Origin of the sequence: Bauldia litoralis, assembly GCF_900104485.1 — a bacterium.
Taxonomy (GTDB): domain Bacteria; phylum Pseudomonadota; class Alphaproteobacteria; order Rhizobiales; family Kaistiaceae; genus Bauldia; species Bauldia litoralis.
The window spans coordinates 333,862-449,204 of record NZ_FMXQ01000003.1; the positions used below are offsets into that span (position 1 = coordinate 333,862).

The 115,343-nt window shown below is 66.8% G+C and carries 99 protein-coding genes (2 of these 99 only partly in view); 65 read left to right on the plus strand and 34 right to left on the minus strand.

The window, feature by feature from the left end; genetic code table 11:
* The 4 genes from BLT60_RS08975 to phnE form a co-directional block, all read left to right on the plus strand.
* A protein-coding gene (locus BLT60_RS08975) for a DapH/DapD/GlmU-related protein (protein ID WP_090876081.1) crosses the window boundary here: on the plus strand, positions 1–245 show its 3' end. 430 nt of this gene lie to the left of the window's left edge; 245 of the gene's 675 nt are visible here — the last part of the coding sequence; the start codon falls outside the window, past its left edge; it ends in the stop codon at positions 243–245.
* Between the two features lie 74 nt (positions 246–319).
* Entirely contained in the window at positions 320–1,168 is an 849-nt protein-coding gene (gene phnC / locus BLT60_RS08980; protein ID WP_090876082.1) for a phosphonate ABC transporter ATP-binding protein, read from the plus strand.
* Positions 1,169–1,216: 48 nt separating this feature from the next.
* Positions 1,217–2,215: a phosphonate ABC transporter substrate-binding protein gene (phnD, locus tag BLT60_RS08985; protein ID WP_090876083.1), complete on the plus strand. Its 999-nt coding sequence runs from the start codon at positions 1,217–1,219 to the stop codon at positions 2,213–2,215.
* 70 nt (positions 2,216–2,285) lie between these two features.
* On the plus strand, positions 2,286–3,095 hold the full coding sequence (gene phnE, locus BLT60_RS08990) for a phosphonate ABC transporter, permease protein PhnE (RefSeq protein ID WP_210185572.1): 810 nt from the start codon (positions 2,286–2,288) through the stop codon (positions 3,093–3,095).
* Between the two features lie 22 nt (positions 3,096–3,117).
* Here phnE and BLT60_RS08995 read toward each other — a convergent pair whose 3' ends face one another.
* The 5 genes from BLT60_RS08995 to BLT60_RS09015 form a co-directional block, all read right to left on the minus strand.
* On the minus strand, positions 3,118–4,077 hold the full coding sequence (locus tag BLT60_RS08995) for an ABC transporter permease (RefSeq protein WP_090876085.1): 960 nt from the start codon (positions 4,075–4,077) through the stop codon (positions 3,118–3,120).
* A 7-nt stretch (positions 4,078–4,084) separates the two neighbouring features.
* On the minus strand, positions 4,085–5,146 hold the full coding sequence (locus BLT60_RS09000) for an ABC transporter permease (RefSeq protein WP_090876086.1): 1,062 nt from the start codon (positions 5,144–5,146) through the stop codon (positions 4,085–4,087).
* A complete protein-coding gene (locus BLT60_RS09005) occupies positions 5,143–6,696 on the minus strand; it encodes a sugar ABC transporter ATP-binding protein (RefSeq protein WP_090876087.1) in 1,554 nt (517 codons plus the stop codon). The genes BLT60_RS09000 and BLT60_RS09005 overlap by 4 nt, the downstream gene beginning before the upstream one ends.
* Positions 6,697–6,768: 72 nt before the next feature.
* The gene (locus tag BLT60_RS09010) at positions 6,769–7,890 is read right to left on the minus strand and encodes a sugar ABC transporter substrate-binding protein (protein ID WP_244521192.1); all 1,122 of its coding nucleotides are present in this window, start codon (positions 7,888–7,890) and stop codon (positions 6,769–6,771) included.
* Positions 7,891–8,083: 193 nt separating this feature from the next.
* A complete protein-coding gene (locus BLT60_RS09015) occupies positions 8,084–8,953 on the minus strand; it encodes an SMP-30/gluconolactonase/LRE family protein (protein WP_175478358.1) in 870 nt (289 codons plus the stop codon).
* A 231-nt stretch (positions 8,954–9,184) separates the two neighbouring features.
* On the opposite strand from BLT60_RS09015, the gene dgoD reads away from it, so the two are divergent.
* Positions 9,185–10,357: a galactonate dehydratase gene (dgoD, locus tag BLT60_RS09020; protein WP_090876090.1), complete on the plus strand. Its 1,173-nt coding sequence runs from the start codon at positions 9,185–9,187 to the stop codon at positions 10,355–10,357.
* A gap of 48 nt (positions 10,358–10,405) precedes the next feature.
* Positions 10,406–11,521: a mandelate racemase/muconate lactonizing enzyme family protein gene (locus BLT60_RS09025; RefSeq protein ID WP_090876091.1), complete on the plus strand. Its 1,116-nt coding sequence runs from the start codon at positions 10,406–10,408 to the stop codon at positions 11,519–11,521.
* Positions 11,522–11,545: 24 nt separating this feature from the next.
* Here the strand turns inward: BLT60_RS09025 and BLT60_RS09030 are convergent, their stop codons facing one another.
* Positions 11,546–12,598 (minus strand): LacI family DNA-binding transcriptional regulator, encoded by a 1,053-nt coding sequence (locus BLT60_RS09030; RefSeq protein WP_090876092.1) that lies wholly within the window; start codon positions 12,596–12,598, stop codon positions 11,546–11,548.
* Positions 12,599–13,106: 508 nt separating this feature from the next.
* On the opposite strand from BLT60_RS09030, the gene BLT60_RS09035 reads away from it, so the two are divergent.
* Positions 13,107–14,195 carry a Gfo/Idh/MocA family protein gene (locus BLT60_RS09035; protein WP_090876093.1) on the plus strand — a complete coding sequence of 363 codons (1,089 nt, stop codon included), beginning with the start codon at positions 13,107–13,109 and terminating at the stop codon, positions 14,193–14,195.
* Between the two features lie 30 nt (positions 14,196–14,225).
* On the plus strand, positions 14,226–15,140 hold the full coding sequence (locus tag BLT60_RS09040; RefSeq protein ID WP_090876094.1) for a sugar phosphate isomerase/epimerase family protein: 915 nt from the start codon (positions 14,226–14,228) through the stop codon (positions 15,138–15,140).
* Positions 15,141–15,149: 9 nt separating this feature from the next.
* Here BLT60_RS09040 and BLT60_RS09045 read toward each other — a convergent pair whose 3' ends face one another.
* Positions 15,150–15,998, minus strand: coding sequence for a MurR/RpiR family transcriptional regulator (locus BLT60_RS09045; RefSeq protein WP_090876095.1), 849 nt, complete (start codon positions 15,996–15,998; stop codon positions 15,150–15,152).
* Positions 15,999–16,159: 161 nt separating this feature from the next.
* On the opposite strand from BLT60_RS09045, the gene BLT60_RS09050 reads away from it, so the two are divergent.
* The 11 genes from BLT60_RS09050 to BLT60_RS09100 all read left to right on the plus strand — a co-directional run bounded on the left by BLT60_RS09050 (position 16,160) and on the right by BLT60_RS09100 (position 34,293).
* Positions 16,160–16,903 carry a 5-formyltetrahydrofolate cyclo-ligase gene (locus BLT60_RS09050; protein ID WP_090876335.1) on the plus strand — a complete coding sequence of 248 codons (744 nt, stop codon included), beginning with the start codon at positions 16,160–16,162 and terminating at the stop codon, positions 16,901–16,903.
* Positions 16,904–16,941: 38 nt separating this feature from the next.
* On the plus strand, positions 16,942–17,922 hold the full coding sequence (locus BLT60_RS09055; protein ID WP_090876096.1) for an ABC transporter substrate-binding protein: 981 nt from the start codon (positions 16,942–16,944) through the stop codon (positions 17,920–17,922).
* Between the two features lie 6 nt (positions 17,923–17,928).
* Entirely contained in the window at positions 17,929–18,705 is a 777-nt protein-coding gene (locus tag BLT60_RS09060) for an ABC transporter ATP-binding protein (RefSeq protein ID WP_090876097.1), read from the plus strand.
* Positions 18,702–20,264, plus strand: a complete 1,563-nt coding sequence (locus BLT60_RS09065; protein ID WP_244521193.1) for an ABC transporter permease — start codon at positions 18,702–18,704, stop codon at positions 20,262–20,264. The genes BLT60_RS09060 and BLT60_RS09065 overlap by 4 nt, the downstream gene beginning before the upstream one ends.
* Positions 20,265–20,374: 110 nt before the next feature.
* Entirely contained in the window at positions 20,375–22,204 is a 1,830-nt protein-coding gene (gene treZ, locus BLT60_RS09070; RefSeq protein ID WP_210185573.1) for a malto-oligosyltrehalose trehalohydrolase, read from the plus strand.
* Positions 22,201–25,020 carry a malto-oligosyltrehalose synthase gene (gene treY / locus BLT60_RS09075; RefSeq protein WP_090876098.1) on the plus strand — a complete coding sequence of 940 codons (2,820 nt, stop codon included), beginning with the start codon at positions 22,201–22,203 and terminating at the stop codon, positions 25,018–25,020. The genes treZ and treY overlap by 4 nt, the downstream gene beginning before the upstream one ends.
* Positions 25,021–25,256: 236 nt before the next feature.
* Entirely contained in the window at positions 25,257–28,460 is a 3,204-nt protein-coding gene (locus tag BLT60_RS09080) for an adenylate/guanylate cyclase domain-containing protein (protein WP_175478359.1), read from the plus strand.
* Between the two features lie 57 nt (positions 28,461–28,517).
* Positions 28,518–29,840, plus strand: a complete 1,323-nt coding sequence (locus BLT60_RS09085; RefSeq protein ID WP_090876100.1) for a cytochrome P450 — start codon at positions 28,518–28,520, stop codon at positions 29,838–29,840.
* A gap of 45 nt (positions 29,841–29,885) precedes the next feature.
* Positions 29,886–32,747 (plus strand): Dyp-type peroxidase, encoded by a 2,862-nt coding sequence (locus tag BLT60_RS09090; RefSeq protein WP_090876101.1) that lies wholly within the window; start codon positions 29,886–29,888, stop codon positions 32,745–32,747.
* On the plus strand, positions 32,744–33,100 hold the full coding sequence (locus BLT60_RS09095) for a UxaA family hydrolase (RefSeq protein WP_244521194.1): 357 nt from the start codon (positions 32,744–32,746) through the stop codon (positions 33,098–33,100). The genes BLT60_RS09090 and BLT60_RS09095 overlap by 4 nt, the downstream gene beginning before the upstream one ends.
* A gap of 2 nt (positions 33,101–33,102) precedes the next feature.
* A complete protein-coding gene (locus BLT60_RS09100; protein WP_175478374.1) occupies positions 33,103–34,293 on the plus strand; it encodes a UxaA family hydrolase in 1,191 nt (396 codons plus the stop codon).
* Positions 34,294–34,314: 21 nt separating this feature from the next.
* Here BLT60_RS09100 and BLT60_RS09105 read toward each other — a convergent pair whose 3' ends face one another.
* The 4 genes from BLT60_RS09105 to BLT60_RS09120 form a co-directional block, all read right to left on the minus strand.
* Positions 34,315–35,196: a carbohydrate ABC transporter permease gene (locus BLT60_RS09105; protein ID WP_090876103.1), complete on the minus strand. Its 882-nt coding sequence runs from the start codon at positions 35,194–35,196 to the stop codon at positions 34,315–34,317.
* Positions 35,197–35,203: 7 nt separating this feature from the next.
* On the minus strand, positions 35,204–36,127 hold the full coding sequence (locus BLT60_RS09110; RefSeq protein WP_090876104.1) for a carbohydrate ABC transporter permease: 924 nt from the start codon (positions 36,125–36,127) through the stop codon (positions 35,204–35,206).
* 138 nt (positions 36,128–36,265) lie between these two features.
* Positions 36,266–37,642, minus strand: coding sequence for an ABC transporter substrate-binding protein (locus BLT60_RS09115; RefSeq protein ID WP_210185574.1), 1,377 nt, complete (start codon positions 37,640–37,642; stop codon positions 36,266–36,268).
* A 170-nt stretch (positions 37,643–37,812) separates the two neighbouring features.
* Positions 37,813–38,595 (minus strand): SDR family NAD(P)-dependent oxidoreductase, encoded by a 783-nt coding sequence (locus tag BLT60_RS09120; RefSeq protein ID WP_090876340.1) that lies wholly within the window; start codon positions 38,593–38,595, stop codon positions 37,813–37,815.
* 335 nt (positions 38,596–38,930) lie between these two features.
* Here BLT60_RS09120 and BLT60_RS09125 point away from each other — a divergent pair, with 335 nt between their 5' ends.
* Positions 38,931–40,010, plus strand: coding sequence for an ABC transporter ATP-binding protein (locus BLT60_RS09125; protein WP_090876105.1), 1,080 nt, complete (start codon positions 38,931–38,933; stop codon positions 40,008–40,010).
* A gap of 67 nt (positions 40,011–40,077) precedes the next feature.
* On the plus strand, positions 40,078–41,049 hold the full coding sequence (locus tag BLT60_RS09130; protein ID WP_175478360.1) for a Gfo/Idh/MocA family protein: 972 nt from the start codon (positions 40,078–40,080) through the stop codon (positions 41,047–41,049).
* Positions 41,050–41,052: 3 nt separating this feature from the next.
* Here the strand turns inward: BLT60_RS09130 and BLT60_RS09135 are convergent, their stop codons facing one another.
* Positions 41,053–42,531: a xylulokinase gene (locus BLT60_RS09135; RefSeq protein WP_090876107.1), complete on the minus strand. Its 1,479-nt coding sequence runs from the start codon at positions 42,529–42,531 to the stop codon at positions 41,053–41,055.
* 161 nt (positions 42,532–42,692) lie between these two features.
* Between BLT60_RS09135 and BLT60_RS09140 the strand changes: the two genes are divergently transcribed.
* The 3 genes from BLT60_RS09140 (at position 42,693) to BLT60_RS09150 (ending at position 46,242) form a co-directional block, all read left to right on the plus strand.
* A complete protein-coding gene (locus BLT60_RS09140; RefSeq protein ID WP_090876108.1) occupies positions 42,693–43,637 on the plus strand; it encodes a substrate-binding domain-containing protein in 945 nt (314 codons plus the stop codon).
* Between the two features lie 86 nt (positions 43,638–43,723).
* Complete coding sequence (locus tag BLT60_RS09145) at positions 43,724–45,283, plus strand: sugar ABC transporter ATP-binding protein (RefSeq protein WP_090876109.1); 1,560 nt, start codon at positions 43,724–43,726, stop codon at positions 45,281–45,283.
* Positions 45,280–46,242: an ABC transporter permease gene (locus BLT60_RS09150; protein ID WP_090876110.1), complete on the plus strand. Its 963-nt coding sequence runs from the start codon at positions 45,280–45,282 to the stop codon at positions 46,240–46,242. The genes BLT60_RS09145 and BLT60_RS09150 overlap by 4 nt, the downstream gene beginning before the upstream one ends.
* 6 nt (positions 46,243–46,248) lie before the next feature.
* Here BLT60_RS09150 and BLT60_RS09155 read toward each other — a convergent pair whose 3' ends face one another.
* Together BLT60_RS09155 and BLT60_RS09160 are read right to left on the minus strand one after the other, a co-directional pair.
* Positions 46,249–47,802: a GMC family oxidoreductase gene (locus BLT60_RS09155; RefSeq protein ID WP_090876111.1), complete on the minus strand. Its 1,554-nt coding sequence runs from the start codon at positions 47,800–47,802 to the stop codon at positions 46,249–46,251.
* Positions 47,803–47,820: 18 nt separating this feature from the next.
* Complete coding sequence (locus BLT60_RS09160) at positions 47,821–48,459, minus strand: FadR/GntR family transcriptional regulator (RefSeq protein ID WP_244521195.1); 639 nt, start codon at positions 48,457–48,459, stop codon at positions 47,821–47,823.
* 229 nt (positions 48,460–48,688) lie between these two features.
* Between BLT60_RS09160 and BLT60_RS09165 the strand changes: the two genes are divergently transcribed.
* The 9 genes from BLT60_RS09165 to BLT60_RS09205 all read left to right on the plus strand — a co-directional run bounded on the left by BLT60_RS09165 (position 48,689) and on the right by BLT60_RS09205 (position 57,772).
* Complete coding sequence (locus BLT60_RS09165; protein ID WP_090876113.1) at positions 48,689–50,317, plus strand: GMC family oxidoreductase; 1,629 nt, start codon at positions 48,689–48,691, stop codon at positions 50,315–50,317.
* A 233-nt stretch (positions 50,318–50,550) separates the two neighbouring features.
* Entirely contained in the window at positions 50,551–51,702 is a 1,152-nt protein-coding gene (locus BLT60_RS09170) for a cupin domain-containing protein (protein ID WP_090876114.1), read from the plus strand.
* A 65-nt stretch (positions 51,703–51,767) separates the two neighbouring features.
* A complete protein-coding gene (locus BLT60_RS09175) occupies positions 51,768–52,901 on the plus strand; it encodes an LVIVD repeat-containing protein (RefSeq protein WP_244521196.1) in 1,134 nt (377 codons plus the stop codon).
* Between the two features lie 10 nt (positions 52,902–52,911).
* Positions 52,912–53,322, plus strand: a complete 411-nt coding sequence (locus tag BLT60_RS09180; RefSeq protein WP_090876116.1) for a RidA family protein — start codon at positions 52,912–52,914, stop codon at positions 53,320–53,322.
* 33 nt (positions 53,323–53,355) lie between these two features.
* On the plus strand, positions 53,356–53,973 hold the full coding sequence (locus tag BLT60_RS09185) for a glutathione S-transferase family protein (RefSeq protein ID WP_090876117.1): 618 nt from the start codon (positions 53,356–53,358) through the stop codon (positions 53,971–53,973).
* The gene (gene fhmpcd1 / locus BLT60_RS09190) at positions 53,973–54,902 is read left to right on the plus strand and encodes a 5-formyl-3-hydroxy-2-methylpyridine 4-carboxylate 5-dehydrogenase (protein WP_090876118.1); all 930 of its coding nucleotides are present in this window, start codon (positions 53,973–53,975) and stop codon (positions 54,900–54,902) included. Before BLT60_RS09185 ends, fhmpcd1 begins: the two co-directional genes overlap by 1 nt.
* A 4-nt stretch (positions 54,903–54,906) precedes the next feature.
* Positions 54,907–55,458, plus strand: coding sequence for a TRAP transporter small permease (locus BLT60_RS09195; protein ID WP_090876119.1), 552 nt, complete (start codon positions 54,907–54,909; stop codon positions 55,456–55,458).
* Positions 55,455–56,726: a TRAP transporter large permease gene (locus BLT60_RS09200; protein WP_090876120.1), complete on the plus strand. Its 1,272-nt coding sequence runs from the start codon at positions 55,455–55,457 to the stop codon at positions 56,724–56,726. Before BLT60_RS09195 ends, BLT60_RS09200 begins: the two co-directional genes overlap by 4 nt.
* Before the next feature lie 23 nt (positions 56,727–56,749).
* On the plus strand, positions 56,750–57,772 hold the full coding sequence (locus tag BLT60_RS09205; protein ID WP_090876341.1) for a TRAP transporter substrate-binding protein: 1,023 nt from the start codon (positions 56,750–56,752) through the stop codon (positions 57,770–57,772).
* Positions 57,773–57,786: 14 nt separating this feature from the next.
* Here the strand turns inward: BLT60_RS09205 and BLT60_RS09210 are convergent, their stop codons facing one another.
* Positions 57,787–58,224: a hypothetical protein gene (locus tag BLT60_RS09210; RefSeq protein WP_090876121.1), complete on the minus strand. Its 438-nt coding sequence runs from the start codon at positions 58,222–58,224 to the stop codon at positions 57,787–57,789.
* A gap of 84 nt (positions 58,225–58,308) precedes the next feature.
* Here BLT60_RS09210 and BLT60_RS09215 point away from each other — a divergent pair, with 84 nt between their 5' ends.
* The 7 genes from BLT60_RS09215 (at position 58,309) to pldH (ending at position 65,850) form a co-directional block, all read left to right on the plus strand.
* The gene (locus BLT60_RS09215) at positions 58,309–59,337 is read left to right on the plus strand and encodes a putative B6 ABC transporter substrate-binding protein (protein ID WP_090876122.1); all 1,029 of its coding nucleotides are present in this window, start codon (positions 58,309–58,311) and stop codon (positions 59,335–59,337) included.
* A 78-nt stretch (positions 59,338–59,415) separates the two neighbouring features.
* Positions 59,416–60,984 (plus strand): putative B6 ABC transporter ATP-binding protein, encoded by a 1,569-nt coding sequence (locus BLT60_RS09220; RefSeq protein WP_090876123.1) that lies wholly within the window; start codon positions 59,416–59,418, stop codon positions 60,982–60,984.
* The gene (locus BLT60_RS09225; protein WP_090876124.1) at positions 60,981–62,063 is read left to right on the plus strand and encodes a putative B6 ABC transporter permease subunit 2; all 1,083 of its coding nucleotides are present in this window, start codon (positions 60,981–60,983) and stop codon (positions 62,061–62,063) included. Before BLT60_RS09220 ends, BLT60_RS09225 begins: the two co-directional genes overlap by 4 nt.
* A 4-nt stretch (positions 62,064–62,067) precedes the next feature.
* The gene (locus BLT60_RS09230; RefSeq protein ID WP_090876125.1) at positions 62,068–63,003 is read left to right on the plus strand and encodes a putative B6 ABC transporter permease subunit 1; all 936 of its coding nucleotides are present in this window, start codon (positions 62,068–62,070) and stop codon (positions 63,001–63,003) included.
* 60 nt (positions 63,004–63,063) lie between these two features.
* Positions 63,064–63,870 (plus strand): 4-pyridoxolactonase, encoded by an 807-nt coding sequence (gene pldA, locus BLT60_RS09235; protein WP_090876126.1) that lies wholly within the window; start codon positions 63,064–63,066, stop codon positions 63,868–63,870.
* Positions 63,871–63,892: 22 nt separating this feature from the next.
* Positions 63,893–65,071 carry a pyridoxamine--pyruvate transaminase gene (gene ppaT / locus BLT60_RS09240; protein WP_090876127.1) on the plus strand — a complete coding sequence of 393 codons (1,179 nt, stop codon included), beginning with the start codon at positions 63,893–63,895 and terminating at the stop codon, positions 65,069–65,071.
* 35 nt (positions 65,072–65,106) lie between these two features.
* On the plus strand, positions 65,107–65,850 hold the full coding sequence (pldH, locus tag BLT60_RS09245) for a pyridoxal 4-dehydrogenase, SDR-type (RefSeq protein ID WP_090876128.1): 744 nt from the start codon (positions 65,107–65,109) through the stop codon (positions 65,848–65,850).
* A gap of 3 nt (positions 65,851–65,853) precedes the next feature.
* Here pldH and BLT60_RS09250 read toward each other — a convergent pair whose 3' ends face one another.
* Both BLT60_RS09250 and BLT60_RS09255 read right to left on the minus strand, forming a co-directional pair.
* Entirely contained in the window at positions 65,854–66,624 is a 771-nt protein-coding gene (locus BLT60_RS09250) for a glucose 1-dehydrogenase (protein ID WP_210185588.1), read from the minus strand.
* A 39-nt stretch (positions 66,625–66,663) separates the two neighbouring features.
* The gene (locus tag BLT60_RS09255) at positions 66,664–67,767 is read right to left on the minus strand and encodes a DUF4432 family protein (RefSeq protein ID WP_090876130.1); all 1,104 of its coding nucleotides are present in this window, start codon (positions 67,765–67,767) and stop codon (positions 66,664–66,666) included.
* A gap of 355 nt (positions 67,768–68,122) precedes the next feature.
* Between BLT60_RS09255 and BLT60_RS09260 the strand changes: the two genes are divergently transcribed.
* The 4 genes from BLT60_RS09260 (at position 68,123) to BLT60_RS09275 (ending at position 72,113) form a co-directional block, all read left to right on the plus strand.
* Entirely contained in the window at positions 68,123–69,196 is a 1,074-nt protein-coding gene (locus BLT60_RS09260; RefSeq protein ID WP_090876131.1) for an extracellular solute-binding protein, read from the plus strand.
* 81 nt (positions 69,197–69,277) lie between these two features.
* Complete coding sequence (locus BLT60_RS09265) at positions 69,278–70,387, plus strand: ABC transporter ATP-binding protein (RefSeq protein WP_090876132.1); 1,110 nt, start codon at positions 69,278–69,280, stop codon at positions 70,385–70,387.
* A gap of 4 nt (positions 70,388–70,391) precedes the next feature.
* Positions 70,392–71,249, plus strand: a complete 858-nt coding sequence (locus BLT60_RS09270) for an ABC transporter permease (RefSeq protein ID WP_090876133.1) — start codon at positions 70,392–70,394, stop codon at positions 71,247–71,249.
* 6 nt (positions 71,250–71,255) lie between these two features.
* Positions 71,256–72,113 carry an ABC transporter permease gene (locus tag BLT60_RS09275; protein WP_090876134.1) on the plus strand — a complete coding sequence of 286 codons (858 nt, stop codon included), beginning with the start codon at positions 71,256–71,258 and terminating at the stop codon, positions 72,111–72,113.
* Positions 72,114–72,123: 10 nt separating this feature from the next.
* Here BLT60_RS09275 and BLT60_RS09280 read toward each other — a convergent pair whose 3' ends face one another.
* Entirely contained in the window at positions 72,124–73,023 is a 900-nt protein-coding gene (locus BLT60_RS09280) for a choline kinase family protein (RefSeq protein WP_090876135.1), read from the minus strand.
* A 212-nt stretch (positions 73,024–73,235) separates the two neighbouring features.
* Between BLT60_RS09280 and BLT60_RS09285 the strand changes: the two genes are divergently transcribed.
* On the plus strand, positions 73,236–74,093 hold the full coding sequence (locus BLT60_RS09285) for an amidohydrolase family protein (protein WP_090876136.1): 858 nt from the start codon (positions 73,236–73,238) through the stop codon (positions 74,091–74,093).
* A gap of 27 nt (positions 74,094–74,120) precedes the next feature.
* Here BLT60_RS09285 and BLT60_RS09290 read toward each other — a convergent pair whose 3' ends face one another.
* Genes BLT60_RS09290 through BLT60_RS09310 form a run of 5 tightly spaced genes read right to left on the minus strand, consistent with a single transcriptional unit; the run spans position 74,121 to position 79,538 of the window.
* Positions 74,121–75,611, minus strand: coding sequence for an amidohydrolase family protein (locus BLT60_RS09290; RefSeq protein WP_090876137.1), 1,491 nt, complete (start codon positions 75,609–75,611; stop codon positions 74,121–74,123).
* A complete protein-coding gene (locus BLT60_RS09295) occupies positions 75,608–76,690 on the minus strand; it encodes an ABC transporter ATP-binding protein (RefSeq protein WP_090876138.1) in 1,083 nt (360 codons plus the stop codon). The genes BLT60_RS09290 and BLT60_RS09295 overlap by 4 nt, the downstream gene beginning before the upstream one ends.
* On the minus strand, positions 76,687–77,472 hold the full coding sequence (locus BLT60_RS09300) for an ABC transporter permease (RefSeq protein WP_090876139.1): 786 nt from the start codon (positions 77,470–77,472) through the stop codon (positions 76,687–76,689). Before BLT60_RS09300 ends, BLT60_RS09295 begins: the two co-directional genes overlap by 4 nt.
* On the minus strand, positions 77,466–78,353 hold the full coding sequence (locus BLT60_RS09305; RefSeq protein WP_175478361.1) for an ABC transporter permease: 888 nt from the start codon (positions 78,351–78,353) through the stop codon (positions 77,466–77,468). The genes BLT60_RS09300 and BLT60_RS09305 overlap by 7 nt, the downstream gene beginning before the upstream one ends.
* A gap of 27 nt (positions 78,354–78,380) precedes the next feature.
* Positions 78,381–79,538, minus strand: coding sequence for an ABC transporter substrate-binding protein (locus tag BLT60_RS09310; protein WP_139167789.1), 1,158 nt, complete (start codon positions 79,536–79,538; stop codon positions 78,381–78,383).
* Positions 79,539–79,892: 354 nt separating this feature from the next.
* Between BLT60_RS09310 and BLT60_RS09315 the strand changes: the two genes are divergently transcribed.
* Positions 79,893–80,516, plus strand: coding sequence for a TetR/AcrR family transcriptional regulator (locus BLT60_RS09315; RefSeq protein ID WP_090876142.1), 624 nt, complete (start codon positions 79,893–79,895; stop codon positions 80,514–80,516).
* Between the two features lie 69 nt (positions 80,517–80,585).
* Here the strand turns inward: BLT60_RS09315 and BLT60_RS09320 are convergent, their stop codons facing one another.
* The 3 genes from BLT60_RS09320 to BLT60_RS09330 all read right to left on the minus strand — a co-directional run bounded on the left by BLT60_RS09320 (position 80,586) and on the right by BLT60_RS09330 (position 85,843).
* Positions 80,586–83,741 (minus strand): efflux RND transporter permease subunit, encoded by a 3,156-nt coding sequence (locus tag BLT60_RS09320; protein ID WP_090876143.1) that lies wholly within the window; start codon positions 83,739–83,741, stop codon positions 80,586–80,588.
* Between the two features lie 2 nt (positions 83,742–83,743).
* Positions 83,744–84,886, minus strand: a complete 1,143-nt coding sequence (locus BLT60_RS09325; RefSeq protein ID WP_090876144.1) for an efflux RND transporter periplasmic adaptor subunit — start codon at positions 84,884–84,886, stop codon at positions 83,744–83,746.
* 198 nt (positions 84,887–85,084) lie between these two features.
* The gene (locus tag BLT60_RS09330; RefSeq protein ID WP_244521197.1) at positions 85,085–85,843 is read right to left on the minus strand and encodes a GntR family transcriptional regulator; all 759 of its coding nucleotides are present in this window, start codon (positions 85,841–85,843) and stop codon (positions 85,085–85,087) included.
* Positions 85,844–86,080: 237 nt separating this feature from the next.
* On the opposite strand from BLT60_RS09330, the gene BLT60_RS09335 reads away from it, so the two are divergent.
* From BLT60_RS09335 to BLT60_RS09355, 5 genes are all read left to right on the plus strand, one after another.
* Positions 86,081–87,157, plus strand: a complete 1,077-nt coding sequence (locus BLT60_RS09335) for a Gfo/Idh/MocA family protein (protein WP_090876145.1) — start codon at positions 86,081–86,083, stop codon at positions 87,155–87,157.
* Complete coding sequence (locus BLT60_RS24320; protein ID WP_175478362.1) at positions 87,154–87,993, plus strand: sugar phosphate isomerase/epimerase family protein; 840 nt, start codon at positions 87,154–87,156, stop codon at positions 87,991–87,993. Before BLT60_RS09335 ends, BLT60_RS24320 begins: the two co-directional genes overlap by 4 nt.
* 33 nt (positions 87,994–88,026) lie before the next feature.
* Complete coding sequence (locus BLT60_RS09345; RefSeq protein WP_090876146.1) at positions 88,027–88,851, plus strand: carbohydrate ABC transporter permease; 825 nt, start codon at positions 88,027–88,029, stop codon at positions 88,849–88,851.
* 2 nt (positions 88,852–88,853) lie between these two features.
* Complete coding sequence (locus BLT60_RS09350; protein WP_090876147.1) at positions 88,854–89,780, plus strand: carbohydrate ABC transporter permease; 927 nt, start codon at positions 88,854–88,856, stop codon at positions 89,778–89,780.
* 146 nt (positions 89,781–89,926) lie between these two features.
* On the plus strand, positions 89,927–91,195 hold the full coding sequence (locus tag BLT60_RS09355; protein ID WP_090876148.1) for an ABC transporter substrate-binding protein: 1,269 nt from the start codon (positions 89,927–89,929) through the stop codon (positions 91,193–91,195).
* Between the two features lie 87 nt (positions 91,196–91,282).
* Here the strand turns inward: BLT60_RS09355 and BLT60_RS09360 are convergent, their stop codons facing one another.
* Together BLT60_RS09360 and BLT60_RS24930 are read right to left on the minus strand one after the other, a co-directional pair.
* On the minus strand, positions 91,283–92,152 hold the full coding sequence (locus tag BLT60_RS09360) for a C40 family peptidase (RefSeq protein WP_090876149.1): 870 nt from the start codon (positions 92,150–92,152) through the stop codon (positions 91,283–91,285).
* 27 nt (positions 92,153–92,179) lie between these two features.
* On the minus strand, positions 92,180–92,809 hold the full coding sequence (locus tag BLT60_RS24930) for a calcium-binding protein (RefSeq protein ID WP_090876150.1): 630 nt from the start codon (positions 92,807–92,809) through the stop codon (positions 92,180–92,182).
* 289 nt (positions 92,810–93,098) lie between these two features.
* Here BLT60_RS24930 and BLT60_RS09370 point away from each other — a divergent pair, with 289 nt between their 5' ends.
* The 6 genes from BLT60_RS09370 to BLT60_RS09395 all read left to right on the plus strand — a co-directional run bounded on the left by BLT60_RS09370 (position 93,099) and on the right by BLT60_RS09395 (position 99,713).
* Positions 93,099–94,796, plus strand: a complete 1,698-nt coding sequence (locus BLT60_RS09370; protein ID WP_090876151.1) for an alpha/beta hydrolase fold domain-containing protein — start codon at positions 93,099–93,101, stop codon at positions 94,794–94,796.
* Positions 94,796–96,022 carry an ABC transporter substrate-binding protein gene (locus tag BLT60_RS09375; protein WP_090876152.1) on the plus strand — a complete coding sequence of 409 codons (1,227 nt, stop codon included), beginning with the start codon at positions 94,796–94,798 and terminating at the stop codon, positions 96,020–96,022. Before BLT60_RS09370 ends, BLT60_RS09375 begins: the two co-directional genes overlap by 1 nt.
* Before the next feature lie 82 nt (positions 96,023–96,104).
* Positions 96,105–96,992 carry a carbohydrate ABC transporter permease gene (locus BLT60_RS09380; RefSeq protein WP_244521198.1) on the plus strand — a complete coding sequence of 296 codons (888 nt, stop codon included), beginning with the start codon at positions 96,105–96,107 and terminating at the stop codon, positions 96,990–96,992.
* A complete protein-coding gene (locus tag BLT60_RS09385) occupies positions 96,989–97,825 on the plus strand; it encodes a carbohydrate ABC transporter permease (RefSeq protein WP_090876154.1) in 837 nt (278 codons plus the stop codon). The genes BLT60_RS09380 and BLT60_RS09385 overlap by 4 nt, the downstream gene beginning before the upstream one ends.
* Before the next feature lie 5 nt (positions 97,826–97,830).
* A complete protein-coding gene (locus BLT60_RS09390; RefSeq protein WP_090876155.1) occupies positions 97,831–98,718 on the plus strand; it encodes a sugar phosphate isomerase/epimerase family protein in 888 nt (295 codons plus the stop codon).
* Entirely contained in the window at positions 98,715–99,713 is a 999-nt protein-coding gene (locus tag BLT60_RS09395; protein ID WP_090876156.1) for a Gfo/Idh/MocA family protein, read from the plus strand. Before BLT60_RS09390 ends, BLT60_RS09395 begins: the two co-directional genes overlap by 4 nt.
* A 19-nt stretch (positions 99,714–99,732) precedes the next feature.
* Here BLT60_RS09395 and BLT60_RS09400 read toward each other — a convergent pair whose 3' ends face one another.
* The 3 genes from BLT60_RS09400 to BLT60_RS09410 all read right to left on the minus strand — a co-directional run bounded on the left by BLT60_RS09400 (position 99,733) and on the right by BLT60_RS09410 (position 102,930).
* Entirely contained in the window at positions 99,733–100,845 is a 1,113-nt protein-coding gene (locus tag BLT60_RS09400) for a DmpA family aminopeptidase (protein ID WP_090876157.1), read from the minus strand.
* Positions 100,846–100,886: 41 nt separating this feature from the next.
* Entirely contained in the window at positions 100,887–101,708 is an 822-nt protein-coding gene (locus BLT60_RS09405; protein ID WP_090876158.1) for a FadR/GntR family transcriptional regulator, read from the minus strand.
* Positions 101,709–101,799: 91 nt separating this feature from the next.
* The gene (locus BLT60_RS09410; RefSeq protein ID WP_090876159.1) at positions 101,800–102,930 is read right to left on the minus strand and encodes a threonine synthase; all 1,131 of its coding nucleotides are present in this window, start codon (positions 102,928–102,930) and stop codon (positions 101,800–101,802) included.
* Positions 102,931–103,062: 132 nt separating this feature from the next.
* Here BLT60_RS09410 and BLT60_RS09415 point away from each other — a divergent pair, with 132 nt between their 5' ends.
* The 8 genes from BLT60_RS09415 to BLT60_RS09450 all read left to right on the plus strand — a co-directional run bounded on the left by BLT60_RS09415 (position 103,063) and on the right by BLT60_RS09450 (position 112,707).
* The gene (locus BLT60_RS09415) at positions 103,063–104,325 is read left to right on the plus strand and encodes an ABC transporter substrate-binding protein (protein ID WP_090876160.1); all 1,263 of its coding nucleotides are present in this window, start codon (positions 103,063–103,065) and stop codon (positions 104,323–104,325) included.
* A 63-nt stretch (positions 104,326–104,388) separates the two neighbouring features.
* Positions 104,389–105,351, plus strand: coding sequence for a carbohydrate ABC transporter permease (locus BLT60_RS09420; protein ID WP_090876161.1), 963 nt, complete (start codon positions 104,389–104,391; stop codon positions 105,349–105,351).
* Positions 105,348–106,172 carry a carbohydrate ABC transporter permease gene (locus tag BLT60_RS09425; RefSeq protein WP_090876162.1) on the plus strand — a complete coding sequence of 275 codons (825 nt, stop codon included), beginning with the start codon at positions 105,348–105,350 and terminating at the stop codon, positions 106,170–106,172. Before BLT60_RS09420 ends, BLT60_RS09425 begins: the two co-directional genes overlap by 4 nt.
* A 5-nt stretch (positions 106,173–106,177) precedes the next feature.
* Positions 106,178–107,275 (plus strand): ABC transporter ATP-binding protein, encoded by a 1,098-nt coding sequence (locus BLT60_RS09430; RefSeq protein ID WP_090876163.1) that lies wholly within the window; start codon positions 106,178–106,180, stop codon positions 107,273–107,275.
* Entirely contained in the window at positions 107,272–108,087 is an 816-nt protein-coding gene (locus BLT60_RS09435) for a creatininase family protein (protein WP_090876164.1), read from the plus strand. The genes BLT60_RS09430 and BLT60_RS09435 overlap by 4 nt, the downstream gene beginning before the upstream one ends.
* A 224-nt stretch (positions 108,088–108,311) precedes the next feature.
* On the plus strand, positions 108,312–109,385 hold the full coding sequence (locus tag BLT60_RS09440; RefSeq protein WP_090876165.1) for a tartrate dehydrogenase: 1,074 nt from the start codon (positions 108,312–108,314) through the stop codon (positions 109,383–109,385).
* Positions 109,386–109,486: 101 nt separating this feature from the next.
* Positions 109,487–111,022 carry an FGGY-family carbohydrate kinase gene (locus BLT60_RS09445; RefSeq protein ID WP_090876166.1) on the plus strand — a complete coding sequence of 512 codons (1,536 nt, stop codon included), beginning with the start codon at positions 109,487–109,489 and terminating at the stop codon, positions 111,020–111,022.
* Between the two features lie 8 nt (positions 111,023–111,030).
* Entirely contained in the window at positions 111,031–112,707 is a 1,677-nt protein-coding gene (locus BLT60_RS09450) for a glycerol-3-phosphate dehydrogenase/oxidase (RefSeq protein WP_090876167.1), read from the plus strand.
* 28 nt (positions 112,708–112,735) lie between these two features.
* Here BLT60_RS09450 and BLT60_RS09455 read toward each other — a convergent pair whose 3' ends face one another.
* The 3 genes in view from BLT60_RS09455 to BLT60_RS09465 are tightly spaced (at most 56 nt apart) and all read right to left on the minus strand, a layout consistent with a single transcriptional unit that may run on beyond the window.
* Complete coding sequence (locus BLT60_RS09455; protein ID WP_090876168.1) at positions 112,736–113,692, minus strand: sugar-binding transcriptional regulator; 957 nt, start codon at positions 113,690–113,692, stop codon at positions 112,736–112,738.
* 56 nt (positions 113,693–113,748) lie between these two features.
* Positions 113,749–114,681 (minus strand): TIM barrel protein, encoded by a 933-nt coding sequence (locus BLT60_RS09460; RefSeq protein WP_090876169.1) that lies wholly within the window; start codon positions 114,679–114,681, stop codon positions 113,749–113,751.
* Position 114,682: 1 nt separating this feature from the next.
* Positions 114,683–115,343: the end of a glycerol-3-phosphate dehydrogenase gene (locus BLT60_RS09465; protein WP_090876170.1), read on the minus strand. 851 nt of this gene lie beyond the right edge of the window; the window shows 661 of its 1,512 coding nt (coding positions 852–1,512); the start codon falls outside the window, past its right edge — the gene reads right to left on this strand; its stop codon occupies positions 114,683–114,685.

Sequence of the window (115,343 nt, forward strand, 5' to 3'; positions counted from 1 at the left end):
CCCGCGACGTGCCGGCCTATGCGATCGTCGCCGGTGTTCCGGCCCGCACGATCAGGATGCGATTCCCCGAGGCGATCGCCGGACGTCTCCAGCGACTTTCCTGGTGGGACTGGCCGCACGCGGATATCCACAGGGCGCTTGCCGATTTCCGCGACCTTTCGATCGAGGCATTCCTCGAAAAATACGAGCCGGAACAGCGACTTGGCATCCAGTCGCAGAGCGTCGCAAAACTGACATCGAACTGAGACGGAACGGTCAGAAAAGCCGGGTAGCGATGCTGGCGTTCGATTTGACCGTTTAACCCGAAGGGTGACGACACTTGGCTGCCGTATCCGTTCAGGGACTGTCGAAGACATTCGGCAAGAAGCAGGCACTGTGCGACATCAGCCTCGACGTCGCGCCGGGCGAGATGGTGGCGCTGATTGGCGCTTCCGGTTCGGGCAAGTCGACCCTCATCCGCCATATCGCCGGGCTCGAACGCGGCACCGGCGCGCCATGCTGCATCGACGTCTTCGGCAAGCGGCTCCAGGAAGCCGGCAAGCTGACGCGCGAGGCGCGGGAAATCCGCCGCGAGGTCGGGGTCATCTTCCAGCAGTTCAACCTGGTCAACCGGCTGCCGGTGCTGACCAACGTGCTGATCGGCCATCTCGGCCGCATCCCGGCCTGGCGTGGCACGCTCGGCTTCTTTTCGCGCGAGGAGAAGCAAGCGGCGATGGCGTCGCTGGCGCGGGTCAGCATCGACGAGACGGCGCGGCAGCGGTCCTCGACGCTCTCGGGCGGCCAGCAGCAGCGGGCAGCGATCGCCCGGGCGCTGGTCCAGGGGGCGCGGCTGCTGCTCGCCGACGAGCCGATCGCCTCGCTCGATCCCGCCTCGGCGAAGCGGGTGATGGAGACGCTGGCCGAGATCAACAGGCAGGACGGCATCACCGTCGTCGTGTCGCTGCACCAGGTCGAATATGCGCGGCGCTATTGCCCGCGGACGGTTGCGCTGCGCGACGGGGTCATCGCCTATGACGGGCCGTCGACGGCGCTGACGCCAGCCTTCCTGCGCGAACTCTACGGCGAGGCTTCGGAGGAACTGATCCTGCCGGAGGACGAGCCGGCGGTCGCGCCGGCCCCGCCGCCGAGAAGCCGCAGCGTGCCCGAACCGGCCTTCGCCACCGCGTAAGTCCGCAGACCCACTGCACCATCCTTCAACACCCAGAGGAGACCCTCAATGAACATGATTCTGAAAGGCCTCGCCGCGACCGCCGTCGCCGCGTCGCTGTCGACGGCAGCGCTGGCCGAGACCACCGAGCTCAACTTCGGCATCATCTCGACCGAGTCGCAGGCCAACCTGAAGACCACCTGGATCCCCTTCCTCGACGCGATGTCGGAAGAGACCGGGCTCAAGGTCAATGCCTTCTTCGCCTCCGACTATGCCGGCGTCATCGAGGGCATGCGCTTCGGCAAGGTCGACGTTGCCTGGTTCGGCAACAAGTCGGCGATGGAAGCGGTCGACCGGGCCAAGGGCGAGGTCTTCGCCCAGACCGTCGATATCGACGGCAACCCCGGCTACTGGTCGCTGCTGATCGCCAATGTCGACAGCCCGCTGAAGACCCTCGACGACGTGCTCAAGTGCGACCAGTCGCTGAATTTCGGCATCGGCGACCCGAACTCGACCTCGGGCTTCCTGGTGCCGACCACCTTCATCTTCGCCAAGAACGGCATCGACCCGAAGCAGTGCTTCAAGACGGTGCGCAACGCCAACCACGAGACCAACCTGCTGGCCGCCGCCAACAAGCAGGTCGACGTCGCCACCAACAACACCGAGAACCTGCGCCGCCTGCAACTGACCAACCCGGACGCCGCCGCCAAGGTGAAGGTGATCTGGCAGTCGCCGCTGATCCCGTCCGACCCGATCGTCTGGAACACCGAGCTCGACCAGGCAGCCAAGGACAAGATCCTCTCCTTCTTCGTCTCCTATGGCCGCCTCGGTACGCCTGAGGAAGTCGAAACCGCGCGCGGCATTCTCGCCGAACTGCAGTGGGCGCCCTTCAAGCCGTCGTCGGATGCGCAGCTCTACCCGATCCGGGTGATGGAGATCACCAAGCAGATCTTCCAGACCGAGGCGGACGACAAGATGTCGGCCGAGGAGAAGACCGCCAAGGTCAAGGAACTCGAGGCCGAGAAGGCCAAGTATGAAGGCCTGATGGCCAAGGTCCCGCAGGTCTAGGCTGGACCTTCAGGATGTTGCGGCGGCGCCCGGCGGGCGTCGCCGCGACCCTTCCCGCCCCGCCATGACCATGGAAACAACCGCAAGACCCGTCGCGCCACCGGCCCTGCCGCCGCGCGACTGGAGCCGGACCGCCTTCAACCTCCTGGTCTGGGGCGGGCTTGTCGCCGGGCTCACCTGGGCCTGGGCGCCGGCCGAGATGTTCCGCGTCGTCAACCTGTTCACCGACGCCGGCAACATGGCCGAATATGCCAGCGGCTTCCTCGACCCGAATTTCCGCGACCTCGACTACTATTTCGACGAAATCATCCTGACCGTGCAGATCGCGATCTGGGGGACGCTGCTGGCGGTGATCGCCGCCGTTCCCTTCGGCATCCTGTCGGCCAACAACATGGCGCCGTGGTGGATTTACCAGCCGGTGCGCCGGCTGATGGACGCCTTCCGCGCCATCAACGAACTGGTCTTCGCGGTGCTGTTCGTCGTCGCCGTCGGGCTCGGTCCCTTCGCCGGCGTCATGGCGCTGTTCGTCCACACCACCGGCGTGCTCGCCAAGCTGTTCTCCGAAGCCGTCGAGGCGATCGACCCGCGTCCGGTGGAAGGCATCCGCGCGACGGGCGCGACCAAGCTGCAGGAGGTGGTGTTCGGCGTCATCCCGCAGGTCTTGCCGCTGTGGATTTCCTTCTCGCTCTACCGCTTCGAATCGAATGTCCGCTCGGCGACCGTGCTCGGCCTGGTCGGGGCCGGCGGAATCGGCCAGGTGCTGTTCGAGTCGATCCGCGGCTTCTACTACGCCGAGACCGCGGCGATCCTGATCGTCGTGGTGGTGACGGTGACCGTCGTCGACCTGATCTCGCAGCAGTTGCGCAAGCTGGTGATCTGACCGCCGGCGGCTCTCGCTTCGCCTAGACGCGAAGGCGGGAGCCGCGGCCATAGGCGAGCAGCATCGCGGCGATGACGACGCCATAGATGATCTGGCGGCCGGCCTCCGGCATCTGCATCACCGACAGCACGCTCTGCAGCAGCACGATCAGGATCGTGCCGGCGACGACGCCGGAATATTTGCCCGAACCGCCGAGGATCGAGGTGCCGCCGATGACCACGGCGGCGATCGACGGCAGGAGGTAGGGGTCGCCCATCGCCTGGAAGGCCTTCGAGGAATAGCCGGCAATCAGGATGCCGGACAGCGCGCAAAGGGTGCTGCAAAGGGCGAAGCTGCCGACCAGCACCAGCCGTGAATTGATGCCCGACAGGTAGACCGCCGCCTCGCTGTTGCCGATCGAGTAGATGTAGCGGCCGAAGGGCGTCCGGGTCAGCATGAAGGCGATGCCGAGGCTGACCAGCACCCAGACGATGACCGGATTGGGAATGCCGAAGATGTCGCCCTTGGCCAGCGCCAGCATCGCTGGCGTCGGCACCGAGGAGGGCGAGAAGCCGCCGGTCAGCATGACCATGAAGCCGCGCAGCATGACGTTGACGCCAAGCGTGAAGATCATCGACGGGACGCGCAGATAGGCGACGCCGATGCCATTGAACAACCCGATCGCCAGGCCGACGCCCAGGCCGAGCGGAATGGCGAAGGGCCCGCCCCAGGCAGTGGCGAGCATCGCCGAGGCCGCGATTGTCCACGGCACCGACAGATCGATATGGCCCATCAGCACGACGATCATCATGCCGGCCGCGACGATGCCGAGGAAGGACGCGACCTTGAGCTGGAGGATCAGGTAGGTCGGCGACAGCAGGGTCATCGTCCCGTCGACGATCAGCGTATAGGCGGTGCCGACGACGAGAATGGCGATGATGAAGATGCCGGCGAAGAGCAGCGGCTTGTCGATGGAGCGGACAATCTGGGAAACCGGTTTCATCTCTCGATCATCCGAACATGTTGAGGCGGTTCTTGACGCTGAAGGCGCGCGCCGCGCCCAGGGTCACCGCGATGACCAGGATGAGACCCTCGAACATCGGCTGGAGCAGCGGATTGGCGAGGAAGCCGACGACGGAGTCGGTGTCGACCACCCGGAAGCAGAAAGTGATCGACCGCAGCACCATGACGCCGAAGATGGTGCCGATGACGCCGCCGGTGCCGCCCATCAGCGAGGCGCCGCCGATCACCACCGCGGCGATCGAATTAAGCGTATAGGTGCCGGCCTGGATCGGGTCGGCGTTGCCGCTGCCGGTCTGGACGGCGAAGTAGAGCCCGGCGAGCCCGGCGAAGAGACCGCTGAGCGCATAGGCGGCAAGTTTCGAGCGGTTGATGCGAACGCCGGACATGTAGGCGGCCGCTTCGTTCGAGCCGATCGCATAGGTGCCGCGACCGATCTCGGAATTCCGGTAGGGGATCCAGATGCCGCAGACGATGACGGCGAGGATGACGAGCGGCATCGGAATGCCGGCGATCAGGCTGAACCAGCCGGGCGGGTCGGTCCACCAGCCGTAGGTCGCCGGCAGCTCGCTGAGCGCCGAGGTCGCCACCCAGGACAGGTCGCCATCGACCTCGCCGCCGGGGCGCGGGCGGATCAGGAGGGCGATGCCGGTGAAGACGGCGCCGGTCGCCAGCGTCACGACGATCGGCTGGAGCCGGCCATAGACGATGATGACGCCATTGAGCAGGCCGCCGCACAGACCGACGATCATGCAGAAGACGATGCCGAAGAAGATCTCCCAGCCGGAGCCGATGACGACTTCCGAGGCGACCGCGTTGACCATGGTCATCAGCGAGCCGACCGACAGGTCGATGCCGCCGAGGATGACCACCAGGGTCTGGGCCATGGCGACGAGGATCAGCGCCATCGCCTCGTTGGAATTCTGGACGAAGAGGTCGCTGGTGAAGCCACGCGGATGGAGGCTGCTGTAGAAGACGTAGAGGATGATGAAGAGGGTGAAGGCGATCAGCGCGCCGGTATTGTGCGACAGGCGCATTTTCAGATTGTTCATGACGCAGTTTCCGCGGCCGGGGCGCCGGCTTCGTCGAGCGGCAGGTTGAACGAGCTTGCGACGATGTTGGTCTCGGTGATCGCGTCGCCTTCCAGCGTGCGGACGATGCGGCCGCCATAGAGGATGAGGACGCGGTCGCAGCAACCGATCAGTTCGTCATAGTCGGTGGAATAGAGCAGGATCGAGGTGCCGGCGTCGGCGAGTTCGCGCAGGAGCCGGTAGATCTCCTCCTTGGTGCCGACATCGATACCGCGGGTCGGATCGTTGAGGAGGAGGATCCGCGCGCCGGTCAACAGCCATTTGGCGATGACCACCTTCTGCTGGTTGCCGCCGGAGAGGGTGGCGACCGGGTCATTAGTGCTGCCGACCTTGATCTTGAGCTTCTCGACCATCGCCTCGACGGCGTTGTTCTCGGCGGTGCGATCGATGACGAAGCGGCGCGACAGCCAGCTCAGAGCGGTCAGGGTGATGTTGTCGGCGATCGACATCGGCAACATCAGGCCTTCGGTCTTCCGGTCTTCCGGGATCAGCGCCATGCTCTTCGACGGCCGGGTCGCGGCGACGGGGCTCGACACGAGCCCCTCCTTGCCCTCGATGGCAATGGTGCCGGTGACGTTGCGCAGCACGCCGAAGAGGGCGAGGAGGATCTCGCGCTGGCCCTGGCCATCGAGGCCGCCGAGACCGACGATCTCGCCCTTGCCGACCTTGAAGGAGATGTCGAAGAGCCGGTCGGTCCAGCCGATCGACTTGACTTCCAGCTCGGGCTCCGGCGGCGTCTCGCGGACCGGCTTCGGCGGATAGACGTTGCTGACGTCGCGGCCGATCATCATCTGGACGATCTCTTCGTCCGAACAGGCGCCCTTGGCGAAGGTGCGGATGAACTGGCCGTTGCGGAAGACGGAAATGGTGTCGGCGAGCTCCTCGATCTCATGCATGCGATGCGAGATGTAGAGGAGGGCCATGCCCTCGTCGCGCAGGCGGTGGAGGATCTTGTAGACGCGGTCGACGTCGGCGGCGGTCAGGGCTGAGGTCGCCTCGTCAAGGATGAGGAGCTTGGGATCGCGGCCGAGCGCCTTGGCGATCTCGACCATCTGGCGGCGCGACAGCGGCAGGTCACGGACCCGGGCGCGCGGATTGACATCCTCGCAGCCGACACGGGCAAGCAGTTCCTCGGCGCGACGCCGCTGTTCGCGATGATCGATGAGGCCGAGCCGGGTCGGCGGCCGGGTGATGCTGATATTGTCGGCGACCGACAGGTCGGGCAGCACCGACAGTTCCTGGAAGACGCTGACGATGCCCGCGGCGTTGGCCGCCTGCGGACTGTCGAAGGAAGCCGGCTTGCCGTCGACCAGCACCGTTCCTTCGTCCGGCGCGATGACGCCCGAGATGATCTTGATGAGGGTCGACTTGCCGGCGCCATTCTCGCCGAGAACGGCATGGATCGACGCCTTGTGGGTGGAGAAGTCGACCTTGGAGAGCGCCGCAACGCCGCCATAGGACTTGCTGACGCCGCGCAGTTCCAGCAGTGACGGGGATTCGGGTTCGTTCACCGGACGAGCTCCAGGCAGGGACGGTGTGCGCCGCCGACCCTGGCGGCCGGCGGCGCACGGAGCTTCAGACGACTAGTTCTGGTCGTCGCCGGTCTGCGCCATCAGCTGCGGAGCCGTGAAGTTCAGGCCGCAGGGCGGGAAGGCGTTCGCCGCGAAGAAGTCGGTCTCGAGATCCGGGAAGTAATCCTCGCCGGCCACCATCCTGGTGAAGTCGGTGATCGGGTTCGGGATCTTGACGAGCTGCGGGATCGGCTCACCCTGCAACGCGACGATCGCTTCCTTGAGCGCGATGGCGACCTGGGCGGGCGACTGCCCGTAGGAGAAGCCCTTCAGACCCTCGTCGGCGAATTCGGCGATCTGGATGCGGAAGAGGTTCTCGCCTTCGCCGGCCATCGGCACGAAGGGATGTCCGGCATCGATCAGCGCCTGCACGGTGCCGTTCGAGCCGCCCTGGGTGAAGATGCCATCAAAGTGACCATGCGCGGCGATCGCGTCGGCGGTCGCCTTCTGCGAGTCGCCCGGGGCCCAGTTGCCAACCACCTCGACAACCTCGAAGTCGTTGCCATCGGCCTCGACGACGCTCCGGAAGCCGTCATGACGCTCCTGGTCGGCGGAGAAGCCCGCGACGCCGCGGATCTCGAGCAGCTTGCCCTTGTTGCCGACATGCTCGACGAGCCACTCGCCGCCCTGCACGCCCATGATGATCTGGTCCTGGGCGACGCCGGCCATCTTGTCGGTCTCGACCTGGTTGTCGAAGGCGATCAGGACGGTGCCTTTCTGGTCGGCGAGGCGGATCACCCGGTCCCAGCCCTTCGGCGTGTTGGGATCGATGAGGACGGCGTCAAAGCCCTGGTTGATGAAATCCTCGACCGCGCCGAGCTGGGCGGCCATGTCGGTGCCGACCGAAACGACCTTGAACTCCTTGAGATGCTCGGCGATCTCCGGCAGTTCGGCATAGGCCTTGGCCGTCTGGATCATCTGAATGCGCCAGACATTGGCGACGAAGCCGTTGACCACGGCGATGCGATAGGGGCCTTCCTTCTTCGGCCACTGGAAATACTTGGTGTCGGCCGACCAGGGCACGAAGCACTGGGGATCCGCGCCGGGGCCCGAGACGATTTCCGGGCCAGCTGCCATGGCGGCGCCGGACATCAGCCCGACGGAAACGCCCGCAGCGATAAGAATATTCTTCATTGCCATTCCATTCCTCCCTTGTGCCACCCGTTTACAGGTCCGTCATACGCGGACCCTCGAGTTTCATTTTGACGCCCACAACTAGCATACCGGTGGCATTGGCCCTAGCGCGGGACGCCGAAATTCATGATGGTTTTACCTCGATTTTGCCTGAATTCGCCTCATGAGGACATCATTTTCCATCAATTCCATCTTAGCCGGCAAAGCGCGTTTCGGGCACGCCGGCAATGCCGACATCGAGCGCGAAGAGGCCGCCGGCCTGCGGCTGGTCGCGCAACTGGTCGGGCGTCAGGTCCCAGATCGCCGAGGTGACATAGAGGGTGCGCAGGTCCGGACCGCCGAACATGCAGCTGGTCGGCTTCTGCACCGGCAGTTCGACGATCCGGTCGAGCGTGCCGTCCGGCGCGTAGCGGGCCAGTCGCCAGCCGTCCCACTGGGCGTTCCACAGGTAGCCCTCGGCGTCGATGGTCGAGCCGTCCGGGCCGATGCCGGTGCCGCCGAGGTCGACGATGCGGGTGCGGTTGGCGATGGCGCCGGTCGCGGGGTCATAGTCGAAGCGGTCGATGACGCCGTCGAGGGTGTCGGCGAAATAGAATTCGGTGTCGTCGAGGCTCCAGACCATGGTGTTGGAGATGCCGATGCCGTCGAGGACCTTGGTGACCGAGCGATCGGGATCGACGCGGTAGAGGGCGCCGCTATGCTCGGTCAGGCGGTCGTCCATGGTGCCGGCCCAGAAGCGGCCCTGGCGGTCGCACTTGCCCTCGTTGAAGCGGGTGGTCGGGATATGGGCCTCGGGTTTGGCGATCCAGTCGATGGCGCCGGTGTCGAGGTCGTAGAAGGCAATGCCGGAGGCGAAGGCGACGATCAGGCCGCCGTTTTCACGGAGCGCGAAACAGGCGATGCGTTCCGGCATTTGCCAGCGGTCGACGGTGCCGGTGGCCGGCGTCAGGCGCTGGAGGAGCTTGCCCTCGATATCGACCCAGTAGAGCGCCTGCTCGGCCACGTCCCAGACGGGGACCTCGCCCAGCCGGTTGCGGGCGTCGACGACGCATTCGACGGTCACGCCGGAATCCTCCGGTTGCCCGTCGCGGCGACGTGCCCTATCGCCCCGGCAACGCGCCGGGCGTGATTCCTCCCAAGGTCCATCACTTCCGGGTCTCTCGCCCCCCTGACATTCGACCCGCCGCCATAGATCGTGCGTTGGCTGGTATGATATCATGCGATGAATGCGCGAAGCGACGCAAGCGCAACGAATCACACCCGCCGCCGACCACTCATCCAGAAAGCCAGAACCATGAAGATCACCGGGATCCGGACCGTCGTCGTCAATGCCGAGATGCGCAACTGGGTCTTCGTCCGCGTCGATACCGATGTCGCCGGTCTCTATGGCTGGGGCGAGGCGACGCTGGAATGGAAGACGCGCGGCGTGGTCGGCGCGGTCGAGGACCTGGCGCCGCTGATGCTCGGTCGCGACCCGCGCGATATCGAGCAGGCGGTGCGGGTGATGAAGAAGCATTCCTTCTGGCGGCTCGGCGCCGTCGGGATGAGCGCGGTGTCGGGGATCGAGCTGGCGCTGTGGGACATCCTCGGCAAGTCGCTCGACGTGCCCGTGTGGCGGCTGCTCGGCGGCAAGGTTCGCGACAAGGTGCGGGTCTATACGCATCTCGGGCTCGGCGACATGCGGGCGGTCTATGAGAGCCTCGACGCGGCGCCGCTGGTCGAGCACGCCCGGGCGGTGGTCGAGAAGGGCTATTCGGCGTTCAAGGCGGTGTTCATCCCCTATACGCATTTCCACGCGCCGGTCGCCGATGTCGACAAGGTGGCGAAGATGATGGAGGCGCTGCGCGAGGCGGTCGGGCCGTCGGTCGAGATCATGGTCGACTTCCACGGCCGGCCGGCCTCGGTCGGGGCGGCGCTCGCCTATATCGAGGCGCTGGCGCCGGCGCGGCCGATGTTCGTCGAGGAGGTGCTGCCGCCCGGCGACACGGCGGGCCTGGCGGCGATCGCCGGCCGGACCAGCGTGCCGCTGGCGACCGGCGAGCGGCTGATCGAGCGGGTCGAGTTCGACGAATTGTTCCGGGCAAGGGCGATCGACATCATCCAGCCGGACATCTGCCATTGCGGCGGCCTGCTCGAGGCCAAGAAGATCGCGGCGATGGCCGAGGCGGTTTCGATCGGCGTCGCGCCGCATAACCCGCTCGGGCCGATCGCCGGCGTTGCGGCGCTGCATTTCGCGGTTTCGACGCCGAACCACGTCATCCAGGAAGAGATGGTCGGCGCGGTGCCGTGGTATTTCGACGTGGTCGACGGGCCGATCCGGATGGTCGACGGGCACTGGCAGGTGCCGGAGCGGCCGGGCCTTGGCATCGAGGTCGACGAGGCGGTGGCGGCGAAACATCCCTTCGCCCAGGAGGTCATGCACGCCACCAATGCGGTGATGGAAGACGGGACGATCGTCGACTGGTAGGCGTTGGTCGCCTGCCGCCTTGCAGCCACGCCTTTCCGGGGGGAAACCATGAAGATCACATCCGTCGAGCCGTTCATCCTGCATGTGCCGTTGAACCGCAGCTCGATCTCCGACTCCAGCCACACGATCACCCATTGGGGCGTTGTCGGGGTGAAGCTGACCGGCGACGACGGCACGCAAGGATTCGGCTTCACCGGCACCCATGCGCACCTCGCCTCGGACCGGCTGATCACCGCCTGCATCCGTGACTGCTATGCCGAGCTGCTGGTCGGCGAGGATGCGCTCGACACGACGCGGCTGTGGCTGAAGCTGGCGCGCTATCCGGCGCTGCAATGGGTCGGCCGGGCCGGGATCACCCAGCTCGCGCTGGCGGCGGTCGATATCGCGCTGTGGGACCTCAGGGCCAAGAAGGCCGACGTGCCGCTGTGGAAGCTGCTCGGCGGCGCCACCTCGGAACGGCTCGAAGCCTACAACACCGACATCGGCTGGCTGTCGATCCCGGTCGACCAGCTCGTCGACGGCAGCCTCCGCGCGGTCGAGGTCGACGGCTACCGGCGGCTCAAGCTCAAGGTCGGCTCCGATGACATCATGACCGACCTCGACCGGATCGCGAAGGTGCGCGAGGCGGTCGGGCCGGCGGTGACGATCGCCGTCGACGGCAACGGTAAATGGGACCTGCCGACCTGCCAGCGGTTCTGCGCCCGGGCAGCGGACCTCGACCTTTTCTGGTTCGAGGAGCCGCTTTGGTACGACGATATCGCCGGTCACGCGGCGCTGGCGCGCTCGACGCCGATCCCGATCGCGCTCGGCGAGCAGCTTTATTCGGCCGACGCCTTCAACGCTTTCCTCGACGCCGGCGCGGTGCATTACGTGCAGCCGGACGTGACCCGGCTCGGCGGCATCAGCGAGTATATCACCGTGGCGGAAGCCGCTCATGCGCGGCGGTTGCCGGTGGTGCCGCATGTCGGCGACATGGGCCAGGTCCATGTCCATCTCGCGGTCTGGCATCCGGCGACGACGATGCTCGAATACATTCCCTGGATCATGGATTGCTTCGTCGAGCCGATCGCCGTCGAGGCAGGCGCCTACCTGCGGCCGCAGATGCCGGGCGCCGGCGCGACCCTGACCGAGGACGCCATCACCCAGTTCGCGCGGCCGCTCTGAGGTGTTGCCGACACCGCGCAACGATCAGATCTGCGGGATGTTCTCCTTGAAGATCACCTGGGTTCGGATCGGCGGCAATGTCGGCTCCGGCCGGCCGCGGGCCGCCTGGGTCAGCCAGTCGACCGCGTCGCGCGCCTCGATTCGCGGATTCTGGTCGATGACCGCATCGACGATGCCGCCGATCAGGAAGCGGCGGGTATATTCCGTCAACTCGTGGCAGACGAAGACCACGTCGCGGGCGCGGCCGGCCTCTTCAAGCGCCTGACCGATGCCGCGGTTGCCGCCGCCGATATTGTAGATGCCGGACAGGTTGCGGTAGGCGGCAAGCAGGGCTGCCGCCTCGCCATGGGCCCGGCGGCTGTCGTCCCTGACCTCGCGCAGCTCGACCACCTTGAGATGCGGGTATTCCTCGGCGAGGATATGGCGGAAGCCCATCTCGCGCTCCTCGTGGCCGCGATAGCTGAGGCTGCCGGTGAACAGGCCGACTTCGGTGCCGCCCGGCCTGATGAAGCGACCGAGGAGATGGCCGGCAAGCCGGCCGGCGGCGCGGTTGTCGATGCCGACATAGCCGATGCGGGCGACGTTGGAGATGTCGGAGACCATGGTGAGGACCGGCACGCCGCTCTCCGCGACGGAGCGGATCGCCTCGCGGACGGCGGGATGATCGAGCGGGATGACGCCGATGCCGCCCGAGGTCTCCTTCAGTTCGACCAGCTTGCGGGCGAGGGCATCCGGGTTGAAGCCCTCGATCAGGTGGGTGCGGATGCGGACCGTGTCGCGGCGCGCAACGGCCAGCGCATCGAGGTGATCGGCCAGCATCCTGAGAAAGGTGTTGGTGCCGCCGGGCAGCAGGAAATCGATGTCGACGATGGAGCCGGGGTCGGCGGTCTCGCTGCGGCGTTCGGGCAGGTAGCCAAGGCGCTCGGCCGCGTCGAGGACCTGGGTCCGCGTCCGCGCCTTGACGCCGGCGCGGTTGTTCAGGGTCCGGTCGACCGTGGCGGTGCTGACGCCGGCGGCGCGCGCCACCTCGGCGATCGTCGCCCGGGTCGGGACCGAACGTTCGTCCCGATCGTTCATGGCAACCGCCGCATGGATGGTGGGTTCATCGTCTGAAAGGTCCGCTCCCGGAGGGTCCGGCCGGCAATGTCCGGCTCGATTTTCGATGGATAATACATCATTTTCAATCATTTTACAGCCCTGAGGTCCGGCTGGCTCCGCCTGTCGTCGTTCGGCTGCCAGCGCCATCGCCGCGTTGGCCTCCTCATATATGATTGAATTCAATCATTTTTCACCCTCATGGCGCGGGATTCCCGGGATTCCGCACCCGGAGGGCAGGGTTCCTTCGCGTTGACAGAATGAAGGTTTTTTGATCAATCTGGAGAGATAACAAAGAGGTCAAAGACCTCATGGGAGGATCGTCATTTCCAAGCAACGCGCCGTGCTGCGCCAGCCTTCTGCCCTTTGCGTTGCTCCGGTTCGCCGCGCAGCCTCCCCGATCACCATCCGCGAAGACCTTTCGGGCGCATGCCCGCACCGGCCGGACGCCGGTCGCGGGGTCGGCCGAGACTGAGGGAGAGAGACAGACATGGCGGATTCCAAGGGCTTTACCCCCGATCCCCCGATCCGTAGCCGCGGCCTGAAGATCGGCTGTGTCGGGGCCGGCATGATCATGGCCGAGTGCCACCTCGCCGCCTACAAGGAGGCCGGTTTCCCGGTCGCAGCGATCGCCTCGCGGACCAGGGATCACGCGGCAGCGGTCGCCGAGCGCTGGGGCATCGCCAAGGTCCACGATACGCCGGAGGCGCTGATCGCCGATCCGGAAATCGAGATCCTCGACCTCGCCTATCCGCCGGACCAGCAGCCCGACCTCATCCGCCTGGCGCTCAAGCAGCCGCATATCAAGGGCATCCTGGCGCAGAAGCCGCTGTCGCTGACGCTGGACGAGGCGATCGCCGTGCGCGACGAGGCGAAGGCCGCCGGCAAGATCCTCTCCGTCAACCAGAACATGCGCTACGACCAGTCGATGCGGGTGTTGAAGGAACTGCTCGAGCGGGGCGAACTCGGCGAGCCGGTCTTTGCCCAGATCGACATGCACGCCATTCCGCACTGGCAGGGTTTTCTCGCCGACTACGACCGGCTGACCCTGGCCAACATGAGCGTCCATCACCTCGACGTGCTGCGCTTCCTGTTCGGCGATCCCGACGAGATCACTACGACGACGCGCAAGGATCCGCGCACCACCTTCGACCACAGCGACGGCATCACCATCTCGACGATGCGCTTTCCGTCGGGGGTCGTCGCGCTGTCGCTCGAGGATGTGTGGTCCGGGCCGCGCGCGGAAGGCTACGAGGACGACCAGCATATCCGCTGGCGGGTCGACGGCACCGAAGGCGTCGCCAAGGGCACGATCGGCTGGCCGACCGGCGAGGCCTCGACACTGACCTACGCCTCGACGAAGACGACCGGTGGCAAGTGGGTGACGCCGACATGGGACACCATGTGGTTCCCGCAGGCCTTCATCGGCGTGATGGAGCAGCTTCAGCACGCGGTCACTTCCGGCACCGCGCCGGCGCTCTCGGTCGCCGACAACGTCAGGACCGTGGCGCTGATCGAGGCGGGCTATCGCTCGATCGCCGAGGGCCGGACGGTCAAGCTCTCCGAAATCCAAATCTGAAAAGCAACGTTTCCTGGGAGGAACCAAACCATGATGCAGGTCGGCATTTTCACCGGATACTTTCCCTACGGGCTCGAAGAGACCGCCAAGAAGATCAAGGGACTAGGCTTCAACACCGTGCAGCTCGACCTGCACTTCAAGGATGTCGACCTCTCCGCCGGGCAGATCACCAAGGAGAAGGCCAAGAAGGTTTGCGACACCTTTCGTGACCACGAGCTGCCGATCTGCTGCGTGTCCGGCTATACGAACATCATCCATCCGGACAAGGCCGAGCGCGAGAAGCGGGTCGGCTACCTGAAGGAGATCATCCGCAACGCGCGCGATCTCGGTTCGCCCTATGTGATCTCCGAGACCGGCACCTACGACACCGAGAGCGACTGGGTCCACCACCCGAAGAACAAGACCGAGGAGGGCTTCGAGGAATGCCGCAAGGTGATCTCGGACCTCGCCCAGACCGCCTATGACCACGGCGCGACCTTCCTGCTCGAAACCTACGTCAACAACGTCGTTGGCTCGGTCGAGGAGACCGTGAAGATGTTCGCCCAGGTCGACCATCCCGGCCTCGGGCTGCTGATGGACCCGACCAACTATTTCGAGACCCACAACATCGATGACATGGACAAGATCCTGAACCAAGTCTTCGACACGCTCAGCGACAAGATCAAGATCGGCCATGCCAAGGACGTCAAGCGGTCGGGCGACGACAAGTCCGAGAAGCATGCCGATATCGGCGATGATGACGCGCTGGAGTCGCACACCTTCCGCGGCGTCGGCGAGATCGAGCTGCCGGCGCCGGGCCTCGGGTCGCTCAACTACGATCTCTACCTGAAGCGGCTTTCGGAGAAGCACCCGAACATCCCGATGATCATCGAGCATCTCGAGGAAAGCGACGTGCCGCGCGCCAAAAAATTCCTCGACGGCAAGCTGCGGGCGCAGGGCCTCTAGGCGCGCGTCTCAGTCCGGGGAATCGAGCTCCTCGCGGAGGTCCTCGATCAGGTCACGGCGGCGGAGCGCACTCGGTCCGATGCGCGCCGCCAGCGCACTGGCGATCAGGTGCAGCATCGACAGCACCGTGGTGTGCGAGGCCTCCGGCCCCGGCGTCGAAACGTGGCAGACAAGCGGCGTCGCGCCGTGGCGACGGACGCGGGCGGCGTTGGTCGGGTCGGTGACGACGACGGTTGCCAGTCGCGTCGTCCGGGCGAAGTCGAGAATCGGTGACATCACCTGCGGCCACGGCCGCAGGGCGACGATCAGCAGCGCGTCGGCCGGGCCGGTGGAGGCGAGCTCCTCCGGCCAGGCGCCGGCATTTTCCGAAATCAGGTGCACCGACGACCGGACACGGGACAGGTGGATGCGGGTGTGGCGGGCCAGCCCGCCCTCGGCGCCCAGTCCGGCCACCCAGACCCGCTGGGCGGTGGCCAGTTTCTCGGCGATGGCCGAGATCGAATCCGAGCGCAGTTCCTCGAAGGTGCGGGTGAGGTTGGCCATCTCGACCTGAAGATGGGTCGGCACGGTCGCCGCGCCCTCCGGGGCCTCGACCGGCATCGGCACCTGGTGGACCGGGCCGGTGCGGTTGCGCTCCTCTCGGGCCTGAAGCCGGACATCGTTGAAATCGGCATAGCCGAGCGTGCGGAAGAAGCGGGCGGCGGTCGCCTTCGAGACGCCGGCGAAACCCGCCAGTTCCGTCGCCGAAAAGGTCAGGATCTCGTCCGGGCGGTCGAGCAGCAACCCGGCCAGCTTCTTCTCGCTGGGGGTGAGGGCCTCGAACCGATCCTGAATCAGCAGCGCCAGTCTTGTCGCCATGGCCTCCGCCTACCGCCGTTTCCCTGCCATGACCACCACTCCCGGCGGCATCCGGTGCAACAAATTTAGGCGTGACTCTTTCCTGTGCGTATGAAACCATCGTTTCAGTCTAGAGACAATAAGAAACGTTCGTCTCATTGCCGGAGAAGGGGGAAGCCGCCGTGTCGAGCACCAAGATCGTCCGGGAAAGAATCTGGTCGCGGCTGAAGGATGTCGCCCGGCCGGATTCGCGTTTCCATCTCAACTTCGCCGAGGTTATCCCCGACTTCGAGGGGTCCGAACAGGCCACGGACCGGCTGGTCGCCGAACCGTTCTATGACTCCGGCAACTACGCCTTCATCACCCCCGACAACTGCCTCGCCGATCTTCGCCGCCGGATGCTGCTGGCCGGCAAGACGATGGTGATCTCGACTTATGGCATCTATCGCGGCTTCTACCTGCTGGAGCCGGGCATGGTGCCGGAAGGGGCGGAACTCTACGCTTCGTGGCTCGACGGGCTGGAGCATTTCGGCCGGCCGATCACGCTGTCGGAGGTGGCAGGCCGAGGGCGCTTCGACTTCATGGTGACCGGCGCCTCCGCCGTGTCGCTCGACGGGGTGCGCTTCGGCAAGGGCCACGGCTTCTTCGACCTCGAATGGGGAATGTTCACCGACACCGGCATCGTCGACGAACAGACGCCGGTCGCCGCGGTGGTCCATGACGTCCAGGTGGTGGAGGACAAGCTCTTCCCGAGCCCGACCGATATCCTCGTCGACATGATCGCGACGCCGACCCGCCTCATCCATGTCGAGCGCCGGGCGGCACGGCCGCGCGGCATCAAGTGGGACCTGCTCGATCCCGCCCAGATCGAAGCGACGCCGCCGCTCAAGGAAATGCAGGCGATCCGGGGAGAGACGTCCGCCTGACCAGACCACAGCCCTGACCCGAACAACGGAGAACTGCCATGAACATGATGATGGACCGTCGCAGATTCCTCGGGACCGCCGCGGCCGGCCTCGCCGTCGGCGCCATGCCCGGCCTGTTGCGCCCGGCGCGCGCGGCGACGCCGCTAAACTTCCAGGCGGCCTGGATCAACGACGCGGAATTCTGCGGCTACTTCGCCGCCATCGACCAGGGCTATTACGAGGCCGAGGGTCTCGACCTGACCTACATGCCGGGCGGCCCCGACGTCATTCCGGAAAGCACGCTGATTTCCGGCCGCGCCGATGTCGCGCTGACGACGCCCGACACCACGATCAAGGCGATCGTCGACCAGGGCGCGCCGTTCAAGATCATCGGCACCCAGTATCAGAAGAACCCGATCGGCATCGTCAGCCTCGCCAGCAACCCGATCAACACGCCGGCCGATCTCGTCGGCAAGACGCTGGCGGTGCCGCCGGTCAACGTCATCTCGGTCGAGGCGATGCTGAAGCTCAACGACATCGACAAGGCCGAGGTCAACATCGTGCCTTACGCCTACGATCCGACGCCGCTGATCAAGGGCGAGATCGACGCGTCGCTCGATTTCACCACCAACGTGCCCTACACGATCGAACAGGCGGGCGAGAAGGCGACGTCCTTCCTGCTCTACGACTTCGGCTTCACCATCTATAACGATACCGTGGTCGTCACCGAGGAGACGCTGGCCGCCAAGCGCAAGGAATTGGTCGCCTGGCTGAAGGCGAGCCGCAAGGGCTGGGACGACAACCTTGCCGACCCGGCGGTGTGGCCGCCGAAATTCGCCGATACCTGGTTCAAGGGCACCGGCCGGACGATCGAGAACGAGATCTTCTTCAACACGGCGCAGAAGCCGCTGATCGAAACGCCGAAGGGCATCTTCTTCATGGACGAGGACGGCATCCAGAAGAATATCGACGCACTCGCCGCGATCGGCATCGCCGCGACAAAGGAGATGTTCGACACCTCGCTCCTCGAGGACATGTAGGCGGGCATGGCAGGCGGGCGCGGGATCGTCTTCGAGGAGATTTCGAAGCAATTCCTGGTTCGCGGGAGCCCGCTTGCCGTCCTCGACAAGGTGTCGCTCGACTGCCCGCCCGGTTCGTTCACCGCGCTGATCGGGCCGTCGGGCTGCGGGAAGTCGACGCTGCTCAAGATCGCGCTGGGGCTGGAGACGGTCGATGCCGGCAGCGTCCGGATCGGCGGCGAGCCGCCGGACGCGGTGCGCCAGCGCGGCGAGATCGGCATCGCCTTCCAGGACCCGGCGCTGCTGCCATGGCGGTCGGTCAGCGCCAATGTCGCGCTGCCGCTCGACGTGCTTGGCGGCAGCCGCCCGGAGCAGCGGGCGCGGATACCGCATCTCGTCTCGCTGGTCGGGCTCTCCGGTTTCGAGACGGCGCTGCCGGGCGAATTGTCCGGCGGCATGCGGCAGCGGGTGGCGATCGCCCGCTCGCTGGTCACCGCGCCGGACGTGCTGCTGATGGACGAACCCTTCGGGGCGCTCGACCTGATCCTGCGCCGCCAGATGAATGTCGAGCTGCAGCGGATCTGGATGGAGCAGAGCCCGACCACGATCCTCGTCACCCATGGCATCGACGAGGCGGTCTACCTCGCCGACCGGGTGGTGGTGCTTGGCGGGCGGCCGGGGGTGGTGAAGGGGATCGTCGACATTCCCTTCGACCGGCCGCGGCCGACGACGATCTTCCGCGATCCGGCGTTTCATCGCCTCACCGATGAGGTCGGCGCGCTGCTCGGCGGAGACGAGGGGTGACGCGGCTGCGCCGCTTGCTCGATCGCCACGCCACGGCGCTGACGCTGGCGGTGATCGTCATCCTCTGGGAGATCGCCGGCCGGTTCCAGCTTGTCGCCTCCGGCGCACTGCCAGCACCGAGCGACGTGCTGATCCGCATGTGGGAGGACCAGGCGGATTACTGGCCACACGTCGCGGCGACGGTGCGCACCGCCTTTCTCGGCTTCGTCGGCGGCAACGTCATCGCCATTTTGGCGGCGATCCTCTTCGTCCGCTGGCCCCTGACTGAGCGTCTTTCGCGCGGCGTCAACATCGCGATCTTCGCCCTGCCGCCGATCGCCATCGTCCCGGTTCTGGTGCTGGCGCTGCCCGGCGAATGGCCGCGGCTGACGCTCGCGGCGATCGCCGTCTATTTCCCGACGATGACCGCGATGGTGGTCGGTCTCACCGAGGTCGATCCGCGCTCGGTCGAACTGATGCGCGCCTATGGCGGTGGCGAGGGGGCGGTGATGCGCTGGGTGCGGCTGCGGGCCAGCTTGCCGGCGCTGCTCGGCGGCCTGCGGGTCGCCGCGCCCAACGCCGTGCTCGGGGCGATCCTCGCCGAATTCGGCAGCGGCTCGCGCTGGGGGCTCGGTACGTATCTGCTCGGCTCGCTCGGCCGCGCCGATCCGGCCCGGCTGTGGGGGATCGGCCTGGCCGCCACGGCAATTGCGGGCCTCGCCTATGCGCTGGCGGCACTGGCCGCCTCGCGGGTGACCGATGCGAGCCGGGCGGTGACCATCGCCGCCGGGGCGACGCCGGCGAGCGAGCCGATCGGGCGGAGCGGCGGGCATCGCGTCGCCATCGCCGTCGTCGCCCTTGTCCTGCCCTTCGCCATCTGGTGGGGACTGCTGGCGCTCAGCGGCCTGTCGCCGATCATCGCCAAGACGCCGCTCGGCGTCTTCGACTACCTTTTCCTGCCGCCGACCGCCGCCAATGCCCAGGCCCGGCTCTTGTCGGCGCTGGCCGAGACGTTGCCGATCATGGTGGTCGGCATGGCGGCGGGGCTGGGATTCGCTTTCCTGCTGGCAGTGGCCGGCGCGGTCCGGCCGGGGATCGTCCGGGCGCTGATGCCGATCGCGCTGGTGACGCAGACCATGCCGCTGGTGGCGCTGACGCCGCTGCTGGTGCTGATCTTCGGACGCGGCGTCGCGGTGACCGTTGCGATCACCGTCTCGGTGACCTTCTTTCCGGCCTATGTGACGCTGGCGCAGGGCCTGTCGATGGTACCCAAGGCGGCCTTCGACCTGGTCCGGGCCTACGGCGCCTCGGGCTGGCGGGCGTTGCGGATGGTGGCGCTGCCGGCCAGCCTGCCCTGGCTCTTCGCCGCCGCCCGGCTGGCGGTGCCGCGGGCGCTGCTCGGCGTGATGATCGCCGAGTGGCTGGCGACCGGGCGGGGGCTTGGCAACCTTCTCAACCAGTCGCGCGGCTATCTCGACTACGGGATGATCTGGACCGTGGCGCTGGTTTCGGTGCTGGTTTCGGTGATCCTCTACCAGTTGGCGGTGGGGCTGGAACGCCTCGCGACCGCTCGTCGCTGAGGCGAGTTTCACCGCGCGCATCCATTGAAGTCGGCGTATGCATCCATATTGGCCGCCGGGCGTTTATGGTGCTGATCCCAGCCACCGCCCGCCGTCTTTGAGACATGCCCATGGAAAATCCGACCCGTCGCGCCCATACGATGCCCTTTGGAGCGGAGCTCCGTCCGGAAGGCGGCGTCCGCTTCCGGGTCTGGGCGCCGACCCAGGCGACGATGACGCTGACCGTCGAAGGGCGCGGTGACGCGGTGCCGATGACGGCGCTGGCCGACGGCTGGCATGAATGCGTCGTCGACGATCTCGGCGCCGGCGCGCGCTACCGCTTCGGCCTTGCCGACGGCACCGCCGTTCCCGATGCGGCATCCCGCCACCAGCCCGACGACGTCCACGGCCCGAGCGAGGTGATCGACCCGCGCGGCTACGCCTGGGGCGACGGCGCGTGGCGGGGACGGCCCTGGGAAGAAGCGGTGCTCTACGAACTGCATGTCGGGGCGTTCACGCCGGAAGGGACCTTTCGCGCCGCCATCGACAGGCTCGACGATCTCGTCGCGCTCGGCATCACGGCGATCGAACTGATGCCGATCGCCGATTTTCCCGGGGCGCGAAACTGGGGCTATGACGGGGTCTGCCTGTTCGCACCCGATGCGAGCTACGGCCGGCCGGACGACCTCAAGGCGCTGGTCGACGCGGCCCATGCCCGGGGGCTGATGGTGCTGCTCGACGTCGTCTACAATCACTTTGGTCCGGAGGGGAATTACCTCGGCGCCTACGCGGCGCCGTTCTTCACCGACCGGCACGAGACGCCATGGGGCGCGGCGATCAATTTCGCCAGCCCGACCGTCCGCGATTTCACCATCCACAACGCGCTCCACTGGCTCGAGGAATATCACTTCGACGGCCTGCGCCTCGACGCGGTGCAGGCGATCATGGACGACAGCGAGCAGCACCTCCTGGAGGAACTGGCCGAGCGGGTGCGCGACCATCTCGGCGGGGAGCGCGCGATCCACCTGATCCTCGAGAACGAGGAGAACCATGCCAGCCTGCTCGAACGCGACGCGGCGGGAAGGCCGGAGCACTATACGGCGCAATGGAACGACGACGTTCACCACGTGCTGCACACCGCGGCGACCGGCGAGGATGCCGGCTATTACGCCGACTATGCCGGCGATACGCGCCAGCTTGCCCGGGCGCTGGCCGAGGGCTTCTCCTTCCAGGGCGAGATGATGCCCTATCGCGGGTCGCCGCGTGGCGAGGCCAGCCGGCACCTGCCGCCAACGGCCTTTGTCAGCTTCATCCAGAACCACGACCAGATCGGCAACCGCGCCTTCGGCGAGCGACTGACCACGATCGCGCCGGCGCATGTCGTGCGGGTGGTCGCCGCCATGTACCTGCTGGCGCCGCAGATCCCGATGCTCTTCATGGGCGAGGAATGGGGGGCGTCGCAGCCATTCCCCTTCTTCTGCGATTTCGGGCCGGACCTTGCCGAGGCGGTGCGCAACGGCCGGCGGGCCGAGTTCGCCCGGTTTCCCGAATTCCGCGACGCGGCGGCGCGGGAGCAGATTCCCGATCCGATTGGCGAGGGGACATATCTCGCGGCGAAACTCGGATGGGACGACCGGCGCCGCGCGCCGCATGACGAGTGGCTGGCGTGGTACCAGCGCCTGCTGGCACTGCGGCACGCTGAGATCGTGCCCCGGCTCGCCGGCATCGGCGGCCATGCCGGTGAGCATGCGATCGTCGGCGAGGGCGGCGTGGCGGTGACCTGGCGCATGGGCGACGGCAGCCGGCTCAATCTCCTGGCCAATCCCTCCGAGGGGCAGTTCTCCGGCGTCGCGATGCCGGCGGGGCGGAGGCTGTGGCAGGAGGGCGCGGTGATGGCGGACGGGCTCGGGGCCTGGTCGCTGATCTGGTCGCTCGAGACACATGACGGAGCAGGCGCATGAACGAGCAGGATCTTGCCGCCAACGGCGAAACACCACCGACGCCCCGGGCAACCTATCGGCTCCAGTTCAGCAGCGGTTTCGGCTTTCGCGACGCGGCGGCGCTGGCGCCCTATCTCGCCGGTCTCGGCGTCAGCCACGTCTATGCCTCGCCCTACATGAAGGCGCGGCCCGGCAGCAGTCATGGCTATGACATCGTCGACCACAATGCGCTGAATGCCGAACTCGGCAGTCCGGAGGATCTCGCGGCGATGGTCGCCGCCTTCAAGGCCAACGGCCTCGGGCAGATCGTCGACTTCGTGCCGAACCACATGGGCGTCGGCGGCGCCGACAACGCATGGTGGCTCGATACGCTGGAATGGGGGCCGGATTCGCCCTTCGCCGGCTATTTCGACATCGACTGGGATTCCGACCGGGCGCATCTCAAGGGCAAGCTGCTGATCCCGTTTCTCGGCGACCAGTATGGCGCGGTGCTCGAAGCCGGCGACCTCGCGCTGCGCTTCGACCCCGAGGGCGGCGATTTCGCGGTCTGGGCCTATGGCACCCACAAGCTGCCGATCTGTCCGCTGCACTACCAGACGATCCTCGGCCAGGACCATCCGGCGCTGGAACGCCTCGGCGACGCCTTTGCCGGGCTGCCGAATTATCGTCCGCATGTCATCCGCCGGGCCGGCGATCTCAAGGCGGACCTCGCGCGGCTGGTGGCCGGTGAGCCGGAGGTTGGCGAGGCGGTCGACGCGGCGGTCGCGGCGCTGAACGGGACGCCGGGCGATCCGGCGAGCTTCGGCGGCCTGCACGACCTGATCCAGCAGCAGCATTGGCGGGCGGCCTTCTTCGGCGTTGCCGCCGACGACATCAACTATCGCCGCTTCTTCAACATCAACGAGCTGGCTGGGTTGCGGATGGAGCAGCCGGAGCTGTTCGACCTGACCCATCGCTTCGTCCTGGAGAAGATCGCCGACGGGACGCTGGACGGTTTGCGCATCGACCATATCGACGGCCTGCTCGACCCGAAGGGCTATTGCATCCGGCTTCGCGAGGCGGCGGCGCGGCCGTTCTACCTGGTGGTGGAGAAGATCCTCGCCCGCCACGAGCACCTGCGCGACGACTGGCCGATCGAGGGCACCACCGGTTACGAATTCGCCAACCTGGTCGGCGGGCTGTTCGTCGATCCGGCGAGCGAGGGCGCCTTCGACCGGCTCTACAGCGGCTTCACCGGGGCAACGCGCGCCTTCGAGGACATCGTCCGAGACTGCAAGATCCGGATCATGACCACCGAGATGGCGAGCGAGCTCAACGTGCTGGCGCGGGACGCCGGGCGGATCGCGCGGTCGAACTGGAAGAGCTGCGACTTCACCAACAATATTCTCCACATGGGGCTGAAGGAGATCGTCGCGCGCTTCCCGGTCTACCGCACCTATATCGACGGCTCGACTCCCGACGAGGCCGACCGGCGCGACATCGACTGGGCGATCACCCAGGCGCGGCGCAGCGAGGACGCGCCGGACGGGACGGTCTTCGACTTCCTCCACGCGCTGCTGACCACCGACCTGGTCGCCGAACCGCGGAGCGGCTACAGCCGGCAGGCGGTGGTGCATTTCGCCATGAAGGTTCAGCAATATAGCGGGCCGGTGATGGCCAAGGGGCTCGAGGACACCGCCTTCTATCGCTACAACCGGCTGGTCTCGCTCAACGAGGTCGGCGGGCATCCGGAACATTTCGGCACGGCCGTCGCCGCCTTCCACCGGGCGAACCAGGACCGCGGCGCGCGCTGGCCGCACGCCATGCTGTCGACCTCGACCCATGACACCAAGCGCGGCGAGGATACGCGGGCGCGGCTCCATGTCCTTTCGGAAATGCCGGAGGAATGGGAGCGCCACATCCAGTCGTGGAGCCGGGTGGTGCGGGCGCGGCGCGGCGAGGTCGAGGGCACCGCGCCGCCCGATCACAACGACGAATACCTGCTCTACCAACTGCTGCTCGGTGCGTGGCCGGTCGAACTGACCGAAGTCGACAATCTCGATGCCAAGGCGGTCGCCGACTTCGCGACGCGGGTCGAAGGGGCGATGATCAAGTCGGTGCGCGAGGCCAAGGTCCATTCAAGCTGGACGGCGCCCAACCAGGACTACGAGGAGGCGCTGGTCTCCTTCCTGCGCGACTGCCTCGACACGACGCGGACCAATCCCTTCCTCGACAGCTTCCGTCCGTTCCAGGCGCGGATCGCCCGGCTCGGCATGATCAACAGCCTGTCGCAGACGCTGGCCAAGCTGACGGTGCCGGGGATGCCGGATCTCTACCAGGGGAGCGAACTCTGGGAACTCAGCCTCGTCGATCCCGACAACCGCCGGCCGGTCGACTATGAGCTGCGCCGCCGGCTGGTCGCGGATGTCGAGGCGATGGCGGGCGACGCCGATGCGATGGGCGGTCTCGTGGAGCGCTGGAAGGACGGGGCGGTGAAGCTGGCGGTGACGCGGATCGTGCTGGCGCTGCGACGGGAGAAGCCGGCGCTCTTCGCCGAGGGCGGCTACGAGGCGCTGGAGGTTTCCGGCGCACGGGCCGAGCATGCCTGCGCCTTCGCCCGCGATCACGACGGTGACCATGTCGTGGTCGCCTTTCCGCGACTGGTGGCGGCGCTGGAGGACGGCGAGGGCTGGGGCGATACGACGATCTCCCTGCCCGAGGACGCGGCGGGACGGCGGTGGCGGAATGCCTTCACCGGGCGCGCGGTCGACGTCATTGCGCAGGACGGCGGGCCGGCGGTTCGGGCGGAGGCGATTCTCAGCGCGTTTCCGGTCGCGTTGCTGGTGGCCGACGACTAGCGGTCGTGCGGCGCCGGTCCTGCACGCTGGCGGCGCGACAGTTTTAGCGAAAAACTGATGTCTTTCATAACCTTGCGCCGGAGCTCAGGTCGCGGAAGGTGGCTCCGCCATGCTCCGGTCTTGCGTGTCGATGGCAAAGGACGCCAACGTTTGCCATAACGGACAACGGGTTGGAGGGCTGGCGCCATGGCGGATCCGGGGGACCGATCCCGCCGCCATGGCCGGGCGAGATGTCGATGCTGAGTACGTGTCCATCCTGCGGCAGGCCAAACGAGGCGGGCGCCAAGTTCTGCTCCGAATGCGGGACGGCGCTTGCCGCGCGCGGCGTCGATGGCGGGATCGCGCCGGGGCGCGCCGATGCCTCGGGCGAACGGCGGCAACTGACCATCATGTTCTGCGATCTCGTCGGCTCGACGACGCTCGCCTCGCGGCTCGATCCGGAGGACACCCGCGAGGTGATCGGCGCCTGCCTGCGGATGATCACCCAGGTCGTCGAGCGCTTCGGCGGCTACGTGGCGCGCTATGTCGGCGACGGGGCGCTGATCTATTTCGGCTATCCCCAGGCCAACGAGGATGATGCCGAGCGTGGCGTCGAGGCCGGCTTGCGGATCATCGAGGAGGCGGCGTCGCTGAAGCTTCACGACGGCTTCCGAACGCAGTTTCGCGTCGGCATCGCGACCGGGCTGGTGGTGGTCGGCGATATCGTGCGGGCCGGGGCGCCGGGCGAATCCGACGTTGCCGGCGAGACGCCGCATCTGGCGGCGCGGCTGCAGGCGCTGGCCGAACCCGACACCGTGGTGATCTCGCACGGGACGCGGCAGCTGGCCGGCGAGCTCTTCTCCTATCGCGACCTCGGGCCGGTGGCGCTCAAGGGCTTCGCCGAACCGGTGCGCGCCTTCGAGGTGCTGGCGCCGACCGGGGCCGAGAGCCGCTTCGAAGCTCTGCGGGTGACGCGGCAGAGCCCGCTGGTCGGCCGCGACGCGGAACTCGATCGGCTCGAAGGGCTGTGGCGAAAGGCGTGCGACGGCAAGGGGCAGGTGGCGCTGCTGCATGGCGATCCGGGGATCGGCAAGTCGCGGCTGACGGCGATGCTGTCGGAACGGATCGCCGACCAGCCGCACACCCGCATCCGCTACTATTGCTCCTGGCACCAGCAGGGGTCGCCGTTCCAGCCCTTCATCAACCAGCTTGAACGGGCGGCGAATATCGACCGCGCCGACACGCCGGCGGTCAAGTTCGACAAGCTTGCCCAGGTGCTCAGCCCCGGCAGTTCGCAGGACGAGGACCTGCTGCTGGTGGCCGACCTGCTGTCGGTTTCACCCGGCGAGGGTCCGCCCATCGACCTGGCGCCGCTGAAATTGCGCGAACGGACGATGGAGGCGCTGCTGCGGCAGGCGGCGCTGCTGTCCGCCCAGCGGCCGCTGCTGATGGTGTTCGAGGACGTCCACTGGATCGACCCGAGTTCGCTCGATCTGCTGAAGCTCGCGGTGCAGCGGATTCCGGAGTTGCCGATCCTGCTGATCGTCACCTTCCGACCGGCCTTCCAGTCGCCGTGGAGCGAAGAGGAGGCTGTGTCGATCCCGCTGTCGCCGCTCGACCGCGACGAAAGCGTCGCCCTGGTCCAGGCGAGCGCCGGACCGACCGAATTGCCGCCGCAGGTCGTCGCCGAGATCATCGAACGGTCGGACGGGATTCCGCTATTCGTCGAGGAACTGACGCGCAGCGTCGTCGATGGCCGGCAGGGCAACGGCGACGGTGCGGCAACGGTGCCGACGACGCTGCACGCATCGTTGATGTCGCGGCTCGACCGGCTCGGCGAAGCCAAGGCGATCGCGCTGATCGGCGCGACCATCGGTCGGGAATTCACCTATGAACTGGTGGCGGGACTGGCGCGCCGGCCGGAGCCGGAACTCAAGGTGGCCTTCGACCAGCTGACTGCCTCCGGGCTCGTCCGGCGCCGGGGCGTGCCGCCGGCGGCGACCTATCAGTTCACCCATGCGCTCCTGCACGAAGCGGCCTATCGCTCGATGTTGCGCGACACCCGTCGCGACCTTCACGCCGACCTGGCGGTGATCCTCGAGGACCGTTTTCCAGAGACCGCGAAGTTGAGGCCGGATCTGCTGGCCCATCACTGCGCCGAGGCCGGCAACACCGAGAAGGCAATCGAATATTGCCTGCAGGCCGGGCGCAGCGCCTTTGCCCGCTCGGCGATCGTCGAGGCGATCGGGCGTCTCGAAAGAGGGCTGGAGCTGGTCGGCCTGCTTCCTGAAGGCGAGCGCCGCTACCAGCTCGAACTCGGCCTCTACCTGTACCTGACCCAGGCGCTGATCGCCCATACCGGCTACACGTCGCGGGAAACCTACGAGGCGGTCGAGCACGCGCGGCGAACCGCCGACAAGCTTGGCGAGCCGCCGCAACTCGCCGCGGTGCTCAGCGGACAATGGGCCTATTCGCTGATCAGCAACCAGCTGACGACGGCCAGTCGTCGCTCCGCCGAACTGCTCGACCTGGGACGGGCGCGGGGCGACCGGATCTGGACGCTGCTCGGCCTCCGGGCCAGCGGCGTGACCGACTTTGCCCGCGGCCGCTTCATCGAGGCGCGGGCCAGCCTCGAAATGGCGACGCAACTCTATGCGCCCGAGGACCAGCCGGCCTATGCGGCACTCGGCGTCCAGGACGCCCAGGTGGTGGTGACCGTCTACCTGTCATGGCTCCAGATCTACCTTGGCTATTCCGACCGGGGCCGCGAAACGCGGGACCGCGCCGTGACCGACGCGCGTGCGCTCAACCAGGCCTACAGCATGGCCCATGCGCTGAACGGCCTTGCCTTCACCCAGCTCATGCTCGGCCAGGCCGAGAAAGCGCTGGACACGCTCGACGCACTGGAGCGGACCAACGAGGAGCACGGGCTCGCCTATTACCGGGCGTTCGTGTTTATCTTCCGGGGCTGGGCGCATGCCGATCTCGGCAACGTGGCGGAAGGCATCCGGCTGATCGAGTTTGGCATATCGGCGTATCGCGGCGCGGGCGCGCATCTCTACACCACCACATTCTACCGGTGGCTCGCCTCGGCCTACCGCGCCGCCGGCGACTATCGACAGGGGCTGGCCCAGCTCGACGAAGCGACATCGATTGCCAAGGAATCGCAGGCCTATGGCGACGAAGGCGAAATCCACCGGGTCCGTGCCGAGATCCTGCTCGATCTCAACGACCGGGCTGGCGCGGAGCACAGCTACAGGGCGGCGCTCGAGGCGTCGCGGCGACGCCAGGCGCGGCAATGGGAATTGCGCGCCGCGACCGGGCTGGCGCGGATGCTGGCCGAAGACGGGCGCTCGGCAGAAGCGTCGTCCCTTCTCGGCGGAGTCCATGCCTGGTTCACCGAGGGATTCGATACCCCCGACCTGAATGCGGCGAAGGCCCTGCTGGACGAACTGGAGTGACCGACTGACGAGGACTGCACGCCGATAACACGCAAGACGTTCCAGAGGAGGCGCGTCATGACAGTGAGCGAAACCACCGTTGGCGGGAGCGGCACCGCGCCGGCCGGTGCGACCGGCGGTCCTACGCCGGGCAGCGGCTTCTACCCGCAGGCGCTGCAGCCGGAGCCTGGGCTGAAAGCGACGCTCGCCCACTGGTTCCTGAGCCATATCCCGACCGTGCTCCGGCTGATGCGCCGCTTCTGGCCGATCGCCCGCGTGCCCTTCATCGGCCTGACCTTCGTCACCCGCTATGACGACGTCCAGGAGGTCCTGGCGAACGACCGGGTGTTTCCCGTGCCCTTCGGCGAGAAGGTCAAGGAACTGAACGGCGGGCCCAATTTCGTTCTCGGCATGGAGGATGGCCCGGACTATTGGCGGATCCAGAAGGCGGTCATGCAGGTCTTCCGGCGGGAGGACATCGCCGCGATCGTCACGCCGATGGCGGCGCGGCACGCGACGGCGATCGTCGCGGCGGCCGGCGGCCGGCTCGACGCGATCGAGAGCCTGGTCACCCGGGTGCCGACGCTGATCTGCGAGGACTATTACGGCATCACCCTCCAGCCGGAGCAGCGGGTGCCGTTCTCGCAATGGACCTTCGCGATGAGCATGTACATGTTCGCCGATCCGTTCAACGATCCGAAGCTGCGGGCGCCGGCAGTCGCCGGTGCCGCCGGGGTGCGGGCGGTGATCGACGCGTCGATCGCCGCGGCGAAGCGGTCTCCGCCGGCCGGCGACACGGTGCTGGCGCGGATGCTGCGGACCGGATCGCAGGCGGGCGGCGGGCTCAGCGACGAGGCAATCCGGACCTACCTTGTCGGCATGGTCGCCGGCTTCGTTCCGACTAACACCATGGCGGCCGGCAACATCCTCGACATCATGCTCGATCGCCCGGAATTCCTCGAAAGGGCGCAGGCAGCGGCGCGCGCCGGCGACGACGACCTGCTCGAGCGATGCCTGTTCGAGGCGTCGCGCTTCAAGCCGATCAATCCCGGTCCCTTCCGCGTCTGCGGCGAGGACTACGAACTGGCGGCCGGTACGGCGCGGGCGACGCGGATCCGCAAGGGCGAGATCCTGCTGGCGAGTACCCAGTCGGCGATGTTCGACAAGCGCCGGGTCACCGATCCGTGGCGCTTCGATCCCGACCGCGCCGCCACCGATTACATGCTGTTCGGCCACGGCCTGCACTGGTGCCTTGGCGTGTTCATCGCCCGGGCCGAGATCACCCAGACACTGAAGGCGCTTCTGTTGAAGGAAAATCTGCGGCGGGCGGAGGGCGAGGCGGGCAAGCTGACCCATCTCGGCTCCTTCCCGCAGCACCTGGTCGTGACCTACGCCGGCTAGGTCCGCCGCATTCGCAAGCACGAAACAGATCGGGGAACTCCTGTCATGTCGCATGCTTTCGTCACCATCGCGATTCCCTTCGAGGCTGCCAGAACCGCCGCCGTCGAGTCGCGGCTGGCCGAGATGGGCAACCCGCCGTCCGATACGATCAGGGACAAGCTGGACGAGGCGGCCTTCGTTCATTTCATGAGCCTGTGGGTGGTCGCCGGCGGAGTCGACGGGCCGAGCCACCTGATCATCGAGGTCAATGCCGACGGCACGGTCGGCGCGGTGACCCGGAAGCTCGCCGCGACGATGGATGCCGCGCTGACCGGGGTCCTCGACGAGGCGGGTGTCAGCCTTGGCGGCCAGGACCTGGCGACTTTTCTCGAGCGGCACCACCAGGGCGTCGGCCAGGGCTGGTTCGAAACGCCGGGGGTCAACTTCGACGGAACGCCGGGGCTGACGGTTTCGCAGATACGGCAGGAAGCCGACCTCGCGCGCCGCGTGGCTGACATGCTGGACGCGACCGAAAAGGGGCGGACGGCGCTCGAGGTCCTGACCGGCGTGCGCGACCGGTTGTGGAACGACGAGAGCAGCAAATGGGCCTTCACGGCCGCGCCCGCTCCGGCCCTCGACCCGATGCCATCGTCTTCCGGGGCGGTGCTTCCGATCCTGATGTCGGTCGTGTCGCATTTCCTGTGGCCGGTCCTCGCGCTGGCCGTGCTGGTGCTGGTGGTCGTCTGGGCCCTCGGCGGCTTCGCGCTGGCGGCCTGGGTGACGGCGCTGGTCCTCGTCGCCGCCGTCGTCGGCATCGGGCTGATCTATCGCGGCCTGCGCCGGGCCGAGGAGGCCGATACTTCCGAGGACATTCCGCCATCGCCGGAGCGGGTGGCGGCCTACATGCAGCGCGAGCGTCATTCCGGGCAGAGCCACCTCGCGGCGGTCTCGACCGTCAAGCCAGGCCGTCTCCGTCATCTGACGTTGCGGCTTGGCCTGTGGTTTGCCGGCATCCTCGCGGTGCATTTCTCGCGCCCCGGCTTCCTCGGCTCGACCGGCGTCATTCACTTCGCCCGCTGGATCGTGCTGCCGGGGACCGACAAGCTGCTCTTCATGTCGAACTATGACGGCGTCTGGGAGAGCTATCTCGAGGACTTCATCGAGAAGGCCAGTGAGGGCGTCACCGGGATCTGGAGCAACACGGTCGGGTTTCCGAAGACGGAGAAACTGCTCTTCAAGGGGGCGCGCGACGGCGACCGCCTGCGGCGCTGGACGCGCCGCCAGCAGCGGGTGACGTGGTTCTGGTACACCGCCTATCCGGACCTGACGCTCAACCGCATCCGGGTCAACGCGGCGATCCGCAAGGGCATCGCCGTCGCCGGCACCGAGGCGGAGGCGGCCGACTGGCTGTCCTGCTTCGGCTCGGAGGTCCGGTCGGCCGGCCAGCTGGCGACGCGGGAGATACCGACGCTGGTCTTCGGTGGACTTGGCCACCTGCGCTATTCGACCTGCCTGCTGGTGGAGCTGGCGGAAGACCGGGAGGCGGCGCGGGCGTGGCTGACGGACCTGGAGCCGGAGATCGCCTATGGCGATACGCGCGGCGCCAGCGAGGCAACCGTGCTCGGCCTGTCGACGACAGCGCTCGTCAAGCTCGGCCTCGACGGTGACGACATGGAGACCTTTCCGCTGCCCTTCCAGCACGGCAGCACCGTGCCGTGGCGGGCGAGTGCGCTGGGCGACACGGGCCGGAACGATCCGAAGACATGGGCCTGGGGCAAGCCGGACCGGCCGATCGACGCGATCCTTGTGCTCTATGGCAAGGACCAGAAGACGCTCAACGCGCTGGCGCGGAAACGCCGCAAGGCGGCGAAGGACGGCGGTCACGCCGTGGTTCGCGAACTGAAGCTCGCGACCCTGCCGGAGAAGAAGGACGAGCCGACCGGCGTCCGCGTCCGGGAGCCCTTCGGTTTTGCCGACGGCATCTCGCAGCCGCGGATCCGGGGGGCCGGACGGGTGCGCGAGGCAGGGGATATCCACCAGGTCGAGCCGGGCGAATTCGTCATCGGCTACCCGGACAATCTCGGCTACCTGCCGTCCTCGCCGTCTGTCCCGGCGGCGAAGGACCCGCAGGACATCCTGCCGGCGCTCGGGGCCGATCCGTTCGCCCAGCGGCCGCGCTTCGCGCCGCCGCCGGCCAATGCCCGGCGCGACCTCGGCCAGAACGGGTCGTTCCTGGTGGTGCGCCAGCTGGAGCAGGACCGCGACGGGTTCGAGGCGTTCCTGCAGGAGGCGGCGGCGAAGCTTTCGGCGAGCGGGCGGGCGCCGGACATTGGCGACATCGACCTCGCCGAGTGGATCGGCGCCAAGATGGTCGGCCGCTGGAAGGATGGCTCGTCGCTGGTCAGGAACCCGGGCGGCGCGGCGAAACGGTCGCCGCCCGACAACGACTTCCTGTGGAACGAGGATCCGACCGGCACCCGCTGCCCGCTCGGCAGTCACATCCGGCGCGTCAACCCGCGCGATACCTTCGAGCCGGGGTCGGCGGTGCAACTGGCGATCAGCAACCGGCATCGCATCCTGCGCGTCGGACGGCCCTATGGGCCGGACAACGCGGGGCGGCAGGGGCTGCTGTTCATGTGCCTCAACACCGACATCGACCGGCAGTTCGGCTTCGTCCAGCAGACATGGGCGCTGGCGCCAAGCTTTCACGGGCTCGAGTCGGAAGTCGATCCGTTCGTCGGCGAGAGCGACAAGCGCGGCTGCTTCACGATTCCGACCGAGGACGGGCCGGTGCGGATCCAGGGGATGAAGGACTTCGTGACGGTGAAGGGCAGCGCCTATTTCTTCCTGCCGGGACGGCGGGCGGTGCGGTATCTTTCCGCGTCGCCAGCGGCCGAGCCGGCCAAGGCCGAAACCGTAACGGGATGACCGGGGACACCATGCCAGGGATCGAGACACCATCGCCGCCGAGCGACCCGCGGCTCCTGCTGCTCGACCCGCGCGACAATGTGCTGGTCGCCACGGCCCGCATCCGCGCCGGGGAGACGATCGCGGTCGGCGGCATGCGGGTCTCGATGCCCGCCGACCTGCCGCTCGGCCACAAGCTGGCGCGCGTCGACATCGCGCCGGGCGCCAAGGTGCTCAAGTATGGCGCGCCGATCGGCTCGGCGACGGTCGCGATCCGGGCCGGCGACCATGCCCATGTCCACAACATCAGAAGCGACTATACGCCGACCTATCACCTCGACGACGCCAAGCCCCGGGACGGGGGCGCATCGTGAGCATGCTCGGCTATCCGCGTGCCGACGGGCGCAAGGGCATCCGCAACACCGTGGTCGTCGGCTACCTGGTCGAATGCGCCCACCACGTCGCCCGGGAAATCGCCCTGCCGTTTCGCGAGGCCGATACCCATGTCATCGGCTTTCCCGGCTGCTACCCGAATTCCTATGCCGAGACGATGATGGAGCGGCTTTGCACCCACCCGAATGTCGGCGCGGTTCTGCTGGTGTCGCTCGGCTGCGAGAGTTTCAACAAATACCGTCTCGAACAGGCGATCCGCGACAGCGGGCGTGCGGTCAGGACGATCGTCATCCAGGCCACCGGCGGGACGCGGACGTCGATCGCCGAAGGCCGGGACTTCGTGGCCGGACAGCGCGCCGTCCTCGACGCGATGACGCCCGTGCCGATGGCGGCGAGCGACCTCATCGTCGGCACGATCTGCGGCGGCTCCGACGGCACGTCCGGGATCACCGGCAATCCGGCGGCCGGGCGCGCCTTCGACATGCTGGTCGCCGACGGCGCCGCCTGCATCTTCGAGGAAACCGGGGAACTCATCGGCTGCGAACACATCATGGCGGCGCGGGCGATCACGCCGGACCTCGGCCATGAACTGGAGGCGAGCGTCGCCAAGGCGGCGCGCTACTACGCGACCCTCGGCTATGGCTCCTTCGCCGCCGGCAATGCCGATGGCGGGCTGACCACTATCGAGGAGAAATCGATGGGGGCCTATGCCAAGTCCGGCTCGTCGCCGATCACCGGGCTGATCAAGCCGGGCGATGTTCCCTCGCGCGGCGGGCTCTACCTGCTCGACGTGGTGCCGGACGGCGAGGTGCGGTTCGGCTTTCCCAACATCAACGACAATGCCGAGATCGCCGAACTGATCGCCTGCGGCTGCCACGCCGTCCTGTTCGTCACCGGGCGCGGCTCGGTGGTCGGCTCGGCGATCGCGCCGGTGGTCAAGATCTGCGCCAACCCGGAGACGTACCGGAGGATGTCGGACGACATGGATGTCGATGCCGGCCGCATCCTGGAGGGGCGGGCGACACTGGACGAAGTGGGTGCCGAGATACGCGACGTCGTGCTCGGCCTTGGCGATGGCCAACGGACCCGATCCGAAGCGCTCGGGCACCAGGAATTCATCCTGACCTACAAATCCTTCGAGCCGATCGGTCCCGCCTGCCTTCCGGCGGCGTGACCGATTGTTCGGGTCGCAGCGTCAGCCCTTGACGACGCCTTCGGCGAGGCCCTTGAAGAACAGCTTCTGGGCGAAGGCGAAGGCGATCAGGCCCGGCGTCACGACGATGACGTAGACGGCGGCGATGCGCGGCCAGGCCCACTGGCCCATGCCGCCTTGTGCCGCGGCGAGGACCACCGGCATGGTGCGGGCTTCCTGATCGTTGGTCAGCGTCGAACCGAGCAGGAACTCGCCCCAGGCGGTGACGAAATTGACGATCAGGACGACGACCAGGCCGTTGCGGACCAGCGGCAGGCCGATGAACCACAGCGTCTTCCAGACGCCGGCGCCATCGAGTCGGGCCGACTCGATGACCTCGTGTGGCACCAACTGGAAGACGGCACGCATGATCAGCACGCTGATCGCCAGGTTGAGCGTCACATAGGGCAGGATGAGGCCGGTGGTGCTGTTGATCAGGCCGAGCGAGTCCTGCAACTCGTAGATCGAGATGATCGCGACGACGCGGGTCGGGAAATAGAGCGACAGCAGCAGCGCGGTGAAGATGACGGCGCGGCCGAAGGGCCTGAGATGGACCAGGGCGTAGCCGGCAAGCACCGCGCAAAGCGTGGTGATGATCACTGTCGCGCCGGTGACGTAGATGCTGTTGAACAGGTTTTGCGGCAGCGTCTCGATCTTGCCGAGCACGTAGCCGTAATGGGTGAAGTCGAATTTGCGGGGCCAAAGCTGGCCTCGCATCGAATCGGGCAGCGACTTGACCGACAGCAGCAGCACCCAGGCGAGCGGCGCCAGGATGATCAGCATGAAGAACCAGATGACGCCATGGCGGATGAGGAGCGAGCGGTTGCGCGCGAACCACGTCTGCTGCGGGGTGTAGGCTACCGGATGGGCGGCTTCGTGAGTCATTTCGCCGTCAACCTCTCGGCCTGAAAATGTAGAGCAGGATGCCGACGAAGAAGATCATCACCACCGCGCCGATCATGCCGATGGCGGCGGCGAAGCCCTGTCGCCAGAGCCCGATGTTGAACGCCTGATCGTACATGAACATCGTCCATGTGTAGGTCGGCGATGCGCGGTTGAAGCCGCCGAAGATCAGATACTCGTCGATCACCGCCATCGAGGTGCCGAAGCGCAGCACGACCAGGATCATCATGATCGGCGCGAGGCGCGGCAGGGTGATGTGCCAGAACACCTTCCACTCGTTGGCGCCATCGAGGCGGGCTGCCTCGATCATTTCCTTCGGGATGGCGGCGAGGCCGGCGAGGAAGAAGATGGCGTGATAGCCGAGGCCCCACCACACTTCCATGACCGCGATCGACGGCAGGGTCAGCGCCGTGCCGCCGAGCCACTGCGGCGCGTTCTGGTAGGTGAAGATGCCGAAGACGTCGACCAGCAGGTAATTGATCGGGCCGACCTGATAATTATACATCCACTTCCACAGCACGAAGACGAGCGTGCTCGGGATCAGCGCCGGGATGAGCAGGACGATGCGATAGAGGGTCTGAAGCTTAGGCTGCTGCACCCGGTCGACCAGGATGGCCAGGATCATCGGGAAGATGATGGTACCCGGCAGGAACATCATGGTGAAATACGCGGCGCGCCAGAGGCTGTCCCACATCAGGGGGTCGTTCAGCGCCTCGACATAATTGCCGAAGCCGACCCATTGCGCCGGGTCGTTGCTCAGGAATTCATAATTGGTGAAGCTGATCCAGACGACCCGAAAGATCGGGTAGACCTGATAGCCGACGAAGAAAAGCAGCGTCGGCAGAAGAAAGACCCAAGTCCCCAGATTGTCCTTGAGATGGCGCGCCGTAGCTGACGTATGCGGCCGTTGCATGCGTAATTCCCGAAAACCCGCCCCCGGACTCCCCGGTCGGCCTGCGGCCCGTCGGGAAGCAACTCAAGCTATTGGAAGTGTCGTCGTTTGAGAGGTGACGGGGCGCCTCCGGCGTCCCGTCACCTGATCGATGCGAGCCTAGCCGCGGTCGCGTTCGGCCTTCACGGCGTCCATGACGTTCTGCATGGCAACCTTCGGGTCCTCGACTTCGCCGGTGAGATAGGCCTGCCACAGCGGCTGGCCGATCTGGAACTGCGAAAGGCCGAACAGGTTGTTCTCGATCGCCTTGGCCTTGTCGAGCTGCGCGCGGACAAGGGCGACGAAGGGAAGCATCCAGTCCGGCGGATTGGCGTCCCACTCGGCGTAGATCGACTTGTACGGCGGAAGCTGACCCGGATGCGACGTCTCGGTGCCGGCAATCGAGTCCTTCCAGATCCGCGGATCGTAGGTCAGGGCCTTGATGTACTCGGCGGCCTTTTCCTTGTTCTGGCCGTGCTTGAACAGCGCGGAACCAGTGGTCCAGAACACCGTCGAGCCCTCGCCGCCCTTGAACTTCGGCAGCGGGCCGAGGTGCAGTTGGGTCGGCTCGTCCCAATACTGGGCCATCCGCAGCGGCGCATTGAAGTACTTGGTGATATAGCCGACGCGCTGGGCCGCGAAGGCGACCTCGTCCGGGGTGCCATTGACGCCGCCGTCGGTGGCGCCGGCAAGCAGGATGTCCGGGTTGGCGACAGCCATGATCTTCTTCATCAGGATCAGGGCTTCGATCGCCGGTTCGCTGGTGAAGTCGAACAGGCCCTCGGGCGTGTAGACGTCCTTGCTCATGCTGTGGGCCATCGGGGCGACGCAACGCCAGCCGTGGGCGTCGAACGTCGCGCCAAACGGCGCCGCGCCGGAATCGATCACGGCCTGGGCGTTGGCAAGATAGTCGTCCCACGTCTCGGGAGCGCTGTCCGGAAGGCCAGCCGTGGTCGTCAGGCCCGAGTGCCAGCCCTGGCCCGCGACGTCGAGGAAGAAGGGCCAGCTGTAGAGCTTGCCGTCGATCGTGCACTCGTCACGGATCGCCGGGATCATGTCGTCGAGCACCTCAGCGGGGATGTAGTCGTCCCACGGCTCGATGACATCGGCTTCGACCAGCGACGTCATTTCGACGAACGGCGTCTGGCCGACATAGACGTCCCAGGTGCTTTCGCCGTTCTTGGCTTCGGCGACGAAGCGCTCGATGCCGAAACCCTGAACCGGGGCGATCTGGTAGTTCAGGTCCGGGAAGCCTTCGTTGATTGCCGGGATGCCCGGGTGAAGGTTTTCGATCCAGTCATAGAAGGTTGGCGTCAGCGGACGGTCCTGAGCGAGGGCCGATCCAATGCCGTATTTCGCGGCGACACCAACGCCAGCCATGCCGAGACCGGCAACGAGACTGCGCGAAAGAAATTCGCGTCGATCGATCTGTCCACGCAGCAGCTGCTTGCGCGATGCCTCCTGGAGGAGGAGCTCCTGTTCCTTACGTTCGACCACCGGCTAGTACTCCTTTTTGTCGCCACATCAACGGAACTGTAGAACCCTAATCGAAAATTGGTATCAGCAAGACAGCACCGTCGCAACCAGACTCGTTGCCGATCTGGCCGGTGTCCGAAGGGCTGGATTCGGTCGCGCGCCGCCAGGTCGCGAGAGTCATTTTTTGATTCCTACAGGAGCGTGTAACCGCCATCGATAAGGTGGGTCGCTCCGGTGACGAAGCTGGATGCCGGGCTCGCCAGGAACACAGCGAGAGGTCCGATCTCATGCGGCTCGCCGGCCCGCCCCATCGGGATCCCGGCGACGAGCTTGTCGATCACCTCCGGCTTCTTCTCGTTCCAGGCGCGATTGGCATCCGTCATGAAAAGGCCCGGGCAGATGGCGTTGACGGTGATGCCATGCGGCGCCCAGTCGGCGGCGGCGGCGCGCGTGAACTGAACGACCGCCGCCTTGGCCGCCTCGTAGGAGCGGCCGCCAATGCCGCGGTTGGAAACAAAGGCGTTCATCGAGGAAACGTTGACGATCCGCCCGCCCTGGCCGCGCTTGAGCATCGCGGCGCCGATGATGCTGGTGCCGAGGAAACAGCTTGTCAGGTTGAGGTCGAGGACATGATGCCAGCTTTCCAGGGTCTGTTCCTCGATCGGTTCGGCCACTCGCCGACCACCGATGTTGTTGATGAGGATGTCGATCGGTCCGAAGTCGCGGAGACATTCGTGAAAACCGTCCCGGCATGCCTCGGGAACGCCCATGTCGATTGCCTTGGTCGATGCCTTTCGACCGAGAGCGCGGATCTCGTCGGCGGTCGTCGCCAGGCTTGCCTCGTCGCGGCCGGTGATGACGAGATCGGCGCCGGCTTCCGCCAGCGCCAGCGCCATCGCCCGGCCGAGCCCGCGGCTTGCGCCGGTCACCAGGGCCGTCTTGCCGTCGATACGAAACTGATCAAATACCCCCACGCCGATCTCCTTCATGTCCGCGATGCGCCGTGCCGGCGCGATCGCGAGGATTGGCACAACCGACGGGTCGCGACAACGAACCGGAAATGGCGGGCGATGCTTTCATAAACGCGACGGCAATTCGAAACTTGCTGCCGACGATCTTGACGCAACGCACAAGCCTGTAGATTTTGCTCGTTGGTCTGTCGCTCCCCGGGGGGCGCGACAACGGGGTGGTGGGGTGTCCTCAGCCTGCTCTTCGGGATCGACCGCATCCTTCGGGAGGCGGCGCTATCGAACGCTGTCGCCACCGTGTGGCGAGGGCATAGTGAGACGGCAAGGAAAAGCAGGAACAGATGGCGCAGATCGAAGTCAGGAACCTCATCAAGACCTTTGGCGACGTGGAGATTCTCCACAATCTCAGTTTCGGGATCGCCGACAAGGAACTCGTCGCCCTGGTCGGTCCGTCGGGATGCGGGAAGACGACCCTGTTGCGGATGATCGCCGGGCTGGAAGAGGTGACCCAGGGCGAGATCGTGCTCGACGACAAGGTGATCAACCACGTTCGCGAGAAGGACCGGGACATCGCCATGGTGTTCCAGAGCTACGCGCTCTATCCGCACATGACCGTCTACGCCAACATGTCCTTCTCGCTGCGCATGCGGAAGATGCCGAAGGCGGAGCAGCAGCGCCGGATCCGCTGGGCGGCGGAGATGCTCGAACTCAGCGACTATCTCGACCGCTATCCGCGCCAGCTCTCGGGCGGCCAGCGGCAGCGTGTCGCGATGGGCCGGGCGCTGGTGCGCGAGCCGGCGGCCTTCCTGCTCGACGAGCCGCTGTCCAACCTCGACGCCCAGCTCCGCGTCCAGATGCGCACGGAATTGCGGGCGCTGCATCAGCGTCTCAAGACGACGATGGTCTACGTCACCCATGACCAGGTCGAGGCGATGACGCTGGCCGACCGGATCGTCGTCATGCATGGCGGCCATGTCGAGCAGATCGGCAGCCCGGACGTGATCTACGATCATCCGGCCAACACGTTCGTGGCCAAGTTCATCGGTTCGCCGACGATGAACATGCTGCCCGGCCACCTGCGCCGTGGCGACGGCAAGGTCTGGGTCGAATTCACCGGCGGGGTCAGGCTCGACCTGCCGTCGACGCAGGTCGGCGAGGACGGGACGGAAATCCTGTTCGGTATCCGCCCCGAGAACGTGCATCTCGGCAGCGAAGGCGACGGCCTGCCGATGACCGTCGAGGTGGTCGAATTCACTGGCCGCGAGATCGAGCTTTTCGGCATGCGCGACGGCGAGCGGATCTGCGTGCTGCTGCGCGAGCGGCAGCGGCTGAACCCTGAGGATACCGTCTGGCTGAAGCCGGATGTGGCGCGCGCCCACCTCTTCAACAAGGCGACCGGCCGCAACCTCAACGCCGCCTGAAGAGCGCAGTTGCCGCGCGCAGCGTTGCGGGTCGCCGGCCTGCCGGGGATCGATGGAGCGAAACGGAATGGGTGATCGCGTGCGCCTCGCCGTGGCGGGGGCCGGCGCTTTCGGGCGCGAGCATATCCGCATGTTGGCGGCGTCTCCCGACGTCGAGATCGTCGGCATCGCCGATGCCAACCGCACGGCGGCGGAAGCGGCGGCGAGCGACTTCGGCGCCACCGAAATCACCACCGATGCCAACGAGATGACGTCGCGGCTGAGGCCCGAAGGGCTGATCGTCGCGACGCCGGGACCGACCCATGTTGCGATCGCCGGTCATGCGCTGGGGCTCGGGATTCCGGTTCTCGTCGAAAAGCCGGTGGCGATGACACCTGCGGATGCGACGGCGCTGGTCGAGGCCGAAGGGGCGAGCGCCAGCTTCGTCATGCCGGGGCATGTGCTGCGCTTTTCCGAGCCGCACCGGCGCTTCGTCGAGATCGCCCGGTCGGACGACATCGGGCCGATCCTCTCGGTCACCGCGCGCCGTCATCGCGACGACAGCCACGCGGTCCGCTATGCCGAGGATCCGGTGGTGATGACGATGATCCACGACATCGACCTGGCGATCTGGATCGCCGGCCGGCCCGTCGGGCCGACCCGCGTCGCTGCTTCGCGCCGGCCGCAGGGGACCTCGCGGTCAGAAACCCTGGCGACGGTGCAGGGCGAAACCGGCGCGATCTGGCGGCTGGCGACCGCCTGGGTCTTCACCACCGAGTCCTGCCCGTCCGACCGCATCGAGGTGGTCGGCGAGCGGGGCAGCGTCGAACTCGATGTCGATGGCCGGATCAGCGTCTTCGGCGTCAACTCGCGGACGATCGATGTCACGGTCGACTACGATGCGGCGCTGGCGACCGAACACAGCCATTTCGTCGACTGCATCCGCAGCGGCAAGCCGCCGACGGCGGTGACGCTCGGCGAGGCGGTCGCCGGACTGTCGGTCGCCGGGGCGGTGCTGGCGTCGCTGGAGGGCGGCGGCGCGACGGTCGTTGCCGACTGAGGCTCAGGCGTCGTCCGACGGGGCGGTTTCGAAACCCGCGTTGAAGGGCTTCAGGTCGGCATACAGATCCTGATACTTGCCGAATTTCGCGTCGTAATAGCCGCGCATCCGGGGCGATGGCTCGAAGTCGCGCTCGAAGCTGACGAGCTGGTCGACGGCGGCCTCGAGCGACGGCATGGCGCCGGCGCCGAGGCCGGCGATGATCGCCGCGCCCAGCGTGCCGGCATCGAGTACCCGGACCCGGCGCATGACCTTGCCGAAAGCGTCGGCGCGGATCTGGCACCAGGTGTCGGACCGGGCGCCACCGCCGCCGATATTGAGCCGCTCGGCGGTGAAGCCGGCCGATTTTTCGGTCGCCTCGAAGGCGAGCCGGGCCGACAGGGCAACGCCCTCCATCACCGATCGGCTGAGCTGGCCGGGGCCGGTCCCGGCATCGACCCGGGCGAAGACGCCGCGCGAAGAAAGGTCCCAGAGCGGCGCCCGTTCGCCCTGGAGATGGGGCAGGAAGACCGGCACGGATGCAGAGGGCGGCGTCCCGGCGACCAGCATCGATAACTCGTCGAGGTCGCGGCCGAGCAACGTCGAGAGCCAGGCGAGCGACGCGCCGCCGGACTGGGTCGGGGCGACGTGCAGGGTGATGCCCTTGTAGGTCGGGAAGACGATGACCCCGGGCGTCGGCACGCGATCCGCCGACAGGACGCCCAGCACCTCGCTGGTGCCGCTCAGATACATCGCGTCATGCTGGCGGGTGACGCCGACGCCGAACATGCCGGCCCAGGCGTCCATTGCGCCGACGAAGACCGGCGCGCCGGCACAGGGCCAGCCGCTGCGGACAGTGCCGACGCGGTGGGTGAAGTCGGCAAGCGGCGGCAGCCTTTCGCGGGCGCCGGGGACGAGGTCAAGCAGGTCGTCGACATAGGCGAGGTCGCCCTTGACGAGACCGACGGCGGCGATCGGGTCGGTGGCGACACTGCCGGTCAGCTTGAGCGCGCAAAAATCCTTGGGCAACAGGACGTGGCGGGTGCGGGCGTAGAGGTCGGGGCGGAGCCTCGCGACATGGGCGATGCGGGCAAGGGCGTGGCTGGCGTCGATCGGCATAGGCCCGCCGAACCAGGCGGTCTTCTGCTCGGCGGTGACGCGGGCATCGAGCGCCGCCGCGTCCTCGCCGCAACGCCCGTCCTGCCAGACCATTGCCGGCAGCAACGGCTCTGCCTTGCCGTCGACGAAGACATGGGTATTGACCTGCGAACTCAGGCCGATGCCGACGAGGCCGGCGAGATCATGGGCCTTGGCGAAGCCGTCGAGCGCGGCCAGCACGCCCTTCATCCAGTCGCGCGCATCCTGCTCGACATGGCCGGGCCGCGGTCGCGCGGTCGGATAGGGTCGGGCGAAGGTCGCCAGCGGATTGCCGTCGAGATCCATCAGGACGGCTTTGATCGCGCCCGTCCCGATATCGATACCGATCAGTGTGGCGTCTGCCACGCGGCCCTCCCGTTCCCTTGACTGGCGACTATGGCCTTTTGCCTCGTGCATCCCGTATAACTTCCGGCGCGCGAAACGGAAGCGGACGCGTCGCGATACTGGGGGCGCCCTTCGTCACACGCAACAAGCCAGAGATATTTCCGCATCTTGGAGAGACATTCATGTTCGGTCGTGCTGCTGCCGGTTCGCTGAGCGCCTGGGTCCTGGGAGCGGCGGCGATCGCCTTCGCTTCGCTGACCGGCGCCGCCCAGGCCCAACCCAAGATTGCCGTGATCACCCCCTATCTCGCCCAGCCCGGGACGCAGTTCTATGTCGAGGGCTTCCAGGAAGCGGCGAAGGACAAGGGCTGGGACGTCAACGTCATCGACACCAAGGGCGATGTCGCGGCGGTGATCAGCCGCATCGAGGACGTCGCCAACCAGAAGGTTGATGCGATCGTCATCAACGTCGATCCGGCGCAGGTCGCCGCCGGGTTGCAGACCGCCAAGGATGCCGGCATCCCGGTGTTCGGCATGGATTCCGGCAGCGATCCGCTGCTGGTCACCAACGTCACCAGCAACGGCTACGCCATGGCGGCCGAGACCGCCGTCTATGTCGCCAACCGCATCGGTGGCAATGGCGGCGTGGTGATGTTCGTCTTCGACGCCTTTCCGCCGGTGCAGGTGCGCGGCGTCGTCGCCGACGCGATCTTCGGCAACTTCCCCGACATCGAGGTGATCGACCGGGTGACGCCCGACGTGTCCGACGGCGGCATCGCCGACTCGCGGGCCAAGATGGAAGCGATCCTGGCGGCCAATCCGGAACCGGGCAGCATCAAGGCGGTGTGGGCGGCGTGGGACCAGCCGGGTCTCGGCGCGCTGCAGGCAATCGAGGCGGCCGGCCGCGAGGGCGAGGGCATCGTCATCACCGGCATCGACGCCAATCCGCAGGCACGCGAGGCGATTGCCGCCGGCGGCAACTTCGAGGCTTCGGTCGCCCAGGATTTCCAGGGCATCGGTTCGGCGACCGCCGACGCGGTTGCCCGGGTGCTCGACGGCGAGACCATCAAGCAGACGGTCATCTACGTGCCGACCAAGCTGGTCACCGCCGCCAATGTCGGCGACTAGCCGCATTCGCGCGATCCGATGAACCACGCTGAGCGTATTGGGCGCCCCGTCAAAGGACGGGGCGCTTCGTTGTCCGGGGCCGGGCGATGAGCCTGCTCGCCCTTGAAGGCGTGTCGAAGGCCTATGCCGGGGTGCCGGCGCTGCGCTCGGTGTCGTTGGACATCGCGCCTGGCGAGATCCACGCCCTGATGGGCGAGAACGGCGCGGGCAAGTCGACGCTGATCAAGATCCTTGCCGGTGTCGTCGCGCCCGACGAGGCGGCGATTTCCGTCGAGGGACGGGCGGTGACGATCGACGCACCGAACGCGGCCTTCGCCCATGGCCTGCGCTTCATTCACCAGGAACTCAACGTCGTGCCGACGCTGTCGGTCGCCGAGAATATCTTCCTCGGCCGGCCCTATCCGCGCCGCCTCGGCGGCCTGATAGACTGGCGGCAGCTTGCCGAGCAGGCGCGGCAGGCGCTCGCCCGCCTCGGCATTTCCCATATCGATCCGCGCCACAAGATGGGGCGACTCGGCACCGGCGACCGCATGCTGGTCAGCATCTCCACCGCCTTTCTCGACACGGAGGGCGCGGCGGCGAAGATCTACGTGATGGACGAGCCGACCGCGGCGCTGACCGGCGACGAGTCGGAGCGGCTGTTCGCCGTGCTGCGCGAGATCCGGCGGGCCGGGGGCTCGGTGATCTACGTGTCGCACCGTCTCGACGAGGTGATGCAACTTTGCGACCGGGTGACGGTGCTGCGCGACGGCGCGGTGATCGTGACGAAGCCCATTGCCGAGACGCCGCAGGACGAGATCATCCGCATGATGATCGGCCGCGCCGTCGATCACGCCTATCCGGAACCGATGGCGGCGGCCGGCGACGAGGCTGCGCTGGTGGTGGACGAGCTTGCCGGCGATGGGCTTGATCCGGTCAGCTTCGCGGTGAAGAAGGGCGAGATCGTCGGCCTTGCCGGCCTCGCGGGCGCGGGGCAGAGCGAGGTGCTGCGGCTGTTGATGGGCGCCGACACGGTGCGCGGCGGACGCGTCCGGATCGGCGGTATCGAGGGCCGGGCGACCGACCCCGCCGCCGCCTGGCGCAGCGGCCTCGCCTATGTGCCGCGCGAGCGGCGGTCGGAGGGGCTGGTGCTGTCGCGACCGATCACCGAGAACATCACGCTGGCGCATCTCGGGCGTTTCAGCCGGGGCGGCGCGGTGCTCGCCCGGCGTCGCGAGCGGGCCATCGCCACGGCGCGGGCGGCCGAGGTGCGGCTCAAGGCGCGCGGCCTCGGCCAGCGCTGCTACGAGCTCAGCGGGGGCAACCAGCAGAAGGTCGTCTTCGCCAAGGCGCTGTCGGTCGAGCCGCAGGTCCTGCTGCTCGACGAGCCGACGCGCGGCGTCGATGTCGGCGCCAAGTTCGACATCTATTCGCTGATCCGGGAATGGAGCGCGCGCGGCATGGCGGTGCTGATCGCCTCGTCGGACTTCCCCGAACTGCTCGGCATGTGCGACCGGATCATCGTCATGCGGGAGGGCGGGATAGCGACCAGTCTTTCCGCCCATGGCCTCAGCGAGGAAGTGCTGCTGACGCATTGCTACGGACATCACCAGGCGATCGTCTCCGAGGGCCAGCCAGCGCTTTCCGCGGGAGGGCCGGCGTCGTGACGACAGTGCTGAGACGCTACGGAACGCTGATCGGCTTCGCGGCGATCATCATCTTCTTTTCGGTCAGCCTGCCCGACACCTTCCTGACGGGACGCAACTGGCTCAACATCAGCCAGCAGGTCAGCATGCTGACGGTGGTCGCGGCGTCGATGACCATCGTCATGGTGATGGGCGACTTCGACCTGTCGGTGGGCTCGATGGCGAGCCTTGCCGGGATCGTCGCCGCCATCCTGTTCACGATGGGCTTTTCGGTGCCCTCGGCGGTGGCGATCGCGCTGCTGGTCGGGCTGGCCGGCGGGGCGATCAACGGCATCCTTGTCAGCCTGATCGGCATCCTGCCCTTCATCGCGACGCTGGCGACGCTGACGGTCTTTTCGGGCGTTGCCTTCCTGATCAGCGGCGGCAAGACGATCTTCGGGCGCGATATCCCGGCGAGCTTTTCCGGCTTTGCCCGGGATGGCATTCCGCTGGGGACGATCGGCGAACAGTCGCTGAGCCTGCCCTACCTGACGATCGTCGCGCTGGTCGTTGTCGTGCTGGTCTGGGCGCTGCTCGAACAGACCACCTTCGGCCGGCGGCTCTACGCGATCGGCGGCAACGCCGAAGCGGCCCGGCTAAGCGGGGTGCGGGTCAAGCGGCTGCGCCTCGCCGCCTTCGCGCTGACCGGATTCGGCGCCGCCGCGGCCGGGCTGATGTATGCCAGCCGCGTCGCCTCGGCCAACCCGACGCAGGGCAGCGGCTTGATGCTCAACGCCATCGCCGCGGTGTTTCTCGGCATGACGATGAGCGAGGAGGGCGAGCCGCGCGTCCATGCGACGCTGGTCGGCGTGCTGGTGCTCGGCGTGCTCGACAACGGCCTGACCCAGATGAGCGTCGACAGTTACGTCCGCGACATCCTGGTCGGCGTGATCATCATCGCCGCGGTCGCGTCGAGCTCGCTGTGGAAGCGGTTCCGCTAGGCGCGATCAGCGGAGCGTCGGCGCCAGCGCCGACCATGTCTCGGCAATCGCCACCACGGATGCGTTGATCGGCCCGCTCGGCAGTCGCGGGATGACCGAGGCGTCGACGACGAAAACATTGTCGAGGCCGACGAGACGCAGGTCCGGATCGACCACGGCTTCCTCGTCTGGGCCCATGCGGCAGGTACCGGCGGGATGATGGTGGGTCGCGGCGGCGCGGGCGATGAAGGCGTCGAGGTCGGCGTCCGACTGCGCCTCAGGCCCCGGCAGCACCTCGCTCTCCCGCCACGCGTCGAGGGGCTGCTGCTGCCCGACTTCCCGGGCGGTCTTCAGGGCGGTCCGGAACAGGGCGCGGTCGTGCTCCGTCTCGAGATAGCGCGGATCGATGAACGGCGTGTCCGTGGCGCGCGGTCCGCCGGGGCGGATCTCGCCGCGACTGGTCGGGTGGGTAACGCCGCAGAGGATCGTGTAGGCGCTGCCATAGGGCGGGGCCGCGAGCCCGGGCGCGACCGACGGCGCGACGACGCAGGCCAGCACGATATCGGGGCTGCCGGTCGCGTGATGGAGGCCGTCGCTCCGCAGGTACATCAGCGACTCGGAGTGCTGGAGGCGCGACGGCGGCACCGGCTGTCGCGCGGCATAGACATTGCCGAGGACCAGCAGGTGATCCTGCAGGTTGCGGCCAACGGCGCGCCGGTCGAGGCGGCAGGCGATCCCGGCGGCCTTCAGCGTTTCCGGATTGCCGATGCCCGAGCGCATCAGGAGGAGCGGCGACTCCACGGCGCCCGCGGCAATGACGATGCGATCGGCGTGGATCGTTTCGGCGCCGTCGGGGCGATTGACCAGAACGCCGCGGGCGGAGGCGCCGTCGAAGACGATCTGCTCGACCATGCAGTCGTCGATCAGCGTCAGGTTGGCGCGGGCCATAACGTCCGGCGTCAGGTAGGCATCGGCGACGCTGACCCGGCGGCCGTCGCGGATGGTCAGGGAATTCGGCGCGGTGCCAATCAGTTCGCCGGCATTGTGGTCGGCAATGGCGGGGACGCCGAGCGCCGCGCCGGCCGCCATGTAGGCGCGCACCACCGGGCTGATCTCGTCGTCGCCCGGCAGGTGGACTGGCAACGGACCGTCGCGGCCGCGTCCCTCCGCCGGGCCGGCGTCGGACGTCTCGCTGCGCGCGAAGCCCGGCAGCAGGCCACGCCACGACCAGCGGTTACCACCGGCCTCTTCCCAGGACGCGAAGTCGTCGGGATGGCCGCGGACATGGGCCATCGCGTGCAGGCAGCTCGACCCGCCGACGATGCGGCCGCGCGGCCATTCATGTATCCGCTCGGCGGTGAAGGGCTGCGGCACCGTGCGGCGGGCCCAGTCATAGGGGCGGCCCTGGAGTGCCGGCCATTGCAGCGGGTCGGCGATATCCGGATCGCTCGGCGGGAGGCCTGCCTCGATCAGGCCGACGCGGCAGGCCGGGTCCTGGCTGAGCCGGGCGGCGATGACGGAGCCGGCCGAGCCGGCGCCGACCACCAGGACATCGAAATGCCGGGCCGGCGGGGCGCTCACCGGAGGGACGCCTTCACCCTAGGCAGCGACCGCGCCGGCGTTGCTGCGGGCGTTGATGCGCTTCTGGACCGACAGCAGGTGGGCGCGCATGGCGGCCTCGGCCGCCTCGGGATCGCGCTGGGCGATGGCCTCGGCGATGAGCCGGTGCTCGGCATCGCGCTCGCCGACCCGCCTCGGGCAGACCGGCGCATCGCTGGCGATGCGGACGCGGGCATCGACCCCGACCTGGCGGAGCATCTTGTAGAATTCGTTGGCGAGGTGGTTGCGGGCGCCGGTGGCGATGGCGAGATGGAAGGCAAGGTCGACGGCGCCGGCGGCGGCATCGTCCGGGGTCGTCGCGGCATGGGTGATGCGCGCGATCTCAAGGGCGGAGGCGCGCAGCGAGGCGAGGCGGGCCAAGCCTGGCTCCATCATCAGGCGCAGTTCCAGCACTTCGAGCGGATTGGTCATCCGCACCAGTTCCTCGCTGTAGCGGGGCAGCGCGGTCGAGGGCCGGCGGGCGGGCGCCGGCATCAGGTCGCCCGACTGCCGCAGGATCGCCAGCGCCTTGCGCAACTGGTGACGCTTGACGTTGAGGCGCTCCGCGAGGTCGCGCTCGGAGGGCAGCGTGCCGCTGTCCGCCTGGATTCCCTTGATGGCGGAGACAATGTGATCCACGTCCGAGCGTTTCGACGTTGGGCTGGAGACAGTCAAACCGGAACCTCCCGAGGGACATGCGCCTTGCCGGCGCGCGCCCGATGTCATGGTGACGTCTGTCAGTTCATCAGGCCTTGGCGAGTCAACCAAAATTAGCCCAACACAATCTGGTTGACAACCAGAATTGGCGGATGGTTGACTTCTGGTCGAGGCGTCGCGCATTCGCGGCGATCCCAAGCGGAGATGAACCATGCCCGGCGCGGCGACCTACGACTACATCATCGTCGGCGCCGGATCGGCCGGCTGCGTGCTGGCCAACCGGCTGACCGCCGACCCGTCGGTCTCGGTGCTGCTACTGGAAGCCGGCGACTGGGATCGGGACCCGATGATCCACATTCCGCTCGGCTGGGGGAAGATCCTGGTCGAGCGCCGCCACGACTGGATGTATTTCTGCGAGCCGGAGGACAATGTCGGCGGGCGGCGGGTCGAATGCGCCCGCGGCAAGGTGATCGGCGGCTGTTCCTCGACCAATGCCATGGCCTATGTGCGCGGCAATCGCGGCGACTACCAGCGCTGGGCGGCCGGCGGGATGGCCGACTGGTCGTTCGACAAGGTGCTTCCCTACTTCAAGCGCCAGGAAAGCTGGGAGGGCGGGGAGAGCGAATACCGGGGTGGCGACGGGCCGGTCGGCACCCAGTATTGCCGCTACAAGGACCTGCTGGTCGACGCCGTCTTCGCGGCGAGCCGGGAGGCTGGCTACCCGCAGACCGACGACTATAACGGCGCGGTCCAGGACGGCTTCGGCCGGCTGCAGATGTCGATCCGCGAAGGCCGGCGGAGCTCGACCGCGACCGCCTATCTCAAGCCGGCGCTCGACCGGCCCAATCTCGACGTGGCGACAGGTGCGCAAGCGACCCGGATCCTGATGGGCGAGGGCCGGGCGACCGGCATCGAATACCGCCGCGACGGCATGCTGAAGACCGCCTCGGCGCGACGCGAAGTGCTCCTCGCCGGCGGGGTGATCAATACGCCGCAACTCCTGATGCTGTCGGGAATCGGGGCGGCGGGCGACCTTGCCTCACTGGGGGTCGAAACCGTCGTCGATGCGCCTGGAGTCGGCAGAAACCTTCAGGATCACGTCTCGGTCATCCTGATGTATCGCCGCAAGGAACCCGGCCCTTTCTACAAGATGATGCGGGCCGATCGCATCGCCGTCGACTTCGCCCGGACCTATCTGACGGGGCGTGGATTCTCCGGCGACGTGCCCGGCGGCGCGGTGGCGTTCCTGAAGAGCGGACCCGACCGGCCGCTGCCGGATGTGCAGATGCTGTTCACCGCGGCGCCGCTGGCCGCATGGCCCTATCTGCCGCCGTTCAAGAAGCCCTTTACCGACGGATTCGCGACGCGAATCGTTGCCATCCAGCCGGAAAGTCGCGGCCATATCAGCCTCGCTTCCGGCGACCCGATGGAAGCGCCGCGCATCCATCAGAATTTCCTCTCCTCGCCGAAGGACTGGGAGTCGCTGAGATACGGTTTCCGGGTGGCGCGGACCCTTGCCGCGCAGCCGGCGATGCAGCCGTTTGTCGCCGCCGAGTTCTTTCCCGGACCGGACTGCCAGAGCGACGAGGCGATCGACGCCCATATCCGCAACACCTCGATCACCGTGCATCACCCGGCGGGCACCTGCCGGATGGGTGCGGACGCGGCGTCCGTCGTCGATCCGGCGCTCCGGGTGCGCGGCGTCGACGGCCTTCGCGTCGTCGATGCCTCGGTGATGCCGGACCTGCCCTGCGGCAACATCAACGCGGCGGTGATCATGATCGCCGAAAAGGCGGCTGACCTGATTGCCGAAGCGGCTGCGGCGCGGCAGGCGGCCTGACGGCGCGAAGGCCAACCAGGTGGCCGCGGTCGCGCGTCCCGAACGGACAGCCTTCGGGCCAACCGGTCGTGACTCAAGGGCTTTTGCAGGCCGCTACTTGTGCGGCGCAGCGGCGACCGTGCGCTCAACCAGCCGAAAGGGAAAATGCCAACCAAATCGCCTTGCCTGGTCCAACCAGTGTGCTACGGTTGAGGTTGGTTAGGCGACTGGTCGACATCAGGAGAGCTTCCATCATGTCCACTCATGAGTCCGCGGACACCGTCATCAGCAACAAGAAGGCCGCCCTGGCTGGCCTCTATGACGACATCCATACCAGCAACATGTTTCCCTTCTGGGCGACCAGCGAGGGTGTCGACCACGACGAGATCAAGCAGCTGATGGCCACGTCGAAGGCGGTGCCCTTCGTCTGGAAATACGGCGAGATCGAACCGCTGCTGCAGCGTGCCGCCCAGTTGATCACCATGGACGACAGCGAAAGACGCTCGCTGATCCTGATCAACCCCGGCCTGGCGCCCAAGCGGGCTTCGGTCAGCACGATGTACACCGCATACCGGCTCAACGATCCCGACGAGATCATGCCGCCGCACAAGCATTCCCCGAGCGCCATCCGCTTCGGCCTCACCGGCACCGGCAACTTCACCGGGGTCGAGGGCGAGGATGTCGTCTTCGGTCCGGGCGACATGGTGCTGACGCCGAACGACGCCTGGCACAACCACGGCACGGTCGGCGGCGAGCAGGCGGTCAACCTCTCGGTCCTCGACCTGCCGCTGGTCGAGACCCTCAACGCCATCCATTTCGACCACAATTACACCGAGATGGAGGACGGCAAGGAGGTCGAGAAGAAGGTCCAGTCGGCGCGCTATCCGTCGGACTATTCGCAGAGCATTTACGGTGAAGGGGGGCTGCGGCCGCGCTTCGTCGACCACAAGCGCGGCGGCGGGCTTTCGTCGCCGATGTGGGTCTATCGCTGGGAGAAGATGGAAGCGGCGCTCGACGCGCACAAGGACTGGGACGGCGACCCCCATGAAGGGATCGTCATCGACTATGTCGACCCGACCACCGGCGGTCCGGTCTTCCGCACGATCAGCTTCTACGCGCAGATGCTGCGCCCCGGCGAGAAGACGCTGCCGCAGCGCGAAACGGCCAGCCTGCTGCTGGCGCCGTTCCGCGGCAAGGGCCACTCGATCATCGACGGCGAACGCTTCGACTGGGGCCAGTTCGACACGCTTGCGGTGCCCGGCGGAAGCTGGGTCGAGCATGTCAACGACTCGCCAAACGAGCCGGTGATCTTCTTCGGTGCGACGGACGCGCCGACGCAGAAGGCGCTCTACCTCTACAAGCGCTGGGGCCGCAACCAGGCCGGCGACCTGCTGCGCCTCGCCTGATCCGATCCGCGGCGCCGGCGGCGTCGCGGGCTTTTTCCCGTATTCCCTTCAGCCGCCGAGGCAGCGTGACAGTGGTATCAGCGTCCAACACTAAGCATCTCGGTCATGTCGATTGTCCCGGCGGCGGTCAGGTCTGGGTCGACGGGAACATCCTCTATATCGGCCACATGCGGCCGCCGAGCGGCACGACGCTGGTCGACATCTCGGACCCCCGCAATCCGCGCAAGATCGCGACCGTCGATGTCCCGCCCGGCTGGCATTCACACAAGGTGCGCGCCCAGAACGGGCTGATGGTCATCAACCACGAGCGGTTCGGCTCCGAGGGGCCGGCGGAATTCGGCGGCGGCCTGGCGATCTACGACACGACGCGGCCGGAAAAACCGACCCTGATCTCCAAATGGATGACCGGCGGCAAGGGCGTCCACCGCTACGATTTCGACGGGCGCTACGCCTATATCTCGCCGACGGCCGATGGCTATGTCGGCAACATCGTGATGATCCTCGACCTTGCCGATCCGGCCAATCCGACCGAGGTCGGGCGCTGGTGGATCCCCGGCCAGTGGATCGGCGGCGGTGAGGACTATCCGTGGGAGAATTACGTTCCGCCGCGCTGCCACCATCCGCTGCGGATGGGCGACCGCCTCTATGTCAGCTACTGGCACCACGGGCTTTTCATCCTCGACATCTCGGATCTCAGCCGTCCGCGCGCCATCGCGCACATGAATTCGAGCCCGGCCTTCCCGCATCCGACCCATACCTGCCTGCCGATCCCGCAGCCGCTCAAGGGCCGCAAGGTCATGGTGGTGGCGGATGAGGACGTGGCGAAGCTCAGGCCGCACGCGCCGGCCTTCTCCTGGGTCTATGACATCACCGACGAGACCAACCCGCTGCCGATCTCGACCTTCCAGGTCCCCGGCCTCGACCCGGATGGCGCGCCGCAGCCGCCGATGACCGGCTGCCACCAGCCGTCGGAGCGCTTCTCGGGCTCGGTCATCCCCTTCGCCTGGTTCGCGCAGGGCCTGCGGCTGGTCGATATCGCCGATCCCTTTGCACCGAAGGAGGTCGGACATTTCCTGCCCGACGCGCCGGCCGGCGCCGAGCGGGCCTCGTCCAACGACGTGACCATCGACGACCGCGGCATCATCTACCTGATCGATCGCGTGCGGGGCGTCGACATCATCGAAACCAGCGTCTTCTAGGAGCCTTGGCGTGTCGAACGAAGCCAGAAAATCTGACAGCCACTATGCGATCGGCAACAAGAATCCCAACCTGCCGTTCCACCCGGCCGTGCGGGCCGGCGACTATATCTTCGTCTCCGGCCAGGTGCCGAAGGACGAGAATAATGACATGATCAGCGGCACGATCGAGGAAGAGACCCTGGCGACGCTGAAGACCATTGAGCGGGTCATCGCGCACGAGGGCGCGACTCTGTCGGACGTGGTGCGGATCACCACCTATCTCGAGGATGTGCGCGACTTCGGCCGCTACAACCGGGCGTTCCTGCAGGGGATCGGCGATGCCGTCCTCGCCCGCACGACGATCGAGGCGCGCGCCGTGATCAGCACGAAAATCGAAATGGAAGCGATCGTCTACAAGCCGCTGCCGGCCTCCAAGGGCTAGGCCGGGCGGACACGAAAAGGGAACGAGAAAGCGATGTACAAACTCCTGGGCCGGCAAACCTCCGGCAACGTCCAGAAGGTCATCTTCATGCTCGAAGAGACCGGCGCCGCATATGAGCGCGAGGACTATGGCCGCCAGTTCGAGAACACCCAGACGCCGGAATACAAGGCACTGAACCCGGCATCCAAGGTGCCGACCTTCATCGACGGCGACGTGGTGATCTGGGAATCCAACACCATTCTGCGCTACCTCGCCGCCACCGGCGCACCGCAGCTGACCGGCGCGACGCCGGCCGAGACGACGCTGGTCGAGCGGTGGATGGACTTCCTGCTCGCCGCGATCAATCCCGGCTACATGGCCGCCTTCAAGGGCTCGAAGCTGGCGCCGGAAGAGCGTCCGGCCGAGTTCGACGCCCAGGTCAAGGACCTGGCGGCGCAATGCGCCATCATCGACGGCCACCTCAAGGGCAAGGCCTTCTTTGCCCTCGACAAGTTGACGATCGCCGATATCGCCTGCGCGCCGATCCTCAAGCGCTGCATGGACTTCAAGATCGACCGGCCGGCCTTCCCGGAGCTTGAGCGCTGGGTCGCGTCGATGGCCGAGCGGCCGGCCTTCCAGGTCGCCACCGGCACGGCCGCCAAGGCCGCGTGATGTTCCGCCGGGTCGGGCTCATCGGGCTGGGGACAATGGGGCCGGGCATCGCCGCCCGGCTCGCCAGGGGCGGCGTCGATGTCGTCGCCCATGACATTGCGCCCGAAGCGATGGAGCGCGCCCGCGCCATGCTCGACATCGCCGGCGGCGTCCTCGACAAGCTCGGCATCGAGCCGCCGGAGACGGGAAGCGGCACGGTGAGCTTCGTGTTGTCGATCGCCGAGGCCGTCGACGGCGCCGATCTCGTCATCGAGAACGTTCCGGAGAACCGGGAGATCAAGGCGGCGACCTATCGCGCCATCGAGCCGCTGATCGGCCCGTCGGTGATCGTCGCCACCGACACCTCCGGCATCCCGATCACCGAGCTCCAGGCCAGCATGGACAAGCCGGACCGGTTCGTCGGCATGCACTGGTCGAACCCGCCCCATATCATCCCGATGATCGAGGTGATCGGCGGCGCGGCGACGGCGCCGGCGACGGTCGAAGCCATTCGCGATTTCATCCGGGCACTCGGCCTGCTGCCGGTGGTGGTCAAGAAGGACGTGCCCGGCTTTGTCGAGAACCGCGTGCTCTACGCGCTGCTGCGCGAGGCGGTCGATCTGGTCGAGCGCGGCGTCATCGAACCGGAGGATATCGACACCTGCGTCTCCTGGGGGATCGGCTACAAGATCGCGGTGATCGGGCCGATGGCGCTGCTCGACATGGCGGGGATGGATATCTACAGCTCGGTCTCGTCCTTCCTGAACCAGGACCTGTGCGCCCGGGACGACGTTGCGCCGCTGGTGCGCGACAAGATGGCGGCCAATACCCACGGCATCAAGACGGGCGAGGGCATCTACGCCTATACGCCGGAGAGGATCGCCGAGCTCCAGAAGGAACGGGCCCGCAAGCTCGTCGCCATCCGGCGGATCCTAGAGGACAGGGGCTGACGCGATGGCCCGATCCGCCGACCATGCCAGCACGATCGAGGGCCGCGAGGCCATCGCTGGAGCGGCGGCGCGGATCGGATCGGCGGCGGAATGGCTGCTCGGCGTGCTGCTGATCGTCGTCGTGGCGATCAACGTGGTCAACGCCTCGGGCCGCTACCTCTTTTCCTACAGCGTCGTCGGCGCCGACGAGTTGATGGTCTACACGATCATCCTCGTGGTGATGGCCGGCGCGGTGCTGGCCCTGGCGCGGCGCGACCACATCAACGTCAACCTCGTGCCGTCCTATGCGCGGGGCCGCTGGCGGCACGCGCTCCATGTCATCAACGATCTCGCGGCGCTGGCCGCGACGGTCTATGCGGCGAATGCTTCGTGGCTTTATGTGGAGCGCATCGCGCGGCTCGACACGCGCAGCATGGCGCTTGGCCTGCCGATGACCATTCCCCATTCGGCGGTGCTGGCCGGCTTCGTCGGCATGGCCCTGGTCGCCGCCGTTTTGCTCGCGCGCGATACTCATGCCTTCGCGGTCAACGCCCAGGCGTCGGGGGCGGCGTCATGACGGCGGCGCTGTTTGCCGTGCCGGGAGCGCTGCTGGTCCTTGGTGCGCCGGTCTTTCTGGTCTTTCTCCTCGGCGGGGTGCTGGCGATCGCCTTCGTCCTGCCGCTGCCGCCGCTGGTCGTCCATCAGGTCGTCTTCGGCGGGCTCGACAACTACGCCCTGCTTGCCGTGCCGTTCTTCGTCTTCGCCGGTGAATTGATGAACCGCAGCGGCATGGCCGGGCGGATGATCGCCTGGGTGCTGGCGCTGACTGGCCGGATCCCGGGCAGCCTCGGCGTTGCCACCGTCGGCGCCTCGGCGGCGATGGGCGCGGTGTCGGGATCGAGCGTCGCCGCGGTCGCGGCCCTCGGCAAGACGCTCTACCCGAAGCTGGTCGAGGCCGGCTACGGTCGCGAGCGGTCGGCTGGCCTGCTCGCCTCGTCGGGCTCCATCGACATCATCATCCCGCCCAGCATCGCGATGATCCTCTATGGCCTCGTCGCCGAGCAGTCGATCCCGAGGCTGTTCATCGCCGGCATCCTGCCGGGGCTGGTCATCGCGGCGATGATGATGGCTTTTGTCGTGGTCGCCGCCATGCGTGCCGACGTGCAGCGGACCAGCCGCTTCGACGGCCGCGAGACGTGGCGCGCGACCCTTGCCGCGGCCTGGGCGCTGTTGATGCCGGTGGTGGTGCTCGGCGGCATTTACCTTGGCTGGTTCTCGCCGACCGAGGCCGGTGGCTTCGCCTGCCTCTACGCCATCCTCGTCGCACGTTTCATCCATCGCTCGATGACCTGGAACGAGATCGTCGGCGCCGCCGCCAGCGCCGCGGTGATGTCGGCGAAGATCCTGATCATCGTCGCGGCCGCGGGACTGGCGACGTGGCTGATGACCACGCAGGGTATTCCGCAGGCGATCGTTGCCTGGATCGACGGGGTCGGCCTGTCGCCCTTCGGTTTCCTGATCGCGGTCAACGTCCTGCTGCTGGCGGTCGGCTGTTTCTTCGATCCGACCTCGGCGATCCTCGTGCTGGCGCCGCTGCTGGTGCCGATCGCAGTGACGCTCGACATCGATCCCATCCACTTCGGCATCATCATGACCGTCAACCTGGCGATCGGCATGTTCACGCCGCCCTTCGGACTGAACATCTTCGTCGCCCAGTCGGTCACCGGACTGCCGGCGCATTCGCTCTACCGGGGCGTGCTCCCCTTCGTTGCCGTCCAGGTCGTCGCCCTGCTTGTCATTACTTTCGTGCCGGCCCTGTCGTTGACCCTTGGCGGCGCCCACTGAACATGAACGAGAGGAACCGGACCATGACGCCATTCTCCTTCCGCGCCGCCGTCGCCGGCACCGCGCTCAGCCTGGCGGCGTTGATGTCGCCGGTCGCGAATTCGACCGCCGACGCAGCGACCATGAAGCTCGCCTCGGCCACCATCAACGACGTCCAGCACGAGTGGCAGAAGGTCTTCGCTGCGGAACTGGACAAGCTGGTCGGGGACGCCGTCACGGTCGAGATCTACCCGGCGAGCCAGCTCGGCCCGATCCCGCGCATGGCCGAAGGCGTGTTGCTCGGCACCATCGAGGGCTTCACGACGCCGACATCCTTCATGACCAATGTCGATCCGCGCTTCCAGGCCTTCGACGTGCCGGGGCTGTTCAGGTCGCCCGAGGACGTCGACGCGGCGATCCACGATCCCGAATACCGCGATCACCTCGAGACCATGTTCCTCGACAAGGGGCTGCGGGTGATCGGGGCGATCTACAACAGTCCGACGGTGGTCTTCACCCTGGAGCCGGTCACGACGCTCGAGGCGATGAAGGGCCTGAAGATCCGGACCTTCGCTTCGCCGATGCAGGTCAAGCCGATGGAACTCCTCGGCGCGACGCCGCTACCACTGGCGCTGTCAGAAGTTGTCCCGGCGCTGCAGAGTGGCGGCCTCGACGGCCTGCTGGTCGGCATGCCGATCCTCACCGCCTTCAAGTTCTACGACATCGGCAAGAACATCACCGACCTGCGTTTCGCCGAAATCGTGTCGGTGACCTTGGTCAACGAGGACTGGTTCCAGGCGCAGCCCGAGGATGTGCAGGAAGCGATCATCGGGGCCGGTCGCGCGGCGGAAGAGTCGGTCTTCCCGTGGGGGGTCGAGAATGTCGAGCGTACCTACGGCATCTGGGCCGACAATGGCGGCGCGGTCCATAATCTGTCGGACGAAGAGCAGGCGAAGATGGAAGCCGAGTTCGCCGAGCTGGCGGCCCAGCTCGTCGCCGCCGATCCGGCCGTCCAGGAAGAGTATGACCGGCTGAAGGCGCTGGTCGATGCTGGCGGGGGCGACTGATCGACGATGGGCGCCTATCCGCAGGTCAGTCGCGAGCCGTCGAGGGTGCAGGTCAGCGCCATCGGCGACGGCGTGGCGTCGGCCTGCCGATCCAGCGTGATCGCGGCGCGGGATTCGTATGCGCGGCCTTCCAGCCCGCACCACAACGACTCGACCGGCATGTTCTCGGCCTTGTCATTGAGCACCGTGAAGGTGCCGGTGGTGGGGTCGAACCAGAGCGGGATGAGCGCGGTCGCACCGGTTCCGGCGCGGCCGAGTTCCTGCGAATACCAGTGGGCAAGCTGCCCGACACAGACGACCGGCGCACCGCTCGCGTTGGTCACAGACAGCGGCACGGCGACCAATCCGTCAGTGCCGGTGCGCACCTCTATCGAACGCAGCTCGACTGCGTCCGCGGGTTCTCCAAGACCAACCAAGAAAAGGACCATCAAGGTCCGCTTCACGAACTGCATCGCTCCCACCGATCCAACAAAAAGAAAACTTCGGAGCATGATTACTACGGAACAGAAATCAGGAAGAGGAAAAGGAGTCTCGGAATGAAGAATCATCTGGTCAAAGGGGCCGCGGCGCTGCTGCTGACAGGCCTCATGTTCGGTACGGCTTCCGCCGCCGAAGTCAAAACCATCGCCATCCTGACGCCGGAAGAGGGCACCGATTTCGGCTGGAACCAGCAGGGCGTCGACGCCGCCAAGGCAGCCGGCGAAGCCGCCGGGGTCGAGGTCATCGTCGCCCAGGGCCTGGGCTATGGCGACGTCCGTCCGACGTTGCGCGAACTGGCCGAAGAGGGCGCCGATCTGATGATCGCCCATGCCAGCGGCTACAACACCGCGGCGCCGGAAATCGCCAAGGAGCTCAATGTTCCGGTGGCCATCGTCGATACGCCGAGCGCGCTGACGCCCGGCCTGATCACCGACTACACCCTGTCGGGCCACCAGGGCGCCTATCTCGCCGGCCGGATGGCGGCCAAGATGTCCCGGTCGAAGACTGTCGGCATCGTCGTCTCTGGCGAGCCGCCCTCGTGGAACTCGCAGTCGGCGGCCTTCGCCGAGGGCGTCAAGGCCGAAGACGCGGACGTCAAGGTGATCTACGCGGTGATCGGACCGGCAGCCTACAGCGATGCCGCCGGCGGCAAGCGGGTAACCGAGAGCGTCATCGCAGCCGGCGCCGACATCATCTTCGGCCAGGGCAACGGCTCGAGCTTCGGCATGCTGCAGGCGGTCGAGACCACAAAGGCGGCCGACGGCGGCAAGGTGATGTTCATCGACGTCATCGGCGACAAGTCGTCGATCGACAAGGGATATCTCCTGTCCTCGGTGGTCTGGAACATCGAGCCGGTCTATGCGGCGATGATCGCCGACCTCAAGGCCGACACCTTCGGTAACAGCGGCTACGAGATCGGCCTCAAGGACGATTCCGTCAACCTGCTGAAGACGCCGCAGATCCCGGATGACGTCTGGGCCGAGATCCAGGCGCTGCGCCAGGAGATCATCGACGGTGGAATTACCGTCGAGCCGGTCTTTGAAGCGACGGACGTTCGCGCCATGATGTCCGACATCCAGGAATAGCAGCCACCGCCGGGGGCGGCGCTCGCCCCCGGCCACTTCCCCGAACATCCGCTCAGGCGGCCAGAGGGCGGGAGCCAATTGGAACGCGAAGTCACTACCGCAGGATCTGCCGCGCCGATCATCGCGCTTGAAGGCGTGACAAAACGGTTTCCCGGCGTCGTCGCCAACGACCATGTCGAACTGGCGATCTGGCCGGGCGAGGTCCATGTCCTTCTCGGCGAGAACGGCGCCGGCAAGTCGACGCTGATCGGCCTGCTGTCGGGCCTGCAACAGCCGGACGAGGGGCGGATCCTGGTCGACGGCAAGCCTACCGCCATCACCTCGCCGAGCCATGCCCTGTCGCTGGGAATCGGCACGGTGTTCCAGCACACCATGCTGGTGCCGACGCTGACCGTGGCGGAAAATCTGCTTCTCGGCGCGCCGTGGTGGCGGCGGCCGCGCAAGGACGGCCTGCGGACAAGGGTCGAGGAGGTCTCGCGCTCGCTCGGCATCAAGGTCAATCTCGATGCGCTCGCCTCGGAGCTATCGCTCGGCGAGCAGCAGCATGTCGAGATTCTCCGTGCGCTGCTTCGCGACAGCCGCATCCTGATCCTCGACGAGTCGACCTCGATGCTGACGCCCTCGGGGATCGAGGAACTCGGCGTGCTGATGCGACAGCTTGTCGGCCGCGGGCTGGCGGTCGTCTTCATCACGCACAAGCTTAAGGAGGCCGCGGCCTTCGGCGATCGCATCTCGGTCCTGAAGCTCGGCCGCAAGGTCGGCGAGATCGCGCCGGAGCGCTTCCGCGCCCTCGACGAGGAGTCGCTGATCTCGGAATTCGTCGAGCTGATGTTCGGCAAGCGGAGTGGCGATCCCGAGGATGTCGTCCGCGAACCGCATCCCGGAATCAGCCAGGCGGCGCCGGTCCTGTCGGTGCGGGCCCTGACCCGGGCGCCGACATCCGTCTCGCCGGGGTTGAGCGACATCACCTTCGACCTCCGACCCGGGGAAATCCTTGGCATCGCCGGCATCGACGGCAATGGCCAGAAGCAACTGGCCGACGCGCTGTCGGGACAGATCGCGACGGACGATGGCTCCATCCTCCTCGATGGGCAGCCGATCGAATTCCTGCCGGTCCACGCGCGGCGCGACGCCGGCCTCCGTTATCTCACCGACGATCGCCTCGGCGAGGGCACGGTGGCGCCGTTCCCCGTGTCGATCAACTTCTTCCTGAAGCAGATTGGCGATCGACCTTTCTGGCGTAGCGGCATCGAGCGGCGCGCCGAACTGGATCGCCGCGCACGGGCGCTGATCGCTGCCTTCGATATCCGCACGCCGTCATCCGAAACGCCGGTCGGACGGCTGTCCGGCGGCAACATCCAGAAGGTGCTCCTTGCCCGCGAACTGGCCGATGGCGCGAAGGTGGTGATCTTCAACAAACCGACCTATGGGCTCGACCTCGCCAACGCCCTGGCGACCCGCAACCGCATCCGGGAAATCGCGGCGAGCGGAAAGGGTGTGCTGCTGATCTCGACCGACCTCGAGGAACTGCTCGGGCTGTCCGACCGGATCGCGGTCATGGCCCAGGGGAGCGTGGTTGGAACGGTCGAAAACAGCGAAACCGCGCGAACCGAAGTCGGCCGCCTGATGGTCGGGCTGGCGGCATGAGCGCCGAAGCCTCCACCATCGCCGTCGATCCGGAGGAGCCGGCCGGGGTCGGCCGCGTGATCCTTCACCGTATCCTCCTGACGGTCGGGCCGATCCTGATCGCCCTCGTCATCGCCGGCCTGATCCTGGTCGCGGTCGGCGTCGATCCGCTGGCCTATTACGGCTATGTCATCGAGCGTGGGCTGCTGTCGCCGACCGGCGTCCAACAGACGCTGACCCGCATGGCGCCGATGCTTTTCCTTGCGGCGGGGCTGATTGTGGCGTTCCGGGCCGGCATCTGGAACCTCGGGGTCGACGGGCAGTTCCTGCTCGGCGCCGTGACGGCCGCCGCCGCCGCGCCGCTCCTCGCCAATGCCATGCCGGTCTGGGCGGCGGTCGTCGGCGCCTTCGTGCTGGCGACGGTGGTGGCGATGATCTGGTCGCTGGTTCCCGCCCTTCTCAAGGCCTATCACGGCGTCAACGAGATCATCACCACGCTGATGATGACCTTCCTCGGCGTCTCCTTCGCCAACGTGCTCGTCAAGCTCGTCTTCCTCGATCCGGAGACGACCGTGCCGCAGACCCGGACGCTGCCGGTCGAGGACCGGCTGCCACGGCTGTTCGACACGACGATCAGCAGCGGCCTGCTGCTCGGGCTGGTCGCCGTGATCGGGGTTCACCTGATCATGACGCGGACTGCCTTTGGGCTGAAGCTCCGGGTCGTCGGCGCCAATCCGCGTGCCGCCGTCCATGCCGGGCTTGACGTGCCGTGGCTGACGATCGCGGTCTTCGCGATTTCCGCCGGGCTGGCGGGCGCGGGCGGTGCGGTGGATATCCTCGGCGTCCAGGGCAACGTGCGCGCAGACTGGAACCCGGCCTATGGGCTGACCGTGATCCCCATGGTCTTCCTCGCGCGACTTAACGGCTTTGCGTCGATCGCCTTCGTGCTGCTGCTCTCGGTCCTGTCGATCGGCGGCGAAAGCGCCGCGCGTCGCCTCGGTGTCCCCAACCATTTCACGCTGGTGCTGATCGCCATCGTCCTCATCGTCCTGGCGATCGTCGAGTATGTCGACACGCGCTACCTGAGCCGGCGGAGGTGAGGCGATGACCGGCCTGTTCAGCGAGATCTTCCTCAGCGCGCTCCTCTTCGGGGCGGTGACGGCCGCCGTTCCGCTCCTGTTGGCCGGCCTCGGCGAGCAGATGTCGGAGAAGGCCGGCGTCCTCAATATCGGCATCGAGGGGATGATGATCGCCGGCGCCTATGTCGGATTTCTTGTCGCCTTCATGTCGGAATCCCTGTGGCTCGGATTCCTCGGCGGTGCGGTCGCCGGCATGGCCGTTTCCTCCATCATGGTGCTGCTTTGCGTGCGGCTCGGGCTCAACCAGATCGTCATCGGCATCGGGCTGACGCTGGGTCTCGAGGGCCTGACCGCGCTGCTGCACCACTTTCAGTTCTCGCGGACCTATCCGCGGCTGCCCGCCGCCGACGTGCTGGCGATCCCGGGGCTTGCCGACATTCCGGTTCTCGGGCCCGCGCTGTTCCAGCACAACCTCCTGGTCTACCTGTCGGTGGCGCTGGTCTTCGTCATGGGCTTCATCTACCGGCGTACCCAGCTTGGCCTCAACCTGCAGGCGGCCGGCGACAAGCCGTCGGCGCTCGACATCGCCGGGGTCGACGTGGTGACGACGCGCACTGTCGCCGTCCTGACCACCGGCGCGCTCGCCGGTCTCGGCGGCGCCTATCTTGCCAATGTCGGGGCCGGCATCTTCGTGCCCTTCATCACCAATGGCGCCGGGTTCCTCGGCATCGTCCTGGCGATGCTGGCGCGTGGCCGACCGTTGTGGGTGCTGTTCGGCGCGCTGCTCTTCGGCATCAGCCTTTCGCTGACCACGGCGCTGCAGGTGGCGGGCATCAACATCCCCACCGACGTGATCCAGATGATCCCGTTCCTAGCGGTGATGGTGATGCTGGTGATCTTCGGTCGCAAGTCGAGCCTGCCGGCGGCGCTCGGCCTTCCCTACGAGCGGGGATCGCGGTGATACGTTTTGGAACGGAACCGGCGGCGACACGCCGCTGACGCGCAGACACGGGAGCAAGCAATGTCGGATACGAAGGTCTATCTCCTCGACGGTGGCTCACTGATTCTCGACGGCTACCACGTCTTCTGGAATCGCGGACCGGGCGGCGAGATCCGGTTCCCGGTCTACTCGATCCTGATCGAGCATGCCGAGGGTCGGTTCCTGATCGACACCGGCTACGACTACGACCACGTGATGAAGGTGCTGCCCTTCGAGAAGCCGCAGCAGACCAAGGAGCAGACGATCCCCGGCGCGCTTGGCCTGCTCGGGCTCGAGCCGAAGGATGTCGGCGTGGTCTTCAACTCCCATTTTCATTTCGACCACTGCGGCGGCAACAAGTATTTCCCCCATGCCAAGAAGATCTGCCACAAGCTGGAAGTGCCGCAGACCTGCAAGCCCGAGCCATTCGAGATGCTGGGCTATTCGGATGTCAGCTTTTCGGCCGAGGCGGCCGAGGCGCGCGGCATGACCGACCAGCTTCTGGAAGGCACGACCCGCGCCAATTCGACCTTCGAGGGAATCGAGGGGGACATCGAACTGGCCAAGGGAGTGAAGCTGTTCTTCACGCCGGGCCACTCGATCGGTCACTACAGCCTGCTGGTCGAGTTCGGGACGCGGGCCCCGATCCTCTTCACCATCGATGCGGCCTATACGCAGAAGAGCCTGGAGACGCTCTGCCAGGCGTCCTTTCATATCGACCCGGTGGCGGGGGTGGCGTCGATGCGCCGGGTCAAGCAACTGGCCGAGGACCACGAGGCGGAGCTGATGTTCTCCCACGACATGGAGAATTTCAAGACCTACAAGACCGGCACCCAGTTCTACGGCTGACCGGAACGCGGAGGAACGACCGATGCGCTATGCACTCGATGCCGATCCCGTCATCACGCTGACCTCGGGGCCGGTCAACGCCTATCCGGATGTCCTGCGGGCGTTGGCGCGCACGGTTCTTTACGACTACGACCCGGCCTTCCAGCTCCATTACGAGCAGGTGATCGGCAAGATGCAGACGGCGATGCGGACGTCGAACCGTCCGGTCATCCTGCATGGCGAGCCGGTGCTCGGACTCGAGGCGGCGGCGGCCTCGCTGATCACCGCCGACGATACTGTGCTCAACCTGGCGTCGGGCGTCTACGGCAAGGGGTTCGGCTACTGGGCAGCGCGCTATTCACCCAACCAGCTCGAGATCGAGGTTCCCTACAACCAGGCGATCGACCCGCAGCAGGTCGCCGACATGCTGAAGGCCAATCCGGCCATTTCGGTTGTCGCCGTCTGCCATCACGACACGCCGTCGGGGACCATCAACCCGATCGACGAGATAGGCGCCATCGTCGCCGACCATGGCGCCTACCTGATCGTCGACGCGGTGTCCTCCTTCGGCGGGATGAAGACCCACCCGGAGGATTGCAAGGCCGACATCTACGTCACCGGCCCGAACAAATGCCTCGGCGCGCCGCCGGCCCTGACCATGCTCGGCGTCAGCGAACGGGCGTGGCAGAAGATGAAGGACAATCCGGCCGCGCCGCGCGCCTCGATGCTCAGCATCCTCGACTGGGAGAATGCCTGGTCGCGCGACGAGGCCTTTCCCTTCACGCCGTCGGTGGCCGAGGTCAACGGTCTCGACGTCGCGCTCGACCTCTACCTTGCCGAGGGACCGGAGGCCGTCTGGGCGCGCCACGCGCTGACCGCCGCGGCGACGCGGGCCGGCATCCTGGCGATGGGCCTCGACCTGTGGGCGGCGGACGCGGCCATCGCCTCGCCGACGACGACCGCGGTGCGGACGCCGGAGGGCATCGATGAAGCGAAGCTGCGCGCGACGGTCCGCGAACGCTATGGCGTGGTGATGTCGTCCGGGCGCGGCGAAACGCTCGGCAAGCTCACGCGGATCGGCCACATGGGCCCGACGGCGCAGCCGATCTATGCGATCGCCGCGCTGACCGCCTTTGGCGGCGCTCTCCAGGCGCTCGGCCATCCCGCGCCGGTCGGCAAGGCGATCGACGCGGCGCTCGCGGTCATCGACGCCGCCGCCTGACACCAGAACCCAAAGCCACAAGAGGGATAACCAGCATGAGCCGTCTCGCAGGAAAAACCGCCTTGGTCACCGGGGCAGCCCAGGGCATCGGCAAGGCCATCGCCAGGCGGCTTGTGGCCGATGGCGCGACCGTCATCGTCAGCGACATCAACGCCGAGGGCGGCACGGCCGCGGCGGCCGATATCGGCAACGGGGCGATTGCGATCGCCGCCGACGTCTCGAGCCCGGACTCGGTGGCGGCGCTCTTCGAGGAAATCGACGCGAAGACCGGCGGCATCGACACGCTGGTCAACAATGCCAGCATCGTGCCCTTCATCGCCTGGGACGATGTCGACCTCGATCACTGGCAGAAGATCCTCTCGGTCAACCTGACCGGGACCTTCATCGTCACCCGCGCCGCGACCGACCGTATGCGGGCGCGGAAGGCGCCCGGCCGGGTGATCAACATCTCGTCCAACACCTTCTTCGCCGGGACGCCGAACATGGCCGCCTACGTCGCCGCGAAAGGCGGCGTCATCGGCTTCACCCGGGCGCTCGCCACCGAACTCGGCCAGTTCGACATCACCGTCAACGCGCTGACCCCGGGCCTGATCGAGAGCGAGGGCGTCAAGGACAGCCCGCACAACAACGCCTTCGAATTCGTCGAGATGCTCCAGGCGAAGAAGGGCAAGGGCCAGCCCGAGCATATCGCCGACGTGGTCGCCTTCCTCGCCTCCGAGGACGCGCGCTGGATCACCGGCCAGACGCTCAATGTCGACGCCGGCATGGTCCGGAACTGACGCCTAGATCTGGGCCGCGTAGCCGCCGTCGACGGGGATGGCGGTGCCGGTGACGAAGTCCGAGGCGCGGCTCGCCAGATAGACCGCCGTGCCGGCGAGGTCGGCCGGGACGCCCCAGCGGTCGGCGGGCGTGCGCTCGGTGATCTTGGCGAACATCTGCGGCGAGGACGAACGGCCCTCGCGCGTCAGGTCGGTATCGATGAAGCCGGGCAGGATGGCATTGACCTGGATGTTGTCGCCGGCCCAGGCGACGGCCAGCGACTTGGTCAACTGGACGACGCCGCCCTTGCTGGCGGCATAGGGCGCGATGACCCCGCCGCCGAAGAGCGACGACATCGAGCCGATGGTGATGATCTTGCCGCCGCCGGCTTGCCGGAAGGCGGGCAGCACCGCCGTCGCGCAGGTGAAGGTGCCGGTCAGGTTGATGTCGATGATCTTGTGCCATTCGGCGAGCGAATAGGTTTCCGGCGGCTTGCGGATGTTGATCCCGGCATTGGCGACGAGGATGTCGATCCGTCCGAGCCGCCGGCTGACGGCTTCGGTCATGGCGGCGACCGATGCCTCGTCGACGACGTCGACCTCGACGGCCATGGCGCTGGCGCCGAGGGCTTCGAGCTCGGCGACCGCGGCGGCGTTCTTGGTCGCATCCCGCCCGGCCACGGCGACCGCCGCGCCGGCGGCTGCCAGGCCCTTGGCGATGCCGAGGCCGATGCCGCCGTTTCCGCCGGTGACGATCGCAGCCCGGCCCGACAGGTCAAACAGACCGCTCATAATTCTTCCCCCGGGTGTTCGTTGCGGCGTCGCTCGCCGCGATCAGGCTTTGGCTGCCTGCCGCACCGCCGCGATCTCGCCACGCATCTTCTCGGCCTCCGTCGGCTCCAGCGCGCCAAAGGCGAAGGTGGTGTGAAATTCGGCGTCCGGTTCCAGCGTCAGGACGTTGCCCTTGGCCTTCTCCGCCACATAGCCATCCGCCCCGGCAGTCGCGGGCAGGAAGACGCCGACGGCGTCCTGGTCGCCGGTACGGGTCATCCAGCGGACCCCCTTGCCAAGTTCGCCGGGCCGGTGGCTGACGAAATCCGCCGAGCCGTCGGGGTGGGCCTGCATGCTGTGCGCCCAGCCGGCCTCGTCCGACGGGTAGACCAGCGACATCACCAGTTCGGGATCGATCGGCCGGCCGGCCTTCATGGTGCGGTGGACCGCCGGATCGCGCTGCACGTCCTCCAGCAGCCGGACATGGGCTTCCTTCGGCTTGAATTGCGAAGGGAGGGTCGTGCGGAAAAGGATGTGGTCGAGATCGTCGGGAACGGCATCGACCAGCGTTGCGCCGTCGACCGGGCGGAAGTTGATATGCGCCAGGTACATCAGGTCCATCGGCGTGTGCTTGAGGTTGCGGATGGTGAGGTCCATGACGACGCGGCTTGCCCCGGCCGAGAGCCGCACGGTCGGCCGGGCGATGTAATTGTGGGTGAAGGCGACCGTGTGCTGGTAGCTGCCGGTCATCGCCATATAGGCGCCGTCGTCATCCTCGCCGATCAGCAGCTCGACATCGCGGAACGGGGCGTTCGGCAATTCGCCATGGAGCGGGTGGGTGTCTTCGGGCCCCGGGTTGCCCATCGCGGTGGCGCCGCAATGCAGGAAGAAGCCGCCGTAGTTGCTCAGATAGTCGAGGGTGGCAACCGGCTCGGTGAACATCGACCGCATGGTCAGGGTCCGCCCGTGGAAGACCGCGTCCCAGATCTGCTGCCCCTGGAACGGCAGGAGGTCGATATGGCCGACCTCGTTGGCGATGCGCAGGCCAGCGACGCCGCTGCCATAGAGGAAGGTCGAGGCGGTCATGCCGCCCGCCCGGGCAAGGACATGCTCGGCCTCGGCAAAATGCGCGGGGCGCAGGGAAATGGCGACGGTTTCACGCGACATGGGGTTCTCGTCCGGATTGGCTGGATGTGCCGGGGGGATCCCGCGGCACGGAAATGGGCCGGACAGTGTTGCTCAATCCCGCGCCAAAGGCCAGCGCGGCGACAGGGTCCGTACGGCCGGTTCAGGGGCGCAAGATCGCTCAGCGCGGGCCGGCCGCAACGGGGCTTCCGGGAGGTCGGGAAAATCGCTACCATCCCGGGCAGACAGAAGTGTGTCGGGACGCCCGACCAAACGTCATAAAGTGTCGCTAGGGTCCGTCGCGGCATGCGCGACCGCGCAAGCATCTGCACACGAAAACAGTTAGACCACGCCGATCGAGCGACAATTCGGCGGCTAACGAACAGGAGAGATCGACATGAAACGGACACGCTCCAGCTTCCTTGCGACGGTCACCGCCGCATCGGCCTTGTTGATTGCGCTTGGCGGCGCCCAGGCCGAGGAATTGCGGCTTCTGACCTGGGGCGGCTACGCGCCCGACGACGTTGTGGCGATGTTCGAGGAAGAGACCGGAATCGATGTCCAGGTCACGCTGTCGAACAACGAAGAGATGATCGCCAAGCTGCGGGCAACCGATGGCGGCGGCTTCGATCTCGCCCAGCCGAGCCAGGACCGGATCGCCGGCGCCCAGGAAGAATACGGCATCTACAAGCCGATGGACGTCTCCAAGATCAACGGCGACCTGTTCATCGCCTCGATGCTGGAAGGCACCAAGAAGAACACCGCCTATGACGGCGAGGTCTATGGCGTGCCGCATGTCTGGGGCACCAGCGGGCTGGTGGTGGACACCAAGAAAGCACCCGAGGTGAAGGACTATGTCGACCTGTGCAGCGACGCGGTCGCCGGCAAGGTCTCCTACCGGCTGAAGCGGCCGACGCTGATCGGCTTCGCCTTCTCGATGGGGATGGATCCCTTCGCCGCCTATGGCGATACGGCCGCCTACCAGACGATGATGGAAAAGGTCGGCGAGAAGCTGATCGAGTGCAAGCCCAACGTGAAGGCCTACTGGACCGGTGGCGACGCGCTGATCAACCTGCTGCGCTCCGGCGAGGTCGTTGCGGCGATGGCCTGGGACACCGGCGGCTGGAAGCTCAACGAAGAGAATCCCGACATCACCTTCGTCGCCCCGGCTTCGGGTGCGCTCGGTTGGATCGATACCTTCGTCCTGCCGGCCAAGACCCAGAACGAAGAGGCCGCCTACAAGTGGATCAACTTCGTCATGCAGCCGGAGATCGCCGCCAAGATCACCGCCTCGGCCGGCAACTTCACCGCCTCCAAGGGTGCTGACGCCTTTGCCGAGGAAGCGCTGAAGACGCGGTTCCAGGGCAGCTTCCCGCAGGAAGCCATCGACAACATCAAGTGGTATCCGCCGGTTCCGGCCGGCCTCGAGGACATCGAGGGCAAGATCCTCGATCGCGTCCAGGCCTCGTAAGCGGCTGACAGACACGACTGCGCCCGGCACGCCAGACGGCGGCCGGGCGCATCTCCTTTTCCAGCGACACCCGGTCCCGCGATGACGCCTGAATCCCCGGTGGCCTACGATCTCGAGTGCCGGTCGCTGACCAAGTCCTTTGACGATTTCGTCGCCGTGCAGAGTATCGACCTGGCCATTCCCGCCGGGTCCTTCTTCTCGATCCTCGGACCGTCCGGCTGCGGCAAGACCACCCTGCTCAGGATGATGGCCGGCTTCGTCCGGCCGACCTCCGGCGACATCCTCATTAAAGGACGCTCGGTGCTCGACGTGCCGCCCAACAAGCGGCCGGTGAACATGGTGTTCCAGCACCTGGCGCTGTTCCCGATGATGTCGGTGGCCGAGAATATCGGCTACGGGTTGCGGCGGCGCGGCGTGCCGCGCGAGGACATCGCCAGGCGCGTTGAGGAGGCGCTGGTGCGCGTCGGCCTGCCGGGCTCAGGCGGCAAGCGGATCTCCCAGATATCCGGCGGCCAGAAGCAGCGCGTCGCCATCGCCCGCTGCCTCGTTCTCGATCCGGATGTGCTGCTGCTCGACGAGCCGCTGGGCGCGCTCGACCTCAAGCTGCGCGAGCACATGAAGGTGGAGCTCAAGAAGCTCCAGCACGAATTCGGCACGACCTTTGTCTACATCACCCACGACCAGTCCGAGGCGCTGGTCATGTCGGATCGCGTGGCGGTGATGAATGCCGGGCGGTTCGAGCAGGTCGGCACGGCGCAGGATCTCTACTACCGGCCGGCGACGGCCTTCGTCGCGGCCTTTGTCGGCGAGAGCAACAAGTGGCGCGGCAAGGTCGAGACCGCCGATGCCGGTCGGTTGACGGTGCTGACCGAGGACGGGGTGCGGATTGCCGGCAGCGGCGAGGCAGCTCTCGCAGCGGGCGCGACGGTCGACGTCTTCGTTCGCCCCGAGGCGGTCGCCCTGTCGCGCGACGCGGCGGGGATCGCGTCCATGGCCAACCGGATGGACGGCGCGGTGGCGAGCGTGCTGTTCAACGGCGCGGCGAGCCGCGTCCTGATCAAGGCCGGGGCGGCCCAGGCCGAGATCGACGTGGCGCTGCCGCAGACCGGCGAGTTCAACGACCTTGCGCCCGGCCAGCCGATCCATTTCGGCTGGAGCGACGCGCAGACCACCTGCTTCCGGGCGGGCTGAGACGATGTCGCGCCGCCTCGGCTTCTACCTCCTGCTGGCGCCGCTGGTGGTGTGGCTCGGCGCGCTGCTGATCATCCCGCATATCGAGCTGCTGCTCACCTCGCTGCAGGTCAAGGTCAAGCCGCGGGTCTACGAGTTCGGCTTCGGCAATTACGCCGCCTTCTTCACCGAGCCGCTCTACTGGAACACCTTCGCCCGCACCGCGCTGATGTCGATCGCCGCGACGGCGCTGACGCTGATCGTCGGCTTTCCGATCTCCTATTACATCGCCAAGCTGGCGCGCGGCCGGTCGCGGGCCATCCTCTTCGTCCTCTGCCTGTTGCCCTTCTGGGTGTCGGAGCTGGTCCGGACCTTCGGCTGGATGATCCTGCTGCGGGAAACCGGCGTGGTCAGCAACACGCTGCAATGGCTCGGCCTGTCGAGCGGGCCGATCGAGTTCCTCTACAACGACGCGGCAATCATGGTCGGGCTGGTCTACACCTCGATGCTGTTCATGGTGGTGCCGCTGGTGACGACGCTCGAAAGCCTCGACGACAGCTATATCGAGGCCGGCTACGACCTCGGCGGCAACGGCTTCGCGGTGATGCGGGAGATCGTCATTCCGCATGCGATGCCGGGCATCGTCACCGGCTGCATCGTCGTCTTCATGCTGTCGCTCGGCAATTACCTGACGCCGATCCTGCTCGGCGGCAAGGACAGCCTGTGGTTCACCGAGCAGATCTATGCGCAGTTCATCACCCGCTTCAACTGGGAGCAGGGCTCGGCCTTCGGCTTCCTGCTGCTCGTCCTGTCGTCGCTGATCGTCTGGGCCGGGCTCAAGCTGACCGGCCAGACACTCGGCCAGACCGTCGGGCGGGGATAGGGCGCGATGATCCCCTCCATTCCCCAGAACCCGTTCCTCCGCAACGCCTACCGGGCCTATGTCGGGCTGTTCTTCATCTACCTCGCAGCGCCGCTGATTGTCGTCTCGGTCTTCGCCTTCAACGACTCGCTGTTTCCGTCGCTGCCGTGGAAGGGCTTCACCTGGGACTGGTTCTTCGGCGATACCGACCCGCGGATCGGGCTGTTCCACGACAGGTCGCTCCTCAACGCGATCGGCGTGTCGGTCTTTGTCGCCTTTTCGGTGACGATCCTGTCGGTGGCGGTCGGCACGACAAATGCCTTCCTGTTCGAGCGCGAGAAATTCCGCTTCCGGAACTTCGCCTATGTGCTGATGCTGACGCCGCTGGTCGTGCCGGGCATAATCCTAGGCATCTCGATCCTGATCATGACCAATGGCGTCGCCAACCGCGCCTACGATGCCTTCGGCGTCGAGGTCGACCTGTTGCGGCCGGGGTTGCCGCTGGTGGTGCTCGGCCAGTTCTCCTTCATCGCGACGATCACCACGCTGGTCATCTCGGCGCGGCTGCGCAAGTTCGATGTCGAGCTCGAGGAGGCGGCGCTCAATCTCGGCGCGACACGCTGGGTCGCGGTGCGGACGATCACGCTGCCCTATCTAGCCCCGGCGATGATCGGCGCCGGCATCGTCGCATTCCTGATGAGCTTCGAGAATTTCAACACGACGCTGATGCTGGTCGGGTCGGATGCGCCGCTGACGATCGCGCTGTTCGACCGGCTTAAGGAAGGCTCGACGCCGGTGCTTAACGCAATCTCGCTGATGCTGATGATCGTCTCGGCATTGCTGGCGCTCGGCGCGATCAGCCTGCAGCGGGGCAAGTCCGCCTAGCGCGGCGCGCTCAGGCCTCGTTGCGCTCGAACGCCGAATGGGCGCGGGCGAAGCGATCCATGTAGTCGACCGTGTAGGCAGCGTAGTCGAAGTCGATGGTCGAGTAGAGTTCCGACACCATGCTCCACATCGCCTCGCGCAGCAGCGAGGCGCATTTCATCGCCCGGTAGCTTCGCCAGAGATGGTCGTCCGGCTTGCGGCCGAAATAGGTGGCCAGCATCCAGTCTTCCTGCGCGTCGTCGAGTTCGTTGTTGGCGGCAAGGTTGGCGAGGTCGAAGAGCGGCGAGTTGAAGCCGCCATAGTCCCAGTCGATCAGCCAGATGCGCTCGCCGTCATCGACGAAGTTGCCGGGCAGGAGGTCGTTGTGCCCGAAGACAAGGTCGATCGGCCCGACGGCGAATTCGAGCGCCGTGGCGACGTCCAGCATCTCGGCCAGGCGGGGCGCGTAGCGGCTGCCGTCGTCTTCCAGCGTATGGGCATAATCGCGGATCGCGTGGAAGACCGAGAAGGCCAGCAGCGGGCCGCGCAGGTAGCGCGGCATGTCGAGATGGACGCGCTTGATCAGCGCCAGGATGCGGCGGAGACGGGCCGTTTCGCGAACATCGGCGGCCGTGCAGGTATGCCCGTCGATGAAGTGCATCACGAGGATGCCGGGCTCGGTATAGACCACGGCGGGCGAAATCCCGGCCGCATGGGCCGCCTTGTTCGCCGCCCGCTCGTTGAAGCGCATGATCTGGTGGACGGGCATGTCGTCGCCGACCCGCACGACATAGCGCTCGCCGGCGTCCTCGACGACGAAATTGACGTTGGTGATGCCGCCCTCCAGGCGAACCGGCTCAACCGGCCCCTTCCAGATGGAGAGCCCGGCGGCCCGCGCCTTCGACAGCGTGTCTCGATCGTCTGGTTTCATGCGAATGCCGCCCTCGGGAGAGAATTGACCCTTTCGCACCGCGCCTTGTCAACGCGGAATGAGGCATACGAGCCCGCTTGACGACGACGGGCCGCGATCCGCTCAATGGGGCTTTTCAGCGATCGCGCTTGTCGATACCGGAGTATGGTGTCGACCGGCCGGTCGGGACGATCCGGTTTCGCAGGGCGGCAGAATCAGAAGGGCAATCGCGGATGTCGGCACTGGCAGATTCGCACTTTCATCTCTTCGGGCGTGGGTTTCCCGGAAGCGATGGCCAGCCGGTGCTCGGCGCGCGGTCGGAAGTCGAGACCTACGAGGCCTACCGGCGCGACCATGCGATCGTCGGTGGACTGGTGATCGGCTACGAAGGCGGCGGCATCGATCCCGACAACAACCGGTATATCCGTGCGCTGGCCAGAAGCCGCCCGTGGATGGCGACGCTCGCCTATGTCGACATCAACGATGGCGCGACCTCCGAAAATGTGCGGCATCTGCTCGGCGAGGGACATCTCGGCATCGTCGGCTATGCGCCGGACCGTCAGGCGGCCGAGACGATCGCGGCGTGGCCCGAGGCGACGTGGCGGATCCTCGACGACCGGGGCGCGATCATCTCCATCAACGCGACGCCCGAAGCGATGCCGGCCCTGGCCGGTGTCGTGTCGCGATACGCTCGTTGCCGTTTCCTCTTCGCCCATGTCGGCCTGCCGGGACGGTATGCGGAAACGCCAGGCGCGGCCGAAGCGGAAGCCCGCATTTCCGGGCTTCTTGGCATGGCGGACGCGGGCAATGTCTTGGTCAAGATCTCGGGGCTCTACGCGATCAGCGATCCGGCCTCCGCCCATCCGCACGAGGCGGCAGCGCCGTTCGTCAAGGCGGTCCTCGACCGGTTCGGGCCGGAACGCTGCTTGTGGGCCTCCGACTTCAGTCCGGCGCTGGAGTTCCTGCCCTTTGAGCAGACCGTCGACAATCCCTGGCTCGACGACCTGGCGCCGGAAGACCGCGACCGGGTTATGGGCGGCAACCTCCTTGCCTTGCTGCGCGGTCGTGGCTGGACGGGCGCGGCCGGCTGAAGCCTGCCCGCGGCCGGGCAGACCGATCTAGCGGGTGCCGCGCGGCAAACGGTTGGGTTCGATGGTCTTGCCCATGCGGCCGATCAGCGCCAGCGACGCTTCGTTGATCTCGGCGAGAATCTCCGGCTCGTCGAGGTCGACGAACCGGCCGTCCTCCAGCACAACCCTGCCATCGACGATCACCGTGTGGACCGACTTTGACCGCGACGAATAGAACAGGTTGCGGATCATGTTGGTGGTCGGGATCATCTCCGGCCGATCGAGCGTGTGAATGACGATATCGGCGCGCTTGCCGACCTCGATCGAGCCGATCCGGTCCTCCATGCCGCAGGCATGGGCGCCGGCCCGCGTTGCCATGGCCAATCCGTCCTCGGCGATCAGGTAGCCGCGATCGCCATGGGAATCGCGCGCCGAGAGCACGGCGAGACTGGCCTGGCGCCAGATATCGAAGTCGTTCGACCAGTTGGCCGAATCCGAGCCAAGCGCGATGTTGGCGCCGCGCCGCCAGAGTTCGGCGTGACGGCCGTGGATGCTGCCGCCATGGCCCCACATCATCGACGCGGCCGGCGCCCAGGCGAGGCTCGGCCCGGTTTCGAGGATCGCCTCGCATTCCGCGTCGGTCAGGTGGTTGGCATGGCCGAAAACGACGTTGCGGTCGAGGAAGCCGATCTCCTTGAGGTGAACCAGCGGGTCGACCCCGCCGTAGCGCTGGCGATCGGCCTCGGTATCGGCCGGGCTGTAGGACTGGTGGAGGTTGAGGACGACGCCAGCGGCATCGGCCTTTTCCTTGGCCACCATCATCAGACGCTCACTGGCGGTGCCGAGGCCGAGGATAACGACGTGACCGGTGACCAGTGCGTCGGGATCGTCATTGCGATGCAGCTCGCCGCCCATCCGGGACACCGCCTCGTCATATGTCCGTGGCGCCCGGGACAGCGTCGGGCGGGCCTTCGCCGCCGCGTCGCAGCCGGCGCAACCGGTTTCCAGCATGCCCTGTGACATGCCTTGCGGCTGGTCCCAGATGAAGGCATCCCCGATCACCGCCCGGATGCCGACACGCTCCGCCGCGCGGGCCGCGGCCGACGGCTCGAGCACGGTTCCCGCCTCGAGGAAACACGTCGTGCCGTTGCGGATCATCTCCATCGAGGCGAGCACGACGGCGAGATACTCCTCCTCGTCATTGACCGTGTTGAAGAAGACGCTCTCGAAACTGTTGAAGGCGTCGACCTCGGCAAGCTGGTCGGGCATGGCGCCGCGAAACGACTGGAAGGACGCGTGCATGTGGCACTCGACGAAGCCCGGGTGGACCGGCGCGCGCTTCGCATCAATGACACGGTCGCCGGCAAACCGGGCTTCAATCGCCTCGTCCGTATCGACCGCGACGATGCGGCCGCCGTCGATGGCAATCGCACCGTCCTCGATGATCCGGTCGGCGCCGTCCATGGTGATCACATAGGCGTTGCGGATCACCATCGCGACCTGCCGTGGCCGGCCAGTGCTCCGATTGTCGGTGTTCATCTTTCCGCTCCTTCCCAGACGGTTGCGGCGTCCGGCGCCCAGGTCAGCCGGACCTTGTCGCCGATCTCGAGGCCGGCGGCTTCTTCATCGCGGAGGTCGGCCCAGACCAGCGTCCCGTCGCCGATCACCGCGCCAATACGAATGCTGTTGCCGAGGTAGACGATCTCGCTCAGCGTCGCCGGGACGCCGCCAACCGCCGCTTCGCCGGTGGCGATCCGCACGGCTTCGGGCCGAACCGACAGCGTCGCGGCCGCGCCGATGGCCAAGGGCGCCGCGGCAAGCCCCTCGACGGGATCGTCGGCGCCGACGGCGACCGTGACAGCGGTGCCGGCGACGGCGGTCGTCTTGCCGGGCAGCAGGTTGGTCTGGCCGATGAAGCTGGAGGCGAAGATCGACGCCGGCCGCTTGTAGATCTCGCGCGGCGTGCCGACCTGGACGATCTTGCCGCGATCCATGATGGCGATGCGATCGGACATGACCAGCGCCTCCGTCTGGTCGTGGGTGACGAAGACGAAAGTTGCGCCGAGCCTCTTCTGGATGCCGCGCAGTTCGAGCTGCATCTCCTGGCGAAGCTTCTGGTCGAGGGCGGAGAGCGGCTCGTCGAGGAGGAGGACGCTGGGTTCGGCGGCAAGCGCGCGGGCGAGCGCGACGCGCTGCACCTGGCCGCCGCTCAGCTCGGTCGGTCCCCGCGTGGCGAAGCCATCGAGCCGGACGAGCGCCAGCATCTCCTCGACCTTCGCGGCGATCCGCGTCCGCGACCAGTTCCGCAGCTTGAGGCTGTAGGCAATGTTGTCGAAGACGTTGAGATGCGGGAAGAGGGCGCCCTGCTGGAAGACGATGTTGGTCGGCCGGCGGTGCGGCGGCCAGTCGGTAATATCCCGGCCGGAAATCATTACCCGCCCACTCGACGGCGACTCGAAGCCGGCGACGATGCGCAGCAGGGTCGATTTTCCGCAGCCGCTGGCGCCGAGCAGCGACACGAACTCGCCGGCCGCGACCGTGAAATCCACCTGCTCCAGCGCAACGGTGTCGCCGAAACGCTTCTGGACGCCGACGACCTCGACGGTTCCGGTCGTCATCGGCGTCGCCTCCCGTAGAGGCTGGAGCCGATGACCAGGGCGACCATGGTGATCATCAGGACGGAGGCGACGGCGTTGATCGACGGGTCGATGCCGCGACGCATCAGCCCCCACACCAGGACGGGAAGCGTCTGCTGGCTACCGATGTTGAACCAGGTGACGACAAATTCGTCGAGTGACAGCGCCGCCGCGAGCAGGCCCGCTCCCAGGATCGAAGGCCGGATCAGCGGAAAGGTGATGTCGCGGAAGGCGCGAAATGGCGATGCGCCGAGATCGCGGGCGGCTTCCAGCACCGAAAAGTCGAAGGTCTCGAGGCGTGCATTCATGGTGAGGATGACGAAGGGGAGGCAGACGAGAATGTGGCCGAAGGCAGCGTTGCGCAGGCTCTGATGCAGGCCGAGCGCGCTGAAGAAGACGGCCAGCGAGATGCCGATCACCAGCAGGGGAACCACCGCCGGCAGCAGACTGGCGCCGAGCAGGGCGCCGCGCAGGCGGGCTCGTTTCATCTTGACGATACCGAAGGCGAAGGCGGCGCCGAGCGTGCCGCAGCCGACCGCCGAAACCACGGCGAGGATCAGGCTGTTGCGCACCGCCACCCCCATCAGAGGGTTGTCGAAGGCATTGCGGTACCAGTCGAGCGTCAGGCCTTCGATCGGCAGGCTGAGCCGGGGCGAGTCGGCGAAGGAAAACAGGACGATGACCACGACCGGCGCGTAAAGCAGGAGCAGGACGGCGGCGAGATAGCCGATGGCGAAGACCCCCGGGCGGTTGGCTCTCACCATGTCGTCACCCACCGGATGGCGCGGATGACGGCAAAGTAGATAACCAGAACCAGAGCCATGGTGACGAAGGCCAGCGCCCCGCCGAGCGGCCAGTTCGAGCCGATGCCGCGGAACTGGTCGGCGATGACGTTGCCGATCATGATTCCCTGGGTCCCGCCGACCAGCGAGGGCGTGACGAAATCGCCGGCGGCGAGCAGGAAGGAAAAGGCGAAAGCGGTCCGAATGCCGGGCAGCGCCATCGGTACCAGGATGGTGCGGACCAGGTGGGTGCGCTTCGAGCCGAGGTCGCGGGCAACCTCCAGATGGTCGCGGGAGATGTTGGCCATCGAGGAATAGATCGGCAGCACGGCAAGGGGGATCAGCAATCCGGTCAGCGTGATGATGGTGGCGAAGTTGCTGTAGATCAGGAATTCCAGCGGCTGGTCGATGATGCCGAGCCACTCGAGCGTCGAGTTGAGCAGGCCCTGCTTGCCGAGAATCGTCCGCCACGCATAGATCCGGACGAGATAGCCGCTGAACAGGGAGATCAGCGCGAGCTGGAGGATGAGCTGCGCCCAGCGCTCGAAAACGAAGCGCATCAGGTAGGACAGGGTGAAGGCAATCGGCACGACGATCAGCGAGGTGATCAGGCCGATCGCCACGGTCCGCACGAGAAGCGCATGATACAGCGGCGATGTCGCGATCTTCTCGTAATTGACCAGCGAGACATCGGGGACGAGATCGAATCCCTTGGCGCGCCAGAAGCTCAACACGAAGAGACTGGCCATCGGTATGGCGAAGAAGACGGCGTAATAGGCGCCGGCCGGAAGCAGCGGCCTTGCCGCCGCCCCGAGCCGAAGCCGTCGCCCGTCGAGGCGGACTCCCAACGATGGAGTCGTCATGGAGTCCGCCATGATGCCCGGTCGATCTCAGGAGAGCTTGAAGGCCTGCCAGGCTTCGACCCAGGCCGAGGCCGGAACAATGTCAGCATCCGCCTCCTGCGGCGGGAAGACGACCTGGGTGCCCAGCAGCCCGCCGTCCGCCTGACGAACGATATCATAGGGGTAGATGCTGGTGAGTTCAGCCGGCATCAACGGCATCGCAGCCTCGACGGTGCAGCCCGAGCCGAGTTCGGTGGCGATCGCCGCGTTGGCCTCCGCCGAGGTCATGAAGTCGATGAAGGCGTAGGCGTTGTCCGGGTTCGGCGCGTCGAGCGCAATGGCATAGGCGTCCTCCCAGTAATAGGTGCCGTCGACGGCCGGCGTGCCGACGACCAGGGTGACGCCCTTCTCCTTGGCGATCTGCGTCTGGTAGGCCCAGCCGGCGAGACCCATCGACGCGTCGCCGCGGACCATCACGTCGGCCATGTCGGCGAAGGAGGCGGCGATGGTGACAATGTTGGGTTTCACGCTCAAGAGCGCGTCGATCGCGGCCTGGAGCTGGTCCGCGGTCAGCTTGCTCGGATCCTCGGCGCCGATCGACTTGGCGAAGACCCAGATATTGCCGAAGGGGTCGTCGGTCATGACGAGTTCGCCCTTGTATTTCGGGTCGGCGAAATCGGTGTATTTGGGCGGGACGCCATCCCACTTGTCGGGATTGTAGACGCAGGGCTCGTCGCCCCAGATCAGCGGAATGCCGTAGGTCTGGCCGCCCTTGGTCAGCCAGGAGGCATCCTTGAAGGCAGGGAAGAGGCCGGCGGCGTTGGGGATGCGCGACATGTCCAGCGGCGCGAACAGCTCGGTCCCGGACTCGAGAATGGCGCGCTGGAAATCCTTGTTCGGCGTCATGAGGTCGATGGTGCCGCGTCCGCCGGTGTTGAAGCGGGTCAGGGCTTCGTCGCCGGAAACCTGGAACGACGCCTGCAGCTGAATGCCATTGTCGTCCAGGAAGGTCTTGGCCACATTGGCGCCGTGCTCGCCGTCCCAGCCGAAATAGTTCAGCGGGCCACCGAGTTCGGCCGCGGAAGCGGAGCGGGGCGAGCCGAGGACCGTCACGGCGGTGAGGGCGGCTGAACCCTGCAGAAAGCGGCGGCGGCTGAAACTGGCATTGAGCTTCTGGTCCAAGAGGCCTTTGACAACGTCCCTCACGGCGATCTCCTTGTTGACTGGAAGGTTGGGCGCCGGCCTTTTCGCGGGCGCTTCCGGCTGTTCATTTTCAATGACTTGAAGGTGCCGATGCCGAGCGTCGTCGGGCAGGCATCCGGACGAGAACCCGATGGGATGGAGCGCAGCCGCCTTGTCTTGTCGTCATTGTGCCGTTGCCTCCGCCTTCCCAAGATACTAACTTACTGGTAAGTCAGTATCGAGTCAACGCGGCGACCGCCCGATGCGCGGGCAATGGTTTGCCTTTCACGCGCTAATCTGCGCGGAAATCAGGCAATCCGGGTGGGGCCGCCGCAGCGAATCCGGTACCGTGGGCGGTGATGAAAACGGCGGAACCTCATGCGCAACCGGATCAAGACCCTGGCCCTGGACCTGCTGATCCAGCACGGATACCGCGGGGTGAGCTTTGGCGATCTGGCGACCGCTCTCGATACGACGCGCGCCAATATTCACTATCACTTCGGCAACAAGCAATCGCTGGTCGAGGAAGTGCTGATCGACTACATCGATGAAACGAAGAAGGTGATGGAGACGGTCTGGAACGATCCGGACATGCCGTTCATCGAAAAGATCGAACGAAATGTCGCCTTCAGCCGCAAGCGCTACCTCAAATACAATCGTCCGAACAAGGAGGGGCGTCCCTGGAGCCTCATTGCCCGCATGCGCCAGGACAGCAACGTATTGACGCAGAAGAGCCACGATGCGTTACAGGATTTTGCCGCGCATCTTCATGCTTCAATTGGTCATGCACTCGAGACCGCGATCGAGCGCAAGGAATTCTCAAGATCGATGCCGGTTGACGACGTCGCGTTGCAGCTTTTCAGCATCGCCAACAGCGCCGCCCCGATCACCCAGGATTCCGGCAATTTCGATCGGCTGGAGCAACTTTATCTCGGCTTTGCCCGGATCGTCGGGCGGGCTTTCGGGACACGGGAAACGGGGCCGGACGGCGCCGGGCGGTAGGCCGGACGCTCGCAGGGCAGGGACGAGACGCCGGGAAACGGTGCCGTCCCGGTGCGACGGGATTCGAACTCAGCCTTCGGCTGGAATCACCTCGTCAGTCGCCGGCTTTTCCGCCACCGGCTCCTTGCGGCCGGTGGTCATCGCCCGCAGTCGGGCGAAGAGGACGAACAGCGCCGGGATGAAGATGATGCCGACGACCGTCGCGGCCAGCATGCCGCCGAGCACGGTGACGCCGACCGAGCGGCGACTGCCGGCACCGGCGCCGCTGGCGAGCGCCAGGGGCAGGACGCCGAGGATGAAGGAGAAGGCGGTCATCATCACGGCGCGGAAGCGGAGCCGGGCGGCTTCCTCGGCGGCTTCGGCGAAGGGCTTGCCGGAATCCGACAGGCTCTTGGCGAACTCGACGATGAGGATGGCGTTCTTCGCCGCCAGGCCGATCAGCAGCACCAGGCCGACCTGGGCATAGACATTCAGCGCGACGCCGAAGATGGCCAGCACCCCGAAGGCGCCGAAGGCGGCGAAGACCACCGACAGCATCACCGGCAGCGGCGTCGTCCAGCTCTCATACTGGGCGACGAGGAACAGATAGGCGAAGAGGATCGACAGGAGCATGATCAGTGAACCGGCGGCGCCGGCCTTGATCTCCTCCAGCGTCATGCCGGTCCATTCATAGGTGAAGCCCTGCGGCAGGGCGGTGGCGGCGATGGATTCCATCGCGGCAATCGCCTGGCCCGAACTCTTGTCGGCGGCCGCGTCGCCGTTGACCGTGGCGGAGCGGTAGAGGTTGTAGCGCTCGATGGTCTCCGGCCCGAAGATCGGGGTGACGGTGACCAGCGAATTCATCGGCACCATGGCGCCGTCGCGGTTGCGGACGAAGAGATCGCCGATCTGCTCCGGCGTGGCGCGGCGGTCCGCCTCGGCCTGAACGAAGACCCGGTACAGACGACCGAACTTGTTGAAGTCGTTGACGTAATACGAGCCGAAATTGGCGGCCAGCACCTGGAAGACGGCGCCGACATCGACGCCGCGGGTCTTGGCGATCTCACGGTCGAGATCGATGAAATACTGCGGCGCGTTGGCCTGGAAGGTGCTGAACACGCGGCTGAGATCGGGGTTGCCGTTGGCCTCGATGATGACGCTGTTGACCGCCCCGGCAAGGTCGGCTGGCGGCCGGCCCTCGGTGTCCTGGAGGACAAATTCGAAACCGCCGGTGGCGCCGAGGCCGGGAATCGGCGGCGGGTTGAACGGGCGCACGGTGGCATCGGGCATGGCCAGCAGCTTCGGCGCGGCGCTCATCAGGATGCCGCGCAGGCCGGTCTCGGGCGTGGTGCGTTCGTCCCACGGCTCGAGGATGGCGATGGCGAAGGCCGAGTTGGGGGAGACCGCACCCGACAGGATGCTGTAGCCGCCGACCGAGAGGACATTGGCGACCCCGGGGGTGGCGCTGAGGATCTCCTCGACTTCGGCGATCACCGCCGAGGTGCGCGACAGGGCGGCGCCGTCGGGGAGCTTGATGTCGACGAAGAAGGCGCCGCGATCCTCCGGCGGCAGGAAGCCGGTCGGGATCGAGGAAGCAAGCCAGCCGGTGGCGACGGCGAAACCGAGGAATGCGACGACGGTGACAACCGTCGCCCGCAGCAGGCGGCGGACGATCCTGATGTAGCCGTTTCGGCTGACATCGAGGCCCTTCTCGAACCATGCCAGCGGCCCGCGCCTGGCCGCCTTGCTCGGGCGCAGGATGGTGGCGCAGAGGGCGGGGCTGAGGGTCAGGGCGTTGATCGAGGAGAAGCCGACGGCGAAGGCGATGGTCGCAGCGAACTGGACGAAGAGGCGGCCGGTGAGGCCCGGGGTGAAGGCGATCGGGACGAAGACCGCCAGCAGCACCAGCGTGGTGGCGATCACCGGGCCGGTGACCTCCGCCATCGCCTTGCGGGTCGCGGCCTTCGGGTCGAGTCCGTCGTCCATGTGGCGCTGGACATTCTCGACGACGATGATCGCGTCGTCGACGACGATGCCGATCGCCAGGATGAGGCCGAACAGGCTGACAGTGTTGATGGTGAAGCCGAGGACGGCCAGGGCGGCGAAGGTGGTGATCAGCGATACCGGGATGGCGATCGCCGGGATCAGCGTCGAGCGCCAGTCCTGAAGGAAGACGAAGACGACGAGGACGACGAGCACCAGCGCCTGGAACAGGGTGACGACAACCTCCTCGATCGAGCTCTCGACGTAGAGGGTCGTGTCGTAGGTGATGTCGTAGGCGAGATCGGTGGGGAAGCGGTCGGCGAGTTCGTCCATCCGCGCCCGCACGCCCTTGGCGACATCGAGGGCATTGGCGTCGGGGAGCTGGTAGATGGCGATCAGGGCGGCCGGCGAACCGTCGAGCTGGCCAAACCAGCTGTAGGTGGCGGCGCCGAGTTCGACGCGGGCGACATCGGACAGCCGGATGATCGTGCCGTCCTGGCTGGCGCGGATGATGATATTCTCGAATTCGGCCGCGTCGGTGAGCCGGCCCTTGGCCTGCAACGGGTACTGGAACTGCTGGCCGGTCGGCGACGGCTCGGCGCCGATGGCGCCGGGAGAGACCTGGATGTTCTGGTCCTGGATCGCCTGGATGACGTCCGAGGCGGTCAGGCCGAGGCTGGTCAGGCGATCGGGCTCGAGCCAGATCCGCATGCCGTAGTCGCGGGCGCCGAGGATCGACACCGAGGCAACGCCGGGGACGCGGGCGAGATTGTCGCTGACATTGATGCTGGCGTAATTGCTGAGGAAGACGTCGTCATAGGTGTTGTTCGGCGAGAAGACCGACAGCACCATCAGCATCGAGGTCGACTGCTTGTTGACGACGACGCCCTGGCGATTGACTTCCTCGGGCAGCCGCGAAGTGGTCGTCGCGACCCGGTTCTGGACGTTGACCTGGGCCTGGTCGGCATCGGTGCCGACCTCGAAGGTGACCGTCAGGCTGTAGCTGCCGTCGTTCGAGCTCTTGGAGGACATGTAGCTCATGCCCTCGACGCCATTGACCTCCGGCTCGATCACCGCGGCGACGGTCTGCTCGACGACCTCGGCATTGGCGCCGGGATAGGTAGCCGTCACCTGGACCTGCGGCGGCGTCAGTTCCGGGAATTCGGCTATCGGCAGGGACAGCATCGACAGAAGCCCGGCAATCACCATGACGATGGCGATGACGAAGGCGAATTTCGGCCGATCGATGAAGAAGGCGCTCATCGTCAGTCACCCGCCGCTGGCGTGCTGGCGGCGACGGCCGTGACCTCTCCGCCCGGCCTGACCTTCTGGATTCCGTCGATGATGATCAGTTCGCCCTCGGTCAGTCCCTCAAGCACGACGATGTCGGTGCCGCTGCGATCCCCGGTCACGATCTGGCGCAGCTCGACCTTGGAGTCTTCGTCGACGACGAGGACGAAGGCGCCGCTCTGGTTCAACTGCACCGCGACCTGCGGAATAAGGATCTGCTCGGTGGGCTCCGTGCTGGTCAGGATGACGTTGACGAACAGGCCGGGAACCAGGATGCGGTCCGGATTGGCGAAGTCGATATAGACGCGCACCGTGCCGGTGCTCGGATCGACCTGGTTGTCGGCAAAAGCGACGGTGCCGTCCTCGGAGAAGACTTCGCCATTGGCGAGGCGGATGCGCGGCACGAGGTCGGGTATGTCCCCGGCCTCGATCATGCCCATGACGGTCAGGTACTGTCGCTCGGCCAGCGAGAAGCCGACGCGGATGGGGTCGAGGTCGATGACCGTCGCCAGGATGCCGCTGTCCGGCCCGATCAGGTTGCCGATATCGACGGCGCTGCGGCCGACCCGGCCATCAATGGGGGAGCGGATTTCGGTATAGCCAAGGTTCAGCTTCGCCGTGGCGAGGTCGGCCTCCGCCGAGGCCACGTCCGCCTTGGCCTTGGCCTGCCCGGCAATCGCCTCGTCGAGATTGGCCTGGGTCAACGTATCCTTTTCGGCCAGCACGCGGGTCCGCTCAAGCTTCGCGTCGGCCTCGATGAAGACGGCCTGGGCGCGCTCGACGCCGGCGGTCGCGGCCGAAACCTTGGCGTCGAACTCGGCCGGGTCGATCTTGAACAGCAGGCTGTCCTTGGCGATCTGCTCGCCTTCCTTGAAGTCTTCGGCGATCAGATAGCCGGTGACCCGGGCGCGGATGTCGACGGTGTGAAATGCCTCGGTCTTGCCGACGAATTCCTGGGACCGGGAGAAATCCTGGAGCGTGACCGGGACGACCGTCACGGCCGGCGGCGGCGTGGCCGACGCGACGGGCGCGGCGCCGTCGCCGCAGCCGGCCAACAGGCCGGCAACCGAGACCAAGACGACGACCGCAACCGATCTCGACACATTCACAGGCGCCATGCCCCATCCCCTTCCACAGCGTCTTGCCCGGGCAAATCGGCCCCGGCTGCTTCGTGCCGCCAAGGTGCCGGGCCGGGCGCGGATAAGCAAGCACTCGCTGCATCGGCGTTTGCAAACATGAGGGGCGGGGCTCGAGGTCGCCGAACCGGTGAAAACCCGGACCGTAGCCGCCACCCGCAACCCCCTCGGAATCGCCTGTCAGGCAGGCTCCAGGATCGTGTGCTTCAGGATGTTCTCAAGCGTCGCGTCGAGGTGGTCGCGCATCGCCCGGGCGGCTTTCCTGGAATCGTGCTTCTCGAGGGCAGCCAGGATTGCCTTGTGCTGGTTGAGGGTCAGCTTTCCCTGCCCGGGCTTCGGCAAGACGAGCAGGCGCCCGCGATCGATCTGGGCCTTGCAGATGTCGACCGTCCGCCAGAGCATGTGCAACTGGTTGATATCGGCGATGTAGCGATGGAAGGCATCGTCGCTTTCGATGGCGTCGATGAAGCGTTCCTCGGCGAGCAGATCCTCGTGCCGCTGGATGATGCTCCGCAGGTTCCGGGCATGAACGTCGTTCATCCGCTTGGCCGCGCGCGTAACGCTTTCCACTTCAAGGGCGGAGCGGATGACGAAGGCTTCCTCGATCGCTTCGCGCCCGATCTGCGCCACGAAGGTGCCGCTCTGGGCAAAGACCTCGACCAGCCCCTCGTCGCTCAGCCGCTTGACCGCCTCGCGCACCGGCGTTCGGGAAACGCCGAGGCGATCGGCGATGGCGATTTCGTTGATCGGTTCGCCCGGCTTCAGTGCGCCGGTGATGATCAGGCGGCGGACCAGCGTGTAGATCTGCCCGCGCAAGGACAAGGCGCGATCGATCATCGTTCCGCTGAGGGCGAAATAGGTGTCGTCGCGCCGTTCGTGTCCCGCCCTGCGAGGGGCCGGTTCGCGCGTCGTCGCCTTCATCTGGGCTACCCTGCTCATGCCTTTTAACATGTCAGTTCAAATGTGAATTAACAAGCCGGATTACCTTCCGGAAACGGCAAAACGGTTCGCTTGATTGAACTGTTATATTAGTGTTATGCGGACTGACGGACGTTGTCGAGTGCGACCAGAACGCGGTGGGAGGCCCGCGCTGCACCGTCAACGCGTATCACCCCCATTCGGATTCGACTGCTGCCCCCGGCCGACCGGCCGGCGCGGCCCATCCAGGAAGCGGACATGTCAAAATACAAGGTTGCATTGGTCGGGTGCGGCAAGCGCGGCGGCTATCACGCCGAGGGCTTCAACGCCAACAGCGATCGGTTCGAACTCGCCGCGGTGTGCGACGTCGACGCCGGGAAGCTCAAGGACTTTGCCGCGCAATACAACATTCCGAAGACCTATGGCGACGCGGAAGAGATGCTGGCGGCGGAGCGTCCCGACGTCTTCTGCTTCGCGACCCTGCCGGGCATCCGACTGCCGCTGATCGAACTCGGGGTCAAATACGCGACCCGGGCGATCGCCTACGAAAAGCCGATCGCCCAGGAGCTTTCGGAGGCGCGCAAGATCCACGACCTGTGCAAGGCGTCGGGGCTCAAGGTGATCGTCTCGCACCAGCAGAAATACGGGCCGCACTGGCAGAAAACCAAGGAAATCGTCGATTCCGGCGATATCGGCGAGGTCCAGCGCATCCACGCGACGGCGCGGTCCTGGATCAGCCAGCTCGGCACCCACCTGATGGACTACATGCTGTGGTTCAACAACCGCAGCCCGATCGAATGGGTGGTCGGCCAGAATATCGGCACCCAGATGCTCGGCGATTCGCATCCGTCGCCGGACTTCACGCTCGGCGCGATCCAGTATGCCAATGGCGTTCGCGGCATCATCGAATGCGGCGCCCATGCGCCGCGGATGAACCCGGGCGACAATGCGCTACTGTCGCTGCCGTTCTGGACGGACAGCTCGGTGACCGTCTACGGCACCCACGGCTATACGCAGGTGGTCAGCGGCAATGGCTGGCGGGCGATGACAAAGTCCAGCAAGGGCGAGCTGCTGAGCGGCGGCGGGCATTTCGACCCGTCCTACGAGCAGAAGCCCTATCTCAAGGATCTGGCGGACTGGCTGGACGGCAAGATCGCCACCCATCCCTGCGATGGCGACATCAGCTATCACGGCTTCGAGGGCGCGATGGCGCTGTTCCTCAGCAGCCTCGAATCGCGGCGCGTGACCCTGCCGCTCGAGACCATTCCGGACGACTCGCTGATCCAGCGCTTCCGGGACACCCTTCCCGTCAGCGAGGAGTATCGGGGACAATGATCAGGTTAGGCGGCTACGGGGTTCCCGTCGATTCCGAGGATCCGGCCGAGATTGCCCGCGCCCACACCGCGTTCGGCTATCGCGCCGGCTATTGCCCGGCGGTCGACCTTGCCGACACCGACCGGCTGAAGGCCATCGTCAAGGCCTTCGCCGACGAGGACATCCAAATCGCCGAAGTGGCGGCGTGGAGCAATGTCAGCGCGCCGGAGCCGGAAAAGCGCCGCGCCAACCGGGCGCATGCGATCGACCGGCTGGCGGTGGCCGAGGAGGTCGGGGCATGCTGCGCCGTGACCTATATCGGCACGCTCGCCGAGGATTCCGAATACGGCCCGCATCCCGACAATCTCGCCCAGGCCGGTTTCGACGTGTTCGTCGAGACCGCCCGCATGATCATCGACGCGGTCAAGCCGAAGCGTACGAAGCTGGCCTTCGAGATGATGCAGTGGACCCTGCCGGACAGCCCGGAGAACCTGGTCGAGCTGATCGCGGCGATCGACCGGCCGGCCTTCGCCGCCCATCTCGACCCGACCAACCTCGTCGTCTCGCCGCGGCTTTACTACAACACCGGCGAACTGATCCGGCGCTGCTTCAGGCTGCTCGGTCCACACATCGTCAGCGCCCATGCCAAGGACCTGACGATGGGCGGCGAGCTGTCGCTGCATCTCAGCGAGGTGCTGCCCGGCACCGGCGGGCTCGACTACGCGACGTATCTCAGCGAGCTCGACAAGCTCGACGCGCCGGTGCCGCTGCTGCTCGAACATCTGGAGTTCGAGCAATATCCGGCAGCGCGGGATAACGTGAAACGAATCGGAGCGGGCCTCGGCATCGACATCTAGGGTGGTCGCCGCGAGGGAAAGCGGAATCCGCAGATGAACGACAAAGCCTTCGATCTGCTGTCGAGACTCCTCCTCGTCCTGATCCTGCTCGTCAGCATCTTTCCGTTCTACTGGATGCTGGCGAATTCGGTGAAGTCCGACATGGACATCTTCGCCGACCCGCTCGGGCTGCCGGCGGAGGCGCAGTTCGCCAACTACCTCGTCGCCTGGGCGCAGGCCGATCTCGGCAGCGCCTTCATCAACAGCGCGATCGCGACAGGCACCGCGGTGACGCTGATCGTCGTCACCGGGGCGCTGGCCGCCTATCCGCTCGCACGCATGCGCTTCCGCGGACGCACCTTCTTCCTCATCCTGTTCACCGCCGGGCTGATCGTGGCGCATGAAGTCGTGCTGATCCCGCTGTTCAACCTGTTCAATACGCTGGGGCTGTTGAACTCGCTGTGGTCGGTGATCCTGACCAATTCGGCCTTCGGGCTGCCGCTGACGATCTTCCTGTTTTGGCAGTTCTTCCGCGACGTTCCGCTCGAACTCGAGGAAGCGGCGCGGATCGACGGCTGCGGCAGCCTCGACTTTCTCTGGCGGATCCTGCTGCCCTTGTCGAAGCCGGTGATCGGCAGCGTGATCATCTTCCAGGGGCTGTTTACGTGGAACGAATATCTCTTCGCGCTGACCTTCCTGCGCGAGCGCGGCGGCAAGACGCTGCCGGTGCAATTGCAGGTGTTCTTCTCCGACTATTCGACCAACTGGGCGCTGCTCTTCGCGGCACTGGTGATGGCGACGCTGCCGGTGATCGTCCTCTACCTGTCGATGCAGCGGTCTTTCGTGAAGGGGCTCACGGCAGGGGCGGTGAAGGGCTAGGCATGGTCGCAGAAGCCTATGACGCGGAGATCGCGAAGAGCACGAGGCGGCGGGGATCCCGGCTGCCCGGACATGGCATCGCGCCGTATCTCTACATGGCGCCGGCGCTCGTCCTGTTTGGCGCCTTCCTGATCTATCCGGTGATCCAGTCCTTCTTCTATTCGCTGCTCGACTGGGACGGGCTGCAGCCCGGCGTCTATGTCGGGCTCGACAACTACGCCCAGTTGTTCAGGGACCCGAACTTCTGGAATTCGCTGAAGATCACGCTGATCTGGGTGGCGATGTCGGGCGGCATCCTGCCGCTGACGGCGCTGGTGCTGGCGCTGCTCGTCGATTTCGGCACGACGTCGCGGACGCTTGGCGGGATCGCGCGGACGGTGCTGTTCATCCCGATGACCATCTCGCTGGTGGCGGTCGGGCTGCTGTTCACGCTGTTCTACAATCCGCTGCTCGGCGTCATCAACAACGTCTTCCTGCAGTTCGGGATGATGACGGCGATCGACCTTCTCGGCAATTCCAGCACGACGCTGATGGCGATCTTCTTCGTCGCCGTGTGGCAGTGGTCGGGCTTCGGCATGGTGATCTTCGCGGCAGCGCTGCAGGGCATTCCCTCGGAACTCTACGACGCCGCCAAGATCGACGGGGCGACCAAGTGGCAGATCATCCGCCATGTCGTGCTGCCGCTGCTGGTGCCGACCTATGTCGTGATCCTGACGCTCAACGTCATCGGCGGGTTCAAGGCCTTCGACCTGATCTATGTGATGACCGCCGGCGGGCCGGCCCAGGCCTCCGAGACGACGTCGATCTTCCTCTACAAGAACGCCTTCGTGCTGCACAAATTCGGCTACGGCTCGGCGGTATCGGTCGTGCTTTTCATCATCATCGGCATCGCCACGGTGGTGCTCACCCGGCGGCGCTTCGCCGCGTAGTCCGACACGAGGCGCGTCGCCGGCCGAGGTTCATTGAAGCAACTGTTATATTAGTGTACGAATTTTGACTGGAGGAAGATCCGCTCGCCGCGTTCGCGGCATTCCACAAGACGATCGAACCGATCCCCAGGGAGGACTACAGAGAGATGATCAGGAGACGGACACTTCTGGCCGGCATCGCCGCCAGTGCATTGATGACACTGCCGGCACTTGCCGAGACGGTGGAACTGACGGTGTGGGACAACGCCGGCAACCCCGGCCGCGAAGCGGCTTTCGCTGCCTTCGAGGCGGCTAATCCGGACATCAAGCTGAACGTCGTGACCTTTGCATCCGAAGAGTACAAGACGCAGCTCCGGGTGACGGTGGCTGGCGGCAATACGCCGGACCTCTTCACCACCAATGGCGGCTTTACCTTCTTCGAATATGTCGATCGCGGCGCGGCGATGGATATCACCGACCTGGTCGAGGAATACGGCTGGGCGGAGCGCACCGAGGCGGAATTTCTCGCCGCCGATACGGACGAGAATGGCCGGATCTGGGGCATGCCCTGGAACACGACCCAGTATTGGCAGGGCCTGTTCTACGACAAGGACTTCTTCGAGGCGAACGACATCCCGCTGCCGTCCTCGGTCGAGGGCTTCAAGGATATCGCCCAGAAGATCCAGGACGCCGGACGTTACCCGATCGCCTTCGGTGACAAGGATGGCTGGCCGGCGATCCTGATGCTCGGCGACTACCTGGTGCAGACCACCACGCCGGACGAGATCCGCAAGCTGAATACCGGCGAGAACACGTGGACCGACTTCAAGCCGGCCAAGGACGCCTTCGAGGCGATGGCCAAGCTCGCCGCAGATGGCGCCTTCGCGCCTGGCTTCCTCAGCATGAACCACGAGGCGGCGATCATGTCGTGGGTCGGGAAGCGGACCGCGATGCTCTACAACGGCACGTGGTGGCCGAATGTCGCCAAGACCGACGATCCCGGTTTCGCGATCGGCGTCGCCAAGCTGCCGATGATCGACCCGGACTTGCCGCTCCAGGGCACGCAGTATTGGGCCTCGATCCAGTTGTTGATGGGCGCCCACCTTGAAGGCGAGAAGAAGGAAGCGGCGATCAAGCTGTTCGACTTTCTCACCAGCAAGGAAGGCATGATCCTTTACGGCAACGCCCGCAAGGCGATCACCACCAACCCGCAGGCCAACCCGGAGATCACCGAGATCGCCGCGTTCTTCCGGGAGCCGGAATTCCTGCGCCAGAACGACAAGCCGAAAATCCAGTTCCTCGACCACGCCTTCCCGATCCCGGTCATCGAGGTGATCAAGGTCGAGTTGCAGAAGATCATGCAGAACAACGGCTATACCGTCGACGAGGCGCTTGCCGCCATCGAGGCAGCGCACGTCGCCGAACGCAAGAGCTGACTTCTGCAAGACCGGCCGGTGTCCTGCCCGGTTCGGACCACCACCAACTGGCGGCGCGATTTTCGCGCCGCTTTTTTTGCGGGCGGCTCAGAGCCTCCTGACGCCGATGGGCGACCCGACGACCTTCAGGAGCCGGGCGAACGCCTCGTCCTTCGGCTCGACGACCACGCGCATATGGTGGCCACTCGAATGGATGACGCTGTCCCCATCGCGGATGATCAGGGCGTGCCCCTGCCAGACGAGGATGTCGCCGCGCAGGAGTTGCCCGTCGATCCCGCCGTCGACCGGCTGTCCGATCTGTGTTGCCTGGAGATCGGTATCGCGCGGCGCCGGCCGGCCGGTGAGACCGAGAACCAGCTGCACGAAGCCGGAGCAATCGACGCCCAGACTGGAACGGCCGCCCCAGCGATACGGCGTGTGGACGAATCGCTCGGCGACGGAGACGAAGTCGGTGGGCAGGGGCGCTGACGCGGGCTCGACGTCAATCGCCACGATGGCGCCTTCGCCGCCGGCGAGCACCCGGTAGTCGGTCCCGCGGGTCCGGGCTTCCCCGTCGAGCGTGACCAGACTGCCGATGCAGAGGGTGGCGCGGGGCGGGAGCTTCAGGTCGGGGGCGGGATAGACGAAGGTACGGAGCGCCGTCACGCGGTGAGTCGGTTCCGGCGCCGGTTCGTCCAGCGCCCCGGTCGGAATGAAGCCGACGTAGGAGTCCGCCTGGCACTGGCAGAAGGACCAGCCGTCCGACGTGTCGCCGAAGACCCGGACAAGCTCGCCACGCACCACTTCACTGTCCAGGGGAGCGTTGGCGAGCGGATGACGCTTCAGCGGCGCCGTGCTCGCCACCACCCGTTTCAGCGATCCTTCGGCGAAAGCTTCCGCTTCCACCCGACCCTCAAGCCGCGCATCCGCGAGCTCGGGGCGGTATGCGAAGAGCCGCGGATCCAGTGTCTCGATCATACCGGTACACCGCGCGTCGCGGACCGGTCAGTCGAAGTGGAAATGCGAGTATTTGATGTGCAGGCTTTCCTCGAGAATGGCGACGGTCTCCTTGCCGCCCGGATCGTTCCCGTTGAGGTCGTACCAGACCTTCCCATTCTTCGGGTTGTATCCGAAGTAGTCATCGGAATCCTCGGCGCCCTTGCCCTTGTTGAAGTTGGCGCGGGCGATGACACCGAACGTTCCGTCAAACCCCGACGTGTAGACGAAGCTGTTGAAGTGAAGCAGGTCCTTCTTGGGCTCGAAGTCGACGATCATGTCGACATTGGTCTTGGAGTCCGGGATCGTGTTGAAGCCGAAGTGATCAGGACCCTTGCCGCCCTTCAGCCAGTCGTTGCCCAGACCGCCGAACAGCCAGTCGCCGCCCTTGCCGCCGATCAGCTTGTCGTCGTGGATTCCGCCATACAGCCAATCGCCACCCTTGCCGCCGGCGAGCTTCGCCGTCCCGTCGCCGTAGTAGTAGAGATTATCGGCGCCATTGCCGCCGTATATTTTCACGAAGCCGACTGCAATCGCGTTGCTCCCGAGCGTATCGCCGGCGCCGTAGCCGTACATCCTCAGGTATGAGCCGTCCGCGATGTTGACGTTGCCATCGCCTGTGTAGATGTCTGCAACCATTTCGCCCTCCCAAAGTCCTGAAGAATGCCCGACAGGGACTGTCCTTCGTCAACTCACTACTGGGGGATAACCCGTGCCGACCGGTCCAGATTGGCGCATTTCGACCAAAACGACAAGTCGGACACAGGAGCGGCGCGCATGCTTTGTCGCGCAGAGAGCCATGAGACTGGCGATTGTCGAGGAAATGAAACCGTGACGACGCGATCCCGGGACCCCGCGTCGACGGCGTCGACGACTCCTTGTCTCAGGTGAATATTATTGTTATCGATAATGATAAGGGAGAGCGCCGTTGGCGATCGTCAGCTTCGAGACTGTTCACAGAAAGACACGCGCGGGCCGGAGCACCGAGGTGCGCCGCTCGCTCAAGCAACTGATCATGCTTGGGGAATTGCCACCCGGCGCGGCTCTGCTCGAACTGGAAATCGCCGCGCGCTTCGCCTGTAGCCAGGGGTCGGTGCGCGAAGCGCTTCTCGCGCTCCAGGACGAGGGGCTCGTCATCCGCCAGCCGCACCGGGGCACGCGGGTGTCCGATTGCACGGCGGCGGAAGCGCAGGAGATGTTCCGGCTCCGGCACAGCATCGAGACCCGGGCGCTGGCCCGCGCGCTGCCCAACATCGACGCAGACCTTGTCGAGGCGTTGCGCGCGTCGGTGCGGGCGATGGAACAGGCGGCGCGGGACAATGACGAATACGCGCTCTCCGAACTCGACCGCGCCTTTCACCGCCGCCTGCTGGCCGCCGCGGACCTGCCGGCGCTCGAGCCGATCCTGCACCGCTGCCTCGTCCATAACCAGCGCTTCAAGATCACCCGCAGCGGCGCGGCCCGCGACCTCGAGAAGACCGCGGCGCGCCACTGGACGATCGTCAACGCCATCGAATCCGGCGACCGCGATGCGGCGGTCACCGCGATCGGGCACCACGTCGCCACCATCGTCGATCCGGGGCCGGAGATCTTTCCCGATATCAACCGCATGCCGATGACGACCCCTGCAAGGACGGACAGCTTGCCGAAACCGACAGCCGAGATGCAGGCGATGCTCGATCGCCTCGCCAGGGAAGACGCCGGACTTCCCGACCCGACAACGATCCCGCCGGAAGAGGGGCGGGCGCTGGCCGAGCGCAAGAACGCGCGCTGGCAGGTGGAGCAGCCGGAGATGGAGACGGTACGGACCTTCGCCGTGCCGCCCGATCCCGATCTCGAGACGACCGGCAACGCGGTCATGCTCTTCCGGCCGCCGAATGCCGGGTCCGGCGCGATTCTCTTTGTCCATGGCGGCGGCTTCGCCTTTTGCAGCCTGCGGACGCATGAACGCTTCATGCGGGTGCTTGCCGCCGAATCCGGCCGGGCGGTGATCGGCGTCGAGTATCGGCTCGCCCCGGAAAACCCGTTTCCCGCCGGACTCAACGACGTCATCGCCGCGTGGCGCGCGGTCCAGGCCGATCCGGCGGCTTACGGGATCGATCCGGGCGGGCTGGTGCTTTCCGGCGACTCGGCCGGTGCCAACCTGGCGCTGGCCGCGACGCTGCACGAGATAGAAGCATCCCTGCCGGTGCCGGATGGCTGCCTGCTTTTCTACGGCACCTACGCGGTCGACTTCTCGACACCGTCCTACAACGACTTCGCCGAGGGCTTCGGCCTGACCACCGCGATGATGCAGCGCTACTGGGACTGGTATGCGCCGGACGCGGGCGCACGCTCCGGGCCGCTCGCTGCACCGATGGCGGCCAGCGACGACGCGATTCGCGCCCTGCCGCCGCTCCATCTCCTGGTCGCCGAATGCGACCCGCTCGCCTCCGACACGCACGCCCTGGCGGCCCGGCTCAAGCGCCTCGGCCGCGATGACGACATGCGGGTCGAGCCCGGGGTCGTCCATGGATTCCTGCAGATGACCCAGCACCTCGCGGCCGCCCGCGCGTCGGTTTCCGCCGCCGCCATGGCCGCCAATCGCTTTCTGGAAGACGCCAACAAAAACGGGAGGAATGACTAATGCGCAAGTATCTTCTGGCCGCCGGCGTGGCGGCGGCAGCCCTGACGCTCGCCACTGCGGCGAGCGCCGAGACGGTCCGCTTCTGGTACCACTTCGACAACCCCGACAACCCGATGACGTCGCTGGTCGAGAAGTTCGAGGCGGCCAATCCCGGCATCACGATCGAAGCCGAGAACGTGCCGTGGAACAGCTATTACGACAACCTCTATACCGCGATCGTCGGCGGCGATGCGCCGGATGCGGCGATGGTCAAGCTGTTCGCCCAGCCGCGCCTGCTCGAGATGGGCGCGCTTGAGCCGATCGACGACATGATCGCGAGCTGGGACGGCAAGGACGACCTGCTCGACGGCATCCTCAAGATCAATGCCGGGCCGGACGGCAAGCAGTATTACCTGCCGGTCCAGTATGTCGTGCTCTACCTCTATTACCGCACCGACATGTTCGACGAACTGGGCCTGACGCCGCCGACGACCTGCGAGGAATTCCGCGACGCGGCGATCAAGCTGACCCGCGACACCACTGGCGACGGCCAGGTCGACACCTACGGCTTCGGCTTCCGCGGCGGCAAGGGCGGCCATGACCATTGGCTGACGCTGACGCTGCCGCAGGTCGAGGGCGGCCTCGACGGCGGCAATCTCACCGCCGACGGCGCGGTCGCGGCCAACCAGTGGACCGTCGATCTCTTCCAGAAGGACAAGGTGTTTCCGCCGTCGGCTCCGAATGACGGCTTCCAGGAGATCATCGGCGGCTTCAAGCAGGGCCTGACCGGCATGACGATCCATCACATCGGTTCGTCGAACGGCATGGTCGAGGCGCTCGGCGACAAGGTCTCCGCCGTGCCGGTGCCGGCCTGCGGCCCGAATGGCGAGGCCTGGACCTCCTACGGCGACGAGTCGCTCGCGGTCTTCTCCTCCGCGGAGGACAAGGACGCGGCGTGGAAGTGGATCTCCTTCCTCGCCGAGGGCGAGAACAACGTGCTGTTCAACAAGGCGACCGGCCAGCTGACCGTCACCAAGAGCGGTTCGGCCGACTGGGACCTGCACGAGAAGCGCTTCGTCGACGCGACCGTCAACTCGCTGCCCTTCGCGGCGGTGCTGCCGTCGAGCCCGGCGACGTCCGACTTCGTCAACGTCGTGTGGCCGACCTCGATGCAGCGGGCGCTGACCGGCGACATCACGGCCGCCGAGATGATGCAGGAAATCCAGGATCTCTACGGCAGCGAATAGCCGCCAGAGACGTCGGGGCCGGCATCCGTGCCGGCCCCACTCCCCGAATTCCGGTTGGACGATGACTGTTTCCCAGGCAGCCATGACGAGACGCCGCAAGGGCGGTGCAACGCTGCCCTACTGGCTGCTGTCGCCGGCCGTGGTCGTGACGCTGTTCATCGTCTTCGTGCCGATGGCCGAGGCGGTATTCCTCAGCCTGCACGACTACCTGATCTGGAAACCGACCTCCTTCGCCTTTGTCGGGCTCAAGAATTTCATCACGGCGCTCGGCGACGAGGTCTTCTGGATCTCGGCCTGGCATACGCTGATCTGGATCGGGTTGACGGTGCCGGCCCAGATGCTGCTCGGGCTGGTGACGGCGCTCTTGCTCAACCGCACCTTCCCGTGGCGGGGGCTCGCCCGGGCGCTGGTGATCATTCCCTGGGCGCTGCCCAGCGTCATCACCGCGCTGATGTGGCGGTGGATCTACGACGCCAATAACGGCGTGCTCAACGACATCCTCGTCCGCATCGGCGTGTTGCAGAGCGCCTTTCCCTGGCTCGCCGATCCGGACTCGGCGCTGCTGTCGATCGTGCTGACGCTGACCTGGCAGGGCTTTCCCTTCTTCGCGGTGATGATCCTGGCCGGGCTGCAGGCGATCCCGTCGAGCCACTACGAGGCGGCGGATATCGACGGCGCGACGACGTGGCAGCAATTCCGCCACGTGACGCTGCCGGGGATCGCCGGGGTGCTGGTGACGGCGGGGCTGCTCCGGCTGATCTGGGTCGCCAACTCGATCGACGTGATCTTCGTGATGACCGGCGGCGGGCCGGGCTACGCCACCTATACGCTGCCGCTCTATGCCTTCATCGAGGCGCGGACCAGCCTCAACTTCGGCTACGGATCGGCGCTGGCGGTGATGTTCACCATCATCCTCGGCGCCTTCATCGTCTTCTACCTGCGCCGCGCCGGAAGGTCGCTCGAGGCATGAGCCGGCGCACCCCCCTCCTTCGCCGCATCGTGACGACCGACCTGCCGGTCGCGCTGATCGTCTGCTTCGCCATCGGCCCCTATCTGTGGATGGTGCTGACCTCGCTGACGCCCGACAAGCGGCTGGCGGCGATCGGCGTGGCGTTGGCGCCGGTCGACTGGGTGATCGAAAATTACGAACGGCTGTTCAGCCGCACCACCTTCATCGAGAATCTCGGCAACAGCCTGATCGTCGCCTCTGGCACGGTGGTTGTCGGGCTCGCCCTGTCGATCACCGCCGCCTACGCCTTCTCGCGCTTCCGGTTTCGCGGTCGGCGGTTCCTGATGCTGCAGTTCCTCGTCATCAACATGTTCCCGATTGTGCTCTTGATCCTGCCGCTCTTCGTGATGATGCGGCGGCTGGGGCTGCTCGACACCCATGCGGCGCTGATCATCGCCAATGCGACGATCGCCATTCCCTTCTCGGTGTGGATGCTGACCAGCTACATGAACGGCATCCCGACCGAGCTCGACGAGGCGGCGATGACCGACGGCTGCTCGCGCACCGGCGCGCTGTGGCGGATCGTGCTGCCGCTCTGCTGGCCGGGGATGGTGGCGACCGGCATCTACATCTTCATCACCGCGTGGAACGAGTATCTCTACGCGCTCACCCTTGGCGGACGAAAAGTAAGGACAATGACCGTGGCGTTGCAGACGTTGATCGGCGAGTACCAGATCGAATGGGGGTTGTTGACCGCCGGCGGAGTGGTCGGCGCGCTGCCGGTGACCATCCTCTTCCTCGTCGTCCAGCGGCGACTGGTCAGCGGGCTGACGGCCGGCGCGGTCAAGGGCTGAGCGGCATGACGGCAAATCCCATCGGCATCATCTCGATGCAGTTCGCCCGGCCGTTCACTGCCGAGCATTTTCCGCTCTTTAAGACGATCAAGGGGCTCGGCTACGACTTCATCGAGCTGCTGGTGCCGGAGCCCGGCGAACTCGACCTTGGCAAGACGCGCGCGGCGCTCGAAGCGGCGGGGCTTGGCGTCGTGCTGGCGGCGCGGGTCAACCTCGACCGCAACCTGTCGAGCGACGATCCGGCACGATCGCAGGCGGGCGTCGACTACCTGCGCACCTGCATCGAGACGGCCGCGACACTTGGCGCGACGATTGTCGGCGGGCCGCTTTACGGCAGTCCGCTGGTGTTCGCCGGGCGGGCGCCGAAGCCCGTCGACGAGGCGGAGCGGCTGGCGCGCAAGGTCCGCTGCGTCGCCGGGCTGCAGGCGGTGGCCGGCGAGGCGGCCGATGCCGGGATACGGCTGGCGGTGGAGCCGCTCAACCGGTTCGAGACCGACGTCTGCTCGACGATCGCCCAGGGGCTGGAGCTGGTCGAGGCGGTTGACCGGCCGGCGGTCGGACTGATGCTCGACACCTTCCACATGCACATGGAGGAAGCGTCGCTGGCCGAGGCGATCCTCGCCGCCGGCAAGCATATCGCCCACTTCCAGGCCAACGAGAACCATCGCGGCTTCATCGGCACCGGCGCGACCGACTGGACGGCGGTGTGCCGGGCGCTGGCCGAGGTCGGCTATGCGGGCCCGATCTCGCTGGAGCCGTTCCGCCGCGACGACGACCGCTTCGGCGTGCCGATCGCCCATTGGCGGCCGCCGCATGAGGACGAGTCGGAGAAGCTGCGCGCCAGCCTCGCGCTGCTCCGCGGATGCCTCGCCATGGCGGAGACCCGGCGATGACCTTGCGGATCGGCTGGATCGGCTGCGGCACCCATGCGAGCCAGATGCTGCTGCCGCAGCTTGTCGGTTTCGACGTCGAGATCGCCGCGCTGTGCGACACCAATGCCGAACGGCTCGGCCTGATTGCCCGGCGCTACGGCGTGCGCGAGACCTATGCCGACGCGGCCGAACTGATCGCCCATCCGGGGCTCGACGCGGTCGGCATGGCGGTCGGGCCAGGCGTCCATGCGGCAATGGGGCTGGCGGCGGTCGAGCGGGGGCTGCCGGTGTTCATGGAGAAGCCGCCGGCGGCTACGGCGGCGGAAGCCGAGCGGCTGGCCGAGGCGTCGGCGCGCACGGGCGTGCCGGTGACGGTCGGCTTCATGAAGCGCTTCGCCAGCGGCAATCGCATCGCCCGCAACATCGTAACCGGCGACCGCTTCGGCCCGGTGCTCGGGCTGATGGGCTGGTACCTGACGGCGCCGACCTATTTCGCCGGCGAGGTCGATTACACCGGCTTCTTCCTCCATCACTGCGTCCACTACATGGACCTCGTGCCCTATCTCGGCGGTGGTGCGGTCGCGGACATGTCGGTGCGCAAGGTCGAGAACGGACCGGGCCGGCTGCTCTTCCATGTTTCCTTCGGCCTCGAAGGCGGGGCGATGGCGTCGGTCGCGATGGGGACTGTCCAGTCGCGCGGCAACCCGGTCGAGTTCGTCCAGATCACCGGCGACCACCAGCGGGTCGAGGTCGACAATGTCGCCGACGTCACCTGGTATCGCGATCCGCCGTTCAAGGCCGACGACCCGGCCGCCGACATGTCGGGGGAGAGGGACGCGCTGACGTGGCGGCCGAACCTCACCGCCGCGGCTAACGAGGATCACAAGGGCTACCGGCCGTTGCTGGCCGAGGCGCTGGCCGCCTTCCGGGGTGAGCCGAACACCGCGCCGACGATCGCCGACGGCGCCGTGGCGCTTCGGCATCTCGAGACGATGCGGCGGCTGCTCGACTGCTAGGAGCGGCGGAAGAACCGGCTCAGGCGAAAGCGGCGGCGACGCGGTCGCGCGGCAGGGCCGGGACGAAGTTGCCGTCGCGGCCCTCCATGTCCTGGTTGGCGACCATGGCGTTGAGGATCGCTTCCTCGACGGTCTGGACGACGGCGTCGAAAAGCGGATCGAGGGCGGAATCGGGAACGAAGGTGGTGCTGGAAACACTTGTTTTCGGCGCGGTCAGCGCATCGCCGTTGGCGGTCGAGAAGGCGAGGAAGATGTCGCCGGAGGAGTGGTAGGCGTAGCCGCCGGTCAGGGCGACGCCGAGCGGGGCGCGGCGGGCCAGCCGGGTCAACTGGTGGGGGAGCAGCGGCGCGTCGGTGGCGATGACGCCGATGATCGAGCTTTTCTCCCTGGCCGGCGTGCGGTCGATCAGCGCCGGTTCGGCGAGATCGGGGCCGAGGCGGCGGCCGCGGATCGTCAGGTTGCGGCGCGGACCGAAATTGGCCTGGACGAAGCAGCCGATCGTGAACGGGCCGGCGGGATGGTCGACGATCCGCGAGGCGGTGCCCGAGCCGCCCTTGAAGCCGAAGCAGACCATGCCGGTGCCGCCGCCGACGCTGCCTTCCTCGATCGGCCCGCCGGCCGCGCCGTCGATCGCCGCGGCGACGTGTTCGGCGCGGAGGTGGCGGCCATTGATGTCGTTGAGAAAGCCGTCATAGGTCTCGGCGGCGACGGGCAGCCCCCAGGCGTCGTCGAGCGCGCCGGGCGCGGTGCGGTTGATCCAGTCGATCGTCGCGTCGCGGGCGATGCCGCAGGCGTGGGTGTTGGTGATCGTCACCGGCAGCGTCATCGCGCCGGTCTCGGCGATCATGTGCGAGCCGGTCATCTCGCCGTTGCCGTTGGCGCTGAACAGCCCGGCGAAGACCGGGACCAGCAGGTCGCCGGGCGGACGCGGCAGGATGGCGGTGACGCCGGTCCGTACCGGTCCGCTACCGACGACGAGCGGTCCGCTGCCCTCGATCAGGGTGGTGTAGCCGACCGTGACGCCGGGCACGTCGGTCAGGGCGTTGGCCGGGCCGGGGCGACCGTCGAAGGGCAGGCCGAGCGCGCGGGCCCGGGGCCGGCCGGCCGGCGTTTCAAGGTGATGATCGATCATTGGTGTTCGCTTCGCTTCCGTCAGGTCCCGCCCTTGACCGGCTACAGGCCCCAGAGTTCCTTGAGGTCGCTCGCCTCGGTTCCGTCGAAGGTATCGGCCCAGGCGATGATATGGGCGAGCATCGCTTCCTTGGCCTCGTCCGCCTTGCGTTCGGTGATCAGGGCGAACAGGTGCCGGTGGTCGGCGATCTCGCGGGTCCGTGCGCCGGGCAACTGGTCGGCGCGCTTGCCGCGCTCGGTCAGCAGGTCGAGGATCGATTCCATGAAGGAAGCGGCGACCCGGTTATGGGCGGTATGGGCGATCCGCAGGTGGAAGGCGGCGCCGAAGGGGGCGACCGACTCGCCGGAGGCGTGCGCCCGCTCATGGGCGTCGAGCAGGGCGGCGAGATTGGCGAAATCCTCCTCGGATCCGCGCCGTGCCGCCAGCCAGGCGCAGTCGGGCTCGATCATCGCCCGCGCCTCGAGCAGCTCAGTCGCCGCCGTGTCGTTGATCAGCAGGGAGAGCAGGTCGGCGCGAAAGAACTCGCTCGGGTTCGGCGCCTTGATCACCGTCCGCTGGCCGGCGGTGGTCTCGATGACGTTGAGGGCGGCGAGGTTCTGCAACGCCTCGCGGATGGTCGACCGGCCGACGCCCATGGTCTCGGCGAGAACGCGCTCGGTCGGCAACTGGTCGCCTGCCTTCCAGCTGCCGCCGCGAATGAGCTCGACGAGCTGGGCGACGACGGACTGGGTGCTGGTCCGGCGGACGACGGGGCGCAGCATGGTCGCGGGAGGCATCCCGGTCGGGGCCAGCGGGGCCGATGTCCCGGCGGGGCCGCTGCCCGTGACGGCGGCGAGTCCCTCGGCTGACTTCGGTCGACTCATTGCGGCTGCTCCGTGTCGATAGTGGTTTGCAGTTCGTGCTTAGCGCGGAATCCCGGCCATCAACAGTCCCCGCGGCTCGGTGCGAACGACCTCATCCGCCGATCCGCGCCAGCAGGTCGCCCAGCTGGTCGAGCGCGATCGTTTCGCGCGTGGGCGGCCGCGCGGCGATGACCACCTCGGTCTCGCGGAAGCCGGAGCCGCAGGCGAGCATCACCGTCCGGGTGTCGGGATTGACGGTGCCGTCGGCGATCAGCGCGTCGAGCGCCAGCCAGGCGATGGCGCTTGACGGTTCGACATAGAGCCCTTCCTCGCGCCCGACCCGGTCGACCGCGGCGACGGCCGCCCTGTCGGGATAGGCGAGGACCCGCCCGTTCGATTCGCGCAGCGCGGCGAGCGCCTCGACGCCATCGGGCGGATGATCGTGGGCGATCTTGTTGAGCACGGTGTCGCCGCCGAGGGGTGCCGGCATGCCGAACAGGCCGGCGGCATCGGTGATCCCGGCTGCCAGGGCGCGGGCCAGCGTGTCGTAGGTCGATGGCACGACGGCGATGAGACGGGGCAGGCGGTCGATGCGCCCGGCGGCCAGCAACTGGACGAAGCCGGCATGGATCGAGGCAATGGTGCCGCCGCCGCCGACCGGGGCGATCAGCACGTCCGGCGCATAGCCGAGATCGGCGACGATCTCGTAGGCGATGGTGCGCGACGCCTCGGCCTGGACGGCGTTGGCCGAGCGCGTCGTCGAGGCGACATAGAGGCCGTCCTGACCGCGCAGGCCGGTCAGCGCCTCGATCGCCCGGTCGATGGTGGCGTCGACCTCGACCAGGTGCGAGCCGAGGGCGGCGAGGGGCGCGACCCGCGAATCCGGCGCGCCCGCCTCCATGATGGCGACGCTGGCGAGGCCGGCGCGGGCCGCATAGGCGGCATTGGACAGGCCGGTCGACCCGGCCGAGACCACGGCCATGACCCGGGCGCCGGTGGCCACTGCATCGCCGGCGGCGAGCGCCAGCGGCCGATCCTTGTGCGATCCGGTCGGGTTGCGCGTCTCGTCCTTGATGAAGAGGGGCAGATCGGGATGCGCCCGGCTGCGCAGGAGGGGCGTGTTGCCTTCGCCGAGGCTGACCGGGACGATCGAGTCCGGCAGCGGCAGGATATCCCGCCAGCGCCATATGCCGCCGGGCCCGTCGGTCGTCGGCGAGCGGGGCAGCAGCGTTTCGATGTTCATGGTCGGACCTATCGGGAAAAGGCTTGACGGGGCGAAGGGGCTGTCCGCATTATAGCGTGGTCTGACAATCAGACAACAACAACTCTGTGGCTCGCTCGCGGCCGCCCGCGGGGATCAAACCGGGAGAAGAAAATGTCTCGTTCGCACGGGTTTTCGAGGGCGCTGCTTGCCGCGCCGCTGGTGACCTTCGCCCTGGCTGGCGCCTCGGCCGATGAACTGAATTTCAGCGTGATGGAGTCCGGCACCTACGATGCCGCTGCCCGCCAGATCGGCGACGAATTCGAGGCCGCGACCGGCACCAAGGTCGTCGTGTCTGCCTTCCCCTGGGCGGTGCTGCGCCAGAACAACACCACCGACCTGATCTCCGGCACCAACCAGTATGACGTGATGAGCGGCGGCTATTATCTCGCCGACGTCTACTCGTACTTTGCCCCGATGGACGACTTCATCGCCGCCGACAACTACGGCGACGGCATGATCGACAACCTGATGAAGCCGGGCCGTTCGGAATTCGTCGACGGCAAGCAGATCGGCATCCCCTATGGCATCGACGCCTTCGGCCTGCTCTACAATACCGAGATGCTGGAGAAGGCCGGCGTCAGCCCCGACTTCGCCACCTGGGCCGACGTCGCCGCCGCCTGCCCGAAGATCGAGGAAGCGACCGGCGCCGCCTGCTTCAGCCATCCGACGGGCAACCCCGAGCAGATCGGATCCTTCTTCCTGTCGTCCTATCCGGGCACCTATGTCACCGCCGACGGCACCTATGCGCTCGACGAAGCGGCCGCGGTGAAGGCGGCCGAGGAACTCGCCGCGCTGTGGCAGTACCTGCCCGAGAAGGGCACGGCGATGACCTTCGACGAGGCCCATCAGGTCTTCATCGATGGCGACGCGGCGATGCTGGTCACCTGGCCGTCCTTCGTCACCAAGCAGCTCGATGCCGAGGACTCGCCGCTGAAGGGCAAGTGGGGGATGGCCACCTTCCCCGGCGAAGGCTTTACCTGGCTGTCGCTGTGGCAGCTCTTCGTGCCGGAAAGCACTGAGGACAAGGACGCCGCCTGGGCCTGGGCCAAGGCCTATGCCGGTCCCGAAAATGCCACGCGCAACCTGGTCGAGCACAATATCGGCTCGGTGTGGAAGGCGACCTATGAGGACGAGGCGCTGGCGGCCGAGCGGGCGCACTTCTGGCCGGCCCTGACCGCCGGTTTCGCCAGGGCCAAGAACCCGCCGCTGTCGGGCGAGGCGCAGGACTTCCTGACCAACACGCTGCAGGACGTCGCCAACGGCCGGACCTCGGCCGCCGACGGCATTGCCAGCATCAACGCCGCCTGGGCCAATATCCCGGTGCCGTCGGCGATGCTGGAAGCCGCCAAGGGCTCCGGCCTCCAGGCCGAATAGGCCCGCCGCCAATCCCGACGGGGCATCCAGCCCCGTCGGCAACCGGGTGACAGAACCACCGCAATGGCGCGCTCTTCCTCACAACTGACCGGCGGCGAGGGGTTGCCAGGCGGCCCAATCGCCCGGGCGGGAGAACGGCTCGGCGAGCGCGGCGCCCTGGCGCTGTTCCTCGTGCCGGCGCTGGCGGTGATCGCGGTGGCGCAATTCTATCCGCTGGTCGAATCGATCATCATCACCACCCATGACTGGACGCTGGCCCGCTCGCCGGTGATGGGGCGCTTCGTCGGCCTCGACAATTATGCACGGGCGCTGACCGATCCGCAGTTCGTCGGCTCGACCGGCTTCACGCTGCTGCTGGCGGTCGGCTCGACCGTCATCTCGCTCGCCTTCGGCCTCGGCCTGGCGCTGCTGACCGTCGGTGAGGGCTTCCACTTCCGGCTGAGCCGGACACTGCTGATGCTGCCGATGGTGATCGCGCCGGTGGCGGTCGGGACGATGTGGCGGATGATCCTCGCCGCCCGGGTCGGGCCGCTCAACCAGGCGCTCGCCGGCATCGGCATCGACGGCCCGAACTGGCTCGGCGATCCGAACTGGGCGGCGGCTTCCGTCATCATCGTCGATGCCTGGCAGTGGACGCCCTTCGTCACCATCGTGATGGCGGCGGCGCTGGCCAGCCTGCCCGCCGATGTCCTGCGCGCCGCGGAAGTCGATGGCGCCGGACGGTGGACGATCTTCCGCCGCATCGTCTTCCCGATGATCCTGCCGGTCTTCCTGCTCGTCGCCATGTTCCGGGCGATCGACGCGCTGATGACCCTCGACATCATCTTCACCACCACCGGCGGCGGGCCGGGCTTCGCCACCCAGACGCTGAGCTTCTGGATCTACCAGCAGGGTCTTCGCTACTTCAACATTTCCTATGCTGCGGCAGCGTCGTGGATCTTGCTGGCCGGGTGCCTCGTCGTCGCGGCGGGCTTCCTCGTCTGGCGCAGCCGCATCTCGGGCTGGCAGCGGGAGCGCGGCGCATGATCGGTCGCCTGCTCAAGGCCCTGCTGATCCTGATCGCGCTGGCGGTGGCGCTCGGGCCCTTCGTCGTGCTGGTGCTGAACTCGATCCGCCCGTCAGACGAGTTTCTCTCGGCGTCGGCCGGCTTCCTGCCGAGCGAGGCGACCTTCGAATATTACGCGGCGATCTTCGATCCGGACGAGAGCACGCTGCGCTATCTCGTCAACTCGCTGATCATCACCACCGCGACGACCGTGATCGCGGTCGCCTTCGGCGCGCTTGCCGCCTATTCGCTGGCCCGGCTGAGGCTGCCGTTCAAGCTGTCGCTGGTGATCGGCCTCGCCTTCCTCGTGGTGCGCTTCTATCCGAAGATCACCGTGGCGCTGCCCTATTACCTGATGATGCGCGAGGTCGGGCTGCTCGACACGCACCTGGCTGTCATCCTCGCCCATGTCTCGATCACGGTTCCCTTCGTCGTCTGGCTGCTGCTCGGCTTCTTCGAGGAACTGCCGCGCGAGATCGAGCTCTCCGCCATGCTGGACGGCTGCGGCCCGGTGCGGCGCTTCATCAAGATCGTGCTGCCGCTCTCCGCCCCGGCGCTCGGCGCCGCGGCTGTCCTCACCGCCTTTCTCTCCTGGAACGAATTCCTGATGGCTTCCACCGTTGCGCCGAACTTCGCCAAGACCCTGCCCGTCAGGGTATCTGGCTTCATCACCGACAAGGGCATCCAGTGGGGCAACATGTCGGCGATGGGGACGGTGATCGTCGCGCCGGTGGTGATCTTCGCGCTCTTCACCCAGCGCTATCTCGCCCGCGGCCTGACCGTCGGCGCGGTGAAGGGCTAGGGCGCATGGCATCGGTCACCCTCAACGGCATCAGCAAGTGCTTCGGCCGCGTTGAGGCGCTCAAGGCGCTCGACCTGGAAATCCGCGACGGCGAGTTCATGGCCCTGCTCGGGCCCTCCGGCTGCGGCAAGACGACGACGCTCAACACCATTGCCGGCATCGAGACGCCGACCACCGGCACGGTGATGATCGGCGACCGCGACGTGACGAAGGTGCCGGCGATGCGGCGCGACATCGCCATGGTGTTCCAGTCCTACGCGCTCTATCCGCACATGACGGTGGCCAAGAATCTCGCCTTCGCGCTCGAGGTCCGGCGGATGAGCAGCCCGGCGATCGCCGCCAAGGTCGAGCAGGCGGCGGGGATGCTCGATCTCGGGCCCTATCTCGACCGCTATCCGCGCCAGCTCTCCGGCGGCCAGCGCCAGCGGGTGGCGCTCGGCCGGGCGCTGGTCCGCGACCCGTCGGTCTTCCTGCTCGACGAGCCGCTGTCGAACCTCGACGCGGTGCTGCGGGTGCAGACCCGGGCGGAGCTCGTTCGCCTGTTCCAGCGGCTGGCGACCACCGCGGTCTATGTGACCCATGACCAGGCCGAGGCGATGACCATGGCCGACCGGATCGCGGTCTTCGAGAACGGCCGGCTCCTGCAGGTCGGCGCGCCGCTCGACATCTACCGCAACCCGGTCAACCGGTTCGTCGCCGGCTTCGTCGGCTCGCCGCCGATGACCTTCGTCGATACCGAGGTAACCGGGACCGGCCTGAAATTCGGGGCGGCGGAGATCGCCGCGTCGCTGCCGATGCGGGCCGGCAGCAAGGTGACGCTCGGCATTCGCCCCGAGGACGTGGTGCCGGCCGCCGACGGCCTGCCGGCGGTCGCCGAGGTCGTCGAGCACCTTGGCGGATTGCAGATCCTCTATCTCGATGTCGGCGGCGTGCCGATCGCGATGCAGGCCGATGCCGACCACATCTTCCGGCGCGGCGAACGGCTGACGGTCCGGATTGCGCCGGACCGCTTCTACCTCTTCGACCCCGAGAGCGGCCAGACGCTGGCCGCGCCCGGACGGCCGGACCCTTCCACCACGACAAGCGCGAGTCCCTCATCATGACGATCAAGCACCGCTACCGCGAACTCACCTGGCCCGAGGTCAACGATACGGTCCTGCGCGCACCGACCGTGCTGATCCCGGTCGGGGCGATCGAGCAGCATGGGCCGCACCTGCCGCTCGATGTCGACAATGTGCTCACCGAGCATATCTGCGAGGAAGTGGCGCGGCGGTCCGAGGGCGACGTGATCGTCATGCCGGCGATCCATTACGGCTACAACGACCACAACATGGACTATCCGGGCACCATCTCGATCCGGATGCAGCACTTCATCGACTACTGCGTCGATGTCGGCGCCAGCATGGCGCACCAGGGCTTCCGCCACATGCTCTACGTCAACGCCCATGGCTCGAATGCGCCGCTCTGCGACCTGATCGCGCGGCGGCTGACGGTCGAGACAGAATCGCTGGTCGGCGCGGTCAATCACTGGGAGCTGGGCTGGGATTTCATCGCGGCCGAGCTCGAAGGCGGGCCCTATGCCGCCGACCATGCCTGCGAGTGGGAGACCTCCGAATACCTCCACGTCAACCCGGACCTCGTGCAAATGGACAAGGTGGTCGACGAGATCTCGGCCGAGCGCGGCGGGCCGCGCTGGCTCTACCCGGACCTGGCCTCGTCCAAGTGGGTGCATTTCATGAACTATTGGAGCCGGGTCAACGAGTCCGGCGTTTCCGGGACCCCGTCATTCGCGACTGCCGAAAAGGGCGGGCGGATGATCGAGGGAACCATCGGCCGGTTGCTCGACGTGTCGCGGGAGTTCCGCGCCATGCCGGTGACCGCGCGGGTCGACCACCGGGTCAAGCCGCCGGCATAGGCGGCCGTCGGCTCCCGCCGCACCGAGACGGCGGGGTGCATCCGCCGACCGCATTGCGCTGTGTGCGCCATGCGGTCAACAGGCGCATGGCTACCTTCTCCCGACCATTTCGCGTTCGCATATGATACTTCGCCGATCGAGACGGCGCGGGGCGGAGCCCGTTCGCCTGGACCGGCGTCGCGAGGCATCGCATCGCGCGCGAGAAACAGAACCGGGAGGAAACCATGAAGCACTACAAGATTGCGTCGATCCCGGCCGACGGCATTGGCCCCGAGGTCATCGCCGCCGGACTGCAGGCGCTTGAGGCGCTCGAGCGACGCGACGGCGGCTTCTCGCTCGACGTGACCGCCTTCGACTGGGGCTCGGAGCGCTACCGGCGAACCGGAGCGCTGATGCCGGAGGACGGCAAGGAGCAACTGAAGGGGTTCGACGCGATCTTCTTCGGCGCCGTCGGCGCCCCCGACGTGCCCGACCATGTGACGCTGTGGGGCCTGCGCCTGCCGATCTGCCAGGGCTTCGACCAGTATGCCAATGTCCGGCCGACCCGGATCCTGCCGGGAATCGAGTCGCCGCTGGCCGGCGTCGGTCCCGGCGACCTCGACTGGGTCGTGGTGCGCGAAAACTCCGAAGGCGAATATTCCGGCCATGGCGGCCGCGCCCATCGCGGCTTTCCCGAGGAGGTCGGCACCGAGGTGGCGATCTTCACCCGCGCCGGCGTGACCCGGATCATGCGCTACGCCTTCACGCTGGCGCAGGCGCGGCCGCGCAAGTTCCTCACCGTCGTCACCAAGTCGAACGCCCAGCGCCACGGCATGGTGATGTGGGACGAGATCGCCGCCGAGGTCGCGCTGGAATTCCCCGACGTGACCTGGGACAAGATGCTGGTCGACGCGATGACGGTGCGGATGGTGAAGCAGCCGCGGAGCCTCGACACCATTGTCGCCACCAACCTGCATGCCGACATACTCTCCGATCTCGCCGGCGCGCTGGCCGGCAGCCTCGGCATTGCGCCGACCGCCAACATCGACCCGGAACGACGCTTCCCCTCGATGTTCGAGCCGATCCATGGCTCGGCCTTCGACATCACCGGCAAGGGCATTGCCAATCCGGTGGCGACCTTCTGGACCGCCTCGCAGATGCTCGAACACCTGGGCGAGCCGGCCGCCGCGGCGCGCCTGATGCAGGCGGTCGAGGCGGTCTGCGAATCCGGGATCAAGACGCCCGACATCGGCGGCAACGCGACGACCCGGGAAGTGACGGACGCCGTCTGCGAGGCGATCCGGGCCTCGAATATCTGATCGCCGCACCGGTCGACCGGACCGGGCAGAACGATTTCGCGTTTCCGACCAAACTTGGTAGATGCCTCTCACTTGGCAGCCTCTGGCGGGGAGAGACGGGGATGAGTTGCATCCTGGCGATAGACAACGGACTGACGGTCACCAAGGTCGTGATCTACCGCCTCGACGGCGTCCAGCTGGCCGTCGCGCGTCGGAACATTCCGCAACTGATGACCACGCCGCGCCACGTCGAGCGCGACATGGCGGTCCTGTGGCAACAGACCGTCGCGGCGATGCGCGAGGCGATCGAGACCAGCGGCCAGCCGCCCGGCGAGATCGTCGCAATTGCGGCGACGGCCCATGGCGATGGCCTCTACCTTCTCGACAAGGATGACCAGCCGCTTGGCCCGGGCATCCTGTCGCTCGATAGTCGGGCCACGGCGATCGTCGCGGACTGGGCCGCGCGGGGGATCGACGCGCGGAGCCTCGCCCTGACCGGGCAGGCGCCGCACGTCTCCGCGCCGTCGGCGCTGCTGGCCTGGATCAAGGCGCATGAGCCGGAGCGCTACGCTCGCATCGGCCATGTGATCGCCTGCAAGGACTGGCTCCGCTTCTGCCTGACCGGGACCGTCGGCACCGACCGGACCGAGGCGAGCACCTCCTTCACCGATGTCCGCAACCAGGAATACACCGCCGAGGCCCTCGACCTGTTCGGCCTGGCGGAGATCGAGAAGGCCCTGCCGCCGGTCAGCCATTCGGCCGGGATCGTCGGCGCGGTCACGGCCGAGGTGGCGGAGGCGACGGGCCTGGTGGCCGGGACGCCGGTCGCCGCCGGCCTGCATGACGTCACCGCCTCAGCCCTCGGCATCGGGGCCCACAGGCCGGGGGTGGTGGGCGTTGTCGCCGGGACCTATTCGATCAACGAAACCGTATCGGATGCGCCGGAGACCGGCGAGGGCTGGTTCTGCCGCAACGCCATTGCGCCGGGCCAATGGAACAACATGGCGATCTCGCCTGCCTCGGCGACGAATTACGACTGGTTCCTCGATACGTTCTGCGGATTCGAGCGGGCGCTGGCGGAGAAGGAGGGTCGTTCGATCCACGCGGTGCTGGCGCCGGAAATCGACGAGGCGCTGACCCGACCGTCGACGGTGCTCTATCATCCCTACCTGTTCGGATCGCCCTATGGCGCGATGGCCAGCGCCGGCTTCATGGGGCTGCGGGGGTGGAACGATAGGGGCGATGTGCTCGCCGCGTTGCTGGAGGGCATCGCCTTCAATCATCGGCACCATGTCGATACGCTGCGGGCGCACTTTTCGGCCGACGAGGCGCGGCTGACCGGCGGGGCGTCGCGCAACCCGACCGTTGCGCGAATGTTCGCGGACGTACTCGGTATCCCGGTCACGGTGACCGACACGGATGAGGCATCGGCCTGGGGCGCGGCGCTCTGCGCCGGCGCGGCGGTCGGGGCGTTCGACGCCTTCGACGCGGATCCGCGGGACCTCGCCGCATCCTCGACGATCTACCGGCCCGATCCGGAACGCAGCGCGCGCTACGACCAGCGGTACCGCGTCTATCGCGAGATCGCCGAAGGCATGGAAGACACCTGGCGCAAGCTGGACGCGCTTGGCGCGCCCCAGGCCGAAACGGGGGCGTGACGCCGGCCATGCAGGACGGGACAGGGCGGCAAGTCGAGGACTATGACGTCGTCATCATCGGGGCGGGGATCAACGGCGCCGGGCTCTTTCGCGACCTGTGCGCGCAAGGCGTGCGCTGCCTGATCCTCGACAAGGGCGACTTCGGCTCCGGCACCAGCGCCGCGCCGTCGCGGCTGATCCATGGCGGCCTGAAATACCTCGAGACCGGCGAGTTCCGGCTCGTCGCCGAGTCGACGCTGGAGCGGAACCTGCTGCTGCGCAACGCCCCCCACCTGGTCCGGCCGCTGCCGACGCTGATCCCCATCCATTCGTGGACCAAGGGAATCTGGGCGTCGCTTCGGACCTTCTTCGGCTCGACCACCGCGCCCCGCAGCCGGGGGGCGCTTCTCATCAAGATCGGCCTGCGCCTCTACGATTTCTACGGATCGCGCGAACGGCAGATGCCACGCCACCGGATGATGGGCAGGGCGCGCGCCCTGTCCGAAGTGCCGGCGCTGACGCCGGAAATCGTCGCCGTCGGCAGCTATTACGACGCGGCGGTCACGGCAGCGGAGCGGCTGGTCCTCGAACTGGTGCAGGACGGGGTCACCGCGATGCCGGCGTCGCGGGCGCTGAACTGGGCGGAACTCGGCGCGGTCCGCAACGGGGTGCTGGAGATCGAGACCGCAACGGGTGAACGGGAGACGGTGCGACCGAAGATCGTCGTCAATGCCGCCGGACCGTGGATCGACGCGGTCAACGCGCAGCTCGGGCTCGAGACCCGGCTGATCGGCGGCACCAAGGGATCGCACATCCTCCTCGATCATCCCGAACTGGTCCGCCAGCTCGACGGCCGGATGATCTATTTCGAGGACGACGACGGCCGCATCCTGCTTGTCTATCCGTATCATGGACGCGCCCTGGTCGGATCGACCGACATCCCCGCCGCCGATCCCGACAGCGTTGTCTGCGACGCCGAAGAGATCGACTATTTCATGCAGAGCCTGCGCGACCTGCTGCCGGGGTTGACCTTCAGCCGCGACCAGATCGTCTATGCCTATGCCGGCATCCGTCCGCTGCCGAATTCCGAAGGCGTCGCGCCGGGCCTGATCAGTCGCGATCACTCCGCGCCGGTCCACGAGCCGGAGACGGGACGCCCGTTTCCGGTCGTCTCGCTGGTCGGCGGCAAGTGGACGACGTTTCGCGGCTTCGCCGAGGAGATCGCCGACAGGCTTCTGAAGCGCCTCGATACACTGCGGCGGGTATCCACCCGCGACCTGCCGATCGGTGGCGGCAAGGACATGCCGCGCGAGCCCGACGCCCGCGACCGCTGGATCGCCGGGACGGCGGCGGCGACCGGCGTCTCGCCCGAGCGGGCCGCGGTTCTCCTCGATCGCTACGGCACGACGGCCGGGGCCATCGCGCGCCACGAGGGCGCCAGCGGCATCGCGCGTCCCATCGATGGGTCGGTGGACCACGACAGCGCCGAAATCGACTGGATCGTCCGCAACGAGCAGGTCCGCCACCTCGAGGACATCGTGCTTCGCCGGACGCAGCTCGCCGTCACCGGGCAGTTGACCGGGGCAGGGCTTGCGCAGGTCGCCGAGATCGCGGGAGTCGCGCTCGGCTGGAGCGCGGATCGAAGCCGGGAGGAACAGGAGCGGGTGCGACGCCTGTTGGCCGACCGGCACGGGGTGCGCCTGTAGCGGGCAGGCTCCGGGCCGCTCCGCCGGCCTATTCCGCCAGCAGCGCCTTGGCGGTCCGTTCGTCGGTGATCAGTCCCGACAGGCGGCCGCTGTTGAGGACGGCGCGGATCGCGGCGACCTTCTCCTCGCCGCCGGCAAGCGCGATGATCCGGTCGTTATGGGCATGGTCCAGCGACACCGACAGGGTTCGCGAGGTCAGCGGCGTCTTGAGATCCTCGCCCTCGGCGTTGAAGAAGTGGCCGAGCATCTCGCCGACGGCGCCGGAGCGCGAGATTTCCTCGATGTCGTCGGGCTCGATCATGCCGGAGGTCACCAGTGTCGTATCCGTCTCGACGGTGCCGATGCCGATGATCTTCAGCGGCGCCTCCTCGGCCATCTGGAAGACTTCGGCGACGCCGCGCTGGGACAGGAGGACCTCCCGGTCCTCGACCGAATTGGCGAAGAAGGGGACCGGCATCACATAGGCCTGGGCGCCGGTCTTCTCGGCCAGCATGTGCATCACGTCGTGCGGGTTGGCCGAGTAGTTGCGGGTCAGGCCGCCGAGCAGCGAAACGAAGCGCAGCCCGTGGGTGTCGAGGCGCGCCATGATCCGGACCGCCTCGGCGAGCGTGCTGCCATGGCCGATGCCGATGATCCGTTCTTCGCCAGCTTCGAGCCAGCGCCGCAGCCGCGCCGCGCCGGCGCGTCCCAGCGTGCGCAATGGCAGGCCTTCCTCGCCGAGATCCGGGGCCACCTCACAGGTCTCGAGGTCGAAGCGCACCGAGAGCGCGTTCTCCAGCTCGATGCACTCGATGATGTCGCCTTCGACGCTGACCTTCACCGCGCCTACAGCGACGGCGCGCGCGATCAGGCGGTGCGCCTTGACCGAAGGCACGCCGAGCCGCTTGGCGACATTGGCCTGGGTCAGCCCGCCGACATAATGCAGCCAGGCCGCGCGGATCGCGAGGCTGAGGTCCGCGTCGCCGACCGGGCGATCAGTGGTCATGTCCTTCTCTCCCGTCGGCGGGCCGGCCCGGCGGCCCGGGCCTTCGACCTGCGTGGTCAGACACGCAGGTCGCCTGCGCCGGTATCGATATGCGGCGCCCAGAAGGCGACGCTTTCGGCGATCTGCGGAATGACCTCGCGGTCGTTCGGCTCGCGCTCCTTGAACGACAGTTCGAGGCAGATTTCGTTGTCCACCGCGCCGCCTTCGGCGAACGCGGCGAGAAGCGCCTCGGGCTGGATCCGGCCCCTGGCGTTGAACTCGGCGGTGAAGGGGCGGTGGCCGCCCTTGTCGAGCAGGCTCTGCTTGATGTGGATGATCGGGCTGACCTTCGGCACCGCGCGTGCCCAGGCGTAGGGGTCGAAGTCGTCGGGATTGGCCGAGGTCACGTCGCCATGGTCGATGTCGGCCATCATCCACATCGGGATCGCCATCCCCGCCGCGCTCAAGCGCTCCTGAAGCGCCATGCAGGACGCCAGCGTCTCGCCGAACTCGCGGCCGACGCTCATCGGTTCCCAGAAGACGTAGGAGAGGCCGGCGGCCTTCGCGTGTTCGGCGACCTCCGCCCAGCAGTCGATCGCCGTGGCGATCAAGGCTTCGCGTCGGGCAGGATCGTCGAAATCCTGGAAGGTGAAGATGGCGAACTGGGTGCCGACCGACTGTCCGCCGAGGTCGCCGATGATATCGGCGAAGGTCTTGAACCAGTCGACATAGTAGCGGCGCACGTCGCGGTCGGGATGGCCGAAATGGTTGAGCCGGCCATAGGGCCCGGTCATGCCGCTGGTGACGCGGGCACCGGTGCGCCGCAGCGCCCGGTCCATGTCGCGGGTCAACCGTCGAACCACCGGGGCGGGCCAGCTCGGGTTGATGAATTCGTGGGTGAGCTGGATATCGCGGAGGCGGATGTCGCGGGCGATCGCGTCGATCAGGTCGTCCGGCTCGGCGAAGCGATTGACCAGCGGGTTGGTGTTGAGGGAAAGCGTCAGCGCCATGTCACGCAGCCCTTGCATGGGCGAGGCCGAACCACGCGGTGAAGGCCGCCCGCTGTTCCTCGCTCAGGTGCAGATGATGTTTCGTCCGTCGCCACAGCACATCCTCGGCGGTCTGCGCCCATTCCCGCTCGACGAGGTAGACCACCTCGGCCTCGTAGAGCGTGCCGCCGAAATGCCGGCCCAGGCCGTCGAGCGACCGGGCGTCGCCGACGATCTGTGAAATCCGCGAGCCGTAGAGCCGCCCATAGTGGCGCCGCAGCGACGGCGGCATCCACGGATAGTCGGTCTTCACGGTTTCGCGGAAGGCTTCGAAATCAGCGCCTGCGATGTCGCCGCCGGGCAGCGGCGCGGCATGCGTCCAGTCCCTGCCCATTTGCGGAAAGAACTTCTCCATGCGGTTCATCCCGCGTTCGGCCAGTTCGCGGTAGGTCGTGATCTTGCCGCCGAAGATGTTGAGGAGCGGCGCGCCTCCGGTCTCGTCGAGGTCGAAGACATAGTCGCGGGTCACCGCCGAGGGATTGCCCTGTCCGTCATCGAAGAGCGGACGGACGCCGGAGAAGGTTTCGAGCACGTCGTCGCGGGTCAGCTTTTCCTTGAAGTAGCGGTTCACGGCGTCGATCAGGTACTGGATCTCGGCGTCGTCGGCCGTGACGTCCTCGGGC

What these genes read in the sequence shown, in the direction of transcription:
- phnD (WP_090876083.1), top strand. Translation starts at nt 1,217, where the DNA reads ATGAACATGATTCTGAAAGGCCTCGCCGCGACCGCCGTCGCCGCGTCG.
- phnE (WP_210185572.1), top strand. Translation starts at nt 2,286, where the DNA reads ATGGAAACAACCGCAAGACCCGTCGCGCCACCGGCCCTGCCGCCGCGC.
- BLT60_RS08995 (WP_090876085.1), bottom strand. Translation starts at nt 4,077, where the DNA reads ATGAAACCGGTTTCCCAGATTGTCCGCTCCATCGACAAGCCGCTGCTC.
- BLT60_RS09000 (WP_090876086.1), bottom strand. Translation starts at nt 5,146, where the DNA reads ATGAACAATCTGAAAATGCGCCTGTCGCACAATACCGGCGCGCTGATC.
- BLT60_RS09010 (WP_244521192.1), bottom strand. Translation starts at nt 7,890, where the DNA reads ATGAAGAATATTCTTATCGCTGCGGGCGTTTCCGTCGGGCTGATGTCC.
- dgoD (WP_090876090.1), top strand. Translation starts at nt 9,185, where the DNA reads ATGAAGATCACCGGGATCCGGACCGTCGTCGTCAATGCCGAGATGCGC.
- BLT60_RS09025 (WP_090876091.1), top strand. Translation starts at nt 10,406, where the DNA reads ATGAAGATCACATCCGTCGAGCCGTTCATCCTGCATGTGCCGTTGAAC.
- BLT60_RS09030 (WP_090876092.1), bottom strand. Translation starts at nt 12,598, where the DNA reads ATGAACGATCGGGACGAACGTTCGGTCCCGACCCGGGCGACGATCGCC.
- BLT60_RS09035 (WP_090876093.1), top strand. Translation starts at nt 13,107, where the DNA reads ATGGCGGATTCCAAGGGCTTTACCCCCGATCCCCCGATCCGTAGCCGC.
- BLT60_RS09040 (WP_090876094.1), top strand. Translation starts at nt 14,226, where the DNA reads ATGATGCAGGTCGGCATTTTCACCGGATACTTTCCCTACGGGCTCGAA.
- BLT60_RS09045 (WP_090876095.1), bottom strand. Translation starts at nt 15,998, where the DNA reads ATGGCGACAAGACTGGCGCTGCTGATTCAGGATCGGTTCGAGGCCCTC.
- BLT60_RS09055 (WP_090876096.1), top strand. Translation starts at nt 16,942, where the DNA reads ATGAACATGATGATGGACCGTCGCAGATTCCTCGGGACCGCCGCGGCC.
- BLT60_RS09060 (WP_090876097.1), top strand. Translation starts at nt 17,929, where the DNA reads ATGGCAGGCGGGCGCGGGATCGTCTTCGAGGAGATTTCGAAGCAATTC.
- treZ (WP_210185573.1), top strand. Translation starts at nt 20,375, where the DNA reads ATGGAAAATCCGACCCGTCGCGCCCATACGATGCCCTTTGGAGCGGAG.
- treY (WP_090876098.1), top strand. Translation starts at nt 22,201, where the DNA reads ATGAACGAGCAGGATCTTGCCGCCAACGGCGAAACACCACCGACGCCC.
- BLT60_RS09080 (WP_175478359.1), top strand. Translation starts at nt 25,257, where the DNA reads ATGCTGAGTACGTGTCCATCCTGCGGCAGGCCAAACGAGGCGGGCGCC.
- BLT60_RS09085 (WP_090876100.1), top strand. Translation starts at nt 28,518, where the DNA reads ATGACAGTGAGCGAAACCACCGTTGGCGGGAGCGGCACCGCGCCGGCC.
- BLT60_RS09090 (WP_090876101.1), top strand. Translation starts at nt 29,886, where the DNA reads ATGTCGCATGCTTTCGTCACCATCGCGATTCCCTTCGAGGCTGCCAGA.
- BLT60_RS09095 (WP_244521194.1), top strand. Translation starts at nt 32,744, where the DNA reads ATGACCGGGGACACCATGCCAGGGATCGAGACACCATCGCCGCCGAGC.
- BLT60_RS09100 (WP_175478374.1), top strand. Translation starts at nt 33,103, where the DNA reads ATGCTCGGCTATCCGCGTGCCGACGGGCGCAAGGGCATCCGCAACACC.
- BLT60_RS09105 (WP_090876103.1), bottom strand. Translation starts at nt 35,196, where the DNA reads ATGACTCACGAAGCCGCCCATCCGGTAGCCTACACCCCGCAGCAGACG.
- BLT60_RS09110 (WP_090876104.1), bottom strand. Translation starts at nt 36,127, where the DNA reads ATGCAACGGCCGCATACGTCAGCTACGGCGCGCCATCTCAAGGACAAT.
- BLT60_RS09125 (WP_090876105.1), top strand. Translation starts at nt 38,931, where the DNA reads ATGGCGCAGATCGAAGTCAGGAACCTCATCAAGACCTTTGGCGACGTG.
- BLT60_RS09130 (WP_175478360.1), top strand. Translation starts at nt 40,078, where the DNA reads ATGGGTGATCGCGTGCGCCTCGCCGTGGCGGGGGCCGGCGCTTTCGGG.
- BLT60_RS09140 (WP_090876108.1), top strand. Translation starts at nt 42,693, where the DNA reads ATGTTCGGTCGTGCTGCTGCCGGTTCGCTGAGCGCCTGGGTCCTGGGA.
- BLT60_RS09145 (WP_090876109.1), top strand. Translation starts at nt 43,724, where the DNA reads ATGAGCCTGCTCGCCCTTGAAGGCGTGTCGAAGGCCTATGCCGGGGTG.
- BLT60_RS09165 (WP_090876113.1), top strand. Translation starts at nt 48,689, where the DNA reads ATGCCCGGCGCGGCGACCTACGACTACATCATCGTCGGCGCCGGATCG.
- BLT60_RS09170 (WP_090876114.1), top strand. Translation starts at nt 50,551, where the DNA reads ATGTCCACTCATGAGTCCGCGGACACCGTCATCAGCAACAAGAAGGCC.
- BLT60_RS09185 (WP_090876117.1), top strand. Translation starts at nt 53,356, where the DNA reads ATGTACAAACTCCTGGGCCGGCAAACCTCCGGCAACGTCCAGAAGGTC.
- fhmpcd1 (WP_090876118.1), top strand. Translation starts at nt 53,973, where the DNA reads ATGTTCCGCCGGGTCGGGCTCATCGGGCTGGGGACAATGGGGCCGGGC.
- BLT60_RS09195 (WP_090876119.1), top strand. Translation starts at nt 54,907, where the DNA reads ATGGCCCGATCCGCCGACCATGCCAGCACGATCGAGGGCCGCGAGGCC.
- BLT60_RS09200 (WP_090876120.1), top strand. Translation starts at nt 55,455, where the DNA reads ATGACGGCGGCGCTGTTTGCCGTGCCGGGAGCGCTGCTGGTCCTTGGT.
- BLT60_RS09205 (WP_090876341.1), top strand. Translation starts at nt 56,750, where the DNA reads ATGACGCCATTCTCCTTCCGCGCCGCCGTCGCCGGCACCGCGCTCAGC.
- BLT60_RS09210 (WP_090876121.1), bottom strand. Translation starts at nt 58,224, where the DNA reads ATGCAGTTCGTGAAGCGGACCTTGATGGTCCTTTTCTTGGTTGGTCTT.
- BLT60_RS09215 (WP_090876122.1), top strand. Translation starts at nt 58,309, where the DNA reads ATGAAGAATCATCTGGTCAAAGGGGCCGCGGCGCTGCTGCTGACAGGC.
- BLT60_RS09225 (WP_090876124.1), top strand. Translation starts at nt 60,981, where the DNA reads ATGAGCGCCGAAGCCTCCACCATCGCCGTCGATCCGGAGGAGCCGGCC.
- BLT60_RS09230 (WP_090876125.1), top strand. Translation starts at nt 62,068, where the DNA reads ATGACCGGCCTGTTCAGCGAGATCTTCCTCAGCGCGCTCCTCTTCGGG.
- pldA (WP_090876126.1), top strand. Translation starts at nt 63,064, where the DNA reads ATGTCGGATACGAAGGTCTATCTCCTCGACGGTGGCTCACTGATTCTC.
- ppaT (WP_090876127.1), top strand. Translation starts at nt 63,893, where the DNA reads ATGCGCTATGCACTCGATGCCGATCCCGTCATCACGCTGACCTCGGGG.
- pldH (WP_090876128.1), top strand. Translation starts at nt 65,107, where the DNA reads ATGAGCCGTCTCGCAGGAAAAACCGCCTTGGTCACCGGGGCAGCCCAG.
- BLT60_RS09255 (WP_090876130.1), bottom strand. Translation starts at nt 67,767, where the DNA reads ATGTCGCGTGAAACCGTCGCCATTTCCCTGCGCCCCGCGCATTTTGCC.
- BLT60_RS09260 (WP_090876131.1), top strand. Translation starts at nt 68,123, where the DNA reads ATGAAACGGACACGCTCCAGCTTCCTTGCGACGGTCACCGCCGCATCG.
- BLT60_RS09265 (WP_090876132.1), top strand. Translation starts at nt 69,278, where the DNA reads ATGACGCCTGAATCCCCGGTGGCCTACGATCTCGAGTGCCGGTCGCTG.
- BLT60_RS09270 (WP_090876133.1), top strand. Translation starts at nt 70,392, where the DNA reads ATGTCGCGCCGCCTCGGCTTCTACCTCCTGCTGGCGCCGCTGGTGGTG.
- BLT60_RS09275 (WP_090876134.1), top strand. Translation starts at nt 71,256, where the DNA reads ATGATCCCCTCCATTCCCCAGAACCCGTTCCTCCGCAACGCCTACCGG.
- BLT60_RS09280 (WP_090876135.1), bottom strand. Translation starts at nt 73,023, where the DNA reads ATGAAACCAGACGATCGAGACACGCTGTCGAAGGCGCGGGCCGCCGGG.
- BLT60_RS09285 (WP_090876136.1), top strand. Translation starts at nt 73,236, where the DNA reads ATGTCGGCACTGGCAGATTCGCACTTTCATCTCTTCGGGCGTGGGTTT.
- BLT60_RS09290 (WP_090876137.1), bottom strand. Translation starts at nt 75,611, where the DNA reads ATGAACACCGACAATCGGAGCACTGGCCGGCCACGGCAGGTCGCGATG.
- BLT60_RS09295 (WP_090876138.1), bottom strand. Translation starts at nt 76,690, where the DNA reads ATGACGACCGGAACCGTCGAGGTCGTCGGCGTCCAGAAGCGTTTCGGC.
- BLT60_RS09300 (WP_090876139.1), bottom strand. Translation starts at nt 77,472, where the DNA reads ATGGTGAGAGCCAACCGCCCGGGGGTCTTCGCCATCGGCTATCTCGCC.
- BLT60_RS09305 (WP_175478361.1), bottom strand. Translation starts at nt 78,353, where the DNA reads ATGACGACTCCATCGTTGGGAGTCCGCCTCGACGGGCGACGGCTTCGG.
- BLT60_RS09315 (WP_090876142.1), top strand. Translation starts at nt 79,893, where the DNA reads ATGCGCAACCGGATCAAGACCCTGGCCCTGGACCTGCTGATCCAGCAC.
- BLT60_RS09320 (WP_090876143.1), bottom strand. Translation starts at nt 83,741, where the DNA reads ATGAGCGCCTTCTTCATCGATCGGCCGAAATTCGCCTTCGTCATCGCC.
- BLT60_RS09325 (WP_090876144.1), bottom strand. Translation starts at nt 84,886, where the DNA reads ATGGCGCCTGTGAATGTGTCGAGATCGGTTGCGGTCGTCGTCTTGGTC.
- BLT60_RS09330 (WP_244521197.1), bottom strand. Translation starts at nt 85,843, where the DNA reads ATGAGCAGGGTAGCCCAGATGAAGGCGACGACGCGCGAACCGGCCCCT.
- BLT60_RS09335 (WP_090876145.1), top strand. Translation starts at nt 86,081, where the DNA reads ATGTCAAAATACAAGGTTGCATTGGTCGGGTGCGGCAAGCGCGGCGGC.
- BLT60_RS24320 (WP_175478362.1), top strand. Translation starts at nt 87,154, where the DNA reads ATGATCAGGTTAGGCGGCTACGGGGTTCCCGTCGATTCCGAGGATCCG.
- BLT60_RS09345 (WP_090876146.1), top strand. Translation starts at nt 88,027, where the DNA reads ATGAACGACAAAGCCTTCGATCTGCTGTCGAGACTCCTCCTCGTCCTG.
- BLT60_RS09350 (WP_090876147.1), top strand. Translation starts at nt 88,854, where the DNA reads ATGGTCGCAGAAGCCTATGACGCGGAGATCGCGAAGAGCACGAGGCGG.
- BLT60_RS09355 (WP_090876148.1), top strand. Translation starts at nt 89,927, where the DNA reads ATGATCAGGAGACGGACACTTCTGGCCGGCATCGCCGCCAGTGCATTG.
- BLT60_RS09360 (WP_090876149.1), bottom strand. Translation starts at nt 92,152, where the DNA reads ATGATCGAGACACTGGATCCGCGGCTCTTCGCATACCGCCCCGAGCTC.
- BLT60_RS24930 (WP_090876150.1), bottom strand. Translation starts at nt 92,809, where the DNA reads ATGGTTGCAGACATCTACACAGGCGATGGCAACGTCAACATCGCGGAC.
- BLT60_RS09375 (WP_090876152.1), top strand. Translation starts at nt 94,796, where the DNA reads ATGCGCAAGTATCTTCTGGCCGCCGGCGTGGCGGCGGCAGCCCTGACG.
- BLT60_RS09380 (WP_244521198.1), top strand. Translation starts at nt 96,105, where the DNA reads ATGACGAGACGCCGCAAGGGCGGTGCAACGCTGCCCTACTGGCTGCTG.
- BLT60_RS09385 (WP_090876154.1), top strand. Translation starts at nt 96,989, where the DNA reads ATGAGCCGGCGCACCCCCCTCCTTCGCCGCATCGTGACGACCGACCTG.
- BLT60_RS09390 (WP_090876155.1), top strand. Translation starts at nt 97,831, where the DNA reads ATGACGGCAAATCCCATCGGCATCATCTCGATGCAGTTCGCCCGGCCG.
- BLT60_RS09395 (WP_090876156.1), top strand. Translation starts at nt 98,715, where the DNA reads ATGACCTTGCGGATCGGCTGGATCGGCTGCGGCACCCATGCGAGCCAG.
- BLT60_RS09400 (WP_090876157.1), bottom strand. Translation starts at nt 100,845, where the DNA reads ATGATCGATCATCACCTTGAAACGCCGGCCGGCCGGCCCCGGGCCCGC.
- BLT60_RS09405 (WP_090876158.1), bottom strand. Translation starts at nt 101,708, where the DNA reads ATGAGTCGACCGAAGTCAGCCGAGGGACTCGCCGCCGTCACGGGCAGC.
- BLT60_RS09410 (WP_090876159.1), bottom strand. Translation starts at nt 102,930, where the DNA reads ATGAACATCGAAACGCTGCTGCCCCGCTCGCCGACGACCGACGGGCCC.
- BLT60_RS09415 (WP_090876160.1), top strand. Translation starts at nt 103,063, where the DNA reads ATGTCTCGTTCGCACGGGTTTTCGAGGGCGCTGCTTGCCGCGCCGCTG.
- BLT60_RS09420 (WP_090876161.1), top strand. Translation starts at nt 104,389, where the DNA reads ATGGCGCGCTCTTCCTCACAACTGACCGGCGGCGAGGGGTTGCCAGGC.
- BLT60_RS09425 (WP_090876162.1), top strand. Translation starts at nt 105,348, where the DNA reads ATGATCGGTCGCCTGCTCAAGGCCCTGCTGATCCTGATCGCGCTGGCG.
- BLT60_RS09430 (WP_090876163.1), top strand. Translation starts at nt 106,178, where the DNA reads ATGGCATCGGTCACCCTCAACGGCATCAGCAAGTGCTTCGGCCGCGTT.
- BLT60_RS09435 (WP_090876164.1), top strand. Translation starts at nt 107,272, where the DNA reads ATGACGATCAAGCACCGCTACCGCGAACTCACCTGGCCCGAGGTCAAC.
- BLT60_RS09440 (WP_090876165.1), top strand. Translation starts at nt 108,312, where the DNA reads ATGAAGCACTACAAGATTGCGTCGATCCCGGCCGACGGCATTGGCCCC.
- BLT60_RS09445 (WP_090876166.1), top strand. Translation starts at nt 109,487, where the DNA reads ATGAGTTGCATCCTGGCGATAGACAACGGACTGACGGTCACCAAGGTC.
- BLT60_RS09450 (WP_090876167.1), top strand. Translation starts at nt 111,031, where the DNA reads ATGCAGGACGGGACAGGGCGGCAAGTCGAGGACTATGACGTCGTCATC.
- BLT60_RS09455 (WP_090876168.1), bottom strand. Translation starts at nt 113,692, where the DNA reads ATGACCACTGATCGCCCGGTCGGCGACGCGGACCTCAGCCTCGCGATC.
- BLT60_RS09460 (WP_090876169.1), bottom strand. Translation starts at nt 114,681, where the DNA reads ATGGCGCTGACGCTTTCCCTCAACACCAACCCGCTGGTCAATCGCTTC.